Source organism: Natrinema pellirubrum DSM 15624 (assembly GCF_000230735.2).
Classification (GTDB): Archaea; Halobacteriota; Halobacteria; order Halobacteriales; family Natrialbaceae; genus Natrinema; species Natrinema pellirubrum.
In genome coordinates this window covers 2522043-2636140 of the sequence record NC_019962.1, presented here as the reverse complement: position 1 = coordinate 2636140, position 114098 = coordinate 2522043, and the positions used below count along the sequence as shown (strand labels likewise).

107 protein-coding genes, 3 tRNA genes and 1 pseudogene (2 of these 111 cut by a window edge) are annotated in these 114098 nt (G+C 65.6%); 60 read left to right on the top strand and 51 right to left on the bottom strand.

The annotated features are described in order from the left end of the window. The 19 genes from NATPE_RS12700 to NATPE_RS12615 all read left to right on the top strand — a co-directional run. On the top strand, positions 1-391 hold the end of the coding sequence (locus NATPE_RS12700; protein ID WP_049804911.1) for an outer membrane protein assembly factor BamB family protein. Its footprint begins 986 nt before the window's first position; only the last 391 of its 1377 coding nucleotides appear in the window; its start codon lies beyond the left edge, outside the window; its stop codon occupies positions 389-391. A 103-nt stretch (positions 392-494) separates the two neighbouring features. Continuing rightward, on the top strand, positions 495-1883 hold the full coding sequence (locus tag NATPE_RS12695) for a hypothetical protein (protein ID WP_006181883.1): 1389 nt from the start codon (positions 495-497) through the stop codon (positions 1881-1883). Beyond that, positions 1880-2377: a hypothetical protein gene (locus tag NATPE_RS12690; RefSeq protein WP_006181882.1), complete on the top strand. Its 498-nt coding sequence runs from the start codon at positions 1880-1882 to the stop codon at positions 2375-2377. The genes NATPE_RS12695 and NATPE_RS12690 overlap by 4 nt, the downstream gene beginning before the upstream one ends. Positions 2378-2418: 41 nt before the next feature. Then, positions 2419-3204 (top strand): hypothetical protein, encoded by a 786-nt coding sequence (locus NATPE_RS12685; protein ID WP_006181881.1) that lies wholly within the window; start codon positions 2419-2421, stop codon positions 3202-3204. A 63-nt stretch (positions 3205-3267) separates the two neighbouring features. Further along, positions 3268-4080: a hypothetical protein gene (locus tag NATPE_RS12680; protein WP_006181880.1), complete on the top strand. Its 813-nt coding sequence runs from the start codon at positions 3268-3270 to the stop codon at positions 4078-4080. Positions 4081-4277: 197 nt separating this feature from the next. Continuing rightward, positions 4278-5198, top strand: coding sequence for a substrate-binding domain-containing protein (locus tag NATPE_RS12675; RefSeq protein WP_006181879.1), 921 nt, complete (start codon positions 4278-4280; stop codon positions 5196-5198). A 39-nt stretch (positions 5199-5237) separates the two neighbouring features. Continuing rightward, complete coding sequence (locus NATPE_RS12670) at positions 5238-5909, top strand: ABC transporter permease (protein WP_006181878.1); 672 nt, start codon at positions 5238-5240, stop codon at positions 5907-5909. 49 nt (positions 5910-5958) lie between these two features. Further along, positions 5959-6762: an ATP-binding cassette domain-containing protein gene (locus NATPE_RS12665; RefSeq protein WP_006181877.1), complete on the top strand. Its 804-nt coding sequence runs from the start codon at positions 5959-5961 to the stop codon at positions 6760-6762. Positions 6763-6780: 18 nt separating this feature from the next. Next, a complete protein-coding gene (locus NATPE_RS12660; protein ID WP_006181876.1) occupies positions 6781-7491 on the top strand; it encodes a TOBE domain-containing protein in 711 nt (236 codons plus the stop codon). Between the two features lie 138 nt (positions 7492-7629). Continuing rightward, entirely contained in the window at positions 7630-8100 is a 471-nt protein-coding gene (locus NATPE_RS12655; protein ID WP_015299104.1) for a hypothetical protein, read from the top strand. Positions 8101-8123: 23 nt separating this feature from the next. Beyond that, complete coding sequence (locus tag NATPE_RS23300) at positions 8124-8246, top strand: hypothetical protein (RefSeq protein WP_015299103.1); 123 nt, start codon at positions 8124-8126, stop codon at positions 8244-8246. A gap of 164 nt (positions 8247-8410) precedes the next feature. Then, complete coding sequence (locus NATPE_RS12650) at positions 8411-8896, top strand: universal stress protein (RefSeq protein WP_006181874.1); 486 nt, start codon at positions 8411-8413, stop codon at positions 8894-8896. A gap of 51 nt (positions 8897-8947) precedes the next feature. After that, positions 8948-9448, top strand: a complete 501-nt coding sequence (locus tag NATPE_RS12645; protein ID WP_006181873.1) for a universal stress protein — start codon at positions 8948-8950, stop codon at positions 9446-9448. A gap of 166 nt (positions 9449-9614) precedes the next feature. Beyond that, the gene (acs, locus tag NATPE_RS12640) at positions 9615-11615 is read left to right on the top strand and encodes an acetate--CoA ligase (protein ID WP_015299102.1); all 2001 of its coding nucleotides are present in this window, start codon (positions 9615-9617) and stop codon (positions 11613-11615) included. A gap of 134 nt (positions 11616-11749) precedes the next feature. Beyond that, positions 11750-13969, top strand: a complete 2220-nt coding sequence (locus tag NATPE_RS12635; protein ID WP_006181871.1) for a bacterio-opsin activator domain-containing protein — start codon at positions 11750-11752, stop codon at positions 13967-13969. Between the two features lie 268 nt (positions 13970-14237). Then, positions 14238-16217, top strand: coding sequence for an acetate--CoA ligase (acs, locus tag NATPE_RS12630; RefSeq protein ID WP_006181870.1), 1980 nt, complete (start codon positions 14238-14240; stop codon positions 16215-16217). Positions 16218-16272: 55 nt separating this feature from the next. Next, entirely contained in the window at positions 16273-16719 is a 447-nt protein-coding gene (locus NATPE_RS12625) for a DUF4212 domain-containing protein (RefSeq protein ID WP_015299101.1), read from the top strand. Continuing rightward, positions 16716-18407, top strand: a complete 1692-nt coding sequence (locus NATPE_RS12620) for a VC_2705 family sodium/solute symporter (RefSeq protein WP_006181868.1) — start codon at positions 16716-16718, stop codon at positions 18405-18407. The genes NATPE_RS12625 and NATPE_RS12620 overlap by 4 nt, the downstream gene beginning before the upstream one ends. Before the next feature lie 4 nt (positions 18408-18411). Continuing rightward, the gene (locus NATPE_RS12615) at positions 18412-18870 is read left to right on the top strand and encodes a universal stress protein (protein WP_006181867.1); all 459 of its coding nucleotides are present in this window, start codon (positions 18412-18414) and stop codon (positions 18868-18870) included. A gap of 104 nt (positions 18871-18974) precedes the next feature. Here the strand turns inward: NATPE_RS12615 and NATPE_RS12610 are convergent, their stop codons facing one another. Then, positions 18975-19193 carry a hypothetical protein gene (locus NATPE_RS12610; RefSeq protein ID WP_006181866.1) on the bottom strand — a complete coding sequence of 73 codons (219 nt, stop codon included), beginning with the start codon at positions 19191-19193 and terminating at the stop codon, positions 18975-18977. A 65-nt stretch (positions 19194-19258) separates the two neighbouring features. Further along, positions 19259-19747 carry a cupin domain-containing protein gene (locus NATPE_RS12605; protein WP_006181865.1) on the bottom strand — a complete coding sequence of 163 codons (489 nt, stop codon included), beginning with the start codon at positions 19745-19747 and terminating at the stop codon, positions 19259-19261. A gap of 283 nt (positions 19748-20030) precedes the next feature. On the opposite strand from NATPE_RS12605, the gene NATPE_RS12600 reads away from it, so the two are divergent. Beyond that, a complete protein-coding gene (locus NATPE_RS12600) occupies positions 20031-20588 on the top strand; it encodes a tRNA (cytidine(56)-2'-O)-methyltransferase (protein ID WP_006181864.1) in 558 nt (185 codons plus the stop codon). Between the two features lie 51 nt (positions 20589-20639). Here NATPE_RS12600 and NATPE_RS12595 read toward each other — a convergent pair whose 3' ends face one another. Beyond that, the gene (locus tag NATPE_RS12595; RefSeq protein WP_006181863.1) at positions 20640-21293 is read right to left on the bottom strand and encodes a hypothetical protein; all 654 of its coding nucleotides are present in this window, start codon (positions 21291-21293) and stop codon (positions 20640-20642) included. Between the two features lie 129 nt (positions 21294-21422). Between NATPE_RS12595 and NATPE_RS12590 the strand changes: the two genes are divergently transcribed. Continuing rightward, positions 21423-23000 carry a class I adenylate-forming enzyme family protein gene (locus NATPE_RS12590; RefSeq protein ID WP_006181862.1) on the top strand — a complete coding sequence of 526 codons (1578 nt, stop codon included), beginning with the start codon at positions 21423-21425 and terminating at the stop codon, positions 22998-23000. A gap of 15 nt (positions 23001-23015) precedes the next feature. Here NATPE_RS12590 and NATPE_RS12585 read toward each other — a convergent pair whose 3' ends face one another. After that, the gene (locus tag NATPE_RS12585; RefSeq protein ID WP_006181861.1) at positions 23016-24011 is read right to left on the bottom strand and encodes an MBL fold metallo-hydrolase; all 996 of its coding nucleotides are present in this window, start codon (positions 24009-24011) and stop codon (positions 23016-23018) included. Between the two features lie 160 nt (positions 24012-24171). On the opposite strand from NATPE_RS12585, the gene NATPE_RS12580 reads away from it, so the two are divergent. Genes NATPE_RS12580 through NATPE_RS12570 form a run of 3 tightly spaced genes read left to right on the top strand, consistent with a single transcriptional unit; the run spans position 24172 to position 26145 of the window. After that, the gene (locus NATPE_RS12580) at positions 24172-24696 is read left to right on the top strand and encodes a transcription factor (protein WP_006181860.1); all 525 of its coding nucleotides are present in this window, start codon (positions 24172-24174) and stop codon (positions 24694-24696) included. Beyond that, entirely contained in the window at positions 24696-25373 is a 678-nt protein-coding gene (locus NATPE_RS12575) for a DUF2110 family protein (RefSeq protein ID WP_006181859.1), read from the top strand. Before NATPE_RS12580 ends, NATPE_RS12575 begins: the two co-directional genes overlap by 1 nt. A 1-nt stretch (position 25374) precedes the next feature. Then, positions 25375-26145, top strand: a complete 771-nt coding sequence (locus NATPE_RS12570) for a DUF5803 family protein (RefSeq protein ID WP_006181858.1) — start codon at positions 25375-25377, stop codon at positions 26143-26145. Between the two features lie 55 nt (positions 26146-26200). Here the strand turns inward: NATPE_RS12570 and NATPE_RS12565 are convergent, their stop codons facing one another. After that, on the bottom strand, positions 26201-26662 hold the full coding sequence (locus NATPE_RS12565; protein WP_006181857.1) for a chemotaxis protein CheW: 462 nt from the start codon (positions 26660-26662) through the stop codon (positions 26201-26203). 173 nt (positions 26663-26835) lie between these two features. Here NATPE_RS12565 and NATPE_RS12560 point away from each other — a divergent pair, with 173 nt between their 5' ends. The 9 genes from NATPE_RS12560 (at position 26836) to NATPE_RS12520 (ending at position 37472) form a co-directional block, all read left to right on the top strand. Continuing rightward, a complete protein-coding gene (locus tag NATPE_RS12560) occupies positions 26836-27621 on the top strand; it encodes a chemotaxis protein CheW (RefSeq protein WP_006181856.1) in 786 nt (261 codons plus the stop codon). Positions 27622-27760: 139 nt separating this feature from the next. Next, on the top strand, positions 27761-28123 hold the full coding sequence (gene cheY, locus NATPE_RS12555) for a chemotaxis protein CheY (RefSeq protein ID WP_006181855.1): 363 nt from the start codon (positions 27761-27763) through the stop codon (positions 28121-28123). After that, positions 28120-29325, top strand: a complete 1206-nt coding sequence (gene cheB, locus NATPE_RS12550; RefSeq protein ID WP_006181854.1) for a chemotaxis-specific protein-glutamate methyltransferase CheB — start codon at positions 28120-28122, stop codon at positions 29323-29325. The genes cheY and cheB overlap by 4 nt, the downstream gene beginning before the upstream one ends. Next, positions 29318-32866, top strand: a complete 3549-nt coding sequence (locus NATPE_RS12545) for a chemotaxis protein CheA (protein ID WP_006181853.1) — start codon at positions 29318-29320, stop codon at positions 32864-32866. Before cheB ends, NATPE_RS12545 begins: the two co-directional genes overlap by 8 nt. A 31-nt stretch (positions 32867-32897) precedes the next feature. Then, positions 32898-33503: a chemotaxis protein CheC gene (locus NATPE_RS12540; RefSeq protein WP_006181852.1), complete on the top strand. Its 606-nt coding sequence runs from the start codon at positions 32898-32900 to the stop codon at positions 33501-33503. Continuing rightward, on the top strand, positions 33500-34768 hold the full coding sequence (locus NATPE_RS12535) for a chemotaxis protein CheC (RefSeq protein ID WP_006181851.1): 1269 nt from the start codon (positions 33500-33502) through the stop codon (positions 34766-34768). Before NATPE_RS12540 ends, NATPE_RS12535 begins: the two co-directional genes overlap by 4 nt. Beyond that, positions 34765-35286 (top strand): chemotaxis protein CheD, encoded by a 522-nt coding sequence (locus tag NATPE_RS12530; RefSeq protein ID WP_006181850.1) that lies wholly within the window; start codon positions 34765-34767, stop codon positions 35284-35286. Before NATPE_RS12535 ends, NATPE_RS12530 begins: the two co-directional genes overlap by 4 nt. Further along, positions 35283-36173: a CheR family methyltransferase gene (locus tag NATPE_RS12525; protein WP_006181849.1), complete on the top strand. Its 891-nt coding sequence runs from the start codon at positions 35283-35285 to the stop codon at positions 36171-36173. Before NATPE_RS12530 ends, NATPE_RS12525 begins: the two co-directional genes overlap by 4 nt. 87 nt (positions 36174-36260) lie before the next feature. Next, complete coding sequence (locus NATPE_RS12520) at positions 36261-37472, top strand: hypothetical protein (protein WP_006181848.1); 1212 nt, start codon at positions 36261-36263, stop codon at positions 37470-37472. On the opposite strand, the gene NATPE_RS12515 is transcribed toward NATPE_RS12520, so the two are convergent. From NATPE_RS12515 to NATPE_RS12485, 7 genes are read right to left on the bottom strand one after another with little or no spacing between them, the layout of a single operon-like run. Next, entirely contained in the window at positions 37466-38251 is a 786-nt protein-coding gene (locus NATPE_RS12515; protein WP_006181847.1) for a DUF7289 family protein, read from the bottom strand. The genes NATPE_RS12520 and NATPE_RS12515 overlap by 7 nt on opposite strands. Beyond that, positions 38251-38742, bottom strand: a complete 492-nt coding sequence (locus tag NATPE_RS12510; RefSeq protein WP_006181846.1) for a DUF7266 family protein — start codon at positions 38740-38742, stop codon at positions 38251-38253. The genes NATPE_RS12515 and NATPE_RS12510 overlap by 1 nt, the downstream gene beginning before the upstream one ends. Continuing rightward, on the bottom strand, positions 38739-39641 hold the full coding sequence (locus NATPE_RS12505; protein ID WP_015299099.1) for a hypothetical protein: 903 nt from the start codon (positions 39639-39641) through the stop codon (positions 38739-38741). The genes NATPE_RS12510 and NATPE_RS12505 overlap by 4 nt, the downstream gene beginning before the upstream one ends. Further along, entirely contained in the window at positions 39635-40297 is a 663-nt protein-coding gene (locus NATPE_RS12500) for a DUF7288 family protein (protein ID WP_006181844.1), read from the bottom strand. The genes NATPE_RS12505 and NATPE_RS12500 overlap by 7 nt, the downstream gene beginning before the upstream one ends. Before the next feature lies 1 nt (position 40298). Beyond that, the gene (locus NATPE_RS12495) at positions 40299-40841 is read right to left on the bottom strand and encodes a DUF7287 family protein (RefSeq protein WP_006181843.1); all 543 of its coding nucleotides are present in this window, start codon (positions 40839-40841) and stop codon (positions 40299-40301) included. A gap of 1 nt (position 40842) precedes the next feature. Further along, on the bottom strand, positions 40843-42897 hold the full coding sequence (locus NATPE_RS12490) for a type II secretion system F family protein (protein WP_006181842.1): 2055 nt from the start codon (positions 42895-42897) through the stop codon (positions 40843-40845). Continuing rightward, the gene (locus NATPE_RS12485; protein ID WP_006181841.1) at positions 42894-46976 is read right to left on the bottom strand and encodes an ATPase, T2SS/T4P/T4SS family; all 4083 of its coding nucleotides are present in this window, start codon (positions 46974-46976) and stop codon (positions 42894-42896) included. Before NATPE_RS12485 ends, NATPE_RS12490 begins: the two co-directional genes overlap by 4 nt. 207 nt (positions 46977-47183) lie before the next feature. On the opposite strand from NATPE_RS12485, the gene NATPE_RS12480 reads away from it, so the two are divergent. Together NATPE_RS12480 and NATPE_RS12475 are read left to right on the top strand one after the other, a co-directional pair. Next, a complete protein-coding gene (locus tag NATPE_RS12480) occupies positions 47184-47951 on the top strand; it encodes an SDR family NAD(P)-dependent oxidoreductase (protein ID WP_006181840.1) in 768 nt (255 codons plus the stop codon). Positions 47952-48110: 159 nt separating this feature from the next. Then, positions 48111-49352 carry an acyl-CoA dehydrogenase family protein gene (locus tag NATPE_RS12475; RefSeq protein ID WP_006181839.1) on the top strand — a complete coding sequence of 414 codons (1242 nt, stop codon included), beginning with the start codon at positions 48111-48113 and terminating at the stop codon, positions 49350-49352. Positions 49353-49686: 334 nt separating this feature from the next. Here NATPE_RS12475 and NATPE_RS12470 read toward each other — a convergent pair. Next, positions 49687-49759, bottom strand: a tRNA-Arg gene (locus NATPE_RS12470). Between the two features lie 16 nt (positions 49760-49775). Continuing rightward, positions 49776-50078: a twin-arginine translocase TatA/TatE family subunit gene (gene tatA, locus NATPE_RS12465; protein WP_015299098.1), complete on the bottom strand. Its 303-nt coding sequence runs from the start codon at positions 50076-50078 to the stop codon at positions 49776-49778. A gap of 229 nt (positions 50079-50307) precedes the next feature. On the opposite strand from tatA, the gene NATPE_RS12460 reads away from it, so the two are divergent. Further along, a complete protein-coding gene (locus NATPE_RS12460) occupies positions 50308-50787 on the top strand; it encodes a redoxin domain-containing protein (RefSeq protein WP_006181837.1) in 480 nt (159 codons plus the stop codon). 51 nt (positions 50788-50838) lie between these two features. Next, positions 50839-51654, top strand: coding sequence for an HD domain-containing protein (locus NATPE_RS12455; RefSeq protein WP_006181836.1), 816 nt, complete (start codon positions 50839-50841; stop codon positions 51652-51654). A gap of 268 nt (positions 51655-51922) precedes the next feature. On the opposite strand, the gene NATPE_RS12450 is transcribed toward NATPE_RS12455, so the two are convergent. Continuing rightward, a complete protein-coding gene (locus NATPE_RS12450) occupies positions 51923-52147 on the bottom strand; it encodes a hypothetical protein (RefSeq protein WP_006181835.1) in 225 nt (74 codons plus the stop codon). Between the two features lie 262 nt (positions 52148-52409). Between NATPE_RS12450 and NATPE_RS12445 the strand changes: the two genes are divergently transcribed. Continuing rightward, complete coding sequence (locus tag NATPE_RS12445; RefSeq protein WP_006181834.1) at positions 52410-52604, top strand: XapX domain-containing protein; 195 nt, start codon at positions 52410-52412, stop codon at positions 52602-52604. A gap of 31 nt (positions 52605-52635) precedes the next feature. On the opposite strand, the gene NATPE_RS22295 is transcribed toward NATPE_RS12445, so the two are convergent. From NATPE_RS22295 to NATPE_RS12420, 6 genes are all read right to left on the bottom strand, one after another. Then, on the bottom strand, positions 52636-52797 hold the full coding sequence (locus tag NATPE_RS22295; protein ID WP_015299097.1) for a hypothetical protein: 162 nt from the start codon (positions 52795-52797) through the stop codon (positions 52636-52638). Positions 52798-52877: 80 nt separating this feature from the next. Beyond that, on the bottom strand, positions 52878-54716 hold the full coding sequence (locus NATPE_RS12440) for an FAD-binding protein (RefSeq protein ID WP_006181833.1): 1839 nt from the start codon (positions 54714-54716) through the stop codon (positions 52878-52880). A gap of 2 nt (positions 54717-54718) precedes the next feature. Next, positions 54719-55591, bottom strand: a complete 873-nt coding sequence (locus tag NATPE_RS12435; RefSeq protein ID WP_006181832.1) for a succinate dehydrogenase/fumarate reductase iron-sulfur subunit — start codon at positions 55589-55591, stop codon at positions 54719-54721. Position 55592: 1 nt separating this feature from the next. Then, entirely contained in the window at positions 55593-55958 is a 366-nt protein-coding gene (locus NATPE_RS12430) for a succinate dehydrogenase hydrophobic membrane anchor subunit (RefSeq protein ID WP_006181831.1), read from the bottom strand. Further along, complete coding sequence (gene sdhC, locus NATPE_RS12425) at positions 55958-56386, bottom strand: succinate dehydrogenase, cytochrome b556 subunit (protein WP_006181830.1); 429 nt, start codon at positions 56384-56386, stop codon at positions 55958-55960. Before sdhC ends, NATPE_RS12430 begins: the two co-directional genes overlap by 1 nt. A gap of 157 nt (positions 56387-56543) precedes the next feature. Further along, positions 56544-57626, bottom strand: a complete 1083-nt coding sequence (locus NATPE_RS12420) for a succinylglutamate desuccinylase/aspartoacylase family protein (RefSeq protein ID WP_006181828.1) — start codon at positions 57624-57626, stop codon at positions 56544-56546. 184 nt (positions 57627-57810) lie between these two features. Between NATPE_RS12420 and NATPE_RS12415 the strand changes: the two genes are divergently transcribed. The 4 genes from NATPE_RS12415 to katG all read left to right on the top strand — a co-directional run bounded on the left by NATPE_RS12415 (position 57811) and on the right by katG (position 64222). Continuing rightward, complete coding sequence (locus NATPE_RS12415) at positions 57811-58563, top strand: GNAT family N-acetyltransferase (protein WP_015299096.1); 753 nt, start codon at positions 57811-57813, stop codon at positions 58561-58563. A 287-nt stretch (positions 58564-58850) separates the two neighbouring features. Further along, the gene (locus NATPE_RS12410; protein ID WP_006181826.1) at positions 58851-60320 is read left to right on the top strand and encodes a flippase; all 1470 of its coding nucleotides are present in this window, start codon (positions 58851-58853) and stop codon (positions 60318-60320) included. Between the two features lie 81 nt (positions 60321-60401). Next, entirely contained in the window at positions 60402-61745 is a 1344-nt protein-coding gene (locus NATPE_RS12405) for a RimK family alpha-L-glutamate ligase (protein ID WP_006181825.1), read from the top strand. A 335-nt stretch (positions 61746-62080) separates the two neighbouring features. Beyond that, positions 62081-64222, top strand: coding sequence for a catalase/peroxidase HPI (gene katG, locus NATPE_RS12400; protein WP_006181824.1), 2142 nt, complete (start codon positions 62081-62083; stop codon positions 64220-64222). 96 nt (positions 64223-64318) lie between these two features. On the opposite strand, the gene NATPE_RS12395 is transcribed toward katG, so the two are convergent. The 6 genes from NATPE_RS12395 to NATPE_RS12370 form a co-directional block, all read right to left on the bottom strand. Then, on the bottom strand, positions 64319-65602 hold the full coding sequence (locus tag NATPE_RS12395; protein WP_006181823.1) for a hypothetical protein: 1284 nt from the start codon (positions 65600-65602) through the stop codon (positions 64319-64321). A gap of 238 nt (positions 65603-65840) precedes the next feature. Then, entirely contained in the window at positions 65841-66431 is a 591-nt protein-coding gene (locus NATPE_RS12390) for a DNA-3-methyladenine glycosylase family protein (RefSeq protein WP_006181822.1), read from the bottom strand. A gap of 66 nt (positions 66432-66497) precedes the next feature. Continuing rightward, the gene (locus NATPE_RS12385; protein WP_006181821.1) at positions 66498-68378 is read right to left on the bottom strand and encodes an L-aspartate oxidase; all 1881 of its coding nucleotides are present in this window, start codon (positions 68376-68378) and stop codon (positions 66498-66500) included. 239 nt (positions 68379-68617) lie between these two features. Then, positions 68618-71080: a heavy metal translocating P-type ATPase gene (locus NATPE_RS12380; RefSeq protein WP_015299094.1), complete on the bottom strand. Its 2463-nt coding sequence runs from the start codon at positions 71078-71080 to the stop codon at positions 68618-68620. A gap of 64 nt (positions 71081-71144) precedes the next feature. Next, positions 71145-71900 (bottom strand): helix-turn-helix domain-containing protein, encoded by a 756-nt coding sequence (locus NATPE_RS12375; RefSeq protein WP_006181817.1) that lies wholly within the window; start codon positions 71898-71900, stop codon positions 71145-71147. A gap of 158 nt (positions 71901-72058) precedes the next feature. Next, the gene (locus tag NATPE_RS12370; protein ID WP_006181816.1) at positions 72059-73204 is read right to left on the bottom strand and encodes an acyl-CoA dehydrogenase family protein; all 1146 of its coding nucleotides are present in this window, start codon (positions 73202-73204) and stop codon (positions 72059-72061) included. 115 nt (positions 73205-73319) lie between these two features. Here NATPE_RS12370 and NATPE_RS12365 point away from each other — a divergent pair, with 115 nt between their 5' ends. Together NATPE_RS12365 and NATPE_RS12360 are read left to right on the top strand one after the other, a co-directional pair. Next, on the top strand, positions 73320-75293 hold the full coding sequence (locus tag NATPE_RS12365) for a 3-hydroxyacyl-CoA dehydrogenase/enoyl-CoA hydratase family protein (protein ID WP_006181815.1): 1974 nt from the start codon (positions 73320-73322) through the stop codon (positions 75291-75293). A gap of 187 nt (positions 75294-75480) precedes the next feature. Beyond that, a pseudogene (locus NATPE_RS12360) lies at positions 75481-76053 on the top strand (HalX domain-containing protein). Positions 76054-76209: 156 nt separating this feature from the next. On the opposite strand, the gene NATPE_RS12355 reads toward NATPE_RS12360, so the two are convergent. The 5 genes from NATPE_RS12355 to NATPE_RS12335 all read right to left on the bottom strand — a co-directional run bounded on the left by NATPE_RS12355 (position 76210) and on the right by NATPE_RS12335 (position 79782). Further along, positions 76210-77361, bottom strand: coding sequence for an acyl-CoA dehydrogenase family protein (locus tag NATPE_RS12355; RefSeq protein ID WP_006181813.1), 1152 nt, complete (start codon positions 77359-77361; stop codon positions 76210-76212). A 107-nt stretch (positions 77362-77468) separates the two neighbouring features. Next, the gene (locus NATPE_RS12350; protein WP_081597643.1) at positions 77469-77939 is read right to left on the bottom strand and encodes a hypothetical protein; all 471 of its coding nucleotides are present in this window, start codon (positions 77937-77939) and stop codon (positions 77469-77471) included. Between the two features lie 117 nt (positions 77940-78056). Beyond that, a complete protein-coding gene (locus NATPE_RS12345; RefSeq protein ID WP_006181811.1) occupies positions 78057-78431 on the bottom strand; it encodes a cupin domain-containing protein in 375 nt (124 codons plus the stop codon). 75 nt (positions 78432-78506) lie between these two features. Continuing rightward, positions 78507-78932 (bottom strand): CopG family ribbon-helix-helix protein, encoded by a 426-nt coding sequence (locus NATPE_RS12340; protein WP_006181810.1) that lies wholly within the window; start codon positions 78930-78932, stop codon positions 78507-78509. Positions 78933-79011: 79 nt separating this feature from the next. Continuing rightward, positions 79012-79782: a creatininase family protein gene (locus tag NATPE_RS12335; protein ID WP_006181809.1), complete on the bottom strand. Its 771-nt coding sequence runs from the start codon at positions 79780-79782 to the stop codon at positions 79012-79014. Positions 79783-80382: 600 nt separating this feature from the next. Here NATPE_RS12335 and NATPE_RS12330 point away from each other — a divergent pair. After that, positions 80383-81189, top strand: coding sequence for a mechanosensitive ion channel family protein (locus tag NATPE_RS12330; protein WP_006181808.1), 807 nt, complete (start codon positions 80383-80385; stop codon positions 81187-81189). A gap of 48 nt (positions 81190-81237) precedes the next feature. Here the strand turns inward: NATPE_RS12330 and NATPE_RS12325 are convergent, their stop codons facing one another. Then, entirely contained in the window at positions 81238-81768 is a 531-nt protein-coding gene (locus tag NATPE_RS12325; RefSeq protein ID WP_006181807.1) for a hypothetical protein, read from the bottom strand. A 138-nt stretch (positions 81769-81906) separates the two neighbouring features. Between NATPE_RS12325 and NATPE_RS12320 the strand changes: the two genes are divergently transcribed. The 3 genes from NATPE_RS12320 (at position 81907) to NATPE_RS12310 (ending at position 86443) form a co-directional block, all read left to right on the top strand. Beyond that, a complete protein-coding gene (locus NATPE_RS12320; RefSeq protein WP_006181806.1) occupies positions 81907-82353 on the top strand; it encodes a hypothetical protein in 447 nt (148 codons plus the stop codon). Positions 82354-82464: 111 nt separating this feature from the next. Continuing rightward, positions 82465-85899: a PAS domain S-box protein gene (locus tag NATPE_RS12315; RefSeq protein WP_006181805.1), complete on the top strand. Its 3435-nt coding sequence runs from the start codon at positions 82465-82467 to the stop codon at positions 85897-85899. A gap of 94 nt (positions 85900-85993) precedes the next feature. Further along, complete coding sequence (locus NATPE_RS12310) at positions 85994-86443, top strand: hypothetical protein (protein WP_015299091.1); 450 nt, start codon at positions 85994-85996, stop codon at positions 86441-86443. 31 nt (positions 86444-86474) lie between these two features. Here NATPE_RS12310 and NATPE_RS12305 read toward each other — a convergent pair whose 3' ends face one another. Both NATPE_RS12305 and NATPE_RS12300 read right to left on the bottom strand, forming a co-directional pair. Next, positions 86475-87140 carry an O-methyltransferase gene (locus tag NATPE_RS12305; protein ID WP_006181803.1) on the bottom strand — a complete coding sequence of 222 codons (666 nt, stop codon included), beginning with the start codon at positions 87138-87140 and terminating at the stop codon, positions 86475-86477. Positions 87141-87212: 72 nt separating this feature from the next. After that, positions 87213-87902, bottom strand: a complete 690-nt coding sequence (locus tag NATPE_RS12300; protein ID WP_015299090.1) for a phosphatase PAP2 family protein — start codon at positions 87900-87902, stop codon at positions 87213-87215. 175 nt (positions 87903-88077) lie between these two features. On the opposite strand from NATPE_RS12300, the gene NATPE_RS12295 reads away from it, so the two are divergent. Continuing rightward, complete coding sequence (locus tag NATPE_RS12295; protein WP_006181801.1) at positions 88078-88530, top strand: dCTP deaminase/dUTPase family protein; 453 nt, start codon at positions 88078-88080, stop codon at positions 88528-88530. 31 nt (positions 88531-88561) lie between these two features. Here the strand turns inward: NATPE_RS12295 and NATPE_RS12290 are convergent, their stop codons facing one another. Continuing rightward, complete coding sequence (locus tag NATPE_RS12290; RefSeq protein ID WP_006181800.1) at positions 88562-89362, bottom strand: enoyl-CoA hydratase-related protein; 801 nt, start codon at positions 89360-89362, stop codon at positions 88562-88564. Beyond that, positions 89362-90930: a long-chain-fatty-acid--CoA ligase gene (locus NATPE_RS12285; RefSeq protein ID WP_015299089.1), complete on the bottom strand. Its 1569-nt coding sequence runs from the start codon at positions 90928-90930 to the stop codon at positions 89362-89364. The genes NATPE_RS12290 and NATPE_RS12285 overlap by 1 nt, the downstream gene beginning before the upstream one ends. Positions 90931-91150: 220 nt before the next feature. Here NATPE_RS12285 and NATPE_RS12280 point away from each other — a divergent pair, with 220 nt between their 5' ends. Both NATPE_RS12280 and NATPE_RS12275 read left to right on the top strand, forming a co-directional pair. Further along, complete coding sequence (locus tag NATPE_RS12280) at positions 91151-91768, top strand: universal stress protein (protein WP_006181798.1); 618 nt, start codon at positions 91151-91153, stop codon at positions 91766-91768. A gap of 73 nt (positions 91769-91841) precedes the next feature. Continuing rightward, complete coding sequence (locus NATPE_RS12275) at positions 91842-92030, top strand: hypothetical protein (RefSeq protein WP_006181797.1); 189 nt, start codon at positions 91842-91844, stop codon at positions 92028-92030. Positions 92031-92191: 161 nt separating this feature from the next. Here NATPE_RS12275 and NATPE_RS12270 read toward each other — a convergent pair. The 7 genes from NATPE_RS12270 to NATPE_RS12240 all read right to left on the bottom strand — a co-directional run bounded on the left by NATPE_RS12270 (position 92192) and on the right by NATPE_RS12240 (position 98220). Next, positions 92192-92265, bottom strand: a tRNA-Thr gene (locus NATPE_RS12270). Positions 92266-92277: 12 nt separating this feature from the next. Continuing rightward, on the bottom strand, positions 92278-92793 hold the full coding sequence (locus NATPE_RS12265; protein WP_006181796.1) for a GNAT family N-acetyltransferase: 516 nt from the start codon (positions 92791-92793) through the stop codon (positions 92278-92280). Further along, positions 92762-93985 carry a phosphoglycerate kinase gene (locus NATPE_RS12260; RefSeq protein ID WP_006181795.1) on the bottom strand — a complete coding sequence of 408 codons (1224 nt, stop codon included), beginning with the start codon at positions 93983-93985 and terminating at the stop codon, positions 92762-92764. Before NATPE_RS12260 ends, NATPE_RS12265 begins: the two co-directional genes overlap by 32 nt. Positions 93986-94086: 101 nt before the next feature. Next, positions 94087-94695, bottom strand: a complete 609-nt coding sequence (locus NATPE_RS12255; protein WP_006181794.1) for a CBS domain-containing protein — start codon at positions 94693-94695, stop codon at positions 94087-94089. Positions 94696-94779: 84 nt separating this feature from the next. Next, the gene (locus tag NATPE_RS12250) at positions 94780-95550 is read right to left on the bottom strand and encodes a GTP cyclohydrolase III (protein ID WP_006181793.1); all 771 of its coding nucleotides are present in this window, start codon (positions 95548-95550) and stop codon (positions 94780-94782) included. Positions 95551-95622: 72 nt separating this feature from the next. Continuing rightward, the gene (locus NATPE_RS12245) at positions 95623-95949 is read right to left on the bottom strand and encodes a DUF5785 family protein (protein ID WP_006181792.1); all 327 of its coding nucleotides are present in this window, start codon (positions 95947-95949) and stop codon (positions 95623-95625) included. 48 nt (positions 95950-95997) lie between these two features. Beyond that, positions 95998-98220 (bottom strand): PAS domain S-box protein, encoded by a 2223-nt coding sequence (locus NATPE_RS12240; protein ID WP_015299088.1) that lies wholly within the window; start codon positions 98218-98220, stop codon positions 95998-96000. Between the two features lie 33 nt (positions 98221-98253). Between NATPE_RS12240 and NATPE_RS23295 the strand changes: the two genes are divergently transcribed. Then, positions 98254-98388 carry a hypothetical protein gene (locus NATPE_RS23295; protein ID WP_275040170.1) on the top strand — a complete coding sequence of 45 codons (135 nt, stop codon included), beginning with the start codon at positions 98254-98256 and terminating at the stop codon, positions 98386-98388. Positions 98389-98615: 227 nt separating this feature from the next. Then, on the top strand, positions 98616-98786 hold the full coding sequence (locus NATPE_RS21465) for a hypothetical protein (protein WP_015299087.1): 171 nt from the start codon (positions 98616-98618) through the stop codon (positions 98784-98786). Between the two features lie 464 nt (positions 98787-99250). On the opposite strand, the gene NATPE_RS12235 is transcribed toward NATPE_RS21465, so the two are convergent. Continuing rightward, complete coding sequence (locus tag NATPE_RS12235; protein ID WP_006181788.1) at positions 99251-103324, bottom strand: Eco57I restriction-modification methylase domain-containing protein; 4074 nt, start codon at positions 103322-103324, stop codon at positions 99251-99253. Positions 103325-103475: 151 nt separating this feature from the next. Beyond that, on the bottom strand, positions 103476-104648 hold the full coding sequence (gene mct / locus NATPE_RS12230; protein WP_006181787.1) for a succinyl-CoA:mesaconate CoA-transferase: 1173 nt from the start codon (positions 104646-104648) through the stop codon (positions 103476-103478). Between the two features lie 162 nt (positions 104649-104810). Here mct and glmS point away from each other — a divergent pair, with 162 nt between their 5' ends. The 6 genes from glmS to NATPE_RS12200 all read left to right on the top strand — a co-directional run bounded on the left by glmS (position 104811) and on the right by NATPE_RS12200 (position 110992). After that, entirely contained in the window at positions 104811-105266 is a 456-nt protein-coding gene (gene glmS / locus NATPE_RS12225; RefSeq protein WP_006648954.1) for a methylaspartate mutase subunit S, read from the top strand. Continuing rightward, on the top strand, positions 105267-106712 hold the full coding sequence (locus tag NATPE_RS12220; RefSeq protein WP_006181785.1) for a methylaspartate mutase subunit E: 1446 nt from the start codon (positions 105267-105269) through the stop codon (positions 106710-106712). Then, the gene (locus NATPE_RS12215) at positions 106713-107990 is read left to right on the top strand and encodes a methylaspartate ammonia-lyase (protein WP_006181784.1); all 1278 of its coding nucleotides are present in this window, start codon (positions 106713-106715) and stop codon (positions 107988-107990) included. Beyond that, positions 107983-109044, top strand: a complete 1062-nt coding sequence (mch, locus tag NATPE_RS12210; protein ID WP_006181783.1) for a 2-methylfumaryl-CoA hydratase — start codon at positions 107983-107985, stop codon at positions 109042-109044. Before NATPE_RS12215 ends, mch begins: the two co-directional genes overlap by 8 nt. Positions 109045-109098: 54 nt before the next feature. Further along, entirely contained in the window at positions 109099-110142 is a 1044-nt protein-coding gene (citE, locus tag NATPE_RS12205) for an L-malyl-CoA/beta-methylmalyl-CoA lyase (protein ID WP_006181782.1), read from the top strand. 205 nt (positions 110143-110347) lie between these two features. Next, positions 110348-110992: a type I restriction enzyme HsdR N-terminal domain-containing protein gene (locus NATPE_RS12200; RefSeq protein WP_006181781.1), complete on the top strand. Its 645-nt coding sequence runs from the start codon at positions 110348-110350 to the stop codon at positions 110990-110992. A 352-nt stretch (positions 110993-111344) separates the two neighbouring features. Here the strand turns inward: NATPE_RS12200 and NATPE_RS12195 are convergent. Continuing rightward, positions 111345-111428, bottom strand: a tRNA-Ser gene (locus tag NATPE_RS12195). A 41-nt stretch (positions 111429-111469) separates the two neighbouring features. After that, complete coding sequence (locus NATPE_RS12190; RefSeq protein WP_015299085.1) at positions 111470-112210, bottom strand: hypothetical protein; 741 nt, start codon at positions 112208-112210, stop codon at positions 111470-111472. Positions 112211-112314: 104 nt separating this feature from the next. Here NATPE_RS12190 and NATPE_RS12185 point away from each other — a divergent pair, with 104 nt between their 5' ends. Then, on the top strand, positions 112315-112533 hold the full coding sequence (locus NATPE_RS12185; RefSeq protein WP_015299084.1) for a hypothetical protein: 219 nt from the start codon (positions 112315-112317) through the stop codon (positions 112531-112533). Positions 112534-112556: 23 nt separating this feature from the next. On the opposite strand, the gene NATPE_RS12180 is transcribed toward NATPE_RS12185, so the two are convergent. The 3 genes from NATPE_RS12180 to NATPE_RS12170 form a co-directional block, all read right to left on the bottom strand. Continuing rightward, the gene (locus NATPE_RS12180; protein WP_006181778.1) at positions 112557-113159 is read right to left on the bottom strand and encodes a uracil-DNA glycosylase; all 603 of its coding nucleotides are present in this window, start codon (positions 113157-113159) and stop codon (positions 112557-112559) included. A 107-nt stretch (positions 113160-113266) separates the two neighbouring features. Then, positions 113267-113515, bottom strand: coding sequence for a hypothetical protein (locus NATPE_RS12175; protein ID WP_006181777.1), 249 nt, complete (start codon positions 113513-113515; stop codon positions 113267-113269). Then, positions 113512-114098, bottom strand: partial view of an Mrp/NBP35 family ATP-binding protein gene (locus NATPE_RS12170; RefSeq protein ID WP_006181776.1) — the 3' portion only. 490 nt of this gene lie beyond the right edge of the window; 587 of the gene's 1077 nt are visible here — the last part of the coding sequence; the start codon falls outside the window, past its right edge; its stop codon occupies positions 113512-113514. Before NATPE_RS12170 ends, NATPE_RS12175 begins: the two co-directional genes overlap by 4 nt.

The window sequence follows — 114098 nt, the reverse complement described above, 5'->3', positions numbered from 1 at the left end:
GGTCGCGTTCGTGACCGGCAACACCTACGCCGTCGAGAGCCGCGAGACCGACAGCCGCCACCCGAACGAACACCGCGTCGCGGCGTTCGACGCCGACGGCGACCCGCTGTGGGACGCCGAAGTCCGGGGCTTCGTCCACGGCCTGGCCGCTGCCGGCGGCCAGCTGGTTGCCCCCTGTGCCCAGAACTTCCGCGTTCGCGATCCCGACACCCACGCCGTTCGCCGGTTCGACCTCGAGTCCGGTCCGGCCGGGGTCGAACGGCTCGAGGGAATCGCCACGGCTGCGGCCGTCGGCGACGGAACGATCGCCGCGATCGAGGAGCCCGTCGCCTACCACGACGACGGCGAGACCCGCGGCGAGTACGCGCTCCGAGTCAGCTCGCTCGAGTAGCGGATCGGTACTTGTTTTCGACGTTCGTTGTCCGCTGGGCCGAGCCTGTCGCATACGCAAGGCCAACCCCCACAACGCTCACTACCGTCCGTTTTGTCGTATAATGACCGCAGAGTTCGACCGTGACGGCTCGAGAGAGCGTTCGGCCCTCGAGCGGGGCGAGCGCTCCGCGGGCCGTCCCGACGAGGGGAAGCGGCCGACGGGGCCGCCACACCGGGTGCTGACCGATGGCGGCCAAGCGGAGATGGAAGAACCGGACGACGAGGGTGACGGCCCCGAGGGCGACGAAGACGCCTCGGGAGCGGAGCAAGACGAGTCGGCCGAAGACGGCGATGAGGGGTCGGAAGCGGAAGCCGAGGACGAGGAAGGTGCCGAAGACGAAACGGTCGCGGAGGACGAGCAAGAGGACGCTGCGGACGAAGAAGCGACAGAAGACGAGGAGTCGTCGGAGAGCGAGGCAGAGGAAACCGAGGACGATGAAACGGCGGAAGCCGAGGAGGAACAGTCGGACGCAGACACTGACGAAGGGCCGGCGGCGGAATCCTCCGAGGCGGAAACCGACGAAGAGCCCGCGGACGCGGACGCCGAAGACGAGGACTCAGCAGGGGAGGACGAAGACGAGGACGAACGGGCCGATACCGGCGACCTCGTCGAGGACGATCGCGAAGAGGGCCACGCTGCGGACGCCGAGGACGTCTACGAGGGCGACGACGCCGCCGGCGTCCTCCACCTCGATCTCGACGGGCTCTTTCTCGACCTGCTCGGCCTCGAGGTGAACCTGAACCCGGTGCAGTTGGACGTCTCGGCGCGGCCGGGGTCGAACAACCTGCTCGGGAACCTGCTGTCGGCGGTGACGGGGCTGCTCGACGGTCCCGGTGCCATGCTGGACAAGGCGAAATCGCTGCTGAAAAAGCCGCTCGAGTTGCTCAAGAAGGTCCCGGGGAAGGCCAAAGAGCTTCTCAGCGGCCTCCTCGAGAAGCCCAAGGAGTTCCTCAGCGGGTTAGTGAGCAAGCCCAAAGAGTGGCTGACCGCGCTCCTCGGTATCGGCGGCGGGGAAGCCGAAGGCGAGGAGTCCGAGGGCGAGTCCGGCGGCCCGCTCTCGTCGCTCGGCGGCTGGCTCAAAGCGATCCTCAGGAAGCCCGTGGCGTGGCTCCGCGGGCTCTTCGGCGGCGGTCCCGAGGAAAGCGAGGCTGCTGCGGACGAGGGCGAGGAAGCGGATGAAGCGGCCGACGAGACGACCGGCGAGGAAACCGCGGACGAGACCGACGAGGTGGATGCGGGCGAGGAGTCACCCGGCCCGCTCGCCAGAGTGGGCGGCTGGCTGCGCGAGAAGCTGTCCGGGCTCGTCCCCAGTCTGCCCGTCGAGGAGATCGTCGCGGCCGTCGTCTCGCAGGTGATCGAACAACTGATCGAGCAACTCGAGCCCGAGAGCGAGGAAACGGCGTCCGGCGGCGAGCCGGAATCGGCAGCGGAAACGGAGGCGACATCATGAGCGACGAATCCATCACACAGCGGATCGACACGGAAGCGATCACGGAGAACATCGACGTCGACCAGCTCGTCGAAGGGACCCAGTGGGAAGACGAGATCGACGAGGACATGCCCCTCGGCGCGGCACTCGGCGGGCAGATCGGTGCGCTCGTCGGTCGCAAAGTCGGCGAATCGCTCGGCCGGACGATCGGGAGCATGGTCGTCGAGGAACTGCTCAGCAGCGACGAGTCCGAGTCGGAAGCCGAGGAGGAAAGCGGCGCCTCCGAGGAGGAAGCCACCGAAGCGGAGTCCGATGAGTCGGAATCCGAGGGCGAGGAGTCGCCCGACGAGGAGAGTACCGAGTCCGAAGACGAAGCCACCGAAAAAGAAACCGAGGCGGAAGACGAGGCCGAAAGCGACGCCGATGCCGGCGACGAGGAGTCGGCGGAGGGCGACGACGCGGCCGACGAGGACGCCGAGAACGAAATGGAAGCCGAAGCCGAGGAGGAAGAGTAAGCCCGTGAGCCGGCTTCGCTACGACGCCCGCTTGAGCGGCGGTGATCGGCGTGAGTGACGAGTCCGGGCTGAAGGGGATGGTCGCCGACGAGGTAAAAGAACAGGTCGACGTGGCCGACTTGCTCGGCGACGGCAGCCTCGAGGACAGTATCGACGGCGGCGAGGTCGGGGCCGCGGTCGGCCGCCAGTTCGGCGAGCAGTTCGGGCGGCAACTGGGGACCGCCGTCGGTCGCGAGGTCCACGAGACGGTCGCCGAGGGCCTCGAGGAGGGCAAGGAACTCGGCGACCTGCCGGCCGAGGTTCGGACGGCGGTCACGGACGCCGTTCGGGAATCGATCTCGGAGATCGAGGGCCGTGACTCCCTCGAGTCGATGGCGAAAGGCGTCACCGAAGGTGGCGGCGTCGAGGGCCTGCTCGAGGGAGGCAGCGACGAAGGCGGGGATACCGACGACGCGGAATCGGAGGGCGAGGCGGAGTCGGACACGGACGAACCGTCGGTCGACGAGGAGGCGGACTCCGACGAGGCTGACGAGGAGGTCGAGGACAGTGCCGAGACCGAGTCGGAAACCGAGGGCGGCGAGGAAACCGACGAAACGGCGGATTCGGACGGAGACACCGAGCCGTCCGTCGAAGAGATCGAAGACCTGCGGGAAGACACCCTCGAGGACTTCCTCGGGGTGTTGTCCTACAGCGACCTGCAGTCGGTCGCGAAAGACGTCGGCGTGAAGGCCAACCTCAGCCGGGAAGAGATGACCACGGAGATCGTCGAGACGGTGACCGACGAGGGATCGGACGACTCGGAGACGGAAGCGGCCGAAGCCGAGTAGTCGATCGCCCCATCGTGTCCCGTCCGCGGGGACGACCAGCGAGAACGAACGGTCTAGACATCCATGAGCGACTCATCACTACGGGACCGCGTCCGCGAGGTACTGCACGACGCCGACGAGCGCGGCGGCTCGCTCGTCTCCGGCGACGACGGGGACGCCGACTCCGACCTGCTCGAGACCGCACGCGAAGCCGACGATATCCTCGAGTCGGCCGACCCCGACGACCTGCTTGGAGCGCTCGGACTGGACACGCTCAAGGACGGCTCGGAGCCGGACTCGATCCCCGAGGCGATCGCCCGGGGCGAGCAGGAGCGTGTCGCGGACCTCCAGCGATTGCTCCGGCTCTCGAGGCTCGCCGACCGGGCGGACGACGGGGGACTCGGGGACGCCGTCGACGACCTGCAGGACGCTATCGGCGAACGGGCCGGGTCGGCAGCCGACACCGCAGAGAGCGCAGTCGACGCGGACGATAGTGAAGGGGCGGCCGACGGTGAGACGCCGGCCGAGTCCGACGGGGACGACTCGGCGGCCGACGAGGCCGAGTCGACGACCGACGACTTCGGCGACAGGCTCCGGTCGGCGATGAGTGACTCGCTTGCCGACTTCGGCGACGAGGTGTCGCAACTGAAGGCGCGACTCGAGGAGCGAAGCGCCGGGAGCGCCGGCGGAGACGCGGACGGCGAGACGGCGGCCGACGACGAGGCAGCCAATGAGGACGACGAGGGGCTGCTGGGATCGGGACTCGGTGGTGATGGGGAGCGCGGCACGGCCTCGGGCGGGCCGAGTCGCCACTCGACGATGGCGCCGCCGCCGTCACAGCGGGCGGACATGCGCGGCACTGCCTGCCACTCGACGATGCCGGACAAACGCGGGTAAGCGATCGTTTTCCGACCCACCTCGCTCGCGGCGACTCCTTTTTCGGTGGCTCCGATCCGAGACGTATCGGCTCCACCACGGGTAACCGATTGAGGTTACGTTAGCGTCGATTGACGACTCTCGAGCGCGCCACGTAACTGCCAGTGGGTTCGACTGGCGGTACGTTTATGAGATTGTGTTCCATCGTTATTCCCAGTATGGAATATCGACGTCGGGAGGTACTGGGAGCGAGCGCGGCGGGGATCGCCGCGGCGGTCGGCGGCTGTCTCGGCGACAGCGGCGACGACGGCGAGGGGTCGATCGCCGGCGAGGAACTGGCGATGGCGACGACGACCAGCACGGAGGCGACGGGGTTGCTCGACGAACTCAACGCCGCCTTCAGGGAGCGGTTCGGCACGCGCGTGGCGGCCAACGCGAACGGAACCGGTGCCGCGATCCGGTCGGCGCGGGACGGCAACGCCGACGTCATTCTGGTCCACGCCCGCTCCCAGGAAGACGAGTTCATGCGGGACGGGTACGGCGTCAACCGGCGTGACCTGATGTTCAACGACTTCGTCGTCGTCGGACCGAGCGACGATCCCGCGGGCGTCGGCGACACCGGGCAGGCGACCGCGGCGTTCGAAGCGATCGCGGACGCCGAGGCGACGTTCGTCTCCCGCGGGGACGAGTCCGGAACCCACACCAAGGAGCTGGCGATCTGGTCGGAAGCGGGTCTCGAGCCCGGCGGCGAGTGGTACCAGCAACTCGGACAGGGGATGGGCGAGACGCTGACCAACGCGAACGAGTCGGGTGCCTACACCCTCTCGGACCGGGGCACGTACCTCTCCCGGGACGACCTCGACCTCGAGATCCTGTTGCAGGGGCCGATCGAGGGCGGGCCCGAACTGCTCGCGAACCCCTACGGGATCATGGCGGTCAACCCCGAGATCCACGACGACGTCAACTACCAGCTCGCGATGGCCTACATCGGCTTCGTCACGAGCCCCGAGGGACAGGCGGTCATCGAGGACTTCACCGCGAACGGCGAGCAGTTGTTCTTCCCGGAAGCGCTGTCGGAGGACCCGAACTTCCGGCAGTACGTCCCGGCGGGCTGGCAGCCGGACGGATCGGAAGAGTAACCCTCGGCCCGTGAACACGGACGGACACCACCACTACAGATGCCACTCGACGCGCTCTCGGATCCGACGTATCTCCGGAGTATCATCCGGCTCTCGTTGACGGTCAGTCTCGTCGCCGTTCTGGTCAGTACCGTCCTGAGCCTCCCGATCGCCTTTGCCGTCGGGTTCGCGGACTTCCGGGGCAAGCGGTTCGTCACCGCCGTCATCAACACCGGTATGGGGTTCCCGAGCGTCGTCGTCGGCTTGCTCGTCTGGTACGTCCTCTCGAATCAGGGGCCGCTGGGGACGCTGAACCTCATTTACACGCCCGAAGCGATGATCATCTCCCAGTGCGTGCTGGCCGCGCCGGTGATCACCGGCGTCGCGCTGTCGGCGGTCGAGAGCGTCGACGACGCCGTTCGGGACGCCGCCTACGGCGTCGGCGGGACGCGGGCCGACGTCGCCCTGATCACGCTCAAGGAGGCCCGCTACGGCGTCATCACCGGCATCCTCGCCGGCTTCGGCCGGGCGATCAGCGAGGTCGGCTCCGTCCTGATCGTCGGCGGCAACATCGCCTACGCCGACGGCACCTCGAAGACACGTACCCTGACGACCGCGATCCAGTTCGAAGTGCGAAAGGGCGAGTTCGAGGTGGCCCTGATACTCGGTGCGGTGTTGCTCGTCCTCGTCTTGCTCGTCAACGGACTCGTCCTGCGGCTCGGGGGGCGATGACCATGCCGGGGACCGAACCCGGACGGCTCGCAAACGGGGTGGGTGACGGATGAACCTCGAGTTCGCGAACGCCGCCTACGGGGTCGACGAGACGGCGATCCTGACGGACGTCTCGCTGTCGGTCGGTGCGGGCGAAGTCGTGTCGGTCATCGGCCCCTCGGGAGCCGGCAAGACGACGCTGTTGCGGCTGGCTGCCCTGTTCGAGCGGCCCACGGCCGGGACCGTTCGCTGTGACGGAACCGATCCGTGGTCGCTGTCCCGAGACGAGCGGCTCACGCTCCGCCGGCGGATCGGGATAGTGTTCCAGCGGGCGAGCCTCTTCGAGACCTCGGTGGCCCGCAACGTCGACGTCGGCCAGCGGATCCGCCGGCCCTGGTCCCGGCGGCTGCGCGCGTTCGGACGGCGGCTCGTGGATCGGTGGCTTCGCGACGGGCCGACCGTCGACGACCGCGCCCTCGAGGCCCTCGAACTCGTCGGGCTCGGGAACGCGTGGGACCGCGACGCGGGGTCGCTGTCCGGCGGCGAGGCCCAGCGGGTGTCGTTCGCCCGCGCGCTCGCGACCGAGCCGGACCTGCTCGTCCTCGACGAGCCGACCTCCGATCTCGACCCGCGGAACACGGCCATCCTCGAGCGAGCGATCGACCGCGCGCGCGAACGCGGTCACGGCGTCCTGCTCGCGACCCACGACATGCACCAGGCCGAGCGGATCTCCGATCGGGTCGCGTTCCTGCTCGAGGGCGAACTGGTCGAGACCGGGCCGGCCGCGCGGGTCTTCGAGAACCCACGCGACGAGCGGACCGCGCGGTTCGTCCGCGGCGATCTGCTGTACGATGAAAACGAACTTCTCGCGTGACGGCCAAAGGCGAGTCGAATGGAGAAGGAGTTCGACCCCTACCTGCGGATCGACGACGTGACCGTCGATCGGAGCGACGTCGCAATGTTGCGCGCGATCGACGATCGGGGCTCGCTGTCCGGGGCCGCCGAGGCCCTCGAGCGGTCCTATCCCCGCCTCCAGCAGCGCGTGGTCGAACTCGAGGACGCGATCGGCCCGCTGGTCGAGCGCACCCGCGGTGGTGCCGGCGGTGGCGGGAGTTCCTTGACCGAGCGGGCCCGGGACCTGCTGGCGCGGTTCGACCGGCTGGTCGCAGCCTACGAGGGGGTCGCCCGCGTCGACGAGACGGTGTTGTCCGGACCGGTCGTCGACCGGGACGGGGAACTCGCGACGGTCGCGACCGCCGCCGGCGAGGTGCTGGCGGTCGTTCCGGGCGAGGCCGCGACCGTGTCGGTGACGATCCGCTCCGACGCCGTGAGTCTGCACGCTCCCGAAGACGTGCCACGGGCCGAGGGCACCAGCGTCCGTAACCGATTCCCCGGGACCGTCTCGTGGCTTGAGGCCGGCGACGCGGTCGCTCGGGTCGGGATCGCCCTCGAGGCCGCCGAGGACGGCGACGACGCGGACGACGCCGAACTCGTGGCGCTGGTTACGCGCCGCAGCGTCGATGCGCTGGGGCTCGAGCCCGGCCGGTCGATCGTCGCCTCGGTGAAGGCGACGGCGGTCCGCGGCGTCGCGAGGGATACATAACGGTGCAGGGAAGGGAATCGCCGGAAACGGCGCCGAAAGTCCCCTTCGTGTCTCGAACGTTCGCTCGAAAACGAGAGGGGAAGAGTATGCAGGCGTTGTACCCGAACCGTTTTAATTCTATAGAAAACACATAGTTTCATGAGTAATGACTGGCCAGATAAGCGTCGGGAAACCGCCTATACAGAGGCACGGGCAGTCATCGACGCGCAGAATACCACAATGGCCGATATTGATGATAAGGCGATGCGGACTGTGCGTCTGAATACGATTTTACTCGGCCTACTAGTTACGGGACTTCAGTTTGCACCGGGAATGTTCCATATGGGTGGCCTTCAAGCGGCGTTCGGTTTCCTCATCCTCTCGACGTTGTGTGGCGTCATAACGTACAACGAATCGAACCTGTACGTCGGACCGCGGGGCGAATATATTGAAGATCTCGCCGAAGACGATTTTCCCGATCCGCCATGGGAGGAAGATTTGCTCGAAACGATGGCGGGTATGATCGCTGAGAACTACGACGACATTCGACGGAACTCCGGACTGCTGACCGCCACACAGGCGACGTTGGTTCTTGGTATCATCGGAGCCGTCACGGCCGTAGCTATTTAATGCTAAGGGAAGTATGTCCAGACATGAGTGCTGAGAGTCGAAAGAAAGCCGAGGAGAAAGGTCAAAAGAGTGGGAAAGGGAGAGAACTGCTCTCAAAGGCCGTTGATAAAGTAACCGGCGACGACGACACCGACGACGAAGACTAACACGGTCTATATTAGACACGTTCTCTCTTTTATTTGGGGTGGCGATCTTGGCTGCTATCGCGGCAGGCGAACGTCCCAGTCATACACGACAGCAGGTCCGGGTACACACTCAACGATCATGAGCGAGCCGTAGACCTTTCTCGAGGGGGACCGTATCGACGCCCATGTACGACTCGATTCTGGTTGCGACCGACGGCAGCGAGGCGGCGGCGACGGCGGTCGACCACGCCGTTGCGCTCGCCGACCGGTTCGACGCAGCGCTGTTCGGCGTCGCCGTCGTCGACGAACGAACCGACTACGATACCGGTATCGTCGATCCTGAGGAGGCCCGCCAGCACCTCGAGGAGCGGGCGGCCGGCTGGCTCGCGGACCTCGAAACACGGGCGCTCGAGGACGGGATCGAGGCCGAGACGGCGGTTCGATCGGGCGTGCCCCACGAGGAGATCCTCGGGTACGCCGACGAGGTCGGGGCCGATCCGATCGTGATCGGCTCCCGCGGACGCTCGTCGTTCAAGGGCGCGCTGCTCGGCAGCACTGTCGACAGGATCGTCAGGACCACGGCCCGATCGGTCCTGGTCGTCGGCGGGGGCGAAGACGCCGACGGGGTGGCCAACGAGCCGACTCGAGGCGCGGACGGGGAACGGACGTAGGTCCCACTATTGGGGCGAACATTTACCTTCGCTGTCGTATGACCTAGCGCCATGTCACTGCTCGTTCCCTTCGACGGCTCGGCGTTGGCGACGCGTGCGCTCGAGCGCGCGTCGACGTTCGGCGACTTGCTCGACGAGGAAGTCGTCGCGCTGACGGTGATTCCGGACGACCCCGAGTACGCGCGGGACCGGGGCTGGATCACGCAGGGCGAACCGTTCGACGTGGACGCGATCGCCGCGGGGATCGGGGATCGGGCCAACGAGGTCGCGCCCGAGGCGACGGTCCGGACCGAGCGCGTCGACTCGGACGAGCCGACCGCGACGTCGACGACCAACGTCGTCCGCGAGATCCGCCGGGTCGCCGCCGAGATCGAGGCCAGCGTGGTCTTCATCGGCTCCGAGAACGCCGGCTCGGTGATCGCGCCCCAGTCAAGCGTCGGGAGCCCGGTCGCGAGCGACCACCGCTACGACGTCTACGTCGTCCGCGAGCCCGGCCACGAGGTCGACCCCGAGGACCTCGCGGACATCGACTCGACGCAGGACGACCTCTGAGACGGTCCGTTGGACCGATTTACCGCTGGGACCGCGGCCCGACCTGGCCCCTTCTGACAATGGCCGACAGGAACCGTCTGTGCAACGGTGACCCCCGTCGGAACCGGCCACCGGCTGGCGATTCGGAGGAACGTTTATTCCGTTGACCGACGACGGTTCGGACGAAATGGTCGATCGGAACGGGTGGGACCGGGACGGCACCGCGCCGACCGGGACTACCCATGACCCGCCGGCGTCGTTCGTCGAGCAGGCGAACGTCTCCGATCCGGGGATCTACGAGGCGTTCGAGGCCGACTGGCCGTCCTGCTGGACGCGCGCGGCGGACCTGCTCTCGTGGGACGAGCCCTACGACACCGTCCTCGAGGACGCGGACGCCCCCTTCTATCGGTGGTTCCCCGACGGACGACTCAACGCCGCGTACAACTGTCTGGATCGACACCTCGAGTCGGGGCGCAAGAACCACGCCGCGATCCGCTGGGAGGGCAAACAGGGCGAGCGCCGCACCTACACCTACCGCGACCTCTACGTCGAGGTCAACGAGTTCGCGGCGGCGCTGCGCGATCTCGGCGTCGAAGAGGACGACGTCGTGACGATCTATCTGCCGATGATCCCCGAGTTGCCGATCGCGATGCTGGCGTGTGCCCGCATCGGCGCACCGCACAGCGTCGTCTTCGCGGGACTCTCCGCGGACGCCTTGGCGACGCGGATGGACGCCGCCGACAGCGAGTTCCTCGTGACCTGTGACGGCTACTACCGCCGGGGCGACGCGTTCAACCAGAAGAGCAAGGCCGACAACGCACGGCTCGCGCTCGAGCAGGACGTGCGGACGGTCGTCGTCGACCGACTCGGTGACGACCTGCCCCATGTCCTCGGCGACGACGAGTACGACTATCACGAGCTTCGGGACGCGTTCGCCGGCGCGACCGTCGAGCCGGTCTCGCGGGACGCCGAGGACATGCTGTTTCTGATGTACACGTCGGGGACGACCGGCGAGCCGAAGGGCGTCGTCCACTCGACGGGCGGCTATCTCGCCCACGTCGCCTGGACGAGCCACGCCGTCCTCGACGTCAAGCCCGCGGACACCTACTGGTGTGCGGCCGATATCGGCTGGATCACGGGCCACTCCTACATCGTCTACGGCCCGCTGGCGCTGGGAACGACGACGGTGATGTACGAAGGGACCCCCGACTATCCCGACCGGGACCGCCTCTGGGAAATCGTCGACCGCAACGCCGTCGACGTCTTCTACACCGCGCCGACGGCGATCCGGGCGTTCATGAAGTGGGGCGAGGAGTACCCCACCGAACACGACCTCTCCTCGCTGCGGCTACTGGGCTCCGTCGGCGAGCCGATCAGCCCCCGGCCGTGGAACTGGTACCGCGACCACGTCGGGGGCGGCGACTGCCCAGTCGTCGACACCTGGTGGCAGACCGAGACCGGCGCGGTGACGATCTCGACGCTGCCCGGCGTCGACGAGATGAAGCCCGGCTCCGCGGGGCCGCCCCTGCCCGGCATCGACGCGAACGTCGTCGACGAGGCCGGCAATCCCGTCGAACCCGGCCGGACCGGCTATCTCACCATCGACCGGCCGTGGCCGGGGATGGCACAGACGCTGTACGACAACGACGAGCGGTTCGTCACCGAGTACTGGCAGCGCTTTTCCGACCCCGCGGCCGACGACTGGCGCTACTTCAGCGGCGACACCGCCCGGATCGACGAGGACGGCTACATCACCGTCCTCGGCCGGGTCGACGACGTGATCAACGTCTCCGGTCACCGGCTGGGCACCATGGAGGTCGAGAGCGCGATCACCGACGTCGACGGCGTCGCCGAGGCCGCCGTCGTCGGCCGCTCGAGCCCGGCCGGCGACACCGAGATCTACGCCTACGTCAGCACCGAGAGCGGCCGCGAACCCGGCGATCGGATCCGGGCGGCGATCCGCGAGAACGTCGCGGCGGCGATCGGGCCGATCGCGACGCCGACCGAACTCGTCTTCACGCCGGAACTGCCCAAGACCCGCTCGGGCAAGATCATGCGCCGACTGCTCGAGGACGTCGCTAACGGGGAGTCGCTGGGCGATACGAGCGCCCTACGCAACCCAGAGATCGTCGGCGAGATCCAGGCCGAGGTCGGCGACGAGGGGCCGGACGGCGGCCGCGACCGGTAGCTATTTCGGCTTTTCAGCGACCGCGAAACGCGATTGGTGCGCGATTCAGTCCCGTAGACTCCGCCTCGTTCGTGGCGCCGCCGAATCGGCGATACAATTATGTTCGGGTCGCCAGAATAGGCGAACCAGACGCCATGAGTCTCGAGGGGACCACGGGGGCGGTACTCAGGCGGCGGGAGTACGAATCGCTCCTCGACGCCGCGGAGACCTACCGCGAGGCGCTGGTGATCCGACTCTGTGGCGACGTGGGGCTGCGGCCGGCCGAACTGACCCGGCTGACCATCGACCACGTCGACCAGGTCCGGATCGACCCGCCCCGGTATCTGGTGCGGGTACCGACCGACGACGAGCGGGACGAACGGACCGCCTACCTGCCGACTCGCGTCGAGCGCGAACTCCGACGCTACGCCCGCAGTAACGATCTCTCGCCCGAGGATCGGATCTTCTCGGTCACGCCGCGGCGGCTCCAGATGCTCGTCTCAGACGTCGCCGACCGGGCCGGCGAGCTGTTCGACGACCCCGCCCTCGCGGACGTCTCCACCAGCGACCTCCGGCAGTACTTCGCCCACACCGCCCTCGTCGACCACGACGTCAACCCCCGCGTCGTCAAGACCGCCGGCGGCTGGCGCAGTTTCGAAGCCCTCGAGACCTATCTCCCCGAGCCGACCGACGCCGAGATCGTCGACGCCTTCGACCCGGTTGAGGGGCCGGCCGGCCCCCGGTCCGGCGACCACGGGTCCGGGCCCGCGGTGAGCGACGACAGCGTGATCCGGCTGCTGTTGGCCGCAAGCGATCGGTACGCCCTCCTGCGGCTGGACGCGGACGGCTACGTCGAACGCTGGAACCGGAGCGCAGCCGCGATGTTCGGCTACCGGGCCGGCGAGATCGTCGGCACCCACGTCTCGACGTTTTACACCGACGACGCCGTCGCCGACGGCGCGCCCGAGCGGGCCCTCTCGACCGCCCTCGACGAATCCGGCTGCGAGACCGACGGCTGGCGCGTCCACAAGGACGGCTCGCAGTTCCGCGCGACCGAGGTCGTCTCGCCGCTCCGGGACGATCAGGGCCACCACCGCGGCTTCGCCGTCTTCGTCCGCGACGTCACCGCCGCCCACGAGGAACTCGCGGCCGCCCGCGACCGACGCGACGAACTCGAGAGTGTGTACGCCGTCGCCCGGCGACACCGGGCTGTCACCCACGCGCTGCTCGAGGCGACCGACCACGAGGAGGTCGAGACGGCCACCTGCGCGACCCTGACCGACGGCCGGGCCTACCGGTTCGCCTGGATCGATCGGGCGACGTTCTCCGATCGCCGCCGCGAGTGGCGCGCCGCCAGCGGGATCGAACCCGACGCCGTTTCCCGGCTCGTCCCCGAAGAGTGGGACGGCGACGACCCGACGGTCGACCTCGAGAGTACCGCGTTCGTCCCCGACACTGGGGCCGATGGCGGTGAGCCGCCGGTCACCGTGGCCGACGACGTCGCGGCAACCGTCGGTGGGGAGTCTTTCGAGGGCACGCTCGCGAGGGTGCCGCTGGCTTACGGCGATACCGTCTACGGGACGCTCGCGGTCGCGACCGACCGGCCGGCAGCGTTCGCGGACGACGAACGAACGTGGCTCGCGACGATCGGCCGACAGGTCGGCTACGCCATCGCCGCGATCCGGCGGCGCAACCTCCTGTTGTCCGATCGTGTGATCGAACTCGAGGTCGCCTGCCGGGACGACCGCTCCTTTTTCGTCGACGCCTCGGGGCGGCTCGACTGCCGGCTCGAACTCGACTCGCTGGTGCCGATCGACGAGTCCACTCGGCTCTACTACGTCCGGCTCGCGGACGGCTCGCCCGGCGACGTCTTCGACCTCGCGGCGGACGACCCCGCGATCGAGGACTGCCGGCTGGTCGAGACCGACGAGGACGGCTGGCGGATCGAAATCGTCGTCGAGGGCTCGTGTCCGATCGGCACGCTGACCGAGTACGGTGCGACCGTCCACGAGGCGATCTTCGACAGCGGTACGGCGACGATCACTGCCGAATGTGCAGCCGACGCCGATCTCCGGACGATCCTCGACGGCCTGCGGTCGGCGTTTCCCGACTCCGAACTGGTCGGCAAACGCGAGACCGAACGGGCCGTCCAGACGGCCCGCGAGTTCCGCGAGGGCCTCGAGGACCGGCTGACCGACCGCCAGGAGGCCGCGCTCCGGGCGGCCTATTTCGGCGGCTACTACGACTGGCCCCGGGAGAGTACGGCCGAGGAGGTCGCCGACGCGATGGGGGTCTCTTCGCCGACGCTGCACAACCACCTGCGGAAGGGGCAACACGAGCTGTTGCGGACCTTTTTCGACGATCCGGACGGGTAGGCACGAAGCCTCCGTCACGGGGCGACACGCAGAAGGCTACATACCTAGAGGCTCGCCTCGAGCCGACGACCGTCGGTGCCGACGGTGCGGCTCCGACGGTGCGGTCGATTCGTCGCGCCGCCGATTCACCCCGTCGTGAGCCCGTCGCGGCGGCCTATCACGTCCTAATATAGTCAATATATGCTAGGGCAGCCGGGGTGAATGGGGTCGATTTTGCACAACTAGAGGGGCTCTTTACTATGGAGGTACGTGATTGAGTGTCTGTACCATGTCACAGGAGGATGCCGAACTCGAGGCACGACTCGAGGAGCAGGAGGCCTTCGAGCCTCCCGAGTCGTTCGTCGAGCAGGCAAACGTCACTGATCAGGGGATCTACGAGGAGTTCGAGGAGAACTGGCCGGAGTGTTGGGAGCGTGCGGCCGACCTCATCTCGTGGGACGAGGAGTACGACACCGTTCTCGAGGACGGGGACGCCCCGTTCTACGAGTGGTTCACCGGCGGCGAACTCAACGCGTCGTACAACTGTCTTGACCGGCACGTCGAGGAGGGTCGCGCCGACAGCGTGGCGATCGAGTGGGAAGGCGAACTCGGGGAGACGCGCACGTACACCTACGAGGAACTGCTCGACGAGGTCGAGGACTTCGCGGCGACGCTGCGGGGCCTCGGCGTCGAGGAAGACGACGTCGTCACGCTGTACATGCCGATGATTCCCGAGTTGCCGATCGCGATGCTCGCGTGTGCCCGCATCGGCGCACCCCACAGCGTCGTCTTCGCCGGCTTCTCGGCGGACGCGCTGGCGACCCGGATGAACTCGGCCGACAGCGAGTACCTGGTCACCTGCGACGGCTACTACCGCCGCGGGGACGCGCTCGATCACATCTCGAAGGCCAACGAGGGCCTCGAGGGGGTCGATCACGAGGTTTCCGACGTCGTGGTCGTCGACCGGCTGGGTGACGACCTCGATCACGACCTGGCTGACAACCAGCACGACTACGACGAGCTGGTGGCCGACCACGAGGGGTCGACGGTCGAGCCGGTCTCCCGCGACGCCGAGGACATGCTGTTCCTGATGTACACCTCGGGGACGACGGGCAAGCCGAAGGGGGTCAAACACACCACCGGCGGCTACCTCGCGTACACGGCGTGGACGAGCCACGCGGTGTTGGACATCGAGGCCGACGACACCTACTGGTGTTCGGCCGACATCGGGTGGATCACGGGCCACTCCTACATCGTCTACGGGCCGCTCGCGCTCGGGACGACCAGCGTCATGTACGAGGGGACGCCCGACTACCCCGACAAGGACCGGCTGTGGGAGATCGTCGAGAAGAACGGCGTCGACATCTTCTACACCGCGCCCACGGCGATCCGGGCGTTCATGAAGTGGGGCTCGGAGTACACCGAGAACCACGACCTGTCCTCGCTGCGGCTGCTGGGGACCGTCGGCGAGCCGATCAATCCGCGGGCGTGGAAGTGGTACTACAAGCACATCGGCAACGAGGAGTGCCCGATCGTCGACACCTGGTGGCAGACCGAGACCGGCGGGATGATGATCACGACGCTACCTGGCGTCAACACCATGAAACCCGGCTCCGCCGGCCCGGCGCTCCCGGGCATCGACGCACAGGTCGTCGACACCGAGGGCGAGGAAGTCGAGGCCGGACGGGCCGGCTACGTCACGGTCAACAACCCCTGGCCCGGCATGCTCCGGACGCTGTACAACAACGACGAACGATTCGTCTCGGAGTACTGGGAGGAGTACTCCGACCCCGACGCCGACGAGTGGGTCTACTTCCCCGAGGACGGGGCGAAGATCGACGAGGATGGCTACATTACCATCCTCGGCCGTGTCGACGACGTGATCAACGTCTCCGGCCACCGGCTGGGCACCATGGAGATCGAATCCGCCGTCGTCGGCGTCGAAGGGATCGCCGAGGCCGCCGTCGTCGGCGGCGACCACGACGTCAAGGGCGAGGCGGTCTACGTCTACGCCATCCCCGAGGACGGCTACGAGGACCGCCACGCCGAACTCGAGGAGAAGGCCATGGCGGCCGTCCTCGATTCGATCGGGCCGATCGCCAAACCCGAGCAGATCATCTTCACGCACGAGCTGCCCAAGACCCGCTCGGGCAAGATCATGCGTCGGCTGCTCGAGGACATCGCGAGCGGCAACGAACTCGGCAACACGTCGACGCTCCGGAACCCGGACGTCGTCGACGACATCGCGGAACAGGTATCGGACGACTGACCCACTGAGACGGTTTTTTCGAACAAAAAACGACTGACACACGACTCGCACACATATGCCAGATAATAACACTCAGGACTCGACCGATAGACAAGCCGCAACGGACGGTGGCGTGGCCGGACAGGCCGGCCAAGCCCACCGAAACACCGACTACCTCAACGCGGAGGTGAACCTGCTGAACCCGAGTACCCAGTTCATGCGTGACCACCTACGCATCGTCTGGACGGGCTTTGTCATCTGGGTTCTCGCGGTGTGGGGCCCGGTAACGGCAACGTACCTGGCGACCGATACGATGACGACCCAGATGCCGGTACTCGGCTTCCCGCTGCACTACTTCCTGGTCGCCTTTGGCGCGCCGACCAGCGCCTTGCTCCTGTCGTTCTGGTACTCGCGCAAGCGTGACGCGCTAGACGAGAAGTACGGCATCGACCACGCGTCCGTCGAGAGCGCCGGCCACGAGAGCGGTGATGCGACGGCCGCCGACGGGGGGATCGACGAATGACGAGCGCTGCGACCGTTCCGCTACAGGAGAGCCTCCTGCCGGAGGCGCTTGACATCTCGTTCAAGATCATCCCGGCGATTCTGGTGATCGGAATGCTGGGGCTGTTCCTCGCGATCGGCTTCGTCTTCCGCGTGGCCGATACCGAGGACATGTGGGTCGCCGGCCGGTCGATCGGGAACGTCGAGAACGGAATGGCGATCGGCGCGAACTGGATGTCGGCGGCGTCCTATCTCGGGATGGCGGCCTCGATCGCACTGGCCGGCTTCTACGGGCTGGTGTACGTCGTCGGCTGGACGACGGGCTATTTCATCCTGCTGATCTTCATGGCCGCACAGCTGCGCCGGTTCGGGAAGTACACCGCGCCGGACTTCGTCGGCGATCGCTTCAACTCCGACAGCGCACGCGCCATCGCGGCCGTGACGACGTTCCTCATCGGGTTCGTCTACGCCATCGGGCAGGCAAAGGGGATGGCCCTGGTCGGCCTGTACATCTTCGGTGACTACGGCGGCCTCATCCCCGGTCTGGACGGCTACCAGGTGATGGTCGTCGCCATGATGGTCATCACCGTCGGCTACCTGACGCTGTCGGGCATGATGGGCGCGACCAAGAATCAGGCGGTCCAGTACGTCATCCTCATCCTGGCGTTCGTGGTCGGCCTGTTCGTCGTCGGCTACACGAACGGCTACTCGACCGTGCTGCCCCAACTCGAGTACGGCATGCTGATCGACGACCTCGGCAGCGAGTTCAGCGAACCGTTCGCGACCTCGAGTTACTACCTGTGGGTCGCAACGACGTTCTCGCTGATCGTCGGGACCTGCGGACTGCCCCACGTGCTGGTGCGGTTCTACACGGTCGAGAGCGAACGTACGGCCCGCTGGTCGACCGTCTGGGGGCTGTTCTTCATCTGCATCCTGTACTGGAGCGCCCCCGCGTTCGCGGCGTTCGGGACGGACCTGTACACGCAAAACGTCGGCGCGACCTACGGTGACCCCGGCATGACCGGTGCGGCCAGCGAGGTCATCGTCGTGCTGGCGGCCCAGCTGTCGGCCCTGCCACAGTGGTTCGTCGGCATCGTCGCCGCCGGCGGGATCGCCGCCGCAATCGCGACGGTCGCCGGCCTCTTCATCGCCGGCTCGTCAGCGATCAGTCACGACATCTACACGAACATCATCAACGAGGACGCGACCCAGCGCCAGCAGATCCTGGTCGGCCGCCTCTCGATCGTCGCGCTCGGCGTGCTGACGACGCTGGCCGCACTCGACCCCGCGTCGTCGATCGCCGCGCTCGTCGGCTACGCGTTCGCGCTGGCCGGCTCCGTGCTGTTCCCGATGTTCTTCCTCGGCATGTGGTGGGAGAACGCCAACCGCCCCGGCGCACTCGCGGGGATGACCACCGGGCTGGTCGGCTGGTCCATCCCGATGATCAACGAGATCGTCCCGACCTACGTCTCCTCGCTCGAGGCCCCGCTGTCGGCGGGGCTGGCACAGTGGATGCCGGCGATCGGCTCGGCGCTGATCACCCTGCCGGTCGTGTTCATCGTCACTATCGCCGTCTCGCTGATGACCGAGGAGCCGGACATCGAGACCAAGCGGGTCGTCCGGCAGTGTCACAGCCCCGAACCGATGGGCCAGCAACAGACCGCCGAAGACGTCGTGACCGACGGGGGCGAGACCCCCGCGGATGACTGAATCCATGTACGATCGAATACTCGTTCCGACCGACGGTAGCGATACGGCCGAGTTGGCGGTCGAGCACGCGCTCGACCTCGCCGAACAGTACGGGGCCACTGTACACGCCCTGTACGTGGTCGATACCAACGCGATGAGTCTTAGCCTCGGTGGCGAACAGCTCGACCGCATCGAGCAGGGCCACTACGGCGAGATGGACGAGGTACGGGAACGCGCCGAAAGCGCCACGGGCTACGTGGCCGACCGCGCCCGCGAACGAGGGATCGACACCGTCGAACACGTCTCGGCGGGCCGACCTCACGACATGATCGGCAACTACGTCGCCGACAACGACATCGACCTCGTCGTCATGGGCTCGCACGGACGCACCGGCGTCCGCCGGGCGCTGCTCGGCAGCGTGACCGAGCGGACGCTCCGGTCGACCCGCGCGCCGGTACTCGTCATCGACGCCGACGAGGAATAACGCGACTCGAGGCTCGTTTTTTCACGCCCCATCGATCAGCGGCGACAGGACCGCGAGTCGAGACTCGAGAAGAAGGGGCGACTGTGCCGGGACCGCTCGCGGGACTACTGGTTTTGCCGGACCGCCAGTTCGGCGTTCCACATGAACCCGAAGTAGGCGACGATTCCCGCGAGCATGAGCATGTAGTACACCCAGGTCGGCGGCTCGAGGAAGTAAGCGACGACCTCGACCAGCGTCACCCAGACGACCGCGAACGCGAGGTCGGTCAGGATTCCCCACCGCTCCTCGCGGGCGGTCCGCAGCCACTCGCCGGCCCCTGTCATCGGCCGCTCACCCGACGGTCGGATCCGTTCATCGTGTGGGACTTTCGCAGGGTCACGGAAAAAGCCTATCGGCGCTCGTCCGCCCCCCAGTACTCGACCTCGTCCGCGAGCCGGTAGTACCCCTCGAGCGACCGCTCGTCGCGGCCGCCCGGCGGCGAGCCGACGAAGACGCCGACCTTCTCCATCTCGGGGTAGACCGTGACGTCGGGCTCGTTCATCGTCGACATCGCCAGATACCGCAGCGGTTCCGACCCGTCGTTGACGACCCGATGGCCGCCGGACTCGTCGGCCGGGAAGGTCGCGTAGTCGCCGGCTTCGAGGGACTCGAGGCCGTCTTCGGTCTTGAGTCGGCCGTCGCCCGCCAGCACGTAGATCGCCTCCTCGTTGGCCGTGTGATAGTGGTAGGGCCACGACCGCTCCCCGGGCGGGAGTTCGTAGAGACTACAGCCGAGGTCGTCGGCGTCGACGGCATTCGAGAGTTCTTTTCGGCGGAAGGTGGCTTCCTCGCGGTCGTACTCCTTCCAGTCGACATCGCTCTCGTTGACCTTCTCCATATCCAGGTACCGACGCTCATCAACGGTATAATATTTCCCGGGGCCCGAACCGTCTCGGGCGAGTACTGATCCGGGCTCGAGAGGTGGACGAGGCGATAGTCAGACGCAGTCCAGCATCCGCGAACGAAGTGAGCGGTTCACCGAGCGCGCTGTCGGCGCGCTCGGCCTTTTTTCATCAAAGTTTTTGCGCGGGGTTCGAGCGAGCGGAGCGAGCGAGGACTCCGCGCAAAAAGTTTGGTGGGAAAACGAAACCCCCTAACCCCGCCCGAGCGTGGGAACGGCCATGCACGACGACAGCGAGGTCGCCGTCCTCCGGCTCGGCCACCGCCCGGGACGGGACGACCGGATGACCACCCACGTCGGTCTGACCGCACGGGCGCTGGGGGCCGACCGCGTGATCTTTCCCGACAACGCCGGCCAGTCGCTCGAGACGGTCGCCGACATCACCGACCGCTTTGGCGGCCCCTTCGAGGCCGAACTCACCGCGGGACCACAGGGGATCATCCGCAACTGGGAGGGCCGGGTCGTCCACCTCACGATGTACGGCGAGCGCGTCCAGGACGTCGAAGCCGAGATCAGGACGGCCCACGCCGACGCGGGCGAGCCGCTGTTGCTGGTCGTCGGCTCCGAGAAGGTTCCCTTCGACGTCTACGAGGAAGCCGACTGGAACGTCGGCGTCACCAACCAGCCCCACTCCGAAGTGGCCGGGCTGGCGGTCTTTCTCGACCGGCTGTTCGAGGGTCGGGAACTCGAGCGGGAGTGGGACGACGCTGACCGGCGCGTGATTCCCAAGGAAACGGGCAAGCGCGTCGAATCGGCGGATTCGGACGCCGAAGAGTAAGCGAGCCGCGCCCCGACGCCCCGGAGGCAGTGATACCGCCTGGCTGCCGCCTCAACCGCTCGAGTTGAGCAACCGAACCGGTCGGACGAGCCGCTCCCATACCAGCCCCAGCGTCGTCCGGACGGCCGCGAGGATGCCGGTCTCGTCCTCGTTCAGGACGTAGCCGTTGCCGACCCGTTCGATCGGGCTCGAGCCGTCGTGGGTCTCGAGTACCCGGTCGAAATCGGGTTCCATGAGTCCGGTCCGATCACAGATCTCCGCCCTCGTGAGCGGCCGGTCGGCCTCGCGCAGTTCCTCGAGCAGCCAGCGGCTGTGGAGCGCGACGAGGTGGAACTCCTCGTCGGTCAGTTCGTCCTCGTCGGTCCCGGAACCGCCGTCGGTCCGCCGCGCGGACAGGCCGTCGAGACAGAGCCAACAGCCGGCCGCCAGCAACGCGCCAGCGAGCCAGTGGTGCCCCTTTCGTAACTGTACGATACCTGCGGTGACGGCGACCAGACCGAAACCGATCCAGGCGAACGCCGGGTCGATGTCGTACCTGTCGAACGCGGCCTCGAGCAGCGGCGCGCCGATCACGCTTCCGAGGATCGCTCCGAGAACGCTCGCATTGACGTCAAGAACGACGACCGCTCCTGCGGCAACGACGGTAGCGACGATCTCCCCGGAGTCGATCCGGTCGGCGAGACGGGCGACTTCCTCGAGGGCCATTTATTGAGAGTCCAACACTACTGCTCCTAAATCTAGCGCTTTTGGCGGCCCGGACGGGGTCCGGCTTGCGCTCGAGTCACGACTGTAAGAGAGATACAATTTTAAACATGGGATTCGGTATCACGATTCATGGACCTGGAAGCGGTCGACGAATCCGCCCTCGAGGGCAACGTCGCGAAGCTGTTCGACCAGACGGCGGCCCACCACGGGGACGCACAGGCGATGGAACACCACGGCCGGCGCTGGACCCACGCGGAGGTCCGCGACTGGACCGCCGAACTCGCCGGCGGCTTTCACGATCTCGGCCTCGAGCCCGGGGATCGTGCGCTGCTTTTCCTGCCGAACTGTCCGCAGTATCTGATCGCCTCGATCGGCGCGTTCAAGGCCGGCGTCGAGATCTCGCCGGTCAACCCCCAGTACAAGCGTCGCGAAGTAGCCTACCAGCTCGAGGACACGGACGCGGGCGCGATCGTCACCCACCCGGCGCTGCGGGAGGTCGTCGACGAGGCGCTCGACGACGCCGGGATGGACCCGGAGATCATCACGATTCGAAGCGAGGACTGGCCCCGCGACCCCGAGGACCACGCCTTCGAGGAGTTACGCGGCGAGCCGACCATGGTCGAGCGCGCGGACGACGACGTCGCCCTGCTGCCCTACACCTCTGGGACGACCGGCGACCCGAAGGGCGTCCAGCTCACCCACGAGAACACGCGGGCCCAGCTCATGTGGCCCCTGACCGCCTCGAACGTCGACGTCGAACCCGAGAACGTCCGCAGTCTGACCTGGCTCCCGCTCTACCACATCACCGGCTTCACCCACACCGCCCTCCAGCCGCTGGTCGGCGGCGGCCGGCTCTACTTCCGCAGCGCCCTCGAGTGGGACGCCCAGGAGTGTATGCAGCTCATCGAGGACGAGGGGATCACCCACTACGTCGGCGTGACGACGATGTACGCCGACATGGTCGCGTCCGAGGACTTCGGCGAGTACGATCTCTCGAGTCTCGAGTCGGCTTCGGAGGGCGGCGCGAAGCTCTCGCCGTCGGTCCAGGAACGGTTCGAGGAGGTCGCCGGCGTCGACATCTCGGAAGGGTACGGCCTCACGGAGACCCACGGCGCAACCCACACCCAGAGCGGCTCGACATTCGGCCTGAAACACGGGACAATCGGCCAGCCCCTCCGGATGACCGACTGCAAGATCGTCGACGGATCGGGCGACGAGGTCGCTCCCGGCGAGGAGGGCGAACTCGTCGTCCGCGGGCCCCAGGTCATGAAAGGGTATCTCAACATGCCCCGGGCGACCGAGGCGGCCTTTACCGAGAACGGCTACTTCCGGACCGGCGACATCGCCCGCCGCGACGGGAACAACTACTACGAGATCGTCGATCGGAAGAAACACATGATCAACACCGCCGGCTACAACGTCTACCCCAGCGAACTCGAGAACCTGTTGCTCGAGCACGAGGCCGTCGCGGACGCCGCCGTCGTCGGGATTCCGGACGAGCGACGCAACGAGGTGCCGAAGGCCTTCATCGTCCCCACCGAGGGCGTCGACCCCGGCAGCGACGTGACCGCCGACGAGTTACAGGAGTTCTGTCTCGCCGAGGTCGCCGAGTACAAACACCCCCGCGAGGTCGAGTTCATCGAGGAACTGCCCCGCACGACCTCGGGGAAGATCCAGAAGTACAAACTCGAGGACGACGCGGCGTAACTCCCGACACCCTCCTCACGCGATTTCGTAGTATCTGACGCCATCTTCCGTCTCGTAGGTTACCGCGCCCTCTCGCTCGAGCGTGCCGAGCGCGCCGAGGGTATCGAGCAGCGGAGCCATGTGCCGCACCGTCCCGACGCGTTGTTCGGCGATCGCCAGCGGGCTCGCGGGTCCGACGGCCGCGGCGGCCTCCCGGGTTTCCTCGAGCAGCGTGTCCAGCCGATCCTGCGTGGCCGCGATGACCGCTTGCGGCCCCTCGAAGACGGGGCCGTGGCCCGGGAAGACAACCGTCGCGTCCGTCTCGGCCAGTCGGTCCATCGCCTCGTAGTAGGCGTCGACCGCTTCGTCGGCACCGTAGTCGAGGCCGACCTGGAAGGCACCGGCGCGGAACGGCTCGATGAGCGCGTCGCCCGAAAACAACACCGTCGTCCCCTCGACGGTCGTCTCGAAACACAGGTGATCGACCGCGTGACCCGGCGTCGCGAACGTCTCGAACTCCCGACCGCCGATCGTGACCGTCGCGTCGGGCTCGATCATGCGGGCGGTCTCGGGCTCGACCAGTCGCCGATCGCGGCGTAGTTCCTCGAGTTCCTCCTCGACGATCTCCGTGTATCTGTCGCCCTCGTAGCCCGCCGCCGTCGTCATCTCGCGAAAGCCCTCGCGGGCGGTCTCGAGGTCTCGCTCGAGTCGCGACAGCGACCGCGCCGGCGCGTGGACGGTCGCGCCGGCCGCCCGGAGGACGGGCAACTGGCCGATATGGTCGCTGTGGACGTGGGTTACGACGACGTGGTCGATGTCGGCCGGTTCGTAGCCGATCTCCGCCAGCCCCTCGCGCAGTTCCGTCTCGCCGGCATCGTCCGGTGCGCCCGCGTCGAACAGGATCGGCTCCTCACCCTCGAGCAGGTAGGCGGCGACGTGTTTGGGTGGCCAGGGAACGTCGAACTCGAGGCGATGGATCCGTTCGTGGGCGCGGTCAGCTCGGACGGCTCTGCAGGAGGCATCGGCAGTCATTGTCCTGAGAAGTGCCACCCAGACACATAAACGTCGCGCCCGAACACGCCGCCGGCGTTCGGATTCGTCACGGTCGCAGTGGAATGTCCCGCGATTCGGCCGGTCGGTCGCGCGCGGCAGTTGGCAAGACTTAATGGCGTCATGCCGTTACATGGAGGTAATGGCTTTTGAGGACCTGCTCGAGGACCCGGTGATCCAGAAATATTTGCACGAGCTGGTCGGTCCCAAGGGGATGCCCGTCGCGGCGGCACCGCCGGACGGGGAAGTGACCGACGAGGAACTCGCCGAGGAACTCGACCTCGAGTTGAACGACGTGCGGCGCGCGCTGTTCATTCTCTACGAGAACGATCTCGCCACGTATCGGCGACTGCGCGACGAGGACTCGGGGTGGCTGACCTACCTCTGGACCTTCGAGTACGACAACATCCCGGAAAATCTCGAGGAGGAGATGTACCGGCTGCGCGAGGCCTTGGACGAGCGCCGGGAGTACGAGCGCAACCACGAGTTCTACCTCTGTGAGATCTGTTCCATCCGCTTCGAGTTCGGCGAGGCGATGGACTTCGGCTTCGAGTGCCCCGAATGCGGCTCGCCGCTGGAATCGATGGACAACGACCGACTGGTCAACGCGATGGACGACCGCCTCGACGCACTCGAGGACGAACTCAACATCGACGCGGACGCCTAATGGTCGTACTTGCAACCAAGCTATACGTCGAAGGAGAGGCCCGCGAACGGGCACTGGACTCGCTGCGATCGCTTGTCGGCAACGAGATAGCCGATCTCGACGTCGAGTTCGAGATCGGCGTGCGCCACGACGATTTCCCCTCGGTGACGGTCGAGGGCGACGACGCCACGGTCACGCGCAACGTCCTCCGCGAGGAGTTCGGCGAGATCGTCCCCGATCTCGAGCCCGGCGAGACCTACGTCGGCACCCTCGAGTCGTGGGACGACGACGGGTTCGTCCTCGACGCGGGACAGGGCGACGGCGTCCGGATCCCGACCGACGAACTCGGGCTCGGCCCGGGGTCGGCGACGCAGATCCGCGAACGGTACGGGCTGGTCCAGCATCTCCCGCTCCGATTCGTGTACGGTGGCGATGACCCGTCCCGTCTGTCCGACGCCGAACAGGATCGCCTCTACGAGTGGACCCGCGGCGACGGCCGTCTCAACGTCAACAGCGCGACCCGAGCGGAAGTACGGGCCACGCTCAACCGCGCCGGCCACGCCCAGGACTACGTCACCGTCGAACGGCTCGGCCTGCTCGAACAGAGCGTGATCTGTCCCGAAGACACCGATCCGCCGGGGTTGCTCGCGAGCGTCGGCGAGTACCTCCCGGCCGAACTCCGCTGTGTCGTTCCCTAGCATGAACCGACGGCTCCTCTTCGCGATGGTCGCAGTCGCCCTGTTGACGATGGGGGCCGGTTGTTCGGCGTTTTCCGGCGGGATCTCCGACGACCAACTCGATCAGGACGCCGAATACGACGATCTGCGCGACAGCGACGCCGACGTCGCGATCGAGATCGAGGGGGGCAACGTGATCAGCAACGGCGAGTTCCGCGCAGTCTACGACCTCGAGGACACCGACGAACTCTCGCTGTATCGCTCCTCGCTCTATCAGGACGAACCGCTCGATATCAGCGCCGTCCGCTACTGGTATCCCAACGGGACCGAAGTGAACGGCTCGGATCTGGAGATCGAGCAGGGCCAGTCCGAAACGACGGTGCAGGTTCCGGACGGGAACGGAACGCTGGCATTCTCCGGTGACGCCGGCCGGAAAACCTTCCAGTTGCCGGCCTACGTCGAAGGTTCCTACGAGGTGACGGTCCCCGAAAACCATCGGACATCGAATTTCTTCTTCGGGGATGTCTCGCCGAACGGCTACGAGCGCGAGGTCGTCGACGACCGAGAACGACTCGTGTGGGACGAAGTCGACAGTCCGATCTCGCTTCGGTACTACCTCACGCGTGACATCCCGCTGTTCCTCGGACTCATCGGTGTAACCGCGCTGCTCGGTGGGATCGGGATCGCCTACTACTACCGGCAGATCAGACGGCTTCGGGAGCAACGCGAGGAGTTCGGGCTCGACGTCGATACCGAGGACGAGTCCGACGACGGGCCGCCGGGACTGTTATAATTAGTTCGCCGATACGCGGGCTCGATCCCGCCCGAAGGGGTTCGAAGCGCTGTTTTCAGCCGTGAATCGTTCGCTCGTCGAGCCAGACGACTTCGTCGCCGTCGATCTCGATCCGGCCCTTGACGTGGGTCGTCTCGACGCGTGGCGGCTCGAGGGTGCCGGGTCGAACCGAGCGCGTCACGTCGACGTCGTCGACCAGCCAGCCGTAGTATCGGTCCTCGTCGTCGGTCACGCTGAAGACGAGCAGTTTGGGTTCGTCGACGCGGGCGGTCGTCCGAAGCGACGAGCCGAAGGCCCGCGGGAGATCGACGACGCTGACCCGCTCGCCGGCGACCGTGATCGTTCCCGCGTCCCACGGGTCCGCAGCGTCCGCGAGGGGCTCGTCGTTCGTCACGCCAAGGACCGATTCGACCGATTCGGCGCCGACACAGTAGCGTCGCTCCTCGAGGTCGAACGTGAGGACGGTGACGGGGTCGTTCGTCTCCTGCCGGTCGTCGGGGTTCGAAGCCGAGCCCATTCGAACTGGACGAAGTCCGTTCGGAAAATAAGCCTTCCGGATGGTTGAATTTTCGGCGAAATGACGGACGGGGTAACCGAAGCGGTAATCGATGGTCGGCGACGTGTCAGTTCCGACGACTCCCACGGTGGAGTCAACGTTTTATTGGTGGAACCTGATACACGAACAGGACCATGGCCCCGGATCTCTCGGAAAAGCTTCTCGGAATCGATACCGACGACGACCGGCCCGGTGACGGCGACGAGGACGACCAGGAGACATTGTTCCAGTTCGTCTTCGTCGGCGTCGGCGAACATCGACTCGCGCTCCCGGTCGATGCGGTCAGAACCATCGCGGAACCGCCGGACGAACTGACACGGGTCCCGCGTGCCCCGCCCGCAATCGAGGGGCTGATGGACCTTCGTGGGGAGATCACGGCCGTCATCGATCCGCGGGTCCACTTCCCGGTCACCGAGGAGCGGTCGGGCCGCGAGCGCCTGCTCGTTCTCGACCGGCCGAGCGATCGGCAGTCGGCCGCGATCCGGGTCGACGAGGTCATCGGCGTCGAGACAGTGCCGGAAAGCGACATCGTCGACGCCGAGTCGGTCGCGGACAGCGACCTCACGGGTGACGCCCTCGAGCATCCGCTGGTCGTCGCGATCGTGACCAAAGAGCGGGATCCGAGCGTCGACGTCGGCGGTATCCGCTCCGAGCGACCGACCAACGACGGGATCGGTGCTGTCCCCGGTGCCGAGATGGGTGGCGGAACCGAAGCCGGCGGCTCCGCGGCCCTGTCCATGGGGTCGGCAGGCAGCGCGCTCGGGGAGTCGATCGGCGACACGTTCGAAGTCGAGCCGACCGACGAGTCGGCCGCCGAACCCGATGAGGGCGACGGGGAGGAGACGACGACGGAGATCGTCGTCGAAGCGACGGCCGTGGTCGACATCGAGCGGTTGTTATTGGCGTCCGGTGGCTCGTAACGAAAGGCGAGCCCACGCCGTTCGCTAAGAGGGGATCTGACCCGGGTCTGCGTCCCGTATTCGGCGTTTATCATGACTGATAATCGAGAGACAGCATTTATGGTAGTTGTATCTCAACGAGAGTTTGGTGTACTACTGAATGTCGACAGGGGTGCTCATCGTGGACGACTCTCATTTTATGCGGAACCTCTTGCGTCAGATCTTGGAACAGGATTACCGCATCCTCGGAGAGGCGTCCAACGGCGCTGAAGCCGTCAAACTGTACAAAGAACACGATCCCGACATCGTCATGATGGACATCGTGATGCCGAAATGCAACGGCATCAAGGCGACCGCGGCGATCAAGAAGATCGATCCGGATGCCCGCGTCATCATGTGTACGAGCGTCGGACAGCGTGAGAAAATGAAACTCGCCGTGAAAGCTGGGGCGGACGGCTACGTTACGAAACCGTTCGAAGAACCCAGCGTCAGAAAGGCCCTCTCGGACGTCGTCGCTGCATGACGCGAGTACTCGTTGTCGACGACTCGAAGTTCATGCGGACAGTCATCGGCAACGCGCTCGAGGAGGCCGGTTACGAGGTCGAACGGGCCGAAGACGGTGCGACCGGCGTCGAACGCGCCGCCGCAATCGATCCGGACGTCGTAACGATGGACGTCGAGATGCCCGGGATGGACGGGATCGACGCCGTCGAGCGAATCATGGCGACGAATCCGACACCCATTCTCATGCTCAGCGTCCACACGGAGGAGGGAACGACGGCCACGCTCGACGCGTTAGAGCGCGGGGCCGCGGACTTCCTCCACAAGCCCGACGGCTCGGGCTCGCGCAACATCGCACACCTCACCGACGAGGTCGTCGAAGCCGTCGACGACCTCGCCGCCGCGGAGGTATCCTCGATGGCACTGGCTCGAGCGGCCGCGACAGCCCATGCGACCCGCACTGGGCGGGCCGGCGCGGGTGAAGCTACGACCGGCAACGCCGTCGCCGGCGGGAGTACGGAGACGCAGGTATCCGATCGCTCCGCAGTCGGCCCCGACGTCCCCAGCGTCGGTTCCGGGTCCGGGATCGACGAGGACGCAGCGCCAGTGACCGTCGACGGCGACACCGAGACCGCCCCGACGGTCGTCATCGGCGCGTCGACCGGCGGCCCGAAGCTCATCGAACGACTGTTCGAGCGACTCCCGGCCGCCCTCGAGGCGAAAGTACTGGTCGTCCAGCACATGCCGCCGGGGTTTACCGAGCGGTTCGCCGAACGACTCGACGCACGCAGCGGCTACGACGTAAGCGAGGCCGCGGATCGCGAGCGACTGGCACCCGGCGAAGCGGCCGTCGCTCCGGGCGGCGTCCACCTCGAGGTAGCGAGCAACGTCGGCGACCGGCTCCGTCTGCGACTCGACGACGGCGAACGGGTCCACGGCGTCCGGCCGTCGATCGACGTGACGATGGAAAGCGTCGCCGCCCGGATCACCGACCCGATCTGTGGCGTCGTCATGACCGGGATGGGCCGCGACGGCGCGGCCGGCATCGAGGCGATCGACGCTGCTGGCGGTCACACGATCGCACAGGACGAGGCGACGAGCCCGGTCTTTGGCATCCCCTGTCAGGCAATCGAAACTGGCTGCGTGGACACGGTCGCGCCCGCCGACGGCATCGCCGACGCGATCGTCGACGCGTTCACGACGGACGGTGAGAACGATGACTGAGTATCTGACGGACTTCGTGCAGGAGAGCGAAGAACGAATCACGGAGCTGAACAACGCCTTGTTGACCCTCGAGCGGGATCCGGACGACGAGGAGGCGATGGAAGAGATCTTCCGGATCGCACACACGCTCAAGGGCAACTGTGGGGCGATGGGGCTGGAGTCGGCCAGCGATCTCGCACACGCGATCGAGGACTTACTCGACGCCGTCCGCGGGGGCGACATCGAAGTGACGCCGGAGCTAATGGACGTCGTCTTCGACGCGGTCGACGAACTCGAGACGATGATCGACGAGGTCGCCGCCGACGGCGAGATCGACACCGATCCGTCGGCGACGATCGACGCGGTTCGGGAGTACCTCGAGCGAGATACAGCCCGGCCCGGGCTCGCATCGCCGACGCCCGAGGAGATCGACGAGATCTGTTCGCGGTTCGCACCCCCAACCGACGACGACCGGGACGTCTACCTCGCCCGTCTCGACATCGCCGAACGCGAGGGCGTCAACAACGGCAAACTGGTCGTCGATGCGCTGATCGACGCCTTCGAGCTGATGGGAACCGCCCCGTCTCGGGATCGAATCGAGGCCGACGAGTACGACCGCGGCTTCGACGCCGTCTTCGCGACCGCGGTCGGCGAGGCCGCGATCGCCTCCGGCCTCGAGCCCGTCGAGGAGGTCGACGATTTCGAGATCGTCGACGTCGACGATCGGTTCGAGGCCGCGCCGGCGGACGACCCCGGTGACGTCGCGGCCGAAGACATCACCTCCGCCGACGCACAGGACCTCGAGGTCGACGAGTTGCTCGATGAGTTCAACGAGTTCGACAACCTAGACGAGATGGTCGAGGACGTCGAGGACGAGGAACTCGACGCCTTCGAGGACATGGGCGAGGCCGGGTCCTTCGACGACCTGCTCGACGAGGAGGATGTCGAGGAACTCGAGGCCGAGCCGGGCCAACCGCCGGCCGAACACCGCGAGCCGGACGCGGCGTCCGGCGGCGCCAATGCCGACGCTGCGGCCGGTGGGTCGGCGGCCGACGACGGCGACGACGGCGACGACGAGGTCGACGACGCCAGCGCGGTCTTCGACGAACTCAAAGACGAGGTCGAGATGGTCGGTTTCGACGAACTGCAGGACGAACTCGAGGAACTCGAGTTCGACGAGTTCGACGAGGACGAAGAAGTCGACATGGACGAACTCCTCGGTGAGGAGGCCGACGACGACGCGTTCCTCGAGGGCGAAGAGCCTACCGAGAGCGCTGTCGACGACATGCTCGTCGACGCGGAGACGGAACCGGCAGCCGATGAACTGGCGGCCGGCGAGTCGGAGGTCGGCGGTTCCGCGGACGCCGAGGAGACGGCCGATACCGACGTGGTCGCTGCCCCCGCTTCCGACGACCGCGAGAGCGGGACCGAAAGCGACGAGCCGGCGACCGATGCTCCCGAAACCGAACCGGCCGACGGGATCGAGGCGGACACGACGGCGGAGCCGGCCGACGAACCCGAAGCGACGTCCGATACTGCGGGCTCGCCGGCGTCGGCCGAGGCCACCGCCGAGTCCGCCGACACTGAAGCCGAGACGGCACTCGAGAAGTCGACGGAACCCGATGGCACGGCAGCGCCCGACGCTGACGACGCCGACGATACCGAACCCGGGGCGGCGGAAACGGACCGTCCCGCCGACGACCCGATCGTAGTCGACGACGCGCCTGCCGACGAGGCGGGCGTCTCGGACGCCGATACCGAGCCCGCGATCGATGACGCCACTGACGAGAGTGTCGCCGTCGACGCCGACGACGGAGCCCCGACAGATCTCGAGACGGAAACCGATGACGGGACCGACCTCGAGGAGGCCGATACCGCCACCGCTGGGGCCGATACCGTCGACGACGTCGAGACCGACGACGGTGCCGAGACCCCTGCCGCCGATAGCAGCGTTGCCGACGCCGATATCGAAGCCGGCACGGCCGACGACTCGTTCGGTACCGACGACGGCTTCGAACCGTCGGCGGGATTCGACGACGGCCTCGAGACGGCCGACGAGGATCCGTTCGGCGATGAGCCGATCGACGACGCTGCCGACTCGTTCGGTGCCGACGACGAGTTCGAGGTATCGGCCGACTCCGTCGACCTCGAGGACGGGGACGACGGGTTCGGCGGCTTCGATGACGACATCGACGACGGACTCGACGACGACGCGTTCGACGACACCGACGCGTTCGACGTCGATACCGACTTCGGATCGTCGACCGACGAGTCGGAATCCGGATCCGAATCGTCGTTCGGAGACGATGCCGACGACGACGAGAGCGACGATGTCGTCCGGACCGTCGAGGAACCCGAGTTCGAGATTCCGGACATCGAGATTCCCGACACGGACGTCGAGCAGGATGCCGACGACGAGGCCGACGAGATCCAGTCGGTCCGAGTCGACGTCGAACAGGTCGACTCCCTGCTGAACCTCGTCGAGGGACTGGTGACCAGTCGCGTTCGCCTCCGGCACGCGGCCGAGGCCAACGACGACAACGACGCGCTCGAGACGGAACTCGACGCGCTGTCGGACCTGACGACCGACCTGCAGGAGACGGTGATGGACATCCGACTGGTTCCGCTGCGGACGGTCACGAACCGCCTGCCGCGGGTCGTCCGCGACATCGCCCGCGAACAGGACAAGGAGGTCGCCTTCGAGATGACCGGTGAGGACGTCGAACTCGACCGAAGTATCCTCGATCGCATCGGCGATCCGCTGATCCACCTGGTTCGCAACGCCGTCGACCACGGGGTCGAACCGCCCGCCGAGCGCGAAGCCGCCGACAAACCCACCGAGGGTAGCGTCGAAGTCCACGCCGACCGTGAAAGCGATCGCGTGACGATCACCGTCGAGGACGACGGCAGCGGGCTCGATCCCGATCGGCTCCGCGACGAAGCAGTCGAGGCGGGCGTCCTCGAGCCCGAAGTGGCCGCCGAACTTCCCGACGAGGACGCCTACGATCTCATCTTCCATCCCGGCCTCTCGACGGCCGATGAGGTGACCGACGTCAGCGGCCGCGGCGTCGGGATGGACGTCGTCAAGCGGACCGTCGAGGATCTCGAGGGGATGGTTTCGATCGACAGCGAGGCCGGCGAGGGAACGACGGTGACGATGGAACTGCCGGTGACGGTCGCGATCGACGAGATCCTCTTCGTCGAAAGCGGTGGCGAGGAGTTCGGCGTCCCGACCAAGGCAGTCCGGGACATCGAGCCCGCCTCTGCGATCGAAACAACGGACGGCGAGTCGATCCTGCCCGGCGAGGACGGCGACTACCCCGTCGTCTCGTTGGCCGACATCCTCGAAACGCCGGCAGCCGGCGCGAACGGGAACGGCATGGTCGTCCGCATTCGCGACGACGTCCGCGAGGTCGCCCTGCACTGCGATCGGGTCAGCGGCCAACAGGAAGTCGTCGTCAAGCCCTTCGAAGGCTTCATGAGCGGCGTTCCTGGGATCAGCGGCGCGACGGTTCGGGGACGGGGGGAGGTAGTCAACATTCTGGACGTGACGACACTATGAACGAACAACACCCAACCCTACGGAGGAATCCATGACGATGATGGTCGACATTCGAAAGCTGAGTTTCATAAACGAGATGGCGAAAGTCGGGACGAACGGCGTCGCCGACAACATGAGCAAACTGACCGGCGAGGACGCCCAGATGGAGGTGACCAAGACCAACTTCATCGACGTCGACGACATCGAGTCACAGCTCGACGCCGGGAAGCGCGTCGGCGTCCGGGTCCGGCTGCTCGATCCCCCACACGGTCACATCCTCATCCTCTTCCCCGAGGCCAGCGCCAAGAAGATCACGGCGATCATGCTGCGTGACGTCGTCGACGACATGGGCGACGTCTCGGGCAAGATGGCCCGTAGTGCCGTCGAAGAGATGGGCAACATGATGGCCAGTGGCTTCATCGACGGCTGGGCCGACGTGCTTGGCCGTGCGATCGATATCGCCGCGCCACAGCTGGTCTACGCCCCGACGGGCGAGATCGTCACCCGGACTGCGAGTCTCGGCGGTGACGACCTCGCGCTGTTTTTCGACTCCGACCTGTCGGTCCCCAGCTACCAGATCGAGGCGGAGATCTACGCGTTCCCGGATCTGGAAGAGTTCGTGGAAATGGTCAACGGCATCGAAGTCCAACCCGCATGAAACTCGACGTCAACGCACTCGGCACGTTCTACCGGATGGCCCGCGAGGGTGCCGGGATCGCCGCCGGCCGACTGACCCACATGATGGGCGTCGAGACGCAGGTCGGCGTCACGAAGCTCAACTTCATGCGCGGGCGCGAGATCCGCCGTGACTTCGAGGACTCGACCGAGAAGGTCGGCGTTCGCGTCAAACTCACCGGCGCGATCGAGGGCTACTCGGTCGTCGTCTTCGAGCGCGAGAGCGCGTTCCGCGTCGTCGAGACGCTGCTGGCCGAGGCCGGCCCCGACGCGGAAATCGAGGGCGACGCGGGCGAACCCGACGAGTTCGACGAGATGACCGAAAGCGCCGCGACGGAGGTCGGCCACATCATAAACAGCGGGTTCATCGACGGCTGGGCCGACGTCCTCGAGGCCGTCATCGACGTCTCGACACCCGAGTTCGTCGAAGGCGTCTCCGCGGAGCCGTTCTTCGGCGACATCGACGAAGCGCCGGGCGACGACGACCTCGCCTTGCTCTTCCAGAGCCGGATCGAGACCGTCGGCACCGAAGTCGGGTTCAATCACTACCTGTTCCCGAAACGGGAGTCGATGTCGAAGCTCTTAGAGCGGCTGCGCACCAGCGAGGGTATCGAGTACGACAAGTTAGACGGGTTCGATCGGATGGCCGAACGGGGCGCGGAGGAAGTCGCCGAAACCGCCACGACGCTGACCGGCATCGACACCAGCGTCGAGATCCGGCGGCTCAACTTCGTCTCGCTCGAGGCCATTCCGGAGCAGGTCGCCGAGGAGAAACTCGTCGGCGTCGCCTTCGAGTTCGACGGGATGCCAAGCGGCTATCTGCTCTTCCTGTTCGACGAGGAGTCGGCCCACGAGATCGTCGACGCGATGGTCCCGATGGAGGTCGACGAGGACGGCTTCGGCGAGATGGGGACCAGCGCGATCAAGGAACTGGGCAACATCATGGCCAGTGGCTTCCTCGACGGCTGGGCGAACGTCTTGGACACGACGATCGACCACTCGACCCCCGAGTTCATCCACGACATGGGTGCCGCGGCCGTCGATCCCGTTATCATCCAACTCGGTGAGAACCAGGACTTCGCGTTCGTCTTCGACACGGTCGTCGTGGCCGACGGCCGCGAGTTCGACTGTGAAGTGTACGCCATTCCGGACGAATCGGACCTCGAGCGGGCGCTGAACAGCTTGGACGTCGATCGGATCGAAGACGCCAAGACGACGGCCGAGTTCCAGGAAGTCGATACCACATGAAGACCTACGGCACCGAACCGGGCGCACCGACGCCGGTCCAGGTCGGCATCTCCGAACTCGTCGTCAGCGACGGCGACGACACGCTCAAATCCTACGGGCTGGGGTCGTGTCTGGCGATCGCCCTGTACGACCCGCAATCAGGGATCGGCGGCTTGGCACACGTCATGTTACCCGATGGCGACGCCGCCGACAACAGCGACCGCAAGCCGGGCAAGTACGCCGACACGGCCATCCGGGCACTGCTGCGCCGGATGGTCGAACAGGGTGCCAACTATACGGCCGTCGAGGCCAAGATCGCCGGCGGCAGCGACATGTTCGAGTTCGAAAGCTTCGGCGACGGTGTCGGCCAACGCAACATCGCCGCCGCGAAAGAGGAACTCGAGAAGCTCGGTGTCCCCCTCGAGGCCGAAGACGTCGGCGGCGAACACGGTCGCACCGTCGAGTTCACCCCTGGGACGGGGAGCCTCGTGGTCAAGACCTCCGACGGCGACGACGAAAACGGAGTGACGGAACTGTGATCGGCGACGGTGCCGGCGAGATCGATCCCGAAGACCTGGATCTCCCGCTCGACGACACCGGCGGCGACGACGACGAGGAGACGTTCACGGAACTGCTGGCCTTCGTCGAGGACGAACTGTCCTTCGCGACCAGCCACTACAACGATAGCTACCTCGATCGCCGCGTCTCCTCCCGGATGCGACGCACCCAATGTGACACCTACGAGGCGTACTTCGAGTTACTCCGGCAGGATCCGGCCGAACAGGAGGCGCTGCTCGAGGCGCTGAGCATCAACGTCACGGGGTTCTTTCGGAACCCGGACGTCTGGGAGGGGATCCGGACCGTCCTCCGGCGACTCTCCGGAAACGGGCCCGTCCGGGTCTGGAGCGCCGCCTGTGCCGACGGGCGCGAACCCTACTCGTTGGCCATGCTCGCTCACGACGACCCCGAGATCGACGAGTCGTCGGTCTACGTCCTCGGGACCGATATCTCGCAGCCGGCGCTCGAGACGGCCCGCGAGGGCGTCTACGAGGAATCACGGACGATCGATCTGGACGAGCAACTCTCCTTTCTCGACGACTACCGACGGTACGTCGACGTCGACGGCCGCAACTACCGGATCGCCGACGACGTTCGGACGAACGTCCGCTTTCAGCGCCACGACCTGATCAACGACGAGCCCAAATCCGGATTCGACCTCGTCGTCTGCCGGAACCTGTTCATCTACATCGACAACGCGTACAAGCGCTCCATGCTCGAGACCATCGCCCGGTCGCTCCGGTCGTCGGGCTATCTCGTCATCGGGAAGGCCGAAACCATCCCGCCGAACCTCCAGTCGGCCTTTGCCGTCCGCGAGGCCCGCCTCCGGATCTACCAGCGAGCGGAGTCGTCCGCGACAGACCAGTAGTCACCCCAACTGCGCGACCGCGGATCCGTCGTCGCCGCCTGCAGTCGACCGGACGTTACATGGCGGTCGACCGACTACTCCCGACGAATGCCACCCCTCGACATTCGCTCGTATACTGCCCGCGCTGGGGCACTGGTCGACGCCTCGCCGCCGACCACCCTACGGGACACCCGCAGGTGGCTCGTCGACCCCCTCCTCGAGACGCTCGGCTGGGACGTCCGGGCCGACTCGTGTCGTGCCGATCGGGACGTCGACGACGTTCACCTCGAGTACGTCCCGACCGTCGACTCGGTGCCGGCGCTGTTCGTCGCCGTCGAACCCGCGACCGACTCGCTGGACGGACGTCGGGCGAACGCACTCAGACGGGCGATGGCCTGGACCGGCGTCGGCCGGGCGATCTACACGAACGGTCGCGACTTCCTCCTGCTGGCGGGAACGTCCGATATCGACTACCGCACCGTCCGTCTCGCCGACCTCACCGACGAGGAGTCGGTGCTGGCCAACTACACGCGATCGACGCTCGGGAGCCGTCTCGAGCGCCACTCGCGGGAGTTGGTCGCCAGACAGCTCGCCGTCGAGCGGCCCGTCCTCGTCGAATCGATCGTCGACCGGCTCACGGCGGTGACGACACAGGGCGAGGCCTACGCTCCCGAGTTCGAGGCCGCAGCCGAGCGATTTCTCGACCAGCTCGTCGTCGCGTTCGCCGAGCAGCAGCCGGCCTCGAGCGACGGTCCGGCCGTCTCGGTCCGATTCAGCGAATCCGCGATCACCGACGACGGTCCGACTCGTGAGGGGACGGCCGACTCACCGACGGCGGCCGGCGACGCCGCGCTCGAGGCCGACGATCCGACCGGGAGCGAACGCGACGAGTCGGGAGATGGCTCTCCGGGCGAGGATGCCGACACCGCAACTGACGACCGCTCCGGCAAACCGGGCGACGAGGGTCGCGGGGACGGCGAGTACGTCGTCCGGTTTTTCAACGAGCGCGGGTCGATCGGCGCGATCGGCCACTCGACGTCGGACGGCGCGTTGGTCGAGGCCGCCGAATACCTCCTCGATCGCGGCCTCGCCGGGGTCGATCCGCCGTGGCGTCCCGACGGGAGCGACCGCACGATCCTCAACGACGGCCCCGTCGGGGCCGACGGCTCACCGATGGCGGCACCGAAACGACTCTCGAACGGTCTCGCACTCGAGACTGCCGGCAGCGCCGCCCAGCGGGCCGCCCGCGTGAAAGCACTGGCTGACCGCGCAGGGCTGCGGGCGATGCTCACCGGCGACTGGGACCGAGAAACTCAGTAGTCGATCCGGCCCTCGAGGACGGTAACGACGACTGTCAGATCGTTCCCGGGAGGGTTACAGGTTCCGCCGATGTCATCACCTTCCCAGCCGCCCCGGTCGAAGGTTCCGTTCCACGCGGTCTCGTACTCCGTTTCGGTTACATTGACCGAAACCTTGTTGACGTCTTCCCGAACGACCGTCTCGCGGTTGACACTCGTCAGTTCGAGGCCGATGCGTCCGTCGGCCTGCACCGAACGGTCGTCGGGGTTTTGAATCGCAACGAGCGAGACGACTGCCCGGTGGTTACCGGTGTCACATCGCAGTCGCGGCCGCTCGCGGAAGACGCTCCCGCCGTCGTCGGCTCGGATGACACCGCCGCCCTCGTATGCAACCGTGTCTTCATCCAGACCGTACTCGAACCGGCCGAGGTCGAACTCGCCGCCGCTGTTAGTGTTCAATCCGTTGCCAATATATTCCCCATCGATCGAGACGTTCACTCTCGTTCCGTCCGATCCCGTTCGAACGGTCCCCCCTCGAAGCGACAGTTCCCCCTCTCGTGCCGTTACCCCGTCGTACCGGAGGACGTCGTTGAAGTTGTCCGCCAGCGCCGCCATCGCTCGGTCGGCGGTTCGGACCTGTTCACCCTCCTGATAGTCGGTCATCGTCTGAAATCCGATCGTCGACAGCAGTGCGACGGAACCGAGGATGATCGCGAAAACGAGGATAAACGCGAGGACGTCCGAAACTGCTCGGTCGTCGCTCGCGGGGTCGCCACCGGCTCGATCGTGACACCCCCGCATTAGCGGGCCTCCGTGATCGAAATGTTGTTCGACGATCCGTCGTACTGCAGCTCGATCTCACCGCCGCTGGCCGAACTGTTCTCGATGTCGGCGGTCGTCTCAACCGGCACGTAGGCGACCGTATCAGCACTCGCCGCCGTCAGTCGCAGGCAATCGGTCTGCCCGTCGAGCAGCGGTGCAGTACAGTTACGCCGTAGCTCGACGGTGTATCTGGAGTTCGCGACCGTCCGCGGGTGACTGGCCGTGACGGCTACCCGCTTGGCTCGCCCATCGTCTCCGGTCGCGATCCGATCGACGTTGCCGATCTCGTTAGCGAGGCGCTCGCCGATCGTCTCGAGGGTCGTGTCGGCGCTGCGGTCGGTTTCGGTCTCGAGCATGGTGCTTGCACTCGTGATCAACATAGCGACGAGGACGGTCGTAATAGCGATCGTCAGGACGTGTGTCAGTGTGATCGAGACGCCCCGATCGTCGTCCTCGAAGCCGCGGTTCATGATCGATCACCGTACAGGAAGACCCGATACGGTCGCTCGTAGGAGACGTCGCTCGAGTCGTAGGTGACGGTGACGTCGACGGCCCAGGCGGCGTCGGAGCCGTCGGACAGATCCGCTCTAGTGACAATGTCGTACGTCCCCATGTTCGTGTCACCCTCAATCCGCGGTGACGTTGGGACATCAGGGTCGATAAACTGCCGATCACAGGAACCATCGACCGTCGCGTTAACTGCACCCGTGACGAGATCGATTTCGGCACGCTCGTTTCTGACCGTACAGATTTCCCCGTCCTCGTCGGTAATGTTGAATCCATCTCCATCGGGGAGACTAGCTCCAGTTATTTCGATCGACTCGGATCCGGTCCCGTTCCGGTAAACTGTAACGTTATCGCCGGTGCCATCATATTGGAGATTGAGTGATAAGTGCCCAACCTTGCTGTCGGATCCGTTATTGACGGTCCCATTCGGAATCGGTTCGTCGGATTTGGCTTTGGCCTGCTGGTCCTCGGGAACGCCGTCGACCGAGATGTCGACGATCACCGGTCGGCTGTTCCCGGTCACGTTTTGGTATTGCCGCCGGAACCCGTTCCCGTCCTCGACAACAGCCCTGAGTTTCTCGTTGTAGTCACTGGGTGTATCGTTGCCCCACCTGAGATTTCCACGGTGAGCGATTCCCGCGATTCCTTGCTCGATGTCGTATTCGACCGTGGCCGCGTCGCTTCCGCTTCGGCCCGAATCTTCCGACGAGAGCGTCTCGGTGAGCAACACGCTGTTGACGACGACGACGAGTCCGAGGATGATGAACGCGAGCGTGATCGCACCGATCAGGATCAACTGGGCCCGGTCGCGTCCGCGATCATTCCCACCATCACCGTTTGATTGCAGACGACGACTTACCATACGATCACCCGTATCTCGACGACGTTGTAGATCGGATTGTCATCCCCGTTTTTAGCGGGTGGGATCGGGTAGTTATCAGCTTCGGAGAGGTTGATCCCCTTGTCTCTACTACCCGGTGCCGTCAGCTCGTCATCGTCGTACAACGTGACGGTATGACTCGCCGTGATTGCGCTTTCCGGCGGCGACCCTTGGTTGACCATCTGGACACGCTCGAACGTTCGGTTCGTCGTACTGTCGTTCTGATAGACGAGTTCGACGTTGTAGTACGAACCGGTCTCCGTGTACCGTTCGGACAGAACCTGTCCGAGGACGAACGCCTCGCGGTTGAACGACTGCGCGCCGTAGGCATTGTCCGAATCCGTCGCGTTCGCGCCGTGGAAGCGCTCTTCGGAATCGTTCCAGTAGCGGATCATATACGAGAGCGTCCCGTTCTCGCCCTGTCCCTGTCCTTCTGCAGCGATCGACAGCGCGTCCATCGTCTCCTGTTGCACTTGCGATTGGACTGTCCGATCGGCCGCGCCGCCGGTCGTCGGCGTGATCACGATCGACTGCAGCGCGAACAGCACTGCCATCAACACGACCATCGAACCGATGAACCCCTCGAGCGTGTAGGCCTGTCCGCGGTCACCGCCCCCGGTCCGTTTGATCCCACTCATGTTACCACACCCTCACGACGAGTCGACATGCCGGCCGACATTCGTCGGGATGGTTCGCGAGCGTGACGATCCGTACAGAACTCGCCGCCGGCTGTCCGGTGTAGTCGTCCCCTGCCGTCAGACCGGTGTCAATATCCGAACTGCCGTTGAGACGTTCGATAGTTACGTTAACCCGATCGTAGACGAGGTCCTTGTCGCTGCTCGCCCGAAGCCCCACCTGTTTGGTCAGGTTCTCCTTGCCCTGATAACTGGTAAAATTGATCTCGTTTCCCTCACCTGTGGCCGTATCGTTGACGATTCGGTCGGCGATCCGATCGGCCTGTGCCGTCTCCGCGCCACCGACCGACGAGTCAAACGGCGTCACGACCGACGGCAGAAACAGAAAGACGAACGCGATCGCCAGCAGGAAGATCCCGATCCCGACGGCGAAGTCCTGCGTCGTCTGGCCCCGTTCGCGCTCGGCCACTGCCCGACTCGAGCGGGCCAGCAGCTCTCGTCCGTCCGTTCGATCCCGGCATCGATCGTGCGTTCCGTTCCCGGTCATATTAGGCCACCAGCGTCCAGCCGATGAGTGCGACTGCGGACAGTCCGACCGCGTACTTCAGGCCGCTCAGTAGGTCCGCGTCTCGGATGTAGCCACAGATAAAGCCGGAGATGATCGCCTGCAGGGTCACCGCGTGGAAGAACAACACCGACAGCATATCGACGTCGATGTTTTCGCTCAGGTTGGCTCCCTGCATCGCGCCACCGCCACCGCCACCACCACTTCCGCCGGTCTCGAGCCCAGCCATCGTATCGATGAACTGGGTCTTGAGGATCGCGATCACCGCAAGCACCGTCATGAACGTCATGATGATGATCACGATCTGCATGCGGGTTCGGGACTTGCGCTCGCGTTCGATATCGTCGTGGTTCTCGCTGGCGGTGGCGGCCGTCCGGAGGACGTCCGAAATCTGGTTCGACGCCTCCTGAGCTTCGGTGATCAGCCGCGTCGTCCGAGCCAGCCGTGGAATGTGGTACTTGTTGTTGAACTCGATGAGCGCCTCAGTCAAGCTCATCCCGTAGTTGACCTTCGTGTGCATCATCTCGAACTCGCGTGCCAGCTTGCCGCTCGTGGTGTCCGAGACGGCCTTGAGCGATTCCAGCAGCGTCAGCCCCGTGTCGTTGGAACTCGAGAGCTTTCGAAGGTCCTCCGAGAGTTTGTTGACGACGGCGTTTCGATGCCGGACGTTCCACTCCCGGAAAATCGAGAGCGGCAGCGCCGTGATATACAGCGGTACGTAGAGATAGATGAACGTCCCCCAGATCGGGGCCTCGAGCATCTCGTCCCACGAGGTCGGGGCCGATCCGTTTACAAGCGCCGTGACGACGATGACGAGCGCGAGCGGGAGGGTCAGTACGAGAGTGACCAGCGGATGGTCCCGGAAGAAGATGTGGGGTTGACGCAGGACTTCGATCGTCTCGTGGGTCCCCTCGCGGTTCTTGATCCGGTCGAAGACGCTGTGCCGACCGGTAAACTGCTCGACGAGGCCGAGACTCAGCAGGCCGCCCTCCTGTCCCGTTTCGGTCCGCTGGTCGGTGTTGCCCATCGTGAGATAGCCGTCACCGGGTTCGTCGTGTTTGACCGTCGAAACCAACACCATGAACCCGACACCGATCATCGGGATCAGACCGTAGACGACCATATACAGCATCTGATCCGAGACGTCGGCGTTCGGGATCATCTGCATGATCACCATGATGATGATCAGCAGCAGCGGGAACAGCGACAGCGTCATGTACATCTCCCCGAACAGTTCGAGCGTCTCGAGGGTCAACTCCTGTTCCTGCTTTGCGGTCCGCATGTGCTTTTCCTTCTTGTCCTCGAGGAAGCTCTCCATGTCACCGCCGCTGTTGACGATCGAGAGCATGTCGGTCAAAAACTGCGAGAGGTCGTCGCTCGGCGTCTCGAGTGCTTGCTTGCGGATCGCCGTCCGGTAGTCGATATCGAAGTACTCGGTCTCCTTGACGATGCTCTGGAACTCACGGGCGACCTCGCCGTAGGTGTCGTCGGCCTCGGCCATCGCCTCGATGATCTCGAGTTGGTTCAGGCCGCCGACCGAGAGGGCGTACATAAAGGAAATCGAGTCAGTCAACAGCATGTTGATCTCGCGTTTCCGGCTCGAAGCCCGCGAGTAGGGAATCGCGACCATCGAACCGAACCCGAACGCGAAGCCGATCGAGCCGAAGAAGAGACCGGCGAAAAAGACGACGGCGGGAATTCGGAGGAGGTTGATGATGTCGAGCAGGAGGCCGGTCCCGACAGGGATCCCGATCAGCGGTTCGTTCGCGATGAATCCGAGCGCGACCAGGCCGTAGCCGATCATCAGGCCGATCAGCCAGAGGCTCAGCCCGCTGATGAATCCGATACCGAGCGCCCGGGAGAGGTAGAGTTCAACCGTGTCGGTCATCCGGGCCTGTGCGAGTTTCGTCTCGATGTCCGCGACGAACTCGCTGTCCTCGCCGAACAGCCAGTCGTAGAGCGGATAGAACCGATCACCGAGGGCGTCGGAACCCGCCGACATCCCCGTCCCGCCACTGTCGTCCCGTTGGAGGCTCATGTGTCACCGTCCTCGTTCGCGTCGTCGGCGTCGAAGATGCCGGTATCGTCGTCGTCGCCTGATTCGTCTTCTTCATCCCTGAAGATCGAGTCGTCGTCCCCGCCGTCGAAGAGCGACCCGTCGCTATCGTCGTCGTCGGCCTCGTCGCTGAAGATCGAATCCGACCCACCGCCGAAGATCGAGTCCTCGTCCGTCGCGGAGTCATCACCCCCGCCAGACCGATCGGTCGGCGTCGATCCGTCCGTTGACGACGCCGTCTCGTCCGGGGACTCGAGTGCTTCGTCGACGTCGGAGCCAGTGTTTGGCCCGTCGTCTACATCCGTGGCAGTCGAGCCGGAAGCGGTTTCGTCTCCGTCGTCGGTATCGGTCCCGTCCGGCGGGTCCGAACCGCTTTCGTCGATCTCGATCGTCGGCGGTTCGACCGCCGTTGCGTCCGCGGATTCGTCGTCCGTCGTCGCAGGCTCGTCGTCGCGCCCCGCATCGACGGCATCTGTTTCTGACGTCCCGTCGCTTTCCCCCTCGTCATCCGACGAGGGCTCGCTGAGGTCGATCGTCGGCGGCTCCGGCTCCGACGGTGACGCCCCGTCGGCTTCGGCCCCGCCTGACTGTGTGGGCGTCTCGCTCGAGGTCGTCCCTTCCGCGGCCGGTTCGCGACCGTCGTCCGTCGACTCCGTGGCCGTTTGATCGGCCGGCGAACGGTCGGCCGTCCCGTCCGGGCCCGCGTCGCTCGAGGGGGGTATCGATGCGGCGGACGCGGTGTCGCTTTCGGGGGCGTCCGAGAGATCGTCGATCTGTGCGTTGCCCTCACGGCTTTCACGGTCGTCTGATTCCGGATCGAAGATCGAGTCGAGGTCGTCCTCGGGGAACATCGAATCGAATCCGGAGGTGTCGGGTCGGCCCGCGGGGGTCCCGTCCTCGACGGCCGGTCGGCCGGAGCCGGTCGGCTCTCCGAGTTCGTCGATCGTCTCACCCATGTCGTCGAATAGACCGCCCAGATCGCCGTCTCCAGCGTCTTCGGTGGGCATCACCGTCGAGTCGTCGGCTTCTCCTCCCGCTATCGCGCTGTCGGCATCGCCAGACTGGCTCGCGGTTCGGGAGCGATCCGGCCCGGTGTCCGCGGTCGACGCCTCGGTGTCGGCCCCGGCAGCGACCGACGAGTTCCCGCTCGAAGGGGTGCTGTCATCGGCCGTCTCCGACTCGTCCGTACTCGGCCCGGGTTCGGCGGCGTCACCGGTATCGGAAGCTGGATCCGCAGCGGCTCCGGCCGCGTCGGCCTCGACACCGTCGCCGCCGGTCGCGGTTCCGCCGTCGCCCTCGTCCCCGATCGCGAAGCCGGTGTCTTCGCTGAGCCACGCCGGCTCGTCGGCGGCCCCGTCGTCACCCTCGACGGCGAATTCCGTGTCGCTGTCGCCGAGTTCCCACTCCGAGTCGTCGACGCCTTCGTCGACGTCGCCTGCGAACTCGAACTCCTCGCTGTCGGCTCGGTCGACCTCGATCGTGCTTTCCTCCTCGACGTCGCCGAGCGCGCTCGCGAGCCCGCTCGGCACTTCGCCGCGGTACTCCTCGAACACCGACTCCTCGGCCCGTTCGAGGATGTCCATCGAGAGGTTGTACGTCTCGTCGGTCGCCTCCGGCCGGGGGACGAGTTCCTCTTTCTCCGGGTCGACGTCGATCAGGACGCTCTCCATCTCGCGGAGGTCCTCGAGACTGTCCTCGAGTTGCCCGTTCGCGATGAGCGTGAGGATAGTGTCGGGATCGTTGATGAAGGCCTGGACGGTCGCGGCGACCTGTGCGTACGTGTTCAGTCCGTTTTTGATGAGATAGGCGAGGATGATCTCGCGTTTGAACAGTTCCTCCTCGAGCTTTTCAGTACTCCACCCGCGGTCGAACTGGATCTCCTCTAAGGTGTTCGAGTCCCCCATTTTGAGGAACTCGTCGGTCTCGGCCTGCCACTGGTAGACGTCCTGAACGTTGATCTCGTCGTGTTCGGCCTCGTAGTGGTTGATCTCGGTCAGGGACTTGTTCCGGCGGACCTTCCGGCCCTGTACTCGGGTCTGTGTCTGGATCGAGACCAGGTCCAGAGCGGTGAACATCGTCTTCGAGACGTTGATCGGGTCCGTCGTGAACCGCTTGAGGACTTCGTCGACGGAGTCGGCGTGGAAGGTCGTGTACGTGGTGTGACCGGTCGACATGACCTGGAACAGCGTTCGACCCTCCTCACCGCGGATCTCACCCATGACGATGTAGTCGGGGCGCTGTCGGAGCGCGGCCTCCAGCAGGTCGAACTCGTCGACGTCGCCCTGCTCGTCGTCGGCGAACGAGGGACGAGTCACGCTGGCGATCCAGTTGCGCTGTGGCAGTTCGACCTCGCGGGTGTCCTCGATGGAGACGATCTTGGCGCTGCTGGGGATAAACAGCGAGACGGCGTTCAGCGAGGTGGTCTTCCCCGAGGCAGTACCGCCGGCGAAGATCAGGCTCTTGTGGTTCTCGATCGCGAGCCAGAGGAAGGCCATCTCGTCCAGCGAGAAGGTGTTCCAGTTGATGAGGTCGATCGGCGTGAACGGGACGTCCTTGAACTGGCGGATGGTGTAGTTGGTCCCGTGGTCGGACACCTCTTTGCCGAGGGTCAACTGGGCGCGCGAGCCGTCTGGCAAGGTCGCGTCGACCTGTGGGAGCCGCTTACTGATGCCTTTCCCGGAGCGCTGTGCCAGTTTGACGACGAAATCGTCGAGTTCGTCCTTCCCGTGGTAAATGTTCGAGATGATTTGTTCGTACTCGGAGTGGTAGACGAACACCGGCGAGTTGTAGCCGTCGACGGAGATGTCCTCGACGTTGATGTCGTGTTTGATCCCGTCGATCCGTTCGTAGCCGATAAAGTCGCGTTTGAGCAGGTACAGTAACTTCTCGACCTGATACTCGCTTAGCGTGTCCGGATCGTCGGCCAGAATCGCCGGCTCCGGTCGGACCTCGATCCCCTGTAGCTGCGAGGTCCCGTCGTCCTCGCTTTCCGCCGCTTCGTCCTCATCGTCGAGCAGCCCCTGTAGCGTCTCGAGGATGCTCTTTGCCGTCTCGCCCGACGTGGCCTCGAAGAGATCATAGCGCTTGAGCAGCCGCCGGGTCTCGTCCTCGATGACCGTCCGCCGGCCGTCCTCGGTCGCTTTCTCCTTGATCCCGTCCTCGGAGTACTTGATGGCCGTCCTGAGCTTGCCCGAGAGGAACTCCTTGAGTTCCGTCTCAATCTCGTTCTGGTAGGGTTCGACCATGTAGTACTTCTTCTCGTTTTCCTTCTCCGAGTGGAAGATGACGACGAAAGCGTAGGGTTTGTTGACCCAGTAGCGCTCGACCTCGCGGAAGTGGGTCTTCTTCTCGAAGGGAACCGCTTTCTCGAGATCGTATCGGTTCGAGACGGTCGTGTTGCCCGCCGCCGTCGAGAAGAACTCGTCTTCCTCGATCTCGTCTTGGATGTTGACGGTCCGTTCCTCGACGATGTCGTCGAGTTCCAAGGCGGCGTCGTTGCCCGCCGCGAGGTGGTTCTCGAGGGTCTCGGGATCGAAACCGAGTGCCTCCTCCCGGTCGTGCCGGACGATCTCACCGTCGGAATCCCGTGGCCGGCTGCCGTCGTCCTCGTAGTAGTACTCCCACTTGTAGTGTTCCCACGTCCAGGTATCCTTGACGACCGGCGTCGTCTCGGGGTTGGCGTACTCCCAGTAGGCGTCCCAGATCGCCTCGCCGTTGTCCCCCGCGGTCGGCAGGACCGTCTCGTCGAGGTCGTCGGGGTGGTGACCGAGGTATTCCTCGGGGTCGAACTCGACGTCGTTCCAGTCGTCCCCGCTCGGGACGACCGATCTCACGTCCTCGTCGGTGTCGAGCCCGAGCTGGTCGTCACCCTCGGGTTCGTCCGGGTACAGGTCGGCGACTTCGTCCCCGTGCCCGTGTTCTTCCATGAACGCTTCCCACGTGTACTCGCCGACACGGACACGCGAGTCCCGTTCCGACGGCTCGTCCTCCGACGCAGGGTCGGACGCCTCCCCCTCAGAAAAGTCCCCGGCGTCCGATTGGTCGGCCTCGTCAATAGCCATTGCCCCTACACGAACGCTCACCCCTCAAAAAATTCATCCGCCCATTACCAGTTCTGATAATCCACAGTCCCGCCGTTTTCTATCGATTACGGCTCGATCGAGGTGGATTTAGGTTCCGTTATTGACACGCTTGCTGCCGGGGGAAAACGACAATCGACGCCTGGCCGCGCGAAAAGCTTGACGTGGCTACCCACGAAACGGGGACCGATGAGCGAACTCTTCGATCTCGAGGGACGAGTCGCAGTGGTAACGGGCGGCGGCCGTGGCATCGGCCGCGCGATCGCAGTCGAACTGGCGAACGCGGGCGCGGCAGTGGTCCCGAGTGCCCGATCGACGGACGAGATCGAGACCGTGGCGGCGGACATCAAGGACGCTGGTGGTGACGCCCTCGCCGTCCCCGCGGACGTGACCGACTCCGATGCCGTCGGCGACGTGATCGACCGGGCGGCCGACGAGTTCGGCGGCGTCGACGTCGTCGTCAACAACGCCGGCTTCAATCCTGACGACGCACTGGGCCGACCCGAGGACGTCGAGACTGAGAGCCTCGATCGAGTGTTGGACGTCAACCTGAACGGGGCCTACGAGGTCACCCACGCCGCCGCCGACCACCTCCTCGCAAGCGACGGCGGCTCGGTAATCAACGTCGCCAGCGTCGGCGGGCTGGTCGGCCTGCCGCGCCAACATCCCTACGTCGCCTCGAAACACGGACTGGTCGGACTCACCAAGAGCATGTCGCTGGACTGGGCCCCCGAGGTCCGGGTCAACGCCGTTGCACCGGGCTACGTCTCGACGGAACTGACCGCGGACCTCGAGGGGAACGATCGGCTCCGCCAGTCGATCATCGACCGCACACCGCTGGACCGGTTCGCCGATCCCGAGGAGATCGCCGGCCCGGTCGTCTTTCTCGCGAGCGACGCCGCCAGCTACGTGACCGGCTCCGTCCTTGCGGCCGACGGCGGCTGGACGGCTCGATAACTCCCCGCTCCCGTCGCTTGGACCGATCGGAAGGCCGATACCCTGCTCTCGAGCCGATCACGTTCGGCTCCCGCGATCTTTCATCAAAAATCACGGGGGTAGTTGTGATCGCGTGGGTGTTCTCCAAACCCTTAGCCGTCGATCGGGGGTATCCCAACTATGCGCTACAATGACAGTAACCAAGCACGCGAGGTCGCATCGCGTGCCAACGACTTGATGGAGGAGGTCGTCCTGCCGATCGAACGCGAACGAGCCGGGGGGATGGCCGTCTCGAGCGGGACCATCGCGGAACTCCGTGAGGCCGCCCGCGAGTACGACGTCTATGCACCACAGATCCCCGAAGAGTACGGCGGCATGGGGCTTTCCTTCCGCGACTCGCTGCCGGCCTTCGAAGAAGCGGGCCGGAGTCTGCTCGGCCAGATCGCGATGCGGGTCGACGCTCCCGACGAGGGGAACATGCACCTACTCGAACTGGCCGGCGACGAGTTACAGAAAGAGACCTACCTCGAGCCGCTCGTCCAGGGAGAGATCAAGTCCGGCTTCTCGATGACCGAGCCGATGCAGGGTGCGGGCTCGGACCCGAAGATGATCCAGACGACCGCCGAAAAAGACGGCGACGAGTGGGTCATCGACGGCCACAAGTGGTGGACGACGCAGGGCGTTGAGGCCGACGTACTGATCGTCCTCGCCCGAACCGACCCCGATGCTCACCCCTACGAGGCCTGTTCGCTCTTCCTCGTCCCCGCCGACGCCGACGGCGTCGAGGTCATCCGCGACGTCCCACACATGGGTGGCGGCAATCACGGCACGTCCCACGCCGAGATCCGATACAAGAACGTCCGCGTTCCCGAGGAACACCTATTGGGCGAACTGAACGAGGGCTTTACCCACGCACAGGAACGGCTCGGTCCCGCCCGACTCACACACTGTATGCGCTACTCCGGGATGGCCCAGCGATCGCTGGACATCGCGAAGGCCTACATCAGCGAACGACGCGGCTTCGACTCGACGCTGTCGGACAAGCAGTCGCTCCGACACCGGATCGCCGACGCCGAGACGAAACTCCACATGGCCCGGACCGGCATCCGCGACGCCGCCGACCGGATCGCCGCCGGCGACGAGGCCCGCATCCCCGTCTCCATGTGTAAAGTCTTCTCGGCCAACGTCACCCAGGACGCCATCGACCTCGCAGTACAGTGTTGCGGTGCCAACGGCATCGGGAAGGATCTCCCACTGTCGGACTTCTACGAATCCGTCCGCCAGTTCCGCATCGTCGACGGTGCCGACGAAGTCCACCGCCGGGTCATCGCTCGTGCCGCCTTCGAGGACGTTCCCGAGGAGGAACTCGAGCCGCTGACCCGGTTCGGTGATCCGAACCGAAAACGAAGCGCCGACCACTGACGGCCCCTCACCGCCGCCGTTTTTCGACTGTCGACCACCGCATTCGACCGCTCGAGTGGCACGATCGTCTAGGGACGGCGACGGCAGTCACGAACCGACGTATTCCGATCTCGGTCCGAACGGGAGCGACTCGAGGGACGTGGGCGTGGCGGGATTCGAACCACGGTCGCAGCGACGCTGCTCCCTGGTTCGAACCCTGTCATGCCGGTTCACTCGCCACTTCGTGGCTCGCTGTACGGGCGTGGCGGGATTCGAACCACGGTCGTTCCGCTTCGCTCCACTCCCTGATTCGAATCCCGTGCCCGTCTGCTCCTCACGTCCGTTCGTCGCAGGACGGGCGTGGCGGGATTCGAACCCACGATCAGAAGGTTAGGAACCTCCTGCCCTGTCCGCTAGGCCACACGCCCCGGCGGAAAAAGAACGTTAGTTGGTCTCGGTTTCGGTCTCGGTGGTCGTCTCCTCCTCGGTGGTGACGGGCTCGGTGTCGACGAACTCGTCGTCGTCAGCGGTTTCGCCCTCGACGGTGCCGCCCTCGCGCATTTCCTCGAGTTCCGATTCGACCTTCTCGCGGCCCTTCTGGAACTCACCCATCGCCTCACCGGTCGATCGTGCGAGCTTCGGGATCTTGTTGGCCCCGAAGAGCAAGATTGCGATGATGAGGATGATGGCGAGTTCCGGAGGCCCCATGCCGCCGGGGATGAACAGCGGTGTGATTTCGGCTACCATCTCTATGCGTGGCTTACCCGCTGGCAATTATAACCTTTTTGGAGCACTAAGGTAAGCATGCGGCCGCGACAGTCCGTCTGAGCGCACAGTTCGGAATTTCCACGCAAGCCGGGCCGGTCGACGCCGCCCCAACTGCCGTCGCCGACCACGACGGGGCCTCGCTCGGATCGATCCACGTCCCGTCCGGGAGCGAAACTGTCTTTCCGGTTTGTACGTAACGATTACAACGATGGCAGCAACCGGAGACGCCGCACCCGACTTCACTGCACCGCTCGCAAACGGCGACATCGAAGAGTTCACGCTCTCGGAACGCCTCGAGGACGAGGCACCGATCGTCCTCGCCTTCTTCCCCGGCGCGTTCACCGGTGTCTGTACTACCGAGATGTGTACGTTCCAGGACCGACTGGCCGCGTTCAACGACCTCGACGCCGCCGTCTACGGCGTCAGCCGCGACTCGCCGTTTACCCTGAACGAGTTCCGCGAACAGAACGGCCTCGAGTTCGGCCTCATCAGCGACTACAACAAGGAGATCGTCGACGAGTACGATCTCTCGATGGACTTCGCCGACCTGGGCGTCCACGGCGTCGCCAAGCGGTCGGTGTTCGTCGTCGACGGTGACGGACAGATCGCCTACTCGTGGGTCAGTGACGACCCCGGCGTCGAGCCCGACTACGACGAGGTCGAGGCCGCCGTCGAGGACCTGTCGTAACGAACCCGAGACCGTCGCAGGGCTTTTTTAGTCAGCAACCGAGGAGTACGTATGAGTGATTCTGCCGCCGCCGAGGAACCCTACCATGTCTACACCCCCGACGACGACCACCACTTTCCCGACGGGAAACTGAACCGCGTCCTCGAGTTCGTCGAGACCGACGAGGAAATCGAGGCCTATCTCGAGGCCCAAAACATCAATGCGGTCGATCGGATGCGGTACAACGATCACGGCACCAAACACATCGAGATCGTCCGTAACCGGGCGTTGTGTCTCTACGATCTGCTCAAGGCCGGCGACGTCGATTTCAACGGCGCGCGACAGCAGGGCCTCGACGAGGAAGACGAGGCGGTCATCATCGCGCTGGCGGCGACCTTACACGACGTGGGCCACGTCGTCCACCGCGATAGCCACGCCTACTACTCGATCCCGCTGGCCGCCGACATCTTAGAACGGATCCTCCCGGAGTTCTACGACGTCGCTGACCGCGTCCGGATGAAAGGCGAGATCCTCCATGCGATCCTCTGTCATCACACCGCCGAGACGCCCCTGACGACCGAGGCCGGCGTCATCCGCGTCGCCGACGCGTTGGACATGGAAAGCGGGCGCTCGCGGATCCCCTACGAACACGGCGGCCGTGGGATCAACACCCTCTCGAGTCAGGCGATCAAACGCGTCTCGCTCCAGCCCGGCGACACGACGCCCGTGATGGTCGAGATCGCGATGACCAACGCCGCCGGCGTCTACCAGGTCGACAACCTCCTCAAAGCGAAACTCGAGGATTCGGGGCTCGAAGAGGAGATCCGCATCGTCGCGGTCAACACGAACGAAAACCACGAGCGGCTGGTCGAGCGGATCGAGCTCTAAAGACCGAACTTTTGCTCTGCGGGCGCGGCGAAGCCGCGCCCTCGGCAAAATCTCGAGAGAGCTTCGCTCTCTCGGACCTCGCGGGATCTTCGATCCCGCTTAGCTTCGATGAAAAGCACTCCTCCCTCCGTTCCGTTCGCGTTGCTCACTCCACATCGGTCGTCGGCCCGCTCGCGGCGATAACAGGTAAAAGCCTGCCCTCCCCCGGGTCCCGAGGTCCTCGCACCGCTCGGCCCTCGCTCCCGGCCGTTCGACTCGAGCGAATCCCTTACGCGAGTTCGTACCGACCGTCCCGTCGCTCGAGGTAGCCCCGTTCCCGGAGGGTCCCCGTGATCGAGAGGACGGCTCCTTTCGTGACGGCGAGGTCGTCACAGAGGTCGTCCGCGGTCGCACCGTCGGTCGCGGCGAGATACAGGTAGACCAGTTTGGCGCGGGCGGAGTCGAGGTCGGTCGGAATCGATACGGCCGGTGTCGTCGTCGTTGATCGTTCCATACCGAACCGTGTATTTTTCGACGATAATAAATGTCGTCTACAACGATTGTCGAAACTACGGTGACGAACGGCCGCCACTGCTGTCGATATAGCATACGTCGATGGTCAAAATATGTTCAGACCGACTGACGGGGTCGCGATCGCGCGATCTCGAGTGTAGGCGATCGTCGTAGTAGTGTGCAGTGGTACCGGGAGACGAAGTCACCGCGGCCGCTGAAGACGGACGGACTGCTTTTGTGGCCGGGTTCGCGAGTAATAGGAGATGTCGACCCAGCTTACCGTCCTCGCACTGTTGACCGGGCTGGTGACCGGTGCGCTGTTCCGATTTCTCAACGTCCCGATTCCGGCGCCGCCGGAACTCCCCGGTATCATGGGGATCATCGGGATCTACCTCGGCTACAGGGTGGTCGAACGCGCCGGCGTCGGCGTCGACCTGCTCGAAGTGCTGGGGCTGTAGCGGTTCGACCGAGCGGCGGGGGACCGCGGCGTCAGGCCGTCGATTCGGTACTGAGGACGAACCGCATGAGTACCCAAAGCACTAGAAGGAACGCCGCGGGCGAGAACACGACCGCTACGAACAGTAGCGGGCCGGCAAGGACGGAGTCGCCGAGGAAGGCCGCGGCGACGCCGAGCAGCGAAACAGTTCCCATACGTCGCCATTAGTCGGGACAGCAATAAACGGTTCTACTCGAGGCGGCGGGATCACGCGGCGAAAACGGCGACGGCGCGGTCAGTAGCTGCGCTCTTTGGGCTCGTAGGTCTTGTTCTCGCCCTCGAGGATCACGGGGCGATAGAAGATCGACGGCGAGCCGTCGTCCCACGAGATCAGCGTGTGCTTGAGCCACTCCTCGTCCTTGCGTTCCTGGTGTTCCTTGCGCCAGTGAGCGCCACGGAACTCGTCGCGAACCAGGGCACCGAGCGCGATCGTCTCGGCGACGTCGATCAGGTTGCGCGTCTCGATGGTCTGTTGGAGGTCGGTGTTGAACGTCCGCGACGGGTCGTCGACGTAGACGTCCTGGTACTCCTCGCGACACTCCCGGATGATCTCGAGGGCCTTCTTGACGCCCTCCTCGGTCCGGAAGACGTTGACATAGTCGGTCATCGCCTTTTGGAGCTTTGCGCGGATCTCGGCGTGCTGGACGCCGTCGTCCTTGTCCATCAGGGTGTCAACGTGTTCGCGGGCGGTTTCGACCTTTCGCTGGAGGACACCCTCGGCGTCGGTGGCCATCCCGCCGTCGGCAGCGACGCTCCCGCTGGTCTCGAGCCCCGCTTTGCCGGGTGCGACCGGTAGTTCGGTGTCGGTCTCGTCCTCGACGTCGTCGCCGTAGCCGGTCCGGATCTCGGGCTCGCCGAGGTCCTCGCCGGCGGCGTGTTGGCCGGCGCGCTTGCCGAAGACGATCAGTTCCGGCAGGGCGTTGCCGCCGAGTCGGTTGCCGCCGTGGACGGAGACACAGGCACACTCGCCGGCCGCGTAGAGGCCGTCGACGCAGGTCTGGCCGTTCTCGTCGACCTCGATGCCGCCCATGGCGTAGTGCTGGCCGGGCTTGACCGGCATCGGCTCGACGAGCCCGTCGACGCCCTCGAAGTCCTCCGCCAGGTGGAGGATGTTCTCCAGCCGATCCATGATGCGCTCCTCGCCGAGGTGGCGCATGTCGAGATGGACGTACTCGTCGTCGACGCCCCGTCCCTCGCCGACCTCGGTGAGTTCCGCGCGGGCGACGACGTCGCGGCTGGCGAGTTCGCCGGAGTTGTTCGCGTAGCCGTACTCGAACATGAACCGCTCGCCCTCGCTGTTGTAGAGGATGCCGCCCTCCCCGCGGACACCCTCGGAGATCAGGACCCCCGTCGAGGGCAGCGAGGTCGGGTGGAACTGGATGAACTCCATGTCCTCGAGCGGCGCGCCGGCACGGTAGGCCATCGCGTGGCCGTCGCCGGTACAGGAGACGGCGTTGGTGGTGTGGTCGAAGGCCTGGCCGGGGCCGCCGGTCGCGAGGACGACGCCGTTGTTCGCCTTGAACCCTTCAATGTTGCCCGACTGGACGTCGTAGGCGACGACGCCGTGACACTCGCGGTCGTTGGGGTCATCCTCGTCGGTCGTCGCCAGGTCCATGACGTACCACTCGTCGTAGACCTGAATGCCCCGTTTGACGACCTGTTCGTACATCGTATGCAGCAGGTGATGGCCCGTCTCGGCCCCGGCGTAGGTGGTCCGGGGGTAAGAGAGGCCACCGAACGGCCGCTGGGAGACGGTGCCGTCGTCCTCGCGGGAGAACGGCATCCCCCAGTGTTCGAGGTTGATGGTCTCCTCGGGGGCGTTCTGGGCGAGGGTCTCGACCGCCGGCGCGTCGCCGAGGTAGTCCGAGCCCTTCATCGTGTCGTAGGCGTGGAGTTCCCAGTCGTCGCCCTCCTGTAGTGCGGCGTTGATACCGCCCTCGGCCGCGCCGGTGTGGCTGCGGACGGGGTGGAGCTTCGTGACCATCGCCACGTCGGCTCCCGCTTCGTGCGCTGCGATCGCGGCTCGGAGGCCGGCGCCGCCAGCGCCGACCACGATGACGTCGTGTTCGTACATAGTTACCAGAATTTCAGGTTCTTCTTGACTGCCTCCCGCTTGAGCTCCTGAATGTGCTCGGTGAGCGGAATGTCCTTCGGACACACCTCGGTACAGGAGAACTGGGTCTGGCACCGCCAGACGCCGTGTTCCTGCTCGAGAATGCGGAGTCGATGCTCCTTGATCTCCTCGCCCTCGCGGTCGTCCATCGCGAACTTGTAGGCCTTGTTGATCGCTGCCGGGCCCAGGTATTCGTTGTCGCCGGCCGCGATGTTACACGAGGACATACACGCGCCACACCAGATACACCGCGAGGACATCTTGATCTTCTCGCGGTTTTCCTGGCTCTGGCGCTGTTCCTCGAGGTCATCGACCGGCGGCGTGTCCTCGTCCTGGAAGTACGGCTCGACCGTATGCATCTGGTCGTAGAAGTGGTCCATGTCGACGACCAGGTCCTTGACGACCTCCTGATGGGGCAGCGGCTCGATGCGGACCGGCTGTTCTAGATCGGAGATCTGAGTCTTACAGCCCAGTCGCTGCTTCCCGTTGACGAAGAAGGCGTCGGAGCCACAGACGGCCTGTCGACAGGAGTGACGGAAGGTGAGCGACGAATCGTACTCGTCGCGGGCGTACATGACCGAGTCGAGGACGGTCATCCCCTTCTCGAAGGGGACGTGGAAGTCGTCGAAGCGTGGTTCCTGTTTCCCCTCGACTTCGGGGTCGTAGCGGAACACCTTGATGTGGACCGTCTCCCCCTCGAGTTCGGCGGCCTTTTCGGCGTGTTCGTCGACCATGCCGCCGCCGTTCTGTTCCTCCGCGGCCGGCGACTCCGCACCTTTCATCGCCGGGTCTTCCGGTGCTTCCTGGCTTTCGGGTTCGGCTTGTTGTGTACTCATGTTAGATCATCCCCGACATCGTGAGTGCGACGTACGTTCCCTGCGCGACGAGGCCGACGCCGGCGATGGTCAACACCGCCAGCACGACCTTCTTCTGGGTCCCCTCGAGTCCCTGATTGACCAAGGCGTTGTAGACGCCGTTGACGCCGTGGAAGGCGGCGGTCACCAGGAACAAGACCATCGTGAGGAAGTACCCGATGTTCTCCATTCGGGCCTGAGTGCCCATGAAGCTTACCTCGTACGCGTGGTTGACGAAGTGCAAGAGGAAGAAGTGGAAGGCAAGAACGACGACGAGGAACGCGGCGGTGACGCGCTGGAGGAACCAGCCGGTGCCGCCGGGCGTAAAGGAGGAGTATCGTTCCGCCATCAGATCCCCACCTCCGTCAGGAAGGTCGGGACGCTGGCGACGGTGATCGCCCCGGTCAGCACCAGCGAGGCGTAGAAACTCTTGTCCTGGGACTCGAGGCCGATCCCGAGATCGACCATCAGCAGGCGAAGGCCGTTCAGGATGTGGAAGACGGCCACCGCGAGCAGGCCGATCTCCAGCAGGCGGATGAGGAACAGCCCCTCGAGCCCCTGCAGCGTCGTACTGTAAATGTCGTTTTGTGCTTCGATCACGTCCGTACTTTCTCCTGCGGCGCTGATAGACGTACTCAGCACGGCGATGTGGGTGAACAGGTAGCCGATCAGCATCCACCCGGTGAACTTGTGGAAGATCCACGCCCACATGCCGGCCGAGAACTCCTTCCACCGCCCGAAGTCCTCGATGAGGCCGCGATTGTAAGACTGACTCATGCGCTCATGTGGACCGTTTGACCGCGGCGGTATAGAAGTTACTTTTATCGCTCCTGTTCATCCGTTCGGTCCGAGAGAACACGGCCAGAAACGAACAAGTTCCGTTGACATGTCCCGAAGGAGTTCGGGGAACTCCCGGCGGATGTCAGATGTTCGCTCAGTCGTCCCCCTGACGGAGGTCCGACCGTGACCGCTCGGTCGTCCGCTCGCGCTCGAGTGCGGTGAGGGTATCCGGCGAGAGCCCGACGAGATGACACAGCGGGTTCCCCGGGTAGACGACGGGGTTCTCGAGGACGCCGACGATGAGGCCGGTAAAGGGGGCCTCGACGGTGACGATGTCCTCGTCTTCCTTGAACGGGTTGGTGATGGTACAGATGACCTCGCCCTCCTCGACGAGCTGGCCGCGGCCACGTTTCATATCGACGATGCCGCCGGCGTCGGCCCGGAGCCAGGTCTTCTCGTCGTCGTCGTCGATGACGGTCCGCCAGCCGGGCCAGTGGACCGACGACTCCCGGTGAAGGCCGAACTCGGCGAGGACGCTCGCGACGCCGGTGAGTGCGCGGTCGATCAGCCGCCGCTGGAACCGGTGGGCCTCGCCCATCTCGACCGTGATCGTCGGAATCCCGGCCTCGGTGGCCTCGCGTCGGAGCGTTCCCGACGGCCCCTCGCCGGCGATGATGACGTTGGAACTGAACGCTTTGGCGAGTCTGGCGACGGTCGATCGCTCCGTGTTCGCACGGACGTGAAGCATGTTCGTCCGGCCCCGCGTCGACGTATGGAAGTCCAGCCCGAGATCGCAGGGCTCGATGAAGTTCGTGAAGATCTGGTTGGCCATCCGTCGGGCGCTAGTCGACCCCTCGCGGCCGGGGAACGACCGGTTCAGGTCCCGATCGTAGATCGGGAGATACCGCTCCTGTGCGAGGAAGCCGGGGACGTTCATCACGGGCAGACAGACGAGCGTCCCGTGCAGTATCGAGTGGTCCCAGTCGTGGGCCACCTCCCGGACGACCTCGATCCCGTTGAGTTCGTCGCCGTGGGCCGCCGCCGAGAGAAACACCGTCGGCCCCGGATGCTCGCCGTTGACGACCGTTACTGGGATCCGGACGGGGTCACCGAGATACGTCTCGCTGATGCCGTATCGAATGTTCGCCGATTCGCCCGGATCGACGCGGCCGCCGTTGTAGGTAAACGCCTCGGCGGCCGCCCCGTCGGGAGGGTCGCTCGTCGCGTCGTCGCTCATATCACGTTCTCCGGGAGCAGCGACGTGAATGTTCCCCCTCGGACCGCCTCGAGCCTCGACGCTCGATCGACCGTGACTGCCCAGTGCCAGTTTTCCCGGAGAACAGCCGTTTCCCTCGAACAACGTCTACCAGCGACTGGGAGCGTGGGCATACGTTTTGTATCTGGCAGTAGTATGGATGCTCATGAAGATCCGAGAGGCAACCGATTCGGACGCCGAAGCGATTCGGACGATCGCCCGCGACTCGCTGGGTTCGACGTACACTGACTTCCTCGAGCCCGAAACCATCGACGAGGCGGTCGAACAGTGGTACGGCGACCCGCTCGCGGACGAACTCGCGGACGACCGGACGCTGTTCTTGCTCGTCGAACGCGACGGCGAACTCGCGGGCTTTTCCCAGAGCGAACTGGTCGGTCAGCGGGCCAACACCGGCCGACTGCTCTGGCTCCACGTCCACCCGGACCACCGCGGCGATGGGACGGGTGTGCGCCTGCTGGTTCGTACCCGCGAGCGACTCCTCGAGGAGGGGGCCGACGGGATCCAGTGTTTCGTCCTCGCGGACAACGAGGGCGGCAACCAGTTCTACCGCAGTCACGGCTTCGAGCAGGCGGGCCAGCGTGAGGTCGAGATCGGCTCGGAAACGTTCACCGAGAACGTCTACGTCGAGGCCGACCTCGAGGACGAGGGCGAGTGGGGGACGGTCGACGAACTGACCGTCGACGGTGAGACGGTCTACGTGAGCTACGGCGAGGCCGCCAGAGGATCGCAGGCACCGTTTTACGTGGCCTACAGCGACGACGACCGCACCGACCACTACGCCTGGTTCTGTGGAAACTGCGATTCGATCGACAACGCCATGGACGCGATGGGACGCATCGAGTGTAACGAGTGTGGCAACCGTCGCAAGGCGACCCGCTGGGACTCCTCGTACCTCTAGCAGGGTCCGCGAGGCGTTCACTGACGGCGTTTTCTTCGCTTCGACCGGTCGAGTGCGACCCCCGTAGGCGGTCCTTTCCGCGGTTTCCGGTCGGTTATGGGTCCCACACTCTCGACCGGGCGTTCTCGGCCCGATCGAGCCCCGCCGCGTGACCCCGACATCGCCGTGGCTGTTGTCCATCCCTTCGGACTGTTGGCTCCCCATTACAATTGTGCGATCCCTCGAGTCGTCAGTCAGTGGGTCGCTGCCGGCTCGGTCGGCAGCGCCGCGTGTCTCCGTCGGCTACTATGAACAGGGAGGATCACATCGTCCACGGCTTCAAGGCAACGCTCGTCGCGCGCGGGATCTACATGCTCTCGAGCGCGCTGTTGATGTTCGTACTGGCGCGGTACCTGCTGGACCCGGACGGGTACGGCGCGCTCTACTGGGCGATCGGGGTGTTGGCGATCGTCCAGCTGTTCGCGGACCTGGGGCTGTCCCGGTCGGTCGCACGGTACATCTCCGAGTACCGCGAGACCGACCCCGGGCAGGTCCCCCATCTCCTCGAGACGACGATCACGGTCAAAGTAATCCTGCTCGCGGTCGTCGGCTACGTCCTGTTGGTCTACCACGAGTGGCTCGCGACCGCGCTCGGCGAGCCGGGGGCGGCCCCGTTCCTCGCGGCCGGCGTCGTCTATCTCGTGGTCTTCTCCGCGAGTACCTTCTCGCAGGTCGCCTTGCAGGGCTTTAATCATCTGGGCTACAGCGCGATCGTGCAAGCGATCAGCGGCGCGGGGCGGCTGCTCTTTGCCGTCGGGTTCGTCCTTGCGGGCTTCGGTGCGCTCGGTGCCTTCTTCGGCTACGTCGTCGGATATGCCATCGCCGGGGCCGTCGGGATCGGCATCCTCTACTACGGCTTCTACGCCCGCCACGACGCCGCCGACGAGTACGAAGCGGGACTCTCGAAACGGTTGCTCGAGTACAGCCTCCCGCTGACGGCGACCCGGAGCGCGAACGTCATCGACAAGCAGATCGACATCGTGCTGGTCGGGATCTTTCTGAACCCCGCCGCGGTCGCGTTCTACACGCTGGGCAAACAGATCACCGACTTCGTCCTCGCGCCCGCCGAGTCGCTGGGCTTTACCATCTCGCCGAACTTCGGCGAACAGAAGGCTGCCGACCAACTCGAGGAGGCCAGACGGATCTACGAGACCTCGCTGACGAACGTCCTCCTGCTCTATATCCCGGCGGCGGTCGGGCTGGCGATCGTCGCCGAACCGTTCCTGACGATGGTGATCGGGCAGAACTACGCCGGTGCGGTCCCCGTGTTACAGGTGCTTGCCGGCTTCGTCGTGTTGCAGGCGATCACGAACCTGACCAGCGACAGTCTGGATTACCTCGGCCGCGCCCGCGCTCGAGCCGTCGCGAAGGGCGGTACGGCGGTCGCCAACTTCGGGCTGAACATCGTCTTGATCCCAGCGATCGGGGTCGTCGGTGCGGCGATCGCGACGGTGGCGACCCACTCGGTCTACGTCGCGGTGAACCTCTATATCGTCCACACCGAACTCGGCCTGAACGTTCGGCGGCTTGCCCGGACGACCGGAATGATCTGTGGGATAACGGGCGTGATGGGCGTGGCCGTGTTGCTGGTGACGCCGCTGGTCTCGAACCTCTTTATGCTGTTCGGCGCGATCGCAGTGGGAGCCATCACGTGGGGTGCGCTGGCGGTGCTGAGCGGGTTGGTCGATCCGGGACAAGTTCGGTCTGTCATCGGGTAATACGGCCGTGACTGGTCATTATTGTTGACTGTCAGTTCCGGAACTATCAATACTTATCTGCCGTCTCGGTGTCGGTTCCGTATGGCTGTTTCCGATCCCGTCACTGTCGGGGTACTGAGTCTACATACGAGCAAGGAGACCAAAGCGATTCTCAACGCCGCCGAAGATCTCGGCCACGACACCGAGTGGCTCCGTGCCGAAAACACGTCCGTCAGCGTCACGGATGGAACCCCCGTCCTCGAGCCTGACGTCGACGTGATCGCCAACCGGATGCTGCTGTCGAACACCGAACAGCCAGCGGAGGAACTGGGACTTGCCAACACCTTTACCCAGCTCGTGCCGATGCTCAACGAGCCGAACACGGTGTTGACCGCGATCCACAAACTGTCGACGGCGACCGCGCTGGCGTCCAACGAGATCCGGACCCCGGACGTGACCCTCGCGTTGAGCGGCGACCGGCTGAACGCCGCGCGGGATCGGTACGGCGAAGAGGCCGTGTACAAGACCGCGATCGGAACCCACGGCGGAGGGACCTGGAAGGTCGGCCCCGACGACCCGATCAACGCGAAGGTCGGCAACCGCTATGCCTTCCTGCAGGAACTCGTCGATCAGGAGGACGTCCGTCACCGCGACCTACGGGTGTACGTCGTCGGCGGCGAGGTCGTTGCCGCGATGTATCGCTACGCGCCGGACAACGACTGGCGAACGAACGTCGCGCTCGGGGGCTCCGTCGAGGACGCGACCGACGACCTCCCCGAGGAGGCCGCCGAGATGGCACGGCAGGCGGCCGGCGTCGTCGGTCTCGACTACGCCGGCGTCGACCTCGTCGAGGGCGACGACGGCTGGTACGTCCTCGAGGTCAACCCGACGGCGGGGTTCAAGGGACTCTACGAGGCGACGCAGGTGAGCCCGGCCCCCTACATCGCAAAGCTGGCGATCGAGCGCGCCGGCGGCGAGGTCGACGACGATCGCGTGCGTGACATCGCGAACGTCCTCGACGACTCCCGACCGACGGCCCAGCCGCCGGACACGGTGGCGTCGGCGACGGAGCCGGCGGTAATCGGCTACACCGAGGAGGTCGTTCTCTCGGGCACGAGCGGTTCGAAGACGATACTGGCAAAATCCGACACGGGCGCGACACGGACGAGCATCGACACCGGGCTGGCCGCCGACATCGGTGCCGGCCCGATCAAGTCCATCACCCGCGTCCGCTCGGGCAGCAGCAAGCAATCGAAGAGCCGCCCCGTCGTCGACGTCGTCGTCGGGGTCGGCGGGAACCAACACACCGTCACGGCAAGCGTCGAGGACCGCAGCCACATGGACTACCCCGTCATCCTCGGCCGGGACATCCTCGAGAACTATCAGGTCGACGTGAGCCGCCGGATCGACGGCGACGTGCCAGACACGCCCGAAGAAGAGGAGTAACCGTCCTGTGGCCCGCGGGCGGCCCCACTGCGGTAGCTGACTGTCACAGGGTTCGATCATCGATGTCTGCCCTGGTCGCCGTCGTCCGTCCCCGATCGGGATCGGTCTCGAGACGGCGATCGTCTTTCTCCGCGATGGACGACCCGTACTGAGTAGCGGTCGACAAGACGCGGTACGGCTCCGCCGGCCGGCCACACGTCCCGTTCCCACACGGTTCAACACGATATGCGATATTGTTTTGCTATATCGGAAACTATCTGCCGGGGAAGCAAAAGTGGAACTTGTATTCGGTACATATATTATTCCTCAATCCGTTTTCCGAACCGTACGAATACATGAGCGACAACAAACGGAACCGGAACCACGAGTGGTGGCCGAATCGGTTGAACCTGGACGTTCTCGACCAGAACGCCGAAGCCGTCGGTCCGTACGACGACGACGACTTCGATTACGCCGAGGAGTTCCAGAAACTCGACCTCGAAGAGGTCAAAGCCGACCTTAAGGATCTGATGACGTCCTCACAGGACTGGTGGCCGGCTGACTACGGCCACTACGGGCCGCTGTTCATCCGGATGGCCTGGCACAGCGCCGGGACGTACCGTACTACCGACGGCCGCGGCGGTGCCTCTGGCGGGACCCAGCGTTTCGCGCCGCTCAACAGCTGGCCCGACAACGGCAACCTCGACAAGGCACGCCGACTGCTCGAGCCGATCAAGCAGAAGTACGGCCGGAAGCTCTCGTGGGCCGATCTGATCGTCCTCGCGGGCAACACCGCCCTCGAGTCGATGGGGATGCAGACGCTCGGCTGGGCCGGCGGCCGCGAGGACGTGTTCGAGCCCGACGAGGCCGTCTACTGGGGGCCCGAAACCGAGTGGGAGGCCCCGCAGGACCAGCGCTTCGACGAGGACGACGAACTCGAGGAGCCGCTGGGCGCGACCGTAATGGGGCTCATCTACGTCGACCCTGAGGGGCCGGACGGCAACCCCGAGCCGCTCGAGTCGGCAAAGCGGATCCGCCAGGCGTTCGGTCGCATGGCGATGGACGACGAGGAGACGGCCGCCCTCATCGCCGGCGGACACACGTTCGGCAAGTCCCACGGCGCCGAGAACGACGACATGGGCCCGGCACCCGAGGCAGCCCCGATCGAGGAGCAGGGCCTCGGCTGGCCCGACTCCGGCAAGGGTTCGGAGACGACCACGAGCGGCATCGAGGGCGCATGGAACCAGTGGCCGACGATGTGGGACACTTCCTACCTCGACAACCTGCTCGACTACGAGTGGGAACTCACCGAGAGCCCCCTCGGCGCGAACCAGTGGCAGCCCGTCGAGGAGGAGGCCTACGACACCGTCCCGGACGCCCACGATCCCTCGGAGAAGCACGCCCCCATGATGATGACGACCGACGTCGCCCTCAAGCGGGATCCGGAGTTCCGGGAGATCATCGAGAACTTCCGCGACAACCCCCCGGAGTTCCTGGACGCCTTCGCGCGGGCATGGTACAAGCTGATCCACCGCGACATGGGCCCGCCGGAGCGGTTCCTCGGTCCCGATGTCCCCGAGGAAACGTTCGTCTGGCAGGACCCCGTCCCCGATGCCGACTACGAACTGATCGGCGACGAGGAGATCGACCAGCTCAAAGCGGAGATCCTCGAGTCGGAGCTGTCCGTCTCCGAACTGGTCACGACCGCCTGGGCGGCCGCCTCGACCTACCGCGACAGCGACAAACGCGGCGGTGCGAACGGCGCTCGCATCCGCCTCGAACCCCAGCGCAGCTGGGAAGTCAACGAGCCGGCCCAGCTCGAGGCAGTCCTCGAGACCTACGAGGGGATTCAGGAGGAGTTCAACGCCGCTCGAGACGACGACGTACGCGTCTCGCTGGCCGACCTCATCGTGCTGGGTGGCAACGCAGCCGTCGAGCAGGCCGCGGCCGACGCCGGCTACGACGTGGAGATCCCGTTCGAACCCGGTCGGACCGACGCCACGCAGGACCAGACCGACGAGGAATCGGTCGAGGCGCTCAAGCCGGAAGTCGACGGGTTCCGGAACTACTTCGGCGGCGAGTACGACGGGCCGGCCGAGGATCTGCTGGTCGACCACGCCGACCTGCTTGACCTAACGGCCTCGGAGATGACCGTACTGGTCGGCGGCATGCGCGCGCTGGACGCCAACTATCAGGACTCCGACCTCGGCGTCTTCACCGACGAGCCGGAGACCCTGACCAACGACTTCTTCGAGACCCTGCTCGACATGGGCTACGAGTGGGAGCAGGCCTCGGAGGGCGAGGAGGTCTACGAGCTGCGTGACCGCGAGACCGGCGAGGTCGAGTGGACCGGCTCGCGCGTCGACCTCATCTTCGGTTCGAACTCCCGGCTGCGGACCATCGCGGACGTCTACGCCAGCGAGGAGGAGAAGTTCGTCGAGGACTTCGTCGACGCCTGGCACACGGTCATGACCAACGACCGCTTCGACCTCGAGTAAACGAGCGCTCGCGCCGTCGCTGATTCGTCCGACAAACCATCGCGTTCGCTGGGACCGCTCATCGCCCGGTCGCGGTCCCCCGCCGCGGCCGGTCTCTCACTCGCTGCGGATGACGACCTCGTCGTCCCTGATGGCCGAGATCTGTGCGGCCTCGACCGGGTAGTCGTCGCCGCCGTGACCGCCCCAGTTCATGCGGGCCTTGAGCCGATCGGTGAGCCCCGGCTCCGGATCGATGTAGGCGGTCTGGCCCTCGACTGCGGCGACCATCCCGATCTGCTGGCCCGACTCGTCGACGACGTCTTTTCCCTGGTCGTCCCTCGAGAGTTCGACCGTCGGCGCTGCCGTCTCGCCGGCCGCCGCGTTCTCGCCTTCGATACCGGTCACGTCGGCGTCCCCCATCGTCTCGTCACCTGCGACACCGGCGGTCTCGCCGGCCACCATCGAGCCGTACTCCTCGACGTCGATAATCTCACCCTCGAGCAACTCGCTGCTGACGACGTCGGACTCGACCAGTTCCGACTCCTCGAGAACGTATCGCAGCTCCAGTCGCTCGTCGCGTTGCTCCTCGACGGTACGGCGCTCGATGAGTTCGCTCCGGACGGCGTCGCCCTCGGTACGCTGGCTCTGGATGACTTCCCGCTCGAGGACTTCGTCGGGGGCCACGCTCGAGCGGACGACATCGCTCTCGAGGATCGATCGCTGGACGCTCTCGAGTTCGACGTCCGTCTCGATCTCGTCGCGTTCCATCTCCTGATCCCGTTCGATGTCGACGTCGACGACCCGACTCTCGACGATGTATCGTTCGATCTCCTCGACCGTCTCGAGGCGGGTTTCGTCGACGGTTACCTCGATCATATCGTCACCGACGAACTCGGTGTCGACGACCTCGCGGGCGCGGCGTTCGGAGTCGACGATCTCGCGTTCGACCAGTTCCGTATCGACCACCTCGCTCTCGATCGTGTCCCGCTCGACGACCTCGGTCTCGACGACCTGCGTCTCGACGATCTCGGTCGTCACCGTCTCGCCGCGTCGCAGCGAGTCCTCGAGTTCGTCGCGGCCGAGATCCGCCCGCTCGAAGGCCCGCTCGCGCTCGACGATCTCGAAAAAGCCCAGCCCCTCGCCGGTCGGCTCGTCCTCGTGGTAAACGAAGACGTAGCCCTCGTCGTCGAACCGTCGCTCGAACTCGTCCCAGGAGTACTCCTCGTGGTCCTCGCCGAGTTCGTCACGGCGGGCGAACGAGTGGCCGTGTTCGTCGCCCTCCCGGACCCGTACCGGGACGGCGTCGCGGGCCTCGGCCCACTCCCTGACCCGCTCGGGATCGCTGGTCATTCGGCGCTGGTCCGGTGTGTCCGTGTCCGTCGGGGACGTGTCGTTTGCCATCTCCAGTAGAGTCCGGATGCCGCCGCACTTCAGTCGACGCGGCCGTCCCGTCGGTTCAGTGTCTCGTTTCTCCGACCCCCGAGATCGGCCGGCAGGAGCCGGCCCGTAACAACTCGTTGCCGGCGACAGTGTCGATCGTTTCGTCCCGTTTCAGCGCTCGAGCGGTCTCCAAAGCGTTGTTACCGGTAACACCACCCTCGCCTGCCGGGCAAGCGGCGATGCCGGCCCGCCGGGCGGCTCAGTCGGACTCGTACTCGGCCCAGATATAGCGCGTCGCGACGCTGCGGTAGGGCCGCCACGGCTCGGCGATCTCGCGCATCTCCGCGCGGGTCAACTCCTCGCCGTCGGCGTACAACTGTTCGATCCCGCGGCGGACAGCGAGGTCACCGAGCGGGAGGACATCGGGCCGCTCGAGGACGAACAGCAGATACATCCGGGCGGTCCACTCGCCGATCCCCGTGATCTCGGTCAGCAGGTCGACGACCTCCCCGTCGGAGTGGGAGGCGAGGCCGGTCCGGCTGTAATCGTTCTCCCGGAAGGCGCGGGCGGCGTTTCGCACGTACTCGATCTTGCGCCGGAAGAGGCCGGCGTCGCGAATCGCCTCGTCGTCGGCAGCCAGTACCGATTCCGGCGTCACTTCCCCATCGAGGACCTCGAAGACCCGCTCCCGGACGGCCGCGGCGCTCGCGGTCGAGAGCTGCTGGTTGATGATCGAGATACAGAGCCGCTCGTACTCGCTCCAGTCGGGTTCGACGTAGGGATCGTGTCGGTCGAGCAGCCCGGCCATCACGGGATCCGCACGGAGAACGTCGTGTGCCTCGTCGTTCATGGACAGGTATGAGACGGGTGTAGGGGACCGGAGACCCATAGGCGTCTCGGTGGGTCCCGCGAGGGCTCACTCGAGGTGGTGATAGTCGAGTTCGTGGTCGGCCTCGAGGGCCGCCCGGACGGCCGGGCTGGGGTCGCCGACGCCGCGCCGGCTGAACGAGAGCCCCTCCGGTTCGACGGCGACGACGAGGTTCACCCGCCAGTCGTCGGCCGTGTCGGGGTAGTCCGTCCGGTAGTGTGCGCCGCGGGATTCGGTGCGCTCGAGGGCGGCCCGGAGCATCGCCTCGGCGACGGTGAGGCTCATCGAGAGGTCCACGGCGTACTCGAACGACTTCGAGGTCCGGTCGCCCGCGACGCGGAGATCGGCGGTGCGTTCCCGCAGGGCGTCCAGTTTCGCGAGCCCCTCCCGGAGCCCCGCGTCGTCGCGGAGGATGCCGGCATGGTCCCACAGCAGGTCGCCGAGGTCCTCGAGCAGCGCCGTCGGCGTGACGGTGCCGTCCGAAGCGGCGAGTTCCCGCAGCGCCTCGAACTCCCGTTCGGCCAGCGCCCGCTGGCCGTCGGTGAGGGTCGGATCGTCGTCGCCGTCGGTCACCGCGGCCGCGACGTGAGCGCCGACGAGTTTGCCGATCGCGACGGTCTCGGCCAGCGAGTTCCCGCCGAGGCGGTTCGCCCCGTGGACGCCAGCGACCGTCTCGCCAACGGCGTAGAGACCGTCCACGCCGGTCTCGCCTGTTCGGAAGTCGATGTCGACCCCGCCCATCGTGTAGTGGGCCGTCGGCCCGACCACCATCGGCTCCTCGGTGATGTCGACGCCCAGCGATTCGAAACGCTCGACCATCGACGGCAGCCGGTCGCGGACGTACTGATCGTCCCGGTGGGAGACATCGAGGAAGACCCCGCCGTCCTCGGTCCCGCGGCCCTCCCGCACCTCCTGAGCGATGGCCCGCGCGACGACGTCGCGGGCGTCGAGTTCCATCTGGTCGGGGGAGTAGCGCTCCATGAACCGCTCGCCCTCCGAATTGTAGAGCCGGCCGCCCTCACCGCGGACTGCCTCCGTGACGAGTCGGCCGTCCCACTGCTCGCCGTAGCGGTCGCCGACCATCCCGGTCGGATGGAACTGGACGAATTCGAGGTCGACGAGTCGCGCCCCGGCCTCGAGCGCCAGCGCCTGTCCGTCGCCGTTGTTCTCGTCGTCGCGCGAGGAGTGGCGGTGATAGAGCGCCGAGAACCCGCCGGCCGCGAGGACGACGTGGTTCGTCCGGAAGAGCAGCCCCTCGCCGGTCTCCATATCGAAGCCGACGGCCCCGTCGACGCGGCGGCCGTCCGAGAGCAGGCGCGTGATCATCACGTTCTCGCGGTAGGGCACCTCGAGTTCGCGAGCGCGGTCGACCAGCGTCTCGAGCATGGCCTCGCCGGTCCGGTCGCCGACGAAGCAGGTCCGCCGGTAGGATTGGGCGCCGAAGTATCGCTGATTGATCTCGTCATCGTCGGTCCGGTCGAACGGCATGCCCCACTCGGCGAGTTCGCGGATATGGTCGGGCATCTCCCGCGCCGTCAGTTCGACCGCGTCGGGATCGTTCAGGTGATGGCCCTCGTTGAACGTGTCCGCCGCGTGGATCGTCCAGTCGTCCTCGGGATCGAGCGAGCCCAGCGCGGCGTTGACGCCGCCAGCTGCCCACGTCGTGTGAGCGTCGCCGTGATCGCGCTTGCCGATCACGAGCGGGTCGATCCCCGACTCGGCGAGTTCGATCGCGACGCGAGCGCCCGCCGCGCCCGCCCCGATCACGAGTACCGGGGTCGTCACGACCTCGTACTCGAGGTCGCCGGCGAAGCCGGGATCACCCTCGGTCTCGAGTCGGTTCTCGATCCCGGCAGTCGACCGCTCGTGGCCCGTTGTTCGGCGATTATCGTCGACCGTGTCGCTGCCGTTGGATGGTGATTCTGTCATCGAATGTATGTAACGACCGGCCGGGTTTAGGCCTCGCCCCGAACGATGCAAAAGACGGCTTTCAGGCCTACGAGAGGCTATATTCGACTTTACCGCCGCATCTGCTGCCGCGAATAAAGGTCGGCTCGGGAACCAATCGTTCGATCGTCGCGGACTATCTACAGCATCGATACGAGCGGTCGATCCGGTCGCCGCCGAGGTCGCACCAGTGTGCTTGCGCCCGAACGGCCGACGCGGCGTTATGGAGCGTCGGGGCCGCCCTCGGAGGTCGTGAGTGCGTCGGGCTCGACGTTCGCGAGCCGCATCGCGTTGCCGGTGACGCCGAGGCTCATCCCCATGTCGCCGACGACGACCGCCACCGCGACGCTGACCAGCCCCAGCGGCACGCCGACGGCGAGTAGGGCCTTCACGGCGAGGCTCGCCCAGACGTTCTGTCGAATGACGCCGTTTGCCGTGTGCGAGAGGTCGTACAGGTACGGTAGCCGCCCGATGTCGTCGCCCATCAGCGCGATATCCGCCGTCTCGAGGGCGGTGTCGGTACCGGCCGCGCCCATCGCGATGCCGACCTCAGCGGTCGCAAGCGCGGGCGCGTCGTTGATGCCGTCGCCGACCATCGCCACGTCGCCGTACTGCTCCTGGAGGGCCGCCACGGCGTCGACCTTCTCGTCGGGGAGGAGTTCGGCACGGTACTCGTCAACGCCGACCTGCTCGGCGATCGCCCGCGCCGTGCCCTCGTTGTCCCCGGTCAGCATGACGACGCGCTCGACGCCGAGGTCGTGGAGCCGTTCGACCGCCCGTCTGGACGCGGGCCGGACCTCGTCGGCGATCGCGACCGCGCCGAGCAGGTCGGTCTCCGTCCCGACGAGGACGACCGTCTTCCCCTCCCGCTCGAGCGCGGCGAGCGTGTCCCCGGTGAAGCCTCCCTCGTCGGCTGCGAGCGCACTCTCGGCTGCGGCCCCGCCGTCAGTCCGCGGGCCCGAGGAGTCGTCCGCGCGGGTCCGCGAGAGATCGAAGCCCAGTTCCTCGAACAGCGCGGGCTTGCCCGCGTAGTAGGTCTCGCCCTCGATCTCCCCGCGGATCCCCCTGCCGGTGAGGCTCTCGAACCCCGTCGGCTCGGGGAGGTCGCCCACGTCCGCTTCGTCGGCCCGCGCGAGGATCGCCGCGGCGATGGGGTGTTCGCTGCGTTGCTCCAGTCCGGCGGCATAGCGAAGCAGCGTCGCCTCGTCGGCTCCGTCGGCCTGGCTCGCGGTTTCACCGCTCGCCTCGTTCGCGGCGCTGGGCGCCGCGCAGGGCACAACGTCGGTCACGGCGAGTTCGCCTTTCGTGAGCGTACCGGTCTTGTCGACGGCGACGGCGTCGACCTCGCCCATCGCCTCGAGATACGTGCCGCCCTTGATCAGGACGCCGTTTCGCGCGGCGCTGGTGACCCCCGAGACGACCGAGACGGGCGTCGAGATGACGAACGCACAGGGGCAGGCGATCACAAGCAGCGTGAGCCCGCGGACGAACCACGTCCCCCAGTCGCCGGCGAACGCGATCTCGTAGCCGGCGATCCCCGCAGTGACGGTGTCGCCGATGAGAAGCGGCGGCACGGCGGCGGTCAGGATCGCCAGGACGACCACGACGGGCGTGTAATAGCCCGCGAACCGGTCGACGAACTGCTCGGTTTCCGTCTTGTCGGCCTGTGCCCCCTGGACCATCTCGATGATCCGCGAGAGCGTCGAATCGCCCGCCGTCGAAGTGACCTCGACCTCGAGGTAGCCGTCCTCGGTGATGGTTCCGGCGTACACCTCGTCGCCGGTCGATTTGTCCACGGGGACGCTCTCGCCGGTGATCGGCGACTCGTCGACCGCGCTCTCGCCCTCACGGACCGTCCCGTCGAGCGGGATCTTGTCCCCGGGCCGGACGACGACGGTCTCGCCGACCGCCACGTCGTCCGCGTCGACGGTCACCTCCTCGCCGTCGCGCATGACTGTGGCCTCGTCCGGCGAGAGTTCCATCAGTTCGCGCAGGGAGTCCCGCGCCCGATCCATCGCGTAGTCCTCGAGCAGTTCGGCGATGCTGAACAGCACCGCGAGCGTCGCAGCTTCGACGAAGTAGCCGATGCCGGTCGCGGCGATGATCGCCGTCCCCATCAGGAGGTCGATGTCGAGGCTCCGGTTTCTCGCGGAGTAGTAGCCGCTCCGGACGACGGGGATGCCGCTGACCGCGACCGCCCCGAGAAAGAGCAGATCCGCGACGTGGAGGGGATACTCGAGGACGCTCGCCACCGCGACGTTGCCGCCCGTCAGGAGGAACTCGAAGCCCAGCCCGAGGACGACGAAGACCGCACCGAGCCACGTCTTCTTCGCGCGCGGACTCGTCCAGACCTCCGAGGGCGGCGCGATGCCGACGCCGTCGCCGCTCGAGGCCGATTCCGTCGCCCCGTCGTCGGCCGTTCCGCCGGTGACCTCGTAGCCGGCCCCTTCGATCGCCGCGACCACGTCGGCCTCGCTGGTTCGATCGCGGTCGTACGCGACCGTGGCCGTCCCGGTGGTCGGATTGAGATCGACGTCGACCACGCCGTCGACGCGTCCGAGGCTCTTGTCGACTTTCCCCGCACAGGACGGGCAATCCATCTCGGGAACGGCGAGTCGGGCGGTCAGCTCCCGTCGCTGCCCGCCCCCGTCCGTTTCCCGCGTCGCGTCCGATTCAGTACTCATTACGTCGTGGTAGGGGCGTCAGTTCGATAAGCCTTCGTTGGAATATTCCAAAATCCCGCGAGTGCTAGAGCGGCGTCGACGGCCCGTCGGCGAATCGCTCGTCCGAAACGTATCCCTTGGCCAACCGTTCCTCGGCCCGCCGGAGCCGGTAGGTAAGCGTCGATCGGGGTACGTCGAGGTGGGCAGCGAGGTCGCCGACGTCGACCTCCCGGGGCGACTCGTAGTAGCCGTGTTCGACCGCAGCCCGGAGCGCGGCCTCCTGTTCGGGGGCGAGGCCGCTCGCCTCGCCGTTCGCGTCACGCGTCGGTGCATCGGTCTCCGCCGTCGCCGCCCGGAGCATCTCCATCCGGGCGCAGTCACCGACCGCCGCCTCGAGCGCGTCGAAAAAGGCTGCCACGTCACCCTCGCCGGAGTGAACGATCCGCCAGGTGTAATGGCGACCCTCGTGGCGCGTCTCGAACAGGATGCCCTCGCCGAGGTGATCGCGGGCGATGTGCGGGACGGACGCGCAGGTGGGGGTACGCTCCCAGTCGGAGTAGAGGACGAGCGTGTCGTCGGTGCGGTCGAGGACCTGCGTGGTCTGGGTCGCGCCACAGTCCTCGGTCGCGAGACAGTCCGCGTAGTAATCGCTGTCGCGGAAGGCCGCCTCGATGTCCGCGAGGGCCGCCCGCGTGCCAGTGGCGTGATCGACCCGCCAGAGCCGTTCGTCAGTGGCGTGCAGCGACAACGAACGGATCCGGGCGTCGGGGTGGTCGGCGAGCGTATCCGCCACCCCGTTGTGGCCGGGCTCGTACTCGAGAGCGAAGACGAACTCTCTCATTAGGCCGTTGTAGGCTCCCGTGGGGCAAAGCGTTGCTGGGACGAGCGCGGCCGTGAGCGCGACTCGAGCGGCAGGGAAAGAGAGGCGGTCTCGTGAACGAAGTGAACGAGAGTTCGGAAGGCGCGATGCGTCTTCCGGTGCTTTTCGAAATTTCGCTCCTATTCGTCCAGCAGTTCCCGCGCGATGACGTTCTTCTGGATCTCGGTGGTGCCCTCGTAGATCTGGGTGATCTTCGAGTCGCGGTAGAACCGCTCGACGGGGAAGTCGTTGACGTAGCCGGCACCGCCGTGGATCTGGACGGCCTCGTTGGCGACGTCGACAGCGACGCGGGAGGCGTACTCCTTGGCCATCGAGGCGAGCTTGGTGATGTCGTTGCCCTGGTCGACGTTCCAGGCGGCCTTGTAGGTCAGGTTGCGTGCGGCCTCGGTCTCGGTGGCCATCTCCGCGAGCTTGTGCTGGATGGCCTGGAACTCCGAGATGGACTGCCCGAACTGCTCGCGGTCCTGTGCGTACTCGCGAGCGGCCTCGAGCGCGCCCTTGGCGATGCCCAGTCCCTGTGCGGCGACGCCGGTCCGGGTGGCGTCGAAGAACTGCATCTGCTGGAGGAAGGCGGCGTCCTCGTCGCCGACGAGGTTCTCCTCGGGGACGCGGACGTTGTCGAGGATGAGTTCGGCGGTGTCGGAGGCCCGGATGCCGAGCTTGCCGGTGATCTTGTCCGCGGAGAACCCGTCGCGGTCGGACTCGACGATGATCTGGCTGAAGCCGCCGTAGCGGCTGTCGGCGTCGGGGTCGGTCTTACAGAGGACGACGAAGTAGTCGCCGACCGAGCCGTTGGTGATCCACATCTTGTTGCCGTTGATCACCCACTCGTCACCGTCCTTCTCGGCGCGGGTCGACACGGAGGAGACGTCCGACCCGGTGTCGGGCTCGGAGATGGCCGCGCCCGAGATCTTCTCGCCCGTCGCGACCGGCTCGAGGTAGCGCTCTTTCTGGTCTTCGGTCCCGAACTCGCTGATGGCCTCGGTGCCGAACGAACAGGCCATGATCGACAGCGCGATGCCGGGATCGTAGGAGAACAGTTCCTCGGCGATGAGTGCCGACTCGAGGGTGGAGTAGCCGGCCCCGCCGTACTCCATCGGGATCGAGGTGCCGACCAGGCCCATCTCGGCGGCCTTGTCGACGATTTCGTGGGGGAACTTCTCTTCGGTGTCGTACTCCTCGGCGTGGGGGACGATCTCGTTTTCGGCGAACCGGCGAACTTCGTCGCGGATCTGCTCCTGTTCTTCGTTGAGTCCGAATTCCATGAACGACCCTTACGATCGGAGCGGTAAAGAGCTTTGTAACCGATAGTAAACGAAACTCCAGTTCCCATTAAGTGAGAGGGAAACGTTGAAACGGGTCCGAATAGGATTTTCGAGCATGCAACTCGAGGACATCAACACCATCACAGTTCTGGGTGCGGGCAACATGGGTCACGGTATCGCGGAGGTCGCCGCAATGGCCGGGTACGACGTGAACATGCGCGACATCAAAGAGGAGTTCGTCCAGAACGGCTACGAGCAGATCGAGTGGTCACTGGACAAACTCGCCGAGAACGACCGGCTCACCGACGAGGAAGCCGACGCCGCCAAGGACCGAGTGACGCCGCTGGTCGACATGGAGGAGGCCGTCGCGGACACGGACTTCGTCATCGAGGCGGTCCCCGAGCAGATGGGGATCAAAGAAGACGTCTACACCGACCTCGAGGCGGTCGCGCCCGACGATGCGATCTTCGCGACGAACACCTCGAGCCTCTCGATCACCGACCTCGCCGAGTTCACCGAGCGACCGGAGCGGTTCTGCGGGATGCACTTTTTCAACCCGCCGGTCCGGATGCAGCTGGTCGAAGTGATTTCGGGGGCCGAAAGCAGCGAGGAGACGCTCTCGGTGACGGAGGACCTCGCCGAGGACTTCGGCAAGACGGCCGTTCGGGTCCACAAGGACTCGCCCGGGTTCATCGTCAACCGCATTCTGGTGCCGCTGATGAACGAGGCCGCATGGCTCGTCAGCAACGACGAGGCGACGATCGCCGAGGTCGACTCGACGACGAAATACGACATGGGCCTGCCGATGGGCAGCTTCGAACTCGGCGACCAGGTCGGCAACGACGTCAGCTACCACGTCCTCGAGTACATGAACGAGGTGCTGGGCGAGGCCTACGAGCCGGCCCCACTGCTCGAGGAGAAAGTCGAGAACGAGGAACTGGGCAAGAAGACCGGCAAGGGCTTCTACGACTACGAGGACGGCGACGGCGTCCAGATCCCGACCGACGAAGGATCGGAGTTCGTCGAGCAGCGCCTGCTCGCGACGATCGCCAACGAGGCCGCGAAGCTGATCGGCGGCGACGTCGCCCCACCGGCGTCGATCGACGAGGCCGTCCAGCTCGGAGCCGGCTTCCCCGACGGCCCGGTCGCACTGGTCGACGACTACGGTCTCGAGACGCTACACGAGACCCTCGAGGACGCCTACGAAGAGACGGGTCACGAGCGATACGCGCCCGATGACTACCTCGCGGAGCGGGCCGAGACCGGCGGCTTCTACGATGACGACGAGGACGCATCGGGGGTCGACTTCGGGACGATCCGACTCGAGTACCCCGCCGACTACGTCGGACAGATCGTTCTCGATCGCCCGCACCGGATGAACACCATCAGCGACGAACTCCTCGAGGAGCTATCGACCGCGATCGATCACCTCGAGGCCGACGACGAGGTGCGCGCGATCCTCGTCACCGGCGAGGGCGAGCAGGCCTTCTCCGCGGGCGCGGACGTCCAGAGCATGGCCGGCAGCGGTGCCGATCCGCTCGAGGGACAGGAACTCTCGCGACTGGGTCAGCAGACGTTCGGCAAGCTCGAGGCCTGTGATCTGCCCGTCGTCGCCGGGATCGACGGCTTCTGTCTCGGCGGCGGGATGGAGCTGGCGACCTGTGCGGACCTCCGCGTGGCCAGCGACCGGTCGGAGTTCGGCCAGCCCGAGATCGATCTCGGCCTCATTCCGGGCTGGGGCGGCACCCAGCGACTCAAGCATATCGTCGGTGAGGGCCGTGCGAAGGAGATCATCTTCACCGCCGAGCGCTACGACGCCGAGACGCTGGCCGACTACGGCTTCGTCAACGAGATCGTCGACAACGCCGACCTCGAGGACCGCGCCCTCGAGCTGGCGACCGACCTCGCGGGCGGCCCGCCGATCGCCCAGAAGTTCACCAAGCGCGCGATGCTGGCCGGCCGTGACGACACCGAGTCCGGCCTCGAGTACGAGGCCTCCGCGTTCGGCCACCTGATGGGGACCGACGACCTGATGGAGGGAATCACGGCCTTCATGGAAGACGAGGAGCCGGAGTTCGAGGGGCAGTAAGGCGACACTCGCTGTCGCCAGCGGCCGGTCAGCGAGAACCCGAGCCGACCCGTGACGGAGACCGGCACCATCCCACCTATTTGCCCACCATTATTGTCTGATGTTTGAGTTCTGGTCGCGAGATTTATCACCCAGAGGTACCATGGATGTCCCGTGGCTGTAACGATGAAGAGAACGGAGGTTCCCCATGAGTGACGGGCCATCGGTCCTCGTCGTCGACGACGAGGCACGGCTCGCGGATCTGTTCGCCGCGTGGCTCCAGGCCGACTGGACCGTCGAAACGGCGTACGACGGAGAGGAAGCGCTCTCGAAAATGGCCGACTCCGTCGAGGTCGTCCTGCTGGACCGACGGATGCCGGGGCTCTCCGGTGACGAGGTCCTCGAGCAGATCCGCGAGGCCGGCTACGACTCCCGGGTCGTCATGGTAACGGCCGTCGATCCGGACTTCGACATCATCGAAATGGGGTTCGATGACTACCTCGTCAAGCCGGTCTCGAAGGACGAACTCGTCGACATGGTCGAAGATGTCGCCGACCGCTCGGACTACGAATCCGACATCTAGGAGTACTACGCGCTCGTCTCGAAGAAGGCGCTGCTGGAGTCCGAGAAGGCCGACCGCGAACTCGCGGACAACGAGGAGTATCAGGACCTCTGTGAGCGCGTCGACCGCCTCGAGGAGCGGGTCGACGAGACGGTCGCGGGGATGTCCTCGCACGACGATTTCGTGGGTGCGTTCCAGGACCTCCAGTCCGAGAACTAAGTCTCGAGTTCGAAGCGACTCCCTCCGCTCTCGCCCGTGGTGACTGTCCACCTGTGTGGCCGGTAGCGACCGCTTCACTTTATCAGTGCGTTCGAACCACGTCGCGGACCAGCAGTTCCGAGTTGGGACCGAACAACGAAATCGCGTTCGCTACTGCTACTCCGCCTGCCCGTAGATCAGATTGCGCTGGATCTCGTTTGCCCCTTCGTAGATGACGGGGATCCGGGCGTCGCGGTAGACGCGCGCGATCCGCCGCTCGTCGAGGACCGATCGGCCGCCGTGGAACTGCATCCCCTGTTCCGCGACGTCGACGGCCGTTTCAGTCGCTTTCGTCTTCGCCATCGCTGCCCAGTAGCCCGCGTTGTCCTCTGCGGCGACCTTCTTGCGGGCGCGCCAGACGAGGGTCCGTGCGCTTTCGAACTCGAGCAGCATGTCCGCGAGCCCGTGCTGGACACTCTGGAAGTCGCTGATCGTCTTGCCGAACTCCTCGCGGTCGTGGGTGAACTCCCACGCTTCCTCGATCGCGGCCGCGGCGATGCCCAGCCCGTGTCCGGCGACGGCCACGCGGCCGTGATTGAAGAAGTCCGCCAGCAGCATGAAGCCGTCCCCCTCCGAGCCGATCACGTTCTCGGCGGGGACTCGACAGTCGTCGAACTCGATGTGGGCCTGCTTCGAGGCCCGCATCGCCATCTTCTCGGGGATGTGTTCGGCCTCGTAGCCGTCGGTGTCGGTCGGGACGATGAACATCGAGTGGTTACCGTAGCGGTTGTCCTCGTCGTCCCCGGTGCGGGCATAGAGGGTGATCCAGTCGGCCTCGACGCCGTTGCCGATCCAGTACTTCTCGCCGTTGATGACGTACTCGTCGCCGTCTTTCTCCGCCGTGGTCTGCATCCCCGCGAGGTCGCTGCCGGTCTCGGGCTCCGAGACGGCGAGTCCGGAGCGTTGCTCGCCCTCCGCGACCGGGCGGATGTACTCCTCGCACTGCTCGTCGGTGCCGTGTTCGTAGGTGATCTCGCAGCCGAAACTCGCCAACTGCAGCGTCAGTGCGATCCCCGCGTCGGCCCGATAGAACTCCTCGGTCATCGCGAGCAACTGGGCCAGATCCAGCCCCCGCCCGCCCCACTCCTCGGGGATGTCCTGTGCTACGAGGTTCGCCTCGCGACCCGCCTCGAGGATCTCCTCGGGGTACTCGCCGGACTGGAAGTACTCCTGGGCGTTGGGCTCGATGTGTTCGCGGGCGAACTCGCGGGCTTCGGCCTTGATCTCGTGAGCGTGTTCGGGGACGATGTCGTCGTCGAGCAGTTCCATGTCCTGTCACACGATCGCACAAAGGAAATAGCCGCGGGCGAATATTGCAACCCGAGAACGCTGTCCGCTCGAGTCTCACGCGGTCGGGGCTCGTCCGTGATCGGCGGCTACCCGATGGTCCGTACCAGTTCGTCGATCGAGTCAGCCGCATCGGCGTGGGACTCGAGCAGGTGGCGATCCCAGACGAGATCGGCCAGCAGGTGGGCATAGAGGACGCCGCCGGTCACGACCGCGAGCGAGACGCTCGCCAGCGCGAGCGCCGGAACCACGACGCCGGTGATGACGACGTGGCTCAACAGCCGCGAGAGGACGCCGACGTCGCCGGGGTCGAAGATCTCGGACTGGTCCGTGATCGTCGCGCGCGGATGGGTGAGACAGAACCGGAGCGCGTCCCAGCGGCCGGTCTTGAGCCGGGCGATGAGGAAGTGATCGAAGTCGATACAGACGCCAGCGGCAGTGCCGTAGGCGACGACCGCCGGGGTCGGGATCGGCGTTCCAAGCAGGGTGACCGGTGGCAGGAGGACGGCCAGTACCCCGGCGACGACGAACGAGATCGCCGCGTGCTGTTTCGAGTAAATCGGGAGTCACCTACGGACGGCGACCACGTCAGCCCACTAAACCGTCCCGCCGGTTCTCGTGCGAGAGTCGCGGTTGCCGATCCCCGCCGGTTTCGCTTCGGACCGCCGACCACACGGCTAGCCCGCAAAGCCCGAGAGCGACCACTCCTCGTCGCCGTCCTCGTCGGCGATGCTGGGCGCGCTCACGAGGACGAACGCGCTCTCGCGGTCCCCGTTGCGGATCTGACGGGTCGATTCGGGCGGGAGCCACAACGCGTCGCCGGTCTCCATCTCCACGGGGTCGTCGTCGACGACGACCGTCGCCGCCCCCTCGATGAGGACGTAGACCTCTTCGTGGCCGTTGTCGGTGTGGTCGTGGGGTTTGCTGTTCCAGCCGGGATCGCACCGCGCGACCGTGACCCCGACCTGCTCGGTCTCGAGCGGATCGCTCAGAAAGTGCATCGCGCTCGAAACTTCCTCGACCTCCTCGTAGTTGACCTTCCGGTATGTCATACGGATCCATTCGGGAGACGACAGTAAAACGATACTGACTGCCGAACGAGTTCGGGCCGGTCGGCAGACTCGCCGCTATCCCTGTGCGAGCGGATCGAAACTGTCGACCGGAATGACCGAGTAATCGACCGTCAGCGCGTCCTTGGTCGCGCGGATCTTCCCGACGAACGCCGAGATGTCCTCGAGTTCGCCCTCGAGGACGAACAGTTCCATACAGTAGTGATCGCCGACGTGGCTGTGGAAGTTCGAGGCCACGAGGTGTTCGTGTTCGTGGCGCAGATGCATCATCCGCTCCTCGACGCTGGTGGTCTCGTAGTCGAAGAGGACGGTGACGATCCCCATCAGGTCCCGGTCCTCGAGTCGGGTGTCCTCGAACTCCCCGAGCAGGTTGCGGGAGGCTTCCCTGACGACTTCGCTCCGGCCGGTGTAGCCGTGTTCGTCGGCGAACTGGTCGAGTCGCTCTAAGAGTTCGTCGGGCATCGAGACGCTGACGACTGCCATATAATAACTCGGCAGAAGTTGCTATTAAGGATTATCATTGCCGTGGCCGGGATAGGGTCGGACGACCGCAGTCGGTGGATCAGACGTGGTCGTTCGGGAGTAAGTCTTCGAAGTCCTGTGCGGCGAGCCACTCACTCAGCTGGACGAGTTGGTCGCTCGCGGCCTCGAACAACTGCTCGCCCTTCTCCGCAGAAGCGTCCGTCTGATCACCCAACACGCCGTTGTCGGTGTTGTCGGCCGCGTCGAAGAACGTCCGTGAGCCGTGTTTGACCGTTTCGGCGTCCTCGACGCTCGGGACGCCGGTGTCTCTGGCTTCTTCGAGGCGGTCGTCGTGGACCAGCTCCGGCTCGAGGTACTGGATCATCGAGGTCTCCTTCGGGCCGCCGTGGGGGCCGTTCTGCGCGAAGAGATCGTCGACAAGCTCCGGAATCGACTCGTCCCACATCCACTCGATGGCGTAGGCGACGCCCTCCTGTCGGAGCCGGCTCCCGACCTCCCGCAGGTGTTGGACGTTGCCGCCGTGGGCGTTGACGTAGATCACCCGGTCGATCCCGTGGGTCGTGAGGTTCCGGGTCAGCGATTCCATGTACTCGCGAAACGCCGGCGGTTCGACCCACATCGTCCCGTGGAACTGCCGGTGGTGGCCGCTGACGCCGACGTTGATCGTCGGCGTACAGAGATAGCCCGTCCGGTCGGCGACCTCGCGGGCGAACGCCTCCCCGATCAGGTGGTCGGTCGCCTCCGGCAGATGCGGGCCGTGCTGTTCGGTCGATCCCAGCGGGACGAGCGCGAGCGATTCCTCCTCGAAGTACGACTCGAGGTCGGGCCACGCGTGGTCGGCGAGGTACATACTGCCTCTCGTGTGCGGATCCTCCTAAGCATGGGTATAACGGCAGTACGTGACCGTGCTGTGGCACCGTCGGACGCAAGGCGTGACGCCGCCGTTCCGGCGAACGCGGCCCGCTGCAGCCCCGATCTCGGTAAAACTGGATTACCGAACGCGGGGCCCGACGCCGTTCACTGGCGCTCCCGTCGGGCGGTCGCCCCGTCGACCCTCGGCGGACCGGCCGCGACACCGCCCTCGAGGCCGACGTCACCGGCCGATGGCGGCGCGTCACCGGGGCGGCCCATGAGTGAAACTGGACATGTTCGGCCAGTGGCGGTCGCCCGTTCCTGTCGCCCGCGTAACGGTACGTCTCCGGCCGTTCGTTCGATCGGCCCCAATAGCCATTTATCGCCCGCTGGCTCGCGGGTCGCCCGCTCGATCGAGGCCGACGCGACCGCCGGTCCGCTCGGAAATCCCACCGATCCGGCACGGTACGGCCAGCGCGCAATTCGCCGTAACGGACACTTCAATCGCCACGGTGACGACCGCCGAAACCAGTTGATTTCGCTACTAATCCGTACGCACTCAATTACGAAGGCGGGGGGACACCAACTCCCGCTGTCCATGATTCCACCGTACCCCGCTCAATCACAGGTCCCCGACTGGCTGCAGGACCCGATCGCGGAGTTGGTCACGTTCCTCCCGCGGCTGATCGGCGCGCTGATCATCCTCGCGATCGGCTGGGTCCTCGGGCGCGTCGCGGCCGGCGTCGTCCGACGGCTCGCCGACGGCGTCGAACTCGACCGGATGGTCCTCGAGACGCCGCTTGGACGCATCCTCGGCGGCACCGAACGGGCGGTTTCACACGCCTTCGGAACGCTCGCGAAGTGGTTCGTCTACGGCCTCGCGATCCTCGCGGCTGCGAACGCGCTCGCGATCGCAATGCTGTCGGAGTGGATCTCGACGGCGGTCTCGTACCTGCCGGCATTCGTCGCCGGCCTGCTGGTGATCACCTTCGGGTTCGTCGTCGCGGACTTCATCGGCGACGCCATCGAGCGGACCCGGGCCGCGACCGAGACGGCCTACACGACCTGGTTCGCGACCGGCGCGCGGATGTTCCTCTACTTCACCGCGATCGTCATCGGCCTCGATACGATGGGGATCGACGTCGGCATCCTCTACGTGTTCGCTCGAGCGCTCGCGTGGGGGCTGGGCGCGGCGATCGCCATCGGTGCGGGCGTCGCCTTCGGCTGGGGCGGCAAGGATTACGTCGCCGAGAACATCGATAGCTGGATGAATCGGACGAGTCAGGTCACGCCGAACGAGGGCGATACGACCGGCGATCGGTCGCGGAGCGGCGACCGCGATCGCGCGGGCAGCAGTCCGAGTACCGACCGCGAGCCCGGCCCCGGGCCGAGCGACGACGACTGATCGGGCGGGCGACGACCGTAGGCGGCCGGTCGAAGCTGCGCCCGGTCCTCAGTCGGCCCCGACCGCCGGCGCGGTCGCCGCGGGTTCCGCGTTCGCGCCCTCATCACGGGGAAACAGCGGTTTGACCGGAACGATCACGTGGGCCCGCACGAGTTGGCCCTCGTTCCGTCGCCACTTCCGTACGTGCGCGAGCGAGTGCGAGCCGCCGTAGCCGTCGGCGATCCGCTCGCAGATCGCGTCGAACGCCTCGAGGTCGAACAGCTCGGCCGACACAGGATCGGTCTCGACCGCGATGCGCCCCCGGCGGGCGTAGACATCGAGCCGCCCCTCGAAGGCGTACTCGAGGGCCTCGATCCAGTCCTGAATCTCGCCGATGTCCGGTCGGTCGGGCCCGGTCGGAAAGGTGATCGACGCCTGATACTGGTCGGGCCGGCCCCTGACGTGTCGCTGCCAGAGCCGCCCCAGCCGTCCGGCGGTTCCGGCACCGGGCAGCCGCGATGCGGCGCGGATCGCGCGGCCGCGAGCGGCCGCCACCGACCGTCGGAGTGCCGTCAGGGAGACTCGATCGCGGTCCTGCATTCGTTCTCACCCTCGAGTTACCGGCGGTGGTAATACGTCCTTTGTTGTGGCCGCGAGGGCGCGGCGATCGCGTCGCCCGCGCGACGACACGGACGGGTCGGGAGAGTTTTGTACAACCCGTTGCTACCGGGCGACAGGATGCCCGAGACAGGCCATCGGCTGCCCCGTTCGGTACGCGTCGCCGCGGTCGCGATCGTCGCCGTCGGCGTCGCGGTTAATACCGGCTTTGACTCCCCGCTTCGAACGCTGCCGGCGCTGCTCCTGATCGCGCTCGGCGTCGCCGCGCTCACGAACGCCGCCCGAGATGCCGGAACGGTGGGGCTCCGACGGGCCACAAAGCGGTGGTGGCTCGTCGCGTTCGCGACGTTTCTCCCCTACGGGCTGTCGGCGGCTCCCGACGGCGAGTCGGCGGCGGCTGTCGGCGAGGCGTTTCGTGGGCCCGTCGTCGGCCTCGCCGTCGAGTCGCTCGCGGGTGCAACGGTCATCTGTGCAGTCGCGATGACGGTCCTCTACGGGTTCGCCACGTACGGGATCCATCCGGGTCGGCCGAGCCCCGAGGAGCGCGTTCTCACCGGCGACGACTGACGGGAACGGCCCGGTCGCCGTGTTTCGGTTCGACGGCCGCACCCGCATGCGGACCCCGCCGTGATAGCCATCGGCGCTGCACTTATCCGTCGGAGTGGCGTTGCTCTCTCAATGACTGAACGGGTGGAACCAGCGGGCTCGCCACCGTGGGACGAGGGCGACAGCCGGGCGGCCCGCCAGTGGTACCGAACGCTCGTCGAGACGGTCGACGACGGCGTGATCCAACTGGACGCCGACGACCGGATCGTCGCCGTCGACGACGACCTGCTCGAGCTGACCGGGTACACGCGCGAGGCGCTCCGGGGCGAACACGTCTCGTGGCTGCTCGAGGGTGCCGACGCGCTCGCGGCCGACGATGCCCCGTTCGAGTTCCCCGTTCGGACGGCCGACGGGACCACTGTGGCCTGTTCGGTTCGCCTCGGGACGGTTCCGGCCGCCGACGGCAGTCGGGGATCGATCGCGCTCGTCGGTGAACTCGACGCCGCGTCCGAAGCGCCGTCGGCCACCGCGGGACCGCCCTCGACGTTCGAACCGATTACGGCCGTCCTCGAGGAGGCCGATGTCGGCGTCTTCGTCCTCGATGACGAGTTCGATATCGTCTGGATCAACGACGCGACGGAGCGATACTTCGGGCTCGACGCGGCGACCGTCGTCGGCCGGGACAAGATGACGGTGATCGACGACGTGATCAGCGACCGGATCGCCGAACCGGCCGGGTTCGCCGACATCATCGGCGCGACCTACGACGACAACAGCGACGCCGAACGGTTCGAGTGTCGTGTCACGTCGGACGATGGCCGCGAGGAACGCTGGCTCGAACATCGGAGCAAGCCCATCCGGTCAGGGCCGTACGCCGGCGGCCGGCTCGAACTCTACTACGACGTGACCGACCGACACCGGCGGGCCTATCAGCTGCGGCGGCTCAACGAGGCCGTTCGCGAGTGGCTCGCCACCGGCACGCGGCGGGCGGTCGCCGAGCAGGCGTGTCGCCATCTCGCCGACATCCTCGCGCTCGAGGTCAACGGCGTCTTCCTCCACGAGCCGGCCGACGAGACGCTCGAGCCGGTCGCCTGGACGGACGCGGCCGAATCCCTCTTCGGCGAGCCGCCGACGTTCGAGGCGGGCGAGGGGATCGCCTGGCAGGTCTTCGAGACCGGCGAGCCGCTGATCTACGACGACGTCACTGCCGACGAGGCCGTCTACAACCCCGAGACGCCGATCCACAGCGAGATCTGTCTCCCGATCGGCGACCACGGGATCGTCATCATCGGTGCTGAAGAGCGAGCGGCCTTCGACGCGGCCGATCTCTCGCTGGCGAAGATCGTCGCCTCGAGTCTGGAAGCGACGTTCGACCGGATCAGCCACGAACAGCACCTCGAGCGCGAACGGGTCCAGACCGAGACGCTGCTCCGGACGATGCCGGTGGCGGTCTCGGTCGAGGACGCCGAGGGAGAGACGGTGCTGGCGAACCGACACGCACAGACGGCGCTCGGCCTCGCGGATCACGAGCCGCTCGGTGAGACCGAACTGCTCGCCGAACGGACCGTCGTCGACGCCGACGGCGAGCCGATCGGCCCCGATCACGGCCCGTCGGCACGCGTCAGGGACACCGGCGAGCCGGTCCGTGACGTGGAGTTGGCGATCGAGGCGGACTCGGGCGAGCGGACGTGGTTCTCCATCACTGCCGTTCCCGTGTTCGGCCCCGACGGCGACGTCGAACGGGTCGTCTCCGCCGGCGAAGATATCACGGCACTGAAAGAGCAGAAGCGCCGTCTCCAACGCCGCAAACACGAACTCGAGTCCGAACTGAGCGAGATCCTCGGGCGCGTCTCGGACGCCTTCTACGCGCTCGACGACGAGTGGTGTTTCACTCACGTCAACGACCGCGCCGCGGAGCTACTGGGCCGTTCACGGGACGAACTGCTCGGACGGAACATCTGGGAGGTGTTCCCCAGCGGGACGCGCTCGGATCTCGCCGACCGCTACCGGGAGGCGATGGCAACCCAGGAGCCGGTCTCGTGGGAGCGTTACTCCGAGTCGCTCGAGGTCTGGATGGAGATTCAGGCCTACCCCTCCGAGACCGGGTTGTCGGTGTACTTCAGAGACGTTTCGGAGCGAAAACGACGGGAACGACAGCTCGAGCAGTACGAACGGATCATCGAAACGGTCGAGGACGGGATCTACGTCCTCGACGCCGAGGGCCGGTTCACGATGGTCAACGACGCGTACGTCGAATTGACGGGCTACGACCGCGAGGAACTGCTCGGGAGCCACGCCTCGATGGTCGTCGACGAACACGTGATGGCCCTCGCACGGGAGATCGCCGCCGACGAGTCCGGTGAGCCGACCGTCGAAGCGGATCTTCGGACGAAATCCGGCGAGCGGCGTTCGATAGAGGCGGCGGTCACGTCGGTCACGTCGGCCGACCGCGGGCGCGAGCGGATCGGCGTCGTCAGGGACGTCACCGAACGGAAGGCCCGACAGCGCCGACTCGAGGAGAGCGAACAGCGCTACCGGACCCTCGCCGAGAACTTTCCGAACGGCGTCGTCGCGCTGTTCGACGAGGACCTGCGATATACGGCCGCGGGCGGTAGTCTCCTCGGTGAGGTCGGTATCGATCAGGAGGTCGTGGTCGGCCAGACGATCCACGAGCGCTACGCCGACGACCTGCTCCCGGAGGTCGAACCCCACTTCCGCGCCGCGCTCGAGGGCGAGCAGCGGTCCTTCGAAATCGGCTACTGCGGCCGGGAACTCCGCGCAACTACCCTTCCCGTCCGGACCGGTGGGACGGTCACCTCGGGGATGCTCGTCATTCAGGACGTCACCGAACGCACGGAGTACCAGCGCAAACTCGAGGAGTCGAACGAACGCTTAGAGCAGTTCGCCTACGCCGCCTCCCACGACCTGCAAGAGCCCCTGCGGATGATCTCGAGCTACCTCCGCTTGCTCGAGGGCCGCTACGCCGACGACCTCGATGCGGACGGCCAGGAGTTCATCGACTACGCCGTCGACGGGGCCGAGCGGCTCTCGGAGATGATCAACGGCCTGCTCGAGTACTCCCGTATCGAGACCCGCGGGGACCCCCTCGAGCCGCTTTCCCTCGCGGACGTCGTCGCAGACGTCCTCGAAGACCTCCAGTTCAGGATCGAGGAGGAAGACGCCACGGTCACGGTCGAGCCCCTGCCCGTGGTCCGGGGCGACGCCGGTCAGCTCCGACAGGTGTTCCAGAACCTCCTCACGAACGCCCTCGAGTACAGCGGCGACGAGCCACCGGAAATTCACGTCAGCGCCGAACGAACCGGCGACCGGTGGGCGATCTCGGTCCGCGACGAGGGGATCGGGATCGATCCTGAGCATCAAGACCGGATCTTCCGGGTGTTCCAGCGGCTCCACAGCCACGAGGACCACCCCGGCACGGGGATCGGGCTCGCACTCTGTCACCGGATCATCGAGCGCCACGGCGGCCAGATCACCGTCGACTCCGAGCCGGGCGAGGGCGCAACCTTTACCGTTACCCTGCCGGCCGCCGACGGCTCGGCCGAGTGAGCCCGTCGCGCGGGCGGCGAGTCGAGGATCGTGCCTCGATCCCGTCCCCAGTCAACAGCTATATATTCGATCGCCCATTCAACCCGGCAAAGCAGTGCCTGACGTGACTTCGACACCACGCGGGACGGACCGCTTTCGCCTCGCCGCCGCGCTGGCCTGTTTCGCCGTCGCCGGCGTCGCAAACGCCACTGTCGACGGGCTCGGGCTGACCCTCACGGCGACGACCGTGGCCGTCATCGGCGTCTACGCCCTCGCCCGCCACGCCGGCTCGGTCAGCCGGCGGGCGCTCGCGCGGACGGCGCTTGCCCTCTGGCTCGCGTTTCTGACGACCGCCGTCGGTCACGCCGCCGGCCTCGAGACCCTCGGCACTGTCGCACCGGGACCCGCCGCCGCGACCGTCATCGCCGTGACCGCGGTCACGTGGGCGACGCTGCTGGCCGCCACGGGCACTACGCTCTTTCTCGGCCTCCGGGAGTACGGCTCGCCGGCCCCGGCCGACGACGCAGTCCTCGAGGGCGAGACCTCCGATTACAGTAGCCCCTGACGGACCGCGTACCGATCGCCGCCGCTCGTAGCTACTCGACGCGGTAACTCACCGTGATTCCCTCGCCCAGCGGGACGACGACCGTCTCGAACGCCGGGTCCGCCCGGACTGTCTCGAGGAAGTCGATGATCCCTCGGGTGTGATCGTTGGTCTCGACGGCGTCGCCTTCGGCCCACGCCAGCAGGTCGTCGAAGTCGACGACGCTCGCGGTGATGGCGTTGTCGGCGACGATGACGCCGCCGACCGGAATCTCATCGCGGACGGCCGCGAACGCGTCCGCGTAGCGCTCCTTTTGATGGTCGATCAGGACGACGTCGAACGGACCGTCGTAGCGGTCGATCGTCTCCATCGCGTCGCCGAGTTCGTACGTCGCGATCCCGTCGTAGCCGCCCGCGGCCATGTACTCGCGGGCGAGGTCGAGTTCCGCCTCGTCGACCTCGGTCAGGACGATCTCGCCGTCCGCTGGCAGGGCCGCGGCGAACCAGTAGGCCGAGTAGCCATAGCCCGAGCCGAACTCGAAGACCCGCTCGGCGTCGGTCAGTCGGGCCAGCAGTCGGAGGAACGCGCCGACTTCAGGGCCGACGTGGGGAAATCCCTCGGCGTCGGCGTACTCGTCCATCTCGAGCAGCGTTTCGTCGGGGTCGGGACCGACCGCGCGGACGAATCGCGCGATCTCGTCGGAGAGGACGTCGGTCATACGCGTGGATACGACCGCCGGACACTATAGTAACCACTGACGGTCACTCCGAGAAGGCGACACGCGACGCGGTCAGTCGTCGGTGACGGTAACCGGTTCCGGCTGCGGCTCGACGCGTTTGAGGACGGCCCGGATCGTCGGCGTGGCGAGGTAGCAGCCGTACGCCAGAGCGAGGCCGACGACGAGGTCGGTGAGCCAGTGGATACCGAGGTATACCGTGGCGGCGAGGATGGCACCGGTGGCCGCCCAACTGAGCCGTTCGTAGCCCCTCGGTGCGTAGAGGGCCGCGGTTCCGGCGAGGCCGGCGTGCAGGCTCGGGAACGCCTTTTCGAGGGTGTCGACGTTTGTCATAAAGGTCTGAATCGGACCAGTCGATTCGTACAGTACCGGTTCGACGCCGTCCAGGTAGTAGCCCGTGACGCCGACGGGCATGAAGTAGAAGAACGGCATGGATACGACGAGGACAGTCGTGTACGTGGTGACGTAATCGAGTGCCCGGGTGCGGCCGTGGCGGTGTTTCAAACTAATATACGTGGCGAGAAGCAGCGCAGGGTACACGAGAAGATAGACGATGACGAACAGCGCGGTCAGGAGAAGGGTCGGGTCAGGTTGGAGTACCGCGACGGCGTTGCCCTCAACGGCGTACATGAGGTCTGTACGGAGCGGGTACGGTGACCGTTCCGACGACAGACCGACGATACTCGAAACGACGAGTACCATCGCGATATAACAGCAATCGCGGCGGTCGAGTGGAGGGTTCATCGACGTGTGTGTTAAAAACCACTTTTCAAATAACTATTGATTGATTGATGGAGTTCTATTCGCATATTTTAATATAGTAATTTGTGTGGGCTGGTTTAGTGGGTTCGGGCAGCCCCGCGACTCGAGCGACGCTGACAGTACCCTTTTGAGACTCGGCACCGTCAGCTCACCCAACATGTCCGCCGACTATCCCCTCGCAGACGCCGTCGACAACCTCGTCTACGAACCGGTACAGGTCGATGAGAACGGGATCGAGCTGACGGTGAGTGCCGTCTACGAGGTAGCCGCACCGGGCCGGCTCGACTTCGGCGGCGACGAACTCGCAGACGCCGACCTCGAGCCCGTGCCCACGGAACTCGAGGCCCCCGACGACGAGTACGGCTGGTGGCACCTCGATGGGGGCCAGTACGTCATCCAGCACAACGAGTTCCTGACCGACCTCACGGAGCCGGTACAGCTCCAGCCCCGCAACGAACTGCTCGCCCGGGGTGGCTCGCATCCGTCGATGCAGGTTCGGGATCACCTGCCCCTGATCCCGCTGACGGTGGCCGGCGGCGGCCTCCGTCTCAAGGAGAACGCGCGGGTCTCGAGGCTGGTTCCGCTGGGCGGGTCCGCCCGAGGCGAGTGACTGGAGAGAACTAAACCCCGAAGCCGCCTCCCTACTGTCCGTCGAACTCGGGCTCGCGGTCCTCGAGGAAGGCGGAGACGCCCTCCGCGTGATCCTCGGTTTCGAAGACGATTCCCTGTGCGACGGCCTCGTCGGTCAGGGCCTGCTCGAGCGATTTGTTCAGCCCTTCACCGACTAGCCGGTTGGCGTGGCGCAGAGCGATCGGCGGCCCGGAGACGATTTTCGCGATGAACTCGTCGGCCCGGTCGTCGAACTCGTCGGCGTCGTAGACGTGGTTGACCAGTCCGAGATCCGCCGCGCGCTCGGGGCCGAAGATGTCGCCGGTCAGAACGAGTTCCTTGGCGACGTTCTCGCCGACGATCCGGGGCAGCAGATAGGAGGTTCCGGCGTCGACGCTCAGGCCGACCTGTCGGAAGACGAAACCGAAGGCGGCGTCCTCGCTGGCCAGTTGGATGTCACACGCGATCGCGAGGTTCGCGCCGGCACCGACGGCGGCCCCGTCGATCAGCGCCACCGTCGGGATCGGGAACTCGACCAATCGCCCGATCAGTTCGTTCGTCGACCGCTCGAGGCGGCGTACCCGATCGTCCGCGGGGACGTCGTCCTCGATGGCCTCGGTCATCCGCTCGATGTCGCCGCCGGCGGAGAACGACCCGCCGGAGCCCTGCAAGACGACGACGCGGGCGTCGCTGCCCTCGATCTCGTCGAGGGCCTCGGAGATCCCGGTGCTGATCTCCTCGGAGAGTGCGTTTCGGCGGTCGGGCTGGTTGAGCGTGATCGTCGCGGCTCCGTCCGCCTTGAGATCGAGGAGGACTGCATCACCGAGCGCCATCAGTCGTCACCCTCCTGCTCGCGAAGTTTGAACTTCTGGACCTTCCCGGTGGTCGTTCGGGGGAGTTCGTCGACGAACTCGACCTCGCGGGGGTGTTTGTACTCCGCGAGGTTAGTCAGACAGTACTGCTTGATCTCCTCCTCGGTCACGTCGCCGTCGGGCGTGCGGACGACGAACGCTTTCACGGTCTCGCCGCGGCGCTCGTCGGGGATGCCGGCGACGGCGGCGTCGGCGACGTCCTCGTGTTCGAAGAGGAGTTCCTCGACTTCGCGCGGGTAGACGTTGTACCCGCCCGTGACGATCATGTGCTTCTCGCGGTCGACGACGTAGAAGAAGTCGTCCTCGTCGTGGTAGCCGATGTCGCCGGTGTGGAACCACGTTCGGCCGCCCTCCTCGGTAAACGCCTCCTCGTTGGCTTCCGGCAGGCCGTAGTAGCCTTTCATGACGTTCGGCCCGGCGACGACGATCTCGCCGGTGATCTCGCGCAGGTCGGCTTCCTCCTCGTCGATCGGTCCCTCTTCGACCGGCGGGATCTCCTCGAAGTCCTCGTCGACGACCTTCGAGTCGACGCCGGGGACGGTCTTCCCGATGCTGCCGACGCGTCGGCCGTCGATCGGGCTGTTGAAGTGGGTGATCGGACTGGTTTCGGTCAGGCCGTACCCCTCGTAGATCTTCGGCTCGTAGAGTTCCTCGAACTGGCGCAGGACCTCGACCGGGATGCCCGAGCCACCGACGCCACAGAGCCGCAGCGACGACATGTCGAACTCCTCGGCGTTTGGCTGGTTGATGACGTCGTTGTACATCGCGGGCACGCCGTGCATAATCGTCAACTGCTCGTCCTCGATCAGCGAGACGGCGTCCTGTGCGTCCCACTCGGGCATCGGGTAGAAGGCACCGCCGTTGAACAGCGTCGCGTTCATGGTGACGGTCATCCCGTAGATGTGGAACAACGGGAGGACGCCGAGTCCTTTGTCGTCGGCGCGGATCCCGTCGGGAATGAGCTTCGCGGCCGCGTTCGCGTTCGACGCGAGGTTGTTGTGTGTGAGCTGGACCCCCTTCGGCTGGCCCGTCGTCCCGGAGGTGTACGGCTGGACCGCCACGTCGTCGTCGGCCCGGTCCGCGACGTCGGGATCGCCCGGCTCGAGGAACTCCTCGAGCGTGACCGCGCCCTCGGCCTCGCCGCCGATGCTGACGACGTGTTCGACGCTCGTCTCGTCTTGGACCTCCTTGACGAAGGGAACGAGGTCGGCGAGCGCGACGACGACCTTGGCCTCGCTGTCGCCGAGCAGGTGGCCGATCTCGCGGGACTTGTACTGCGGGTTCATCGGGACGACGACCCCGCCGGCTCGCAGCGTCCCGTGGAACCCGATCAGGAACGGCGGCACGTTCGGCAGATAGAGCGCGACGCGGTCGCCCGCGCCCAGTCCTCGCTCCTCGAGCGCGGTCGCGAAGGCACCCGTCTGTCCCCAGAACTCCTCGTAGCTCGTTTCCGTCCCCTGATAGCCGATCGCGGTGTTATCGCCGTGTTCCTCGACGGCGGCCGCGAGATTAGTGACAAGATTTGTCATAGTCCGTGCGGTACGTTCGCGCGTACCGTAAAAAAGATTTACATCGTTCGGGGAGCGCGCCCGGATCGCTTACCATCGATAATCGATCTGAGGACTCCCGATCGCTGATACGCACTCGTCGTGTCGAGACGACGGGCAGCGGCCCGTGCGGGACCGTCACCGGCCCGTGAGCATCGACTCGAGGGTATTTAGGGCCGCGTTCCCTACCCTCGCGGTATCAATGTATCAGGACATCCTCGTTCCGACGGACGGGAGCGACGGTACCCGCCGGTCGATCACCCACGGGCTGGCGATCGCCGACCGGTTCGATGCGACGGTCCACGCGCTATCGATCGTCCCCGAGGGCCCGCTCGGAACGCTACAGACCGACGAGGCGATTCCCGCGGCCGAGCGCGCGGTCGAGTGCGTCGCGGCCGAGGCCGACCGCGAGGGCGTCGCGGCTGTGACGGCCGTCGAACAGGGAGTCCCCCACGAGACGATCCTCGAGTACGCCGACGAGAACGACATTGACATGATCGTGATGGGGACGCAGGGCCGGACCGGGCTCGACCGGGTCCTGGTCGGAAGCGTCACCGAACGGATCGTCCGCATGGCCGACGCCCCCGTGGTGACCGTCCGACTGACCGACGACATCCGTATCGACGACGCCGAGGAGGCCGAGGAAATCGCCCGCAAAACCGCCGCGAACGAAGGGTACGACGGTCTCGCGCTGGCCGACCAGCCCCACCGGACCAGCGCCTCGTGGATCGTGCCGCTCGAGACCGACGCGGGACCGGTTCACGTCCACGTCGACGCCGTCTCCGGCGAGGCCCGCGTCGCGAAAGGCCCCGACCAGTGACGCTCCGGTTTCGGCTTCGTCCGCACGGCGTGACGTGCGGTCAGTTTTTCACCTGCCCGGACCAAGGACGAGTATGACTCCCGAGGGGGACCCCGTGACGAACGAGGATCGAACCGGCCCCACGGCTCGGGGCAGCGCGCTATGGGATCGGCTGGCCGGACTGCGGGCGGCGGTTCGGTCCCGCGAATCGATCGTTTTGGCGGCGTTGGGTCTGCTGTTGTTTCTCGTACTAGCGACCGGGAACTATCTGGGACTCTGGTAGCCCTCGCGGGTTCGACGTGCCGCTCGAGCCGATCGAGTGATCGGGTCCCGTCTGAACCGCCAAAAGCGGCGTCAGCCGCGTTCACGAACGCGTACAGCAACGAGGAGCGTGCGCTCGACTGTCGTCCGTCGCTGGCGCTCGCGAGTTCGAGTGCCGTCGTAAGCCAGGGCGGGGATTTGAACCCCGGAAGTCTCGATTACAAGTCGAGTGCATGAACCGCCCATGCTCCCCTGGCGCAGGCCGTGGGTTAGCCGTCCTCCTTTGAGTGTGTATCGTTTTCGTCGCGGTCCGCGAGCGAGCGCGTCATCGACACGCGGAACGGATCATAGCCGTGGCGGCGGTAGAACCGACGGGCGGCCTCGTTGTCGGCCATCACCTCGAGCAGCAGTTCGTCGACGCCGCGGTCGGCAAGCGACGCTTCGGCGGCCTCGAGCAGGGCGGTGCCGATCCCCTGCCCCCGGTAGGCCGGCCGGACGTAGATGTTCGAGAGCAGGCCGCGCGTGGTGTCGAGTTCGAGGGTGCCGCGTTCGACCGTCACCGAGACGAAGCCGACGATCGCGCCCTCGAGGCGGGCGACGAACAGGCCGTCGCTGACCAGATAGGCCCCGAGCGTCTCCCGCATGGCCTCGCGGTTGGCCTCGGGGCGGACGGCCGACTGGTACCGGCGCTGGTCGCGGGCGAGATCGACCCAGAGGTCCGCAAGGGCGTCGAGGTCGGCCCGCGTGGCGAGTTCAATCGTCGGCGGCTGGTTGCTCGGGGGCATTCTCGAGTGCGGTCACGGCGGGCAGGGATTCGGCGGTGAGCATCCGGAGAGCCGCGCCGCCGCCGGTGCTGACGTGTGAAAAGCCCTCGACGCCGAGTTGGCGAAGCGCCGAGGCGGTGTCGCCGCCGCCGACGATGCTCGTCGGGATGTCGGTCGCGGCGTCGTAGAGCTGTCGCGTCCCGGTCTCGAAGCGGTCATCCTCGAAGACGCCGGCGGGGCCGTTGAGGATGACGGTTTCGGCGTCCTCGAGGACGCGCCGGTAGTACTCCAGAGTCGACCCGCCGATGTCCATGGCGGATTCGCCGTCGCCTGGCGGAAGGGCGTTGACGCCGAGTTCGTGGCGGCCGCCGTCCCGGTCGACGGCGACGTCGCGGGGCAGCGCGATCCGGTCGCCGTGGGCGTCGAGCAGGTCCGCGGCGCGGTCGATCTCGTCCCAGTAGCCCTGGTCGTAGATGAAATCGGAGCTGGCATCGCCCAGGTCGACACCGTCGGCGATGAGAAAGACGTTGCCGACGACGCCGGCTGTGAGGACGTGATCGGCCAGTCCCTTCTCGAGAACCGACCAGGCGACGTCGATGGAGTCGGAGACTTTCGCCCCGCCGAGGACGTAGACGCGGGGTTCGCCGGTCTCCTCGATCGAGCCCAGCACGTCGAGTTCGGACTCCATGACCCGGCCGGCGTAGCTCGGCAGGACCGTCGGGAGCCCGACCAGCGAGGGCTGGGAGCGATGTGCCGCCGCGAAGGCGTCGTTGACGTAGGCGTCTAGGACTGGCTCGAGGCCCGCGACCAGATGGGTCCGGGCGGCCCGCTCCGGCTCGAACTCCATGTACTCCTCGCTGTAGAAGCGGGTGTTCTCGAGGACGACGCAGTCGCCGTCCTCGAGGTCCCGGACGGCCTCGCGGGCGGCGGCGGTGAAGGTGGCGTCCACGTAGTCGACGGGCTGTCCGAGCAGTTCCGAGAGCCGTTCGGCGTGTGACTCGAGGGAGACGAACTCGTCGCCGCCGGGTCGGCCCTGATGGGCGAGGACGGCGACCCGACCGTCCCGCTCGAGCAGTTCCGCGAGGGTATCGACGTGGGCGCGCAGGCGGGCATCGTCCGCGAGCGTGTCATCGTCGTCGATCGGACTATTGACGTCGACGCGAACACCGACGGTAGTCCCTTCGACGTCCAGGTCGTCGAGGGTCGCGATCATTACCGGTCAGTCCACTGCGGCACCCGAAAGGTCTTTCTATCGGAGAGATGGCCACGGTGATTGAGGACATACCGCACGAAGATGCGGGAGTCGAGAGCGGCCTACACCGTCCGGCAGTCCGAACAGACCAGCTGGCCGTTGGCGTCCCACAGCGCGTCCGCGAGCGAGCCACAGGCCTCGCAGACGCCCTGGGTGGTGTACTCGTCGCCGCCGTTGGGGAGGACGGCGGCCTCGCCCTCCCCGGCGGGGGGCGCGGTCGCGGGATCGGCGACGCCGCGGTCGCGATCGATCGGCGGCTCGCTCGAGCGGGCGGGCGTCATCGTCGCCTGGAAGGAACTGGCGGCCGCGATGACGTCGCGCTGGGTGACGAGCCCGACGATCCCGTCCGGGCCGTCGACGACGACGTTACGGATGTTCTGGCGGGCCATCGTGGTGGCGACGTCGGTCAGCGATCGATCGGGGTCGACCGTGATGACCGGCGTCGTCATCACCTCGTCGACGGTCGTCGCGGACGGCTCGCCTTCCCCGGCGATCAGTTCCAGGACGTCCCACTCGGTCACGATGCCGACGGGCTCGGAGCCCCGGACGACCAGCGCACAACTGGTCCGTTCCTCGCGCATGAGCCGCACCACGTCGAGGACGGTATCCGATTCGCTGACGCCGACGTACTCGCTCGTCAGCACGTCCCTGACGGACAGTTCCGATTCCATACGTGTACGGATCACACGGACGGGCTAAAAGCTACCTCCACCACACTTAAGAAAATCGGGAGCGAAGTTCTCTAACTCCCGAACTCAGGCGTTCTCCCACTCGAGTTCGACCCGCGTCCCGTCGGCTCGACAGGTCTCGAGGGCGTGTTTGGCGTCGTAGCCGGCCTCGTGGGCGCTTTTGCCGCGGCCGACGCCGACCTGCATCTCGACGTCGACGGCGTCCTCGACGTGTGTGACCGCCTCCTCGTAGTCGGCTTCGCCGAGGTCGGGGCAGACGACGATGACGTTGTCGCCGCCGACGAAAAACGAGAGGCTGTCGTGGGCGTGGCGCATGTGGCGCATGAGTTCCGCATAACCCTGCTCGATCTCGATGAAGGTGTCGAAGGCGTTGAGTTCGTCCGTGTAGTTGCCGGTCGCGTTGATCACGTCGAAGTGGGCGATCTGGACGTCCTCGTCGGCCCGGAACTCCTCGTCGATGGCCCGCCCCTCGAGACACTCCCGGCGGTCCTCGTCCTGTGCGCTGCCGGCGTCTTGCAGGCGTTCGGTGGCCTCCGACAGCGCCTGAACGGGACTCCGGCCGGTCGCGACGCCGAGACTGAGCGTCACGGGATACCGGTTCCCGATCGACTCCTGGAGGAGCGCGTGATCCTCCATCGAGCAGCCGTTCGTGACGGCGATGATGTTGTCGAACCGGGTGAAGAAGGTGTAGCCGTCACGGTTGCCGACGAACTGGGAGATGTCGGCGTACAGTCGGGATTGCATGGTCTGGAGGTCCGCTTCTCGGCGGGGCTCCGGGGTCACGGTCCAGGGGCCGTAGTTGTCGATCTGAACGAGCGTTACCTGCGTGTTAGTCACTGTGAACGTTCCTTTCGAACGCCGTCGTATAAGTGATACGTAATCCAGATTCGTGATGGCGCGGGCGCCCGATCAGGCGTGGACCTTCTCCGGGTCCTTGCCGTGTGGGTGGTACTTCCAGAAACCGCCCTCACGCATCGCCGCGCCGACGGCCTTGTGCATGTCGACCATCGTCTCGAACTCCGCGGGTTCGACGTACTCGAAGATGTCGCTGAGCGCGACGACCGTCTCGTGGTTGATTCGGACGGGATAGTCGCCGTACTCCTCGACGAACTCGTCGCGCACCATCGGGAAGTCCTCCTCCTCGTCGACCTTGTCCGCGATGATCCGCATGTCGAACTTGCGCATCCCCTCGCTGCCCTCCTCGCCGTCGGGATCGACTGGCCAATCGTTGCTCATACCTCGACGTGTGTAGGGGTCCCGCAAAAGGATTTCTCCTCGTCGCCGTCACCGGCCGACCGAGTCGACATCGGCCAGCTCGAACCGTGCGCCACCGGCCGCGCTCTCGGTCGCCGTCGCCGTCCAGCCGTGGGCCGCCGCGATCCGCTCGACGATCGCGAGCCCGAGGCCGGTCCCGTCCCCGTCGCTCGAGTAGCCGCTCTCGAAGACCCGCTCGCGTTCGTCGGGTGGGATTCCCGGGCCGTCGTCCGCGACGTAGAAGCCGTCCCCGCCCGCGAGGTCGCCGACCGTGATCGTGACGCCGGAGCGGCCCCCGTCGCCGTCGGGGCCTGCGGGGCCGACGTCGCTGTGATCCACGGCGTTGCGAAGCAGGTTCTCGAGCAACTGCTTGAGCCGCGCCCGATCGGCCCGAACGACGGCGTCGGTGTCGACCCGCAACGCGGCCGTCCCGGTGTCGACGTGGTCCCAGCAGTCGTCGACGATCGCCGCGAGATCGATCGGCTCCGGGTCGGGCTGTGGATCCCGATCGCGCGCGATCGTCAGGATGTTCTCGATCAACACGCCCATCCGGTCGTGGGCCCACGCGACCTCCTCGAGGTGGGTCTCGTCACAGTCGCAGGTCCGGCGGGCCTCCGCGAGGCGGCCCTGTGCGACGTTCAGGGGGTTCCGAAGGTCGTGGGAAACGATACTGGCGAACCGCTCGAGGCGCTCGTTCTGGGCTTTCAGTTCGCGCTCGCGTTCCTTGCGGTCCGTGATATCCCGCAGGACGCCGACGGTCCCCTGGAAGCGGCCGTCCTCGTCGGGCGGCAAGATTGCGATGTGGTTCTCGTGGGGGCGTCGCGTCCCGTCTCTGGTGATCGTCTCCATCTCGAAGGAGGCGTGATCGCGGTCCGGATCCGCCAGCAGGGCCGCGATCTCCGCTTCGCCGGTAGCGATGTCGGCCTCGTCCATGAACAGCGAGACGTGTTCACCGACCAGCTCCGCGGGGCTGTAGCCGGTCGTCGTCAGCTCGTCGTTGCTCGGCGGGACGATCTTCGTGACCCGGCCCGCGGCGTCCAGCGTGTAGACCTCGTCGGGGATCGTCTCGACGATCGTCTCGTACTCCTCGAGTTCGCGTTTGCGTTCGGTGCGGGCGGTGATATCGCGGACGACGCCGGCGACGCCGCGGTACTGGCCGTCCGCGAGGGGCAACAGCGAGACGTTGTCCTCACACCGAATCCGCTCGCCGTCGCTCGTCTCGACGGTGATCTCGTAGGTACACTGGCGACCCTCGGTGTCGGCGGACAGCAGCGAGCCGACGGTCGCTTCCCCGCGCTCGACGGACTCGTCGTCGAGCAGGAACGAGATCGGCTCGCCGACGATCTCGTCTTTCTCGTATCCCGTCATCTCGGCGTAGGCGTCGTTGACGTAGGTGTAGCGCCCGTCGTCGCCGACCGTGTAGACCGGATCGCCAAGCGCCTCGATGATCGTCTCGTAGCGCTCGAGATCGCGTTCGCGTTCCTTGCGGTCCGTGATGTCTCGAACCGTACAGATGAGATCGCCGTTGCCCGTCGTCGACAGCGAGTGGGCCTCGACGAAGGTGGTTCCGTCGGCCCGGAGCCCGGTCGTTTCGCCATACCACTCGCCCTCGGCCATCACCGTCGGGATGATCTCCTCGTGGGCGGTCGCGACCTCGTCGTCCGGGTAAATCAGTTCCCAGTGTTCGCCGATCAGCTCCGCCGGCTCGTAGCCATAGAGGTCGGCATAGGCCCGGTTTACGTAGACGAATCGGCCGCTCGAGTCGAGGATGCTGACTCCCTCCTGTGCGGTTTCGACGGCGTGGAGGTGTCGCTCGCGTTCCCGGCGGCGCTGGGCCGCCTCGACGGCGTCGACGACCGCATCGGCAAGGGCCGCGTCCCGCTCCGGGTCGTCGGCCTTCCGCACGTAGTCGGTGACGCCGGCCGAGATCGCCTCGCTCGCGATCGCTTCCGAGCCCGAGTCCGTAACCAGCAGAAAGGGGATCGAGTCGACTTCCGAACGGGCGTCCTCGAGCAGCGCCAGTCCGTCGGCGTCGGGCAGATCGTACTCGGAGACGATACAGTCGATCTCGCGGTCGGCAAGGTACTCGAGGGCCTCGCTGGCGCTGGTGGCACTGAGCGTGTCGATGGCGACGTCGCGTCGGTCCAGCAACTCGGCGATCTTCACGGCCCACTGCGGTTCGTCGTCCACGCAGAGGACGCGGATCTCGTCCATCGAGACGCCCCCAGAGCGGGGCCCGTCCCGAATGCTCATGCCCCCTCTCTCGCGACGACGCGGATATAGATTGTGGCTGGCCGGTCGATCGCGACGGGCCGCCTCGAGGCCGCCACCCGCCGTCCGGAACCGGCGACGCTCGAGACCCGCCGGAACGCGCCGCGCGGGATCGCTCGAGCGACCTCCCTTCCACCGAGCCAACAGTAGATATAAGTCCGAACAGCTAAACGTACTAACTGGAAGTCAGACTCCGAAACAGGGGGCGCATCGAAATGCCCCGGGTGTATAGGCACCCGAGACTGGCTTCCAAATCCCCCACAGGGATTCGGTTGCCATGATTACATTACTACTTCCGGGATATAAACGTCCCGCACGACGCACAAATCGCCCGACGCGACGAGTCTCGACGCTGCGCGCCGCACGCGGTGATCGCGATGGGTAGGGATCGGTTGAGCGACCGGGAGTCGGACGACGACTGGTCGCTGCCGGACTGTCCCCGCTGTGGCGAGCCGGTGACGGTGTCGGTCGTTACCGGCCCCGACTCGAGTACCCTCCAGCCCTGTGGCTGTTCGGTGCCGCCGGCGACGTTCGTCGGCTTCGAGTAACCGGGTCGGCTCGAGCCCCGGCGGTTAGCCGGCCGGTCGGCCGTCGCAGACGAATCCACCATTCGACACACCACCTCTCCGTCGGCATCGTCGGTCGGCCGGTCGGTCCGTAAGCGGGGCTCGGATTCTATTGCCCCATTCGAACGGACTCGAGTAACTGATTCGATGTAGTACCGAGTCGGAAACCCCTAGTACGAGGAGCGTTCGAGGAACGGCACGACAAGAACGAGTTCAGTCGTCGTCTCGGTCGCGCTGCCGACCTTTCGATACGCGTTCACCGCCGCTGAGAAGACTCTCCCGTGCCTGCTCTCGCTTCTGTTCACGGCGGTCCTCATCATCGTTGCTCATGGACAAAGCTATGCCAGTCTCCGCAATAGTTTTTGGGCTATCTCTACCGACTCACGGGCTCACGCCCGTTCGTCTTCTCGCGGCGCAAAGCGCCGCGCTACCGGTCGTTCGCGGTACTATTCGCCGACGGCTTCTTCGACGATTGCGATTTCCTCGTCAGTCAGCCCGTAGAGTTCGTAGACGATCTCATCGATCAGATCGTCGGTTTTCTCGATCTTTGCCTCGAGTTCCTCCGCGCGTGCTTTCGTCTCGAGGTAGCTCTCGAGGCCGTCCCGAACGTCGTCGACGGCGGGGAGGGTGAGCTTCCGGAGGCGATCGACGGGCGAGTTGGTCTTGGTGGCGGTTTCGCGGAAGTTCGCGAAGCCGCCGGCCTCGTCGACGGCCACGGGGACGAAGGCCTCGATCAGGTCGGCCTCGGTTTCGGTGAGATCCGAAATCTCGAGGGCCGGCAGGGGCTCGGTTTCGGTGTAGCCCCAGCGGTCGGTTTCGTACTCGTCCTCGTTGTCCGGTTTGTAGCGGGCTGTGAGGTGGATCTCGAGTGATATCGGGGATTTCCGGATGATTTCGACAGTGCCGATGCGGAGGTTCTCGTAGTCCTCGGATGTGTTCGAGAGAATCGAATCTGATACCCCTTCAGCAGGTTGAGCAAATCCGAGATCTGTAATCAGTACTCCATCCTCATACACACCTAAATGGTCAATTATATTTAGGTTTAAATTCTCTCGTAGTTGGATATTCTCTGCGTGTGAATTACTTATGTCTGACATCAATTCCCGCACACTGTTTTCTCCTTTTCCATCGATAATATCAATTGCACTATTATTCTGTTCGATGGTGAGTGATTCTATGGATCTATCGAGATCTGGAATCGGTAACTCTTCAACGTCATTTAACGTGATTCGCGGGAAGTTATCAGTGACAATCTTATTTGACGTTCTTATGAAATACCAAGACATAATTGACGAATTGATTACTGGAACTAACGACTGCGCAGACACGTTTTCTTCAGGAATAACACTAAGTACAGTCTTGTAACAGACTGCATCCCGGTTGACAAATGAGGAATGTATTTTATAACGCCCAGATCCAGTTATTTCTCTGATAAATATGCGCTCTCCCTCAAAATACTTCCACTCTCGTTCTCGGTGTAGATGATTACCATAGTCAATCCATGTCTCTTCAAGATCTTTAATACGATATCGCCGAATATTGTCACCAGACAAAAGTGGAACGTGTCGTTCAGTCTCTTTTGTGTCAGAATGGAAAACTCGATTCTTTATTTGGTTTTCCGTGTGGTCATCTTGCCCATATGCTTGGATTCCTATCGAAACTGAAGCTATATTATTTAAATCTGTTGAATTATCTGATATTTTCCCTATAATTCGCTCTTCTCCTTTTGACTGCCTAATTTCTATCTTTCCAGCAGATTCTCTAAGTTCCGATTGATTATCACGCTCTACAATCGATTTGTCTAACAATTCGTTACCAGCATTCTCCACATTTACTATCTTAGTAGCCCCTCTATGTCCAGATTTTGTAAGGATAGGTATTATTGTGTCAACCGTTGCATCATCAAACACTGGCTCTTTAAACTGGACGATCTGTCTAATCCATGTTTCTTCAAAAATATAGTCTCTAAGTCCCTCCGTATTTTCTAATGTAAGCCATGGCTTTGGGACGATATATCCGAACTTTCCACCCTCAGAAAGATGAATTATGCCTTGTTCAATGAAAGCATGAAAAGCATCAATCTTGTACTGTGTGGATTTGTATTGATTTCTTAAGTAATTCTCGGAACTGTCTTTGATTTGTACGTACGGCGGATTCCCGATCACCGCATCGAACCCAGCATCAGCCCGCTTCTCCCCATCATCGTCGAAGAACACCTCGGGATACTCCAACTCCCAGTGGAAGAACGCCTCGTCCTCGCTCATCGCCTGCGCCGTCTGGAACCACGGCTCCTCGCGCATCTCGGCCCACGCCTCGTCGTCGTCGATCGCCCGCGCCAGCCGCTCGTAGGCCCCCTCGGGCACGTCCAGATCGAACCGCTCGGCCGTGTGGACGTTCGCCACCTCGAACAGCCGCTGGTAGAACGCGTCGGCCCGCACCTCGTCGTAGATCTCCTCCATCGACTTGACGTCCTCGAGCGACTCGTTGTCGATCTCGAGCAACTCCTGCATGCGCTCCATGACATGCTCGAGCGTATCTTGGCGAACGCGGGCCAGCGCCTGCTGTAGGGTCAACTGCCCGTCGTCGTCGGCGTGTTCGCTCGAGAGAACCTCGGTCACGTCCGAGCCGACCAGCGAGTTGCCCGCCTTGAGGTGGTGATCGAGGAAGGCAAGCGGTTGGTCCGCCGCGAGCGTCTCGAGCCACATCGAGAGCTTCGCGAGTTCGACGGCCATCCCGTTCAGGTCGACGCCGTAGATACACTCCTTGGCCACGTCCCGGCGCACCCGCTGCTCGTCGAAGGCCGTCGCCTCCTCGAGTTCGCGCACCTCCTCCATGACCTGCTGGGCGAGGTACTCCGTCGCCCGCGTGAGGAAGTGACCGCTGCCCATCGCCGGGTCCAGCAGCTTCAGGTCCGTCACCCGCCGGTAGAACGCCCCCAGATACTCGTGGGTACCGGGCTCGAAGCCCTGCGACTCGAGGTCGGCTTTGATCTCGTCGACCAGCGGCCCGACCGTCTCCTCGACGATGTAGGTCACCACGTAGTCCGGCGTGTAGTAGGCCCCCGTGGCCTTGCGCTCGCCCTCGTCGTTGACCACGTAGAGCCCGCCCTCGTCGACGGTCTCGACCGCCGCCGCGACCGAGACCTCTGTCGCGGGCTTCCAGACCTGCCCGCCGTCTTCCGCGACCGCGGCATACGCCTCGGGGGCGATCCGGAACTGATGCTCGAGCAGCCCCTCGTAGACGCTGCCCAGATGCCGCGTGTCGAGGTCGGCGTAGTCGGCCAACACGTACCGTCCCTCGTCGTTTTCCGTCGTCGAAATCCGGTAGATGACCTCCGCGAGATAGCGGTTGCTGACCTCGTGGTCGGCCAGGAACTCGTGTTTGTCCCGGTTGAACAGCCCGCCGTTGTACGGCGGAATCCCCAGCGATTCCTCACCCTCGTCGATCAGCCGGAACAGGTCCTCGAGACGGCTCCACATCGTCGTCGAGTGGTCGCTGTAGGCGTCGGCAAAGCCCTCGTCGACCTCGCCGATCTCCTCGTGGATCTCGAGGCGCAGTTCGTCGAGGCTAAAGTTTTCCTCGTACTCCGCGACGGCGTCCCCACCCTCGGGGTGGATCAGCCCGCGCGATTCGGCATAGAGGACGAACATCAACCGATACAGCAACACCAGCGACTGCTCTTTCAGCTCCGCGAGCCCGTCGTCGTCTCCTGGCTCGATCGCGAGGTCGTTCGTCTCGGCGAAGCCCCGGCCGAGTACCCGCAGGGCGGTGAAGACGTTGTCCTGCAGGTCCTCCCCGAGTTCCTGGGCGACCGTCTCGCTTTCCGACCGGACCGAATCGAGAAAGGTGGTCCCGCCCGACTCGCGAAACGCCGCCGGCCGGAAGAACAGGTAGAAGTATTTGAACGCCTCGAGGTCGCCGCGCTCGAGCAGTTCCGGCAGATCGATCTCGTAGTAGGTCTGGGTCTCGTAATCCTTCGTCCCGTAGAGTCGCCACTTGCGGCCGTTGGTCAGGATCCCCCACTGAATCCGCTCGGGCGTCCGCTCGAGATAGTGTTTGATCTGGTGGGAAGCGTTGCGATACGGTCGTTGATCGCTGAAGCGAGTCGTGAAGTCAGCGTCCCACTGCTTGGCCTCGACCAACCCCACCCCGCGGTCGAACAGATCGGTCGTGTCCTCGGAACTCAAGTAGACCTCCGCAGCGTCGCGACGCGCCTCGGTGTCCTCGAACAGCAACACGTCGACGTAGCCCCCGCCCTCGGGCAGCGTCGTTTCGACGTTCGTCCCGAAGCCCAGGATCTCGAGGACCTCGTCGATCCAATTGTCGATCAACGGATCTTCCTTGTAGCCGTCGACCAGTCCAGACTCGAGATCGTACAGGTCCTGCAGTTCCTTGAGGGCCTCGCTCGCGGCGGCGTCGCAGTCCCACTCCTCGCGGTCTTCGATCCGCTCGTCGAGATAGTAGCCGGAGAAGAGATTCGAGTTCGTGTACGGGCGGTCCGACAGCGTCGCCTGACTCATGATACGCGACACTTGAATTGTCACCCTAAGAAAGTACTGGTAGCAGAGGCCGTTAACGAGTAAGATTCGGGAGTCCGCTGGACGGTGTCAAACGATTACGCGGCCCGGTCGAGCCAGTCGCAAAACGCCTCGAAGTCCTGGCCAATCGAGTTCAGTCGTCGGCCGTCTCTTCTGCCTGCTCGCCCAGCACTTCCTCGCGGTGTTCGTCAAGCAGCGGCGCGCGACCGCGGGGCTCGGGCTCGGTCTCGCTCATCTTGATCGGATTGCCCGCGATCTCGACGTCGGTGTCTGCACCGGGCTGTTCGACGGGCACGAGCATGTCGCGTGCGTGGACGTGGTCGTCCGCGAAGATCTCCTCGGTGGTCTGGACGGGCGCGGCCGGGACCCGCCCCTCGAGCTGGCCGACGAGTTCGTCGTTGGTCTGCTCGAGTGCCCACTCCGAGATCTCGCCGCGGAGGTGATCGCGGCTCTCGAGGCGTTCGGCGGTCGTGGGATACTCCTCGGCGAGGTCCTCGCGACCCATGATGTCACAGAGTTCGGCCCAGTGATTGTTGTTGAACGCGGCGATGACGGCGTAGCCGTCGTCGGTCTCGAAGGCGTTGTAGGGAAAGAGCGTGGGGTGGGAGTTGCCCCGTCGGGTCGGGGCCTCGCCGGTGTAGGACTGCTGGTAGATGGCGCGTTCGGTGAAGCTGAGCATCGAGTCGTACATCGCGGTGTCGACGTACTGGCCCTCGCCGGTCTGTTCGCGGTGGTTCACGGCGGCGAGAATGCCGATGCAGTTCAGCGTCGCGGTAAAGAGGTCGCCGACGCCGGGGCCGGTCTTGGTCGGTGGACCGTCGGGCTGGCCGGTCGTTTCCATGACGCCGCCAAGCGCCTGTGCGATGAGGTCGAAGGAGGGCTGGCCCTGGCGGTGGGTTTCGCCGGTCCGCGGGTCGCCGAAGCCCCGAATCGAGGAGTAGATGATGTCCTCGTTGTACTCCGTAAGCGTTTCGTAGCCCAGATCGTACTTCTCCATCGTCCCGGAGCGGTAGTTCTCGACGACGATGTCGGCCTCTTCGACCAGCGAGAGGAAGTCCGCACGATCTTCTTCGTCGCCTAAGTTCAGCTCGATGCTCTTCTTGCCGCGGTTGACGCTCTGGAAGTAGCCCCCGTAGGCTTCCTCGTCGGGGTCGTTGACGAACGGCGGGTTCGACCGGATCATGTCCCCGCCCGGCCGCTCGATCTTGACCACGTCCGCGCCCATGTCCGCGAGCAACATCGTGCAGTACGGCCCAGCCAGCACCTGGGTCAGATCCAGCACGCGAAGGTTCGAGAGTGCGCCCATGTCTGTACGCCCCCTTGCCAAACCAGTACCAAAACCCTTACCATCGATCATGTAGTTGGTGGCAGATACCGAGGGCTGAGTGAACATCACCCATTGAGACGGTCTTAGGATCTTTAAGGAGTATTATCATGGAAGATCATTAGGTTTATACCCCGGTCGCTCATGAGTCCGAGTACGATGTCCCAAACGGTCGTCCTCGGCGTGATCGGCTCCGATGCCCACGTCGTTGGCATCACAATCCTAGAGCAAGCCTTCAGCGCAGCCGGCTTCGATGTCGTGAACCTCGGTGTCCAGACCTCCCAGGAGGAGTTCGCCGAGGCCGCTAAAGCCCACGACGCCAGCGCTGTACTCGTCTCCTCGCTCTACGGACACGCCGAGCAGGACTGTCAGGGATTCCAAGGCGTTCTCGAGGACGCGGGCGTCGACGCGGTCACCTACATCGGCGGCAACCTCGCCGTCGGGCAAGACGAGTTCGAGGAAACCCGTCGGACCTTCCGCGAACTCGGTTTCGACCGCGTCTTCGATTCGGAAACCGATCCCGAGGACGCGATTGCCGCGCTGCGCGAAGACCTCCAGATCACACCGACGGAGTCGGAACGCGCTACTATTAGTTCCTAGATGATACGAGACGAACGTATTCCGTCCGACGAGCTACGGCGTATCGACGAGGAAATTCGATCTAACTGGCCGACGGGCGAAGACGTCGACTTCGAGGAGGCCATCGAGTACCACGAATCGCTGCCCGACCACAAGCGATTCGCCGACGTCCTCGAGTCGGCCGACAAGCCCCTTCTGCAGCCCCGGGCCGGCGTCCCCCGGCTCGACGATCAGATCGAACTCCTGCGATACCTCCACGAGGAGGGACAGGCGGATCTCCTGCCGACCACGATCGACTCCTACACCCGGGACAACGAGTACGAGAAGGCCCAACAGGGGCTGGACAAGGCCCTCGAGACGGGCGACGACACGCTCAACGGGTTCCCCGCCGTCAATCACGGCGTCGACGGCTGTCGACAGCTGATCGACGCGGTCGACGCGCCGATCGAGGTGCGCCACGGGACGCCCGACGCCCGCCTGCTGGCGGCGATCACCTTCGCCGGCGGCTTCCAGAGCTTCGAGGGCGGCCCGATCTCCTACAACATTCCGTACACGAAGCGCCACGGGCTCGAGGAGACCATCGAGAAGTGGCAGTTCGTCGATCGACTCGCGGGAGCCTACACCGAACGGGGCGTGCGGATCAACCGCGAGCCGTTCGGCCCCCTGACGGGGACCCTGGTCCCGCCGTCGATCGCGATCGCAGTCATGCTGGTCGAGGGGAAACTCGCCGCCACGCAGGGCGTGCGCTCGATTACCCTCGGCTACGGGCAGGTCGGCAATGTCGTGCAGGACGTTGCCGCCCTGAACGCCTTGAAGAAGCTGGGCAACGAGTATCTGCCCGACGAGGTCGTCGTCACGACGGTCTTCCACGAGTGGATGGGCGGCTTCCCGCCGGACGAGGCCCGCGCCAACGGCGTGATCAGCCTCGGCGGCATGACCGCCGCCATCGCCCAGCCCGACAAGGTCATCACCAAGTCCCCACAGGAGTTCCAGGGCGTCCCGACCAAGGAGGCCAACTCGGCCGGCCTGCGCACCACGCGGCAGGTCATCGACATGGCCATCGAGCAGAAAATCGACATCGACGGCATCGAAGAGGAACAGGACCTCATCGAGCGCGAGACCCGCTGTCTGATGGACACCATCTTCGAACACGGCGACGGCGACGTCGTTCAGGGGACGCTCAAGGCCTTCGACTCGGGCGCACTCGACGTGCCGTTCGCACCCAGCGACAGCGCGAAAGGAGCCGTCCTCCCCGCACGCGACGACGACGGTCGCGTCCGCATCTTCGAGTGGGCCGACCTCGAGATGGACGAGGACATCAAGGAGATTCACAAGGCCCGACTCTCCCGACGTGCCGACACCGAGGGCCGCGATCAGTCGTTCCGCATGGTCGCGGACGACGTCGACGCGATCAGCGACGGAAAGCTCATCGGCCGACCGCAGTCACAGCCACAGGGTGACGTCTAAATGGAGATTACAGGAATTCACGCCACGCCCGGCTACTCCGGGTTCTTCTTCGACGATCAGCGCGCGATCAAGCAAGGTGCCGAACACGACGGGTTCACCTACGAGGGCGAGCCCGTTACCGACGGCTTCGACGAGATTCGCCAGGCCGGCGAGTCGATCATCGTCGACATCGAACTCGCCGACGAGACCGTTGTCCGGGGCGACTGTGCCGCGGTCCAGTACTCCGGTGCCGGCGGGCGCGACCCGCTGTTCAAAGCCGACGAGTACGCCCCCGTCATCGAGGGCCCCGTCGCCGACGCACTCGAAGGCCGGGACGCGACCCACTTCCTCGACAACGCCGAGTCCCTCGAGCAGTTGGAGGTCGAGGGCGACCGACTCCACACCGCGATCCGCTACGGCGTCTCGCAGGCCTTACTCGCCGCCGCAGCCGAGGCCGAAAACACCACGAAGACGGACGTGATAGCCGACGCGCTGGGCACCGAGCCCGCCACGGAGCCGGTCCCCGTCTTCGGGCAGTCCGGTGACGACCGCTACAATAATACGGAAAAGATGTTCGTCAAGGGCGTCCCGGTCCTGCCCCACGCGCTGATCAACAGCGTCGAGAAGATCGGCGAGAACGGCGAAGTGCTGCTCGAGTACGTCGAGTGGCTGGTCGAACGCTCCCAGGAACTCGGGCCGGAGGGCTACGACCCCCGCTTCCACATCGACGTCTACGGGATGATCGGCGAGATCTTCGGCGCGCCCTACGACCGCGACGAGGTCGTCGACTACTTCGCCGACCTCGAGGCAGCCGCAGCCCCCTACCCGATCCAGATCGAGGGGCCGATGGACGTCGGCAACCGTGCCGACCAGATCGATGCGATGGTCGAACTTCGCGAGGGACTTGCCGATGCCGGTGTCGACGTCGACATCGTCGCCGACGAGTGGTGTAACACCTTCGAGGACGTGCAGGCGTTCGTCGATTCGGGGGCCGCCGACCTCGTGCAGGTCAAGACCCCCGATCTCGGGGGCATCCACCGCAGCGGGCAAGCGGTCCGCTACTGCGAGGGGACCGACACCCGCGCCTACCTCGGCGGGACCTGCAACGAGACCGAGACCTCCGCGCGGGCCTGCGCCCACGTCGCGCTCGCGACCAACGCCGCGCAGGTGCTGGCAAAGCCCGGCATGGGCTTCGACGAGGGCTACATGATCGTCGAGAACGAGATGCGACGGACGATCGCCCGCCGGGAACGCGAACAGTTAGCGACCGACACTGACGAGGTGACTGCAGATGACTGACTGGACAGATCCGGACACGTTCGCACAGGCGCTCGAGGAAGTCGAGACCAAGGAGAAAGGCAACTGCTTCGAGGACTTCGAGGAGGGCGATATCATCGAACACGACCCCGGCCTCACGCTCACCCAGTTCGGCAACGAACAGTGGATGAGCCAGACCCTGAACCACGACCCCGCCTACTGGCGTAGCGACGCCGCCGCGGCGCGTGGTTTCGACGAACCGCCGGTCCACCCGGACTATCTGACCGCCGCGACGCTGGGGATCACCGTCGAAGACCTCAGTGAGAAGGGCGGCTACTTCCTCGGGCGGACCGACGTTCGATTCCCCGAGGCACCCGTCTACACGGGCACCGAACTCCACGTCGAGAGCGAGGTCGTCAACACGGCGACCTCGAGTTCCCGACCGGAGTACGGCATCGTCTCCTGGCGCACCCGCGGCACCGACGCCGAGACCGGTGACGTCCTCTGTTCCTACGAGCGGACGAACATGATCCCGCGCCGCGAGCCGATGGCCACGGACGGGAGCGGCGCTGCGGCCGCCGAAGACGAGGACGAACCCACACTCCCCGACGAGTTCATCGCACCCGAAGGGGGCTACTTCGAGGACTTCGTCGCGGCCCTCGAGGACGCCGACGACGAGAACGCCGCCGTCGCCTACCGCCACGAGCGCGGTCGCACGCAGGACGACGTGACCGTCGCCTCGCTGCCGCTGTCGACGCTCAACACCGCCAAACAGCACCACAACGTCGACGTCATGTCCGACTCGCCGTCGGGCAACATCGTCACCTACGGCGACGTGACCCGGTCGACGGCACTCGGCCATGCTCGCTCGGACGAGCAAACGTGGCGCGAGGTCGGCTTCGACGACGAATCCTTCCACACGTTCGTCGCCGTCGGCGACACCGTCTACGCCTTCACCCGCGTCCTTGAGGCCGAGGACGACGCCTCGAGCGACGCGGCCGGCACCGTCCGGTTCCAGCACATCGCGTTCAACCAGAACGACGAACCCGTCTACTCGGGGACGCGGACGGCCGAGATCCGAAAGCGTTCTAACTAACACGATCGATTATCACAAACGACCGCGGACAATCACGAACTCAGATACGAACACATGACTGACGACATCCGACTCTGCCGTACGTTCCAGACTGCACCGGCCGCCGTTCCAAAAGACGACTCCGCGAAGTACCTCGTCTCCGCGCTCGAGGCCGAGGGCTTCCAGGCACCAGACTGGCTCGTCCCCGACATGGAGGACGGCACCGCGCCGAACATGAAAGCCGAAGGGCTCGAGAACACCATCGAGAAGGTTCCCGAGTACGACTTCCCCGGCGAGATCTGGCCCCGCGTCGAGTGGAGCTACGAGGACGCGGAGTACCGCGAGAAGGGCCGCGACCAGATCGACCAGCTCGTCGCCGAGATCGGCGACGAGATCGACGGCGTCGTCGTCCCCAAGGTCGGCCGCCTCGAGGACGTCGAGCGCGCCGCCGAGGTCGTCGCCGAGGCCGAGTCCGAGTACGGCTACGAGGACGGCTCCATCGGCCTCTCGATCATCATCGAGACCGGCCGCGCCCGCTCGGATCTGCGTGAGATCGCCAAGTTCGGCGAGGACTCCCGGCTCACTGGACTGGTCTTCGGTCCCGTCGACTACGCCGCCGAACTCGGCGGCCGTGACCTCGGCGACGGCATGCCTCGCTGGGACGGCCTGCTCGAGGCGCTCTCGAACGAGGCCAGCGCCGCCGGCCTCGTCTCGATCGGCGGCCCCTTCGACGACCTGTTCAAGGAACGGGCCGGCCTGACGTTCTACAACGCCGACGACTACGCGGATCAGGTCGAACACGAGGCCCAGCTCGGGCTCGACGGCTCCTGGTCGCTCTATCCCAAACAGACCCTGCAGGCAAACACCGTCCACATGCCCACGCCCGAGGAACTCGAGCGCGACGTGAGCAAGATCGAGCGCTTCAACGCGGCCAAGGCCGAGGGGACCGGCGCGGTCACCCTCGACGGCCAGATGGTCGACGAGGCCACGTTCAAGAACTTCCGTAACACGGTCCAGCAGGTCCGCGCGATCCACGAGATGCGACCCGGCCAGACCGAGGAGTACTACGACGAGGACCTCCTCGAGCGCACGCTCGATCTCGAGCTGTCCTACGAATAGGCCCTCGAGCCCGGCGGTGCTGCGTCGCGACCCGACCGTCGCTGATTTCTTCGCCGCATCTGTTCTCGAGCAACCGGACGACGCCTCCGTACGGAGATCCGGGTGGGCTATGACTCCGCTAGTATCTCGAGGACTGCCTCGAGAGTGGCTCTCGGGACGGCCTTTCTTTCGAAACGCTCTTCTCGAGTACTAGAATAGACGCGGTATGGAGACCGACCCCGAATTCTTGCTCGAGACCTCCGAATTTACCGACGTGTTGAACGATATCGGAGAGATCGTCTCACGTGATTTTTCGGAGGACGAAGTCCAGATGGTCTTTCTCAACGAGGGATACTTCCAACTGTTAGGGTACGAGCGGGTCGGGACGGACCTCCGGAGCGAATACGCGGTTCCGAGTGGCTACGTCGACTACATCACGTCCGGAAAGGGGAATACGATCCGAGATACGAAGACGGTCGTATACGAGTTCAAAGGACCAGAGCGAACGTTAGCGGACCATCTCGATCAGCTGAACGGATACATCAACGACACCGGTGCTAAGTTCGGCGTGCTAACGAACGGGCTGCAGTTTCAACTCTACCAGAACGATCCAACTGGGCCGAAGAAGATACTCGACTTCGAGTTGGAGGCAGCGACCGAAACGGAAGCGAGTGCCATCGTTCTGTTCCTGGGATACTGGAGTATTCAGGAACAAAACATCAAACCAGTCGCGGAAAAGACGGCGAAAGAGGTTGCCGATTCGATACCCGAAGACCTACACATCGATTTCTCGGAAGCCGGCGTCGAACTGTTTGCCGACCACCTCGCTCGGTATTTGAAGCGAGAATTTGAGAAGGAAACGCGCTCCTGAGTCGATGTACCGATACGCTCGCCGAACGAAGTCTGAGATCGCAAAACCAACACCCGAGCGCGGTCGTTTCACTCGCTGATTCAAACCTCACCGTTTCGTTTTCCGCTCGAGAGACTCCTCGTGGTTCGAAAGACGCTGGGCGTCTTTCGTCATCACGAAACGGCGAAGCCGTTTCGAACGACTTCGCTCGTCGTCTCGTTCTCGTGAGAAGACGGTGGGGATGGGATTTGAACCACGCCCGAGAACCTGCTCGCTACGCTCGCAGAACCTCGGTCTGATTCAAATCCCAACGTGTCGTCTTCTCACTCGCGATACTCCTCGCTGCGCTCGTCGTATAGTACTCGTGAGAAGACGGTGGGGATGGGATTTGAACCCATGAGGCTTGACAGCCACCTGCTCTCAAGGCAGGCGCGTTGGGCCGCTCTGCCACCCCACCTCACCTATCGCTTCCGCACACGCTCAAAAAGGGTTGTCGGTCTACGCGCGCTCGAGCGTCCCGTCCTCGCCGACCCGAAGCCCCAGTTCGCCCACGAGCGCCGCAGTCGCCTCGGCACCGGACCGCCCGGCCGCGCGTCGTGCCTCGAGGCCGGCGATGGTCTCACGGAGTCCGGCCGGCGTCCGGATCGTCGGCAGCATCGGTGCGAACCCGACGCCGAGACCGGCGTCGGCCCCCCGTCGGGCGAGCGTCGACAGTGCGGGCGTGGCGTCGGCGTCGGTGAAGTCGATCGGCTCGGAAAAGCCCGCGAAGTAGACGCTGCCGCCGGTCGAAGGGCCCAGGACGACGTCGTCCCGGCGCAGCGACATCGCCGCGCCGTCGATTTCCGTCCGGTTGACCAGCGGTGCCGTCGGCTCGAGGACGCCGACGCTCTGGGCTCCCTCCTGCTCGAGCAGGTGGGTGACCGTGTTGCCGACGCGAGCCGAGCGGCTCGAGCCGACCTGTCGCTCGAACCGGGCCTCGGCGTCCTCGCCGAGGGCCTCGATGACCAGCGTCCGGACCTCGGCCTCCGGATCGCCGTCGGCGTGGGTCTCGGGCAGGGTCTCGGCGTCGCGGTAGTTGACTAGGAGGTCGCCCCCGCTCGAGGCGACGGCCCGGCAGACGTCGGCGACGGCGGCTTCGTAGAGGGCCGTGGCCTCGGAGTCGGTCAGTGGCGACTGGTCGGCGAGCGCGGACAGGACGAGCCCGTCCCGCGGCGGGTCGACCGGAACGACGACGATCATGGCCGGTACTCCGCGGGCGCGGTCCTTGAACGCGGCGCTTCCCGAGGGTGGGTACCGGCGTCGAAAGACCACGAATTATAGTGGGGGAGTGCGTGCGAGTCGGTATGGACGAACGTTCGATCGCTGGACTGGTCGCGACGGCCGTCATCGCCGCGCTGGCGGTCTTCGGTCTGTACGGGTTCGGAACCGGCTATCTGATCGACTCGCCCGGCGAGTACTTCGCGCCGTCGATGGGCGTCCTCGCCGTCGCCGTCGTCGCCGTCGGCGCGCTGATCGCCTCCGGCATCGGCTCGGGCCGCTGGCGCGAGAACCCCTACTGGTAGCGCCGCTCGAGCGCCGCTGGTCCTTACCGTTCCTGTCGCCCCTTCGTCTGCCGATAGTCCGACGCCATCAGCTCGACGAACGCCTCGAGCCAGTCCTGTGTCTGCTCGGCGGTCTGCTCGCGCGGGTCGATCATCGGGACGAGTTCGAAGCCGCGGCCCCGGATGCGCCGCGCGTGATCGTCCGGGAACCCGAGGTCCGCCGCGGGCGTCGTGGTGTACTCGCGGCCGAGTTCCGAGAGCGTGCGCTCGCCGACCGGAATCAGGATCTCGGGGTTTATCATCCGGATCTCCGCGCTGAGATACGGCTCGCAGGTGTCGATCTCCGCGTCGGTCGGTCGGCGGTCGGGGTCGCGACAGCGCGTGAGATGCGTCACGTAGACGTTCTCGAGGGCGGGCGCGTCGGCCGGCGAGTCGACGGCACAGAGGCCGAGTCGCTCGAGCATCCGTCGGAGCCCACCGTCGCCGGCGCTCCCGCCCGCGCCGGCGAAGGGGACGCCGACCTCGTCGGCCCGTGTGGTCGGCCGCTCGCCGACGAACAGGAAGTCCGCGGCCACGTCGCCGTAGCCGTGGACGACCCGCTCGCGCGTCTCACAGAGCGCCGGACAGTTCCGGCAGTCATCGTCCATGCCGTAGGGGTTCGATCGAGACCGTTGATTCGCGTCCACAGTGGCTTCTCGAGGCGGATCGACAAAAGCGCCGCGCCGAGCGACCGGCCGCGATCGCCGCTGTCCGCTCAGCGGCCGAGGCCGCCGCGGTCGTTGACCTCGAGAATGAACTTGACGTTGCGGACGATCTCCTCGGGCGAGGTCTCTTCGTCCTCGTCGTAGAGGTCGCTGGTCCGGTAGAGGATGTTCGCGAGCTGTTTGCTCTCGCTGGTCTCGCCGCGGACGTCGTCGGCGATCTCCCGCAACCGGTCTACGCGTTCGGGATCGGGCTCGAACTCGTCAGCCCCGGCGTCGTCCGCCTCACTGCCGTCGGTCATCGGTCGGGGGAGGCGGCCTCGTTGCGCCGGCTCTGGGAGATGGCCTGTCGGTGGACGATCCCGGTGTTGTTGGCGACGTTCTCGGTGATCGTTCGGAGGGCGTCGCTGGTCGTGTCGTCGTCTTTCAGCACCGTCGGCTTGCCGCCGTCGCCGCCCTCGCGGACGGCCGGATCGAGCGGGATCGAACCGAGGAACGGCAGTTCGTGTTCCTCAGCGAAGTCCTCGCCGCCGCCGGAGCCGAAGATGTCGTGTTCGCCGCCACAATCGGGACAAGCGAACGTCGACATGTTCTCGGCGATCCCCAACACGACGGTGTCGTGTTTGGCGAACATCTCGAGGCCCTTGCGGGCGTCGTCCAGTGCGACGTCCTGGGGCGTCGTGACGATGACCGCGCCGGTGACGGGCATGGTCTGGAGCATCGTCAGTTGGGTGTCGCCGGTCCCCGGCGGGAGGTCGACGACGAGGTAGTCCAGATGACCCCACTCGACGTCTTCCGTGAGTTGGGTGATGACCTTGTGGACCATCGGGCCGCGCCAGATGACGGGGTCGTCCTCGCCGGTCAGGAATGCCATGCTCATCAGCT

What these genes read in the sequence shown, in the direction of transcription:
- NATPE_RS12695 (WP_006181883.1), top strand. Translation starts at nt 495, where the DNA reads ATGACCGCAGAGTTCGACCGTGACGGCTCGAGAGAGCGTTCGGCCCTC.
- NATPE_RS12690 (WP_006181882.1), top strand. Translation starts at nt 1,880, where the DNA reads ATGAGCGACGAATCCATCACACAGCGGATCGACACGGAAGCGATCACG.
- NATPE_RS12680 (WP_006181880.1), top strand. Translation starts at nt 3,268, where the DNA reads ATGAGCGACTCATCACTACGGGACCGCGTCCGCGAGGTACTGCACGAC.
- NATPE_RS12675 (WP_006181879.1), top strand. Translation starts at nt 4,278, where the DNA reads ATGGAATATCGACGTCGGGAGGTACTGGGAGCGAGCGCGGCGGGGATC.
- NATPE_RS12670 (WP_006181878.1), top strand. Translation starts at nt 5,238, where the DNA reads ATGCCACTCGACGCGCTCTCGGATCCGACGTATCTCCGGAGTATCATC.
- NATPE_RS12665 (WP_006181877.1), top strand. Translation starts at nt 5,959, where the DNA reads ATGAACCTCGAGTTCGCGAACGCCGCCTACGGGGTCGACGAGACGGCG.
- NATPE_RS12660 (WP_006181876.1), top strand. Translation starts at nt 6,781, where the DNA reads ATGGAGAAGGAGTTCGACCCCTACCTGCGGATCGACGACGTGACCGTC.
- NATPE_RS12655 (WP_015299104.1), top strand. Translation starts at nt 7,630, where the DNA reads ATGAGTAATGACTGGCCAGATAAGCGTCGGGAAACCGCCTATACAGAG.
- NATPE_RS23300 (WP_015299103.1), top strand. Translation starts at nt 8,124, where the DNA reads ATGAGTGCTGAGAGTCGAAAGAAAGCCGAGGAGAAAGGTCAAAAGAGT.
- NATPE_RS12650 (WP_006181874.1), top strand. Translation starts at nt 8,411, where the DNA reads ATGTACGACTCGATTCTGGTTGCGACCGACGGCAGCGAGGCGGCGGCG.
- NATPE_RS12645 (WP_006181873.1), top strand. Translation starts at nt 8,948, where the DNA reads ATGTCACTGCTCGTTCCCTTCGACGGCTCGGCGTTGGCGACGCGTGCG.
- acs (WP_015299102.1), top strand. Translation starts at nt 9,615, where the DNA reads ATGGTCGATCGGAACGGGTGGGACCGGGACGGCACCGCGCCGACCGGG.
- NATPE_RS12635 (WP_006181871.1), top strand. Translation starts at nt 11,750, where the DNA reads ATGAGTCTCGAGGGGACCACGGGGGCGGTACTCAGGCGGCGGGAGTAC.
- acs (WP_006181870.1), top strand. Translation starts at nt 14,238, where the DNA reads ATGTCACAGGAGGATGCCGAACTCGAGGCACGACTCGAGGAGCAGGAG.
- NATPE_RS12625 (WP_015299101.1), top strand. Translation starts at nt 16,273, where the DNA reads ATGCCAGATAATAACACTCAGGACTCGACCGATAGACAAGCCGCAACG.
- NATPE_RS12620 (WP_006181868.1), top strand. Translation starts at nt 16,716, where the DNA reads ATGACGAGCGCTGCGACCGTTCCGCTACAGGAGAGCCTCCTGCCGGAG.
- NATPE_RS12615 (WP_006181867.1), top strand. Translation starts at nt 18,412, where the DNA reads ATGTACGATCGAATACTCGTTCCGACCGACGGTAGCGATACGGCCGAG.
- NATPE_RS12610 (WP_006181866.1), bottom strand. Translation starts at nt 19,193, where the DNA reads ATGACAGGGGCCGGCGAGTGGCTGCGGACCGCCCGCGAGGAGCGGTGG.
- NATPE_RS12605 (WP_006181865.1), bottom strand. Translation starts at nt 19,747, where the DNA reads ATGGAGAAGGTCAACGAGAGCGATGTCGACTGGAAGGAGTACGACCGC.
- NATPE_RS12600 (WP_006181864.1), top strand. Translation starts at nt 20,031, where the DNA reads ATGCACGACGACAGCGAGGTCGCCGTCCTCCGGCTCGGCCACCGCCCG.
- NATPE_RS12595 (WP_006181863.1), bottom strand. Translation starts at nt 21,293, where the DNA reads ATGGCCCTCGAGGAAGTCGCCCGTCTCGCCGACCGGATCGACTCCGGG.
- NATPE_RS12590 (WP_006181862.1), top strand. Translation starts at nt 21,423, where the DNA reads ATGGACCTGGAAGCGGTCGACGAATCCGCCCTCGAGGGCAACGTCGCG.
- NATPE_RS12585 (WP_006181861.1), bottom strand. Translation starts at nt 24,011, where the DNA reads ATGACTGCCGATGCCTCCTGCAGAGCCGTCCGAGCTGACCGCGCCCAC.
- NATPE_RS12580 (WP_006181860.1), top strand. Translation starts at nt 24,172, where the DNA reads ATGGCTTTTGAGGACCTGCTCGAGGACCCGGTGATCCAGAAATATTTG.
- NATPE_RS12575 (WP_006181859.1), top strand. Translation starts at nt 24,696, where the DNA reads ATGGTCGTACTTGCAACCAAGCTATACGTCGAAGGAGAGGCCCGCGAA.
- NATPE_RS12570 (WP_006181858.1), top strand. Translation starts at nt 25,375, where the DNA reads ATGAACCGACGGCTCCTCTTCGCGATGGTCGCAGTCGCCCTGTTGACG.
- NATPE_RS12565 (WP_006181857.1), bottom strand. Translation starts at nt 26,662, where the DNA reads ATGGGCTCGGCTTCGAACCCCGACGACCGGCAGGAGACGAACGACCCC.
- NATPE_RS12560 (WP_006181856.1), top strand. Translation starts at nt 26,836, where the DNA reads ATGGCCCCGGATCTCTCGGAAAAGCTTCTCGGAATCGATACCGACGAC.
- cheY (WP_006181855.1), top strand. Translation starts at nt 27,761, where the DNA reads ATGTCGACAGGGGTGCTCATCGTGGACGACTCTCATTTTATGCGGAAC.
- cheB (WP_006181854.1), top strand. Translation starts at nt 28,120, where the DNA reads ATGACGCGAGTACTCGTTGTCGACGACTCGAAGTTCATGCGGACAGTC.
- NATPE_RS12545 (WP_006181853.1), top strand. Translation starts at nt 29,318, where the DNA reads ATGACTGAGTATCTGACGGACTTCGTGCAGGAGAGCGAAGAACGAATC.
- NATPE_RS12540 (WP_006181852.1), top strand. Translation starts at nt 32,898, where the DNA reads ATGACGATGATGGTCGACATTCGAAAGCTGAGTTTCATAAACGAGATG.
- NATPE_RS12535 (WP_006181851.1), top strand. Translation starts at nt 33,500, where the DNA reads ATGAAACTCGACGTCAACGCACTCGGCACGTTCTACCGGATGGCCCGC.
- NATPE_RS12530 (WP_006181850.1), top strand. Translation starts at nt 34,765, where the DNA reads ATGAAGACCTACGGCACCGAACCGGGCGCACCGACGCCGGTCCAGGTC.
- NATPE_RS12520 (WP_006181848.1), top strand. Translation starts at nt 36,261, where the DNA reads ATGCCACCCCTCGACATTCGCTCGTATACTGCCCGCGCTGGGGCACTG.
- NATPE_RS12515 (WP_006181847.1), bottom strand. Translation starts at nt 38,251, where the DNA reads ATGCGGGGGTGTCACGATCGAGCCGGTGGCGACCCCGCGAGCGACGAC.
- NATPE_RS12510 (WP_006181846.1), bottom strand. Translation starts at nt 38,742, where the DNA reads ATGAACCGCGGCTTCGAGGACGACGATCGGGGCGTCTCGATCACACTG.
- NATPE_RS12505 (WP_015299099.1), bottom strand. Translation starts at nt 39,641, where the DNA reads ATGGTAAGTCGTCGTCTGCAATCAAACGGTGATGGTGGGAATGATCGC.
- NATPE_RS12500 (WP_006181844.1), bottom strand. Translation starts at nt 40,297, where the DNA reads ATGAGTGGGATCAAACGGACCGGGGGCGGTGACCGCGGACAGGCCTAC.
- NATPE_RS12495 (WP_006181843.1), bottom strand. Translation starts at nt 40,841, where the DNA reads ATGACCGGGAACGGAACGCACGATCGATGCCGGGATCGAACGGACGGA.
- NATPE_RS12490 (WP_006181842.1), bottom strand. Translation starts at nt 42,897, where the DNA reads ATGAGCCTCCAACGGGACGACAGTGGCGGGACGGGGATGTCGGCGGGT.
- NATPE_RS12485 (WP_006181841.1), bottom strand. Translation starts at nt 46,976, where the DNA reads ATGGCTATTGACGAGGCCGACCAATCGGACGCCGGGGACTTTTCTGAG.
- NATPE_RS12480 (WP_006181840.1), top strand. Translation starts at nt 47,184, where the DNA reads ATGAGCGAACTCTTCGATCTCGAGGGACGAGTCGCAGTGGTAACGGGC.
- NATPE_RS12475 (WP_006181839.1), top strand. Translation starts at nt 48,111, where the DNA reads ATGCGCTACAATGACAGTAACCAAGCACGCGAGGTCGCATCGCGTGCC.
- tatA (WP_015299098.1), bottom strand. Translation starts at nt 50,078, where the DNA reads ATGGTAGCCGAAATCACACCGCTGTTCATCCCCGGCGGCATGGGGCCT.
- NATPE_RS12460 (WP_006181837.1), top strand. Translation starts at nt 50,308, where the DNA reads ATGGCAGCAACCGGAGACGCCGCACCCGACTTCACTGCACCGCTCGCA.
- NATPE_RS12455 (WP_006181836.1), top strand. Translation starts at nt 50,839, where the DNA reads ATGAGTGATTCTGCCGCCGCCGAGGAACCCTACCATGTCTACACCCCC.
- NATPE_RS12450 (WP_006181835.1), bottom strand. Translation starts at nt 52,147, where the DNA reads ATGGAACGATCAACGACGACGACACCGGCCGTATCGATTCCGACCGAC.
- NATPE_RS12445 (WP_006181834.1), top strand. Translation starts at nt 52,410, where the DNA reads ATGTCGACCCAGCTTACCGTCCTCGCACTGTTGACCGGGCTGGTGACC.
- NATPE_RS22295 (WP_015299097.1), bottom strand. Translation starts at nt 52,797, where the DNA reads ATGGGAACTGTTTCGCTGCTCGGCGTCGCCGCGGCCTTCCTCGGCGAC.
- NATPE_RS12440 (WP_006181833.1), bottom strand. Translation starts at nt 54,716, where the DNA reads ATGTACGAACACGACGTCATCGTGGTCGGCGCTGGCGGCGCCGGCCTC.
- NATPE_RS12435 (WP_006181832.1), bottom strand. Translation starts at nt 55,591, where the DNA reads ATGAGTACACAACAAGCCGAACCCGAAAGCCAGGAAGCACCGGAAGAC.
- NATPE_RS12430 (WP_006181831.1), bottom strand. Translation starts at nt 55,958, where the DNA reads ATGGCGGAACGATACTCCTCCTTTACGCCCGGCGGCACCGGCTGGTTC.
- sdhC (WP_006181830.1), bottom strand. Translation starts at nt 56,386, where the DNA reads ATGAGTCAGTCTTACAATCGCGGCCTCATCGAGGACTTCGGGCGGTGG.
- NATPE_RS12420 (WP_006181828.1), bottom strand. Translation starts at nt 57,626, where the DNA reads ATGAGCGACGACGCGACGAGCGACCCTCCCGACGGGGCGGCCGCCGAG.
- NATPE_RS12415 (WP_015299096.1), top strand. Translation starts at nt 57,811, where the DNA reads ATGAAGATCCGAGAGGCAACCGATTCGGACGCCGAAGCGATTCGGACG.
- NATPE_RS12410 (WP_006181826.1), top strand. Translation starts at nt 58,851, where the DNA reads ATGAACAGGGAGGATCACATCGTCCACGGCTTCAAGGCAACGCTCGTC.
- NATPE_RS12405 (WP_006181825.1), top strand. Translation starts at nt 60,402, where the DNA reads ATGGCTGTTTCCGATCCCGTCACTGTCGGGGTACTGAGTCTACATACG.
- katG (WP_006181824.1), top strand. Translation starts at nt 62,081, where the DNA reads ATGAGCGACAACAAACGGAACCGGAACCACGAGTGGTGGCCGAATCGG.
- NATPE_RS12395 (WP_006181823.1), bottom strand. Translation starts at nt 65,602, where the DNA reads ATGGCAAACGACACGTCCCCGACGGACACGGACACACCGGACCAGCGC.
- NATPE_RS12390 (WP_006181822.1), bottom strand. Translation starts at nt 66,431, where the DNA reads ATGAACGACGAGGCACACGACGTTCTCCGTGCGGATCCCGTGATGGCC.
- NATPE_RS12385 (WP_006181821.1), bottom strand. Translation starts at nt 68,378, where the DNA reads ATGACAGAATCACCATCCAACGGCAGCGACACGGTCGACGATAATCGC.
- NATPE_RS12380 (WP_015299094.1), bottom strand. Translation starts at nt 71,080, where the DNA reads ATGAGTACTGAATCGGACGCGACGCGGGAAACGGACGGGGGCGGGCAG.
- NATPE_RS12375 (WP_006181817.1), bottom strand. Translation starts at nt 71,900, where the DNA reads ATGAGAGAGTTCGTCTTCGCTCTCGAGTACGAGCCCGGCCACAACGGG.
- NATPE_RS12370 (WP_006181816.1), bottom strand. Translation starts at nt 73,204, where the DNA reads ATGGAATTCGGACTCAACGAAGAACAGGAGCAGATCCGCGACGAAGTT.
- NATPE_RS12365 (WP_006181815.1), top strand. Translation starts at nt 73,320, where the DNA reads ATGCAACTCGAGGACATCAACACCATCACAGTTCTGGGTGCGGGCAAC.
- NATPE_RS12355 (WP_006181813.1), bottom strand. Translation starts at nt 77,361, where the DNA reads ATGGAACTGCTCGACGACGACATCGTCCCCGAACACGCTCACGAGATC.
- NATPE_RS12345 (WP_006181811.1), bottom strand. Translation starts at nt 78,431, where the DNA reads ATGACATACCGGAAGGTCAACTACGAGGAGGTCGAGGAAGTTTCGAGC.
- NATPE_RS12340 (WP_006181810.1), bottom strand. Translation starts at nt 78,932, where the DNA reads ATGGCAGTCGTCAGCGTCTCGATGCCCGACGAACTCTTAGAGCGACTC.
- NATPE_RS12335 (WP_006181809.1), bottom strand. Translation starts at nt 79,782, where the DNA reads ATGTACCTCGCCGACCACGCGTGGCCCGACCTCGAGTCGTACTTCGAG.
- NATPE_RS12330 (WP_006181808.1), top strand. Translation starts at nt 80,383, where the DNA reads ATGATTCCACCGTACCCCGCTCAATCACAGGTCCCCGACTGGCTGCAG.
- NATPE_RS12325 (WP_006181807.1), bottom strand. Translation starts at nt 81,768, where the DNA reads ATGCAGGACCGCGATCGAGTCTCCCTGACGGCACTCCGACGGTCGGTG.
- NATPE_RS12320 (WP_006181806.1), top strand. Translation starts at nt 81,907, where the DNA reads ATGCCCGAGACAGGCCATCGGCTGCCCCGTTCGGTACGCGTCGCCGCG.
- NATPE_RS12315 (WP_006181805.1), top strand. Translation starts at nt 82,465, where the DNA reads ATGACTGAACGGGTGGAACCAGCGGGCTCGCCACCGTGGGACGAGGGC.
- NATPE_RS12305 (WP_006181803.1), bottom strand. Translation starts at nt 87,140, where the DNA reads ATGACCGACGTCCTCTCCGACGAGATCGCGCGATTCGTCCGCGCGGTC.
- NATPE_RS12300 (WP_015299090.1), bottom strand. Translation starts at nt 87,902, where the DNA reads ATGAACCCTCCACTCGACCGCCGCGATTGCTGTTATATCGCGATGGTA.
- NATPE_RS12295 (WP_006181801.1), top strand. Translation starts at nt 88,078, where the DNA reads ATGTCCGCCGACTATCCCCTCGCAGACGCCGTCGACAACCTCGTCTAC.
- NATPE_RS12290 (WP_006181800.1), bottom strand. Translation starts at nt 89,362, where the DNA reads ATGGCGCTCGGTGATGCAGTCCTCCTCGATCTCAAGGCGGACGGAGCC.
- NATPE_RS12285 (WP_015299089.1), bottom strand. Translation starts at nt 90,930, where the DNA reads ATGACAAATCTTGTCACTAATCTCGCGGCCGCCGTCGAGGAACACGGC.
- NATPE_RS12280 (WP_006181798.1), top strand. Translation starts at nt 91,151, where the DNA reads ATGTATCAGGACATCCTCGTTCCGACGGACGGGAGCGACGGTACCCGC.
- NATPE_RS12275 (WP_006181797.1), top strand. Translation starts at nt 91,842, where the DNA reads ATGACTCCCGAGGGGGACCCCGTGACGAACGAGGATCGAACCGGCCCC.
- NATPE_RS12265 (WP_006181796.1), bottom strand. Translation starts at nt 92,793, where the DNA reads ATGCCCCCGAGCAACCAGCCGCCGACGATTGAACTCGCCACGCGGGCC.
- NATPE_RS12260 (WP_006181795.1), bottom strand. Translation starts at nt 93,985, where the DNA reads ATGATCGCGACCCTCGACGACCTGGACGTCGAAGGGACTACCGTCGGT.
- NATPE_RS12255 (WP_006181794.1), bottom strand. Translation starts at nt 94,695, where the DNA reads ATGGAATCGGAACTGTCCGTCAGGGACGTGCTGACGAGCGAGTACGTC.
- NATPE_RS12245 (WP_006181792.1), bottom strand. Translation starts at nt 95,949, where the DNA reads ATGAGCAACGATTGGCCAGTCGATCCCGACGGCGAGGAGGGCAGCGAG.
- NATPE_RS12240 (WP_015299088.1), bottom strand. Translation starts at nt 98,220, where the DNA reads ATGAGCATTCGGGACGGGCCCCGCTCTGGGGGCGTCTCGATGGACGAG.
- NATPE_RS21465 (WP_015299087.1), top strand. Translation starts at nt 98,616, where the DNA reads ATGGGTAGGGATCGGTTGAGCGACCGGGAGTCGGACGACGACTGGTCG.
- NATPE_RS12235 (WP_006181788.1), bottom strand. Translation starts at nt 103,324, where the DNA reads ATGAGTCAGGCGACGCTGTCGGACCGCCCGTACACGAACTCGAATCTC.
- mct (WP_006181787.1), bottom strand. Translation starts at nt 104,648, where the DNA reads ATGGGCGCACTCTCGAACCTTCGCGTGCTGGATCTGACCCAGGTGCTG.
- glmS (WP_006648954.1), top strand. Translation starts at nt 104,811, where the DNA reads ATGAGTCCGAGTACGATGTCCCAAACGGTCGTCCTCGGCGTGATCGGC.
- NATPE_RS12220 (WP_006181785.1), top strand. Translation starts at nt 105,267, where the DNA reads ATGATACGAGACGAACGTATTCCGTCCGACGAGCTACGGCGTATCGAC.
- NATPE_RS12215 (WP_006181784.1), top strand. Translation starts at nt 106,713, where the DNA reads ATGGAGATTACAGGAATTCACGCCACGCCCGGCTACTCCGGGTTCTTC.
- mch (WP_006181783.1), top strand. Translation starts at nt 107,983, where the DNA reads ATGACTGACTGGACAGATCCGGACACGTTCGCACAGGCGCTCGAGGAA.
- citE (WP_006181782.1), top strand. Translation starts at nt 109,099, where the DNA reads ATGACTGACGACATCCGACTCTGCCGTACGTTCCAGACTGCACCGGCC.
- NATPE_RS12200 (WP_006181781.1), top strand. Translation starts at nt 110,348, where the DNA reads ATGGAGACCGACCCCGAATTCTTGCTCGAGACCTCCGAATTTACCGAC.
- NATPE_RS12190 (WP_015299085.1), bottom strand. Translation starts at nt 112,210, where the DNA reads ATGATCGTCGTCGTTCCGGTCGACCCGCCGCGGGACGGGCTCGTCCTG.
- NATPE_RS12185 (WP_015299084.1), top strand. Translation starts at nt 112,315, where the DNA reads ATGGACGAACGTTCGATCGCTGGACTGGTCGCGACGGCCGTCATCGCC.
- NATPE_RS12180 (WP_006181778.1), bottom strand. Translation starts at nt 113,159, where the DNA reads ATGGACGATGACTGCCGGAACTGTCCGGCGCTCTGTGAGACGCGCGAG.
- NATPE_RS12175 (WP_006181777.1), bottom strand. Translation starts at nt 113,515, where the DNA reads ATGACCGACGGCAGTGAGGCGGACGACGCCGGGGCTGACGAGTTCGAG.